Below are 105,093 nucleotides of genomic sequence, written 5' to 3' on the forward strand. Positions count from 1 at the left end.
GAGCGGGCGCCGGAGCCGGCGCCGGTACGGCCGGGGCCGCGGGAGCCGTGGCGGCGGCCGGAGCCGCCGGGGCGGTCGTGGTGGTCTCTGCGGCCCCCGCGGCCGCAGCACCCGCCGGAGCCGTCGAGGCGGCGGGCGCCCCGGGCTTGTAGTCGGCGAAGAAGTCCCACCAGGCACGGTCTACCGAATTCGGGTCCTGGAGGTACTGCTGATAGATCTCGTCGACGAGCCACTCATTGGGGCCGAACGCTGCCGCAGGGTTACCTGCGGGTTCGTCGGTCGAGATGCTCGATGAGTTACTGGGGGACTGTGCAGACACGGCGGCAACCGCCCTCTTCCGCTTCACAAGGTTATGGACAGCGGGAATTAAGGCTACGCCCCCGTGGCCGAAAGGTCAGTCCGGGTTCGTTCATCGTCGTGTAAGTCACATCGGGAATCGTGTTTCGGGGGGTGAAATGGCGGGAAACAAGCGAGGTTCCGGTCCGAAAGCGACGCGTGAGGGAAGCCCAAATTGTCGGCCAGGCGCACCAAATGGGCGGGCCTGTGAGCAATCACACGTGTCCACGCGCGTCCGTCAGCGAGGATGCCAGGTGGATCTTGCGGCTCCGCTTCGAACTTTACGTCAACTTGGTCCGGACGGCTCTCCCGGAAGGGTGACCAAAATCCGGCAACCTCGCTCGGATTCGGCCACACAGATCCGGCCGCCGTGCAGATCGACCGCCCAGCGGGCGATCGCCAGGCCGAGGCCCGTACCGCCGTCGCTGCCCGGCCCGTGCGGCGCGCTGACGCCGCCGCGGTTGAACCGCTCGAAGACCCGGTGCCACTCCGAGCGCGGGATACCGGGGCCCTCGTCCAGGATCTCCAGCTCCAGCGACTCGGTCAGCGTCCCGCGCCGCGCCCTCACCGTGACCCGGCCGTGCGCGGGGCTGTGCTTGACCGCGTTGTCGATCAGGTTGGCGACGACCTGGTGGAGACGCTCCGGGTCGGCGTGCGCGATCAGCTCGGGCGGGTTGACGTCGAGGTGCAGATGGACGTCGTTGCGGGTGTGACCGCCGGAGCCGGACGCGATGCCCGCGCGCGTGGAGGCGAGCATGTTCGCCTCCTTGAGCACCCCGGAGAGGTACGGCCAGACCTCGAACCGGCGCTTGCGCAGCGGTACGACCCCGTTGTCGAGCCGGGAGAGGTCCAGCAGGGTCTCCACCAGCCGCCCGAGGCGCTCGGTCTGCTTGAGCGCCGTACGCATGGTCTCCGGATCGGCGGCCGAGACCCCGTCCACGACGTTCTCCAGCACGGCGCGCAGGCCCGCGATCGGGGTGCGCAGCTCGTGCGAGACGTTCGCCACCAGCTCCTTGCGCTGACGGTCCTGGGCCTCCAGCTCGTCGGCCATGACGTTGATCGTCTGGGCCAGGTCGCCCAGCTCGTCCCAGCGGTTCTCGCGCACCCGGCGCGTGTAGTCGCCGTGCGAGATGGAGCGGGCCACCGCGTTCATGTCGTCCAGCGGCGCGGTGAGCGAATGGGCGACGAACTGCGTAATCAGCAGTGTGGCGATCATCGAGAAGACCGTGATGAAGCGGATCTCCGTCTTCGTGGTCACCGCGATCATGGACAGACCGGTGGTGATCAGTACCGAGACGACGACCAGAGCACCCAGCTTGGTCTTGATCGAGAACGGGCGTACGCCGCCCCAGGACTCCCCGGGGCTCCTCCGTGCGGCCGGCCGCCCGCGGTTCATGGCGTCGGAGTCTCCAGTGCGTAGCCGACCCCGTGCACCGTACGGATCCGCTCGGCGCCGATCTTCCGGCGCAGCGCCTTGATGTGGCTGTCGACGGTCCGGGTGCCGGAGGCGTCCGCCCAGTCCCACACCTCGGCGAGCAGCTGCTCACGGGAGAGGACGGCGCGGGGAGTGTTGGCGAGACAGACGAGCAGGTCGAACTCGGTGGGCGTGAGATGCACGTCCTCGGAGCGCACCCGCACCCGCCGCTGCGCGTGGTCGATCTCCAGCTCGCCGAGCCGCAGGATGCCGGAGCGCGGCGTCGACGCGGCGATGGCGGCCCGCTCGACCCGGCGCAGCAGCACATGCACCCGCGCGGCCAGCTCACGCATGGAGAAGGGCTTCGTCATGTAGTCGTCGGCACCCACGCCGAGTCCGACCAGCATGTCGGTCTCGTCGTCACGCGCGGTGAGCATCAGGACGGGCACGGCCCGCTGGGCCTGCACTCGCCTGCATACCTCCAGCCCGTCGAAGCCGGGCAGCATGATGTCGAGGATCAGCAGATCGGGCTGCCAGGCCTCGGCGGTGTCGACGGCGGCCGGCCCGTCACCGGCGGTCTGCACGAGAAATCCCTCGGCACGCAGACGGGCCGCGATGGCGTCGACGATCGTCGGATCGTCCTCGACCACGAGTACCCGGCGCTGGGCGCCAGGAGTCGCCGTCGCGCCGTTCTGGGAGGTGTGTGTCTGCTCCATCGCCCGTCCCTGAAGTGTGCTTTCCGGAACCAGTGGGGTGGTTCCTTGGTTGCGCTTGTCCGCGCATGACTGCGATTGACGCACGACTGATCGGATCAGTGATCGGCGTCAGGGAAGCAGAGTACGGGCAGTCACCGTGGGGGGTCTATCCAGGTCGGACGGCGAGGTGGACGACGTCGGGGACTCCCCGGGCAACGGGGATCTCTTCGGTGCGTACTGATCGGAATCCGGCATTCCGTAGAGTTCCCTCAAATTCCCCGGAGGGCTGCGCGGACCACACCGCGAGCACCCCGTCCGGCCTCAACACCCTTGCGCAGCTTGCCAGTCCGGCCTGCGAATACAGGCTCTGGTTGTCCTCCGTGACGGTCCAGCCGGGCCCGTTGTCGATGTCGAGACACAGGGCGTCAAATGTGGCGGAGGTCTCATTGACGTATCTCACGAGATCGGCTGCGACGATCTCGGTGCGGGGGTCGGCGAGGGCGTCCGAGGAGAGCGGGGCGAGCGGTCCGTCCCGGTGCCATCCGATGATCGCCGGTTCACGTTCGACGACGGTGATGCGGCCCCAGCGGGGATCGGCCGCGGCATGCACGAGGGAGAACCCGACGCCGAGGCCGCCGATGAGGACGTGCGGGGCCGAGGCCCGGGCGCGGGGGGTGAGGGCGTCGAGTGCGGCGTCGACGAGCAGACGCTCGGACCGGCCGTCCGAAGTATCCATCAGGAAGCATCCGTTGGCGATGATCTGCAGTGACTCCCCGTGCCGCCGCAGGGCGACCTCGCCGTACGGGCCCTCGCGGCGGTCCAGTACTTCGGGGGTGTCGTAGGAGGTGGTCGGACGGTTCATGAGGACATCTTGGCGCAGCGCGCTCGGGTGAGCTCGGCCTTTACGGGGCCTGTCGGCTTGCTGTGAATCGGCCAATGCGTGGCGCGGGTCACAGACAACCGCGTGGACGGAGGCGAAGGGTGGGGGCGGAACGGAAGGAGCGCCTCGCCGTGGAACGGGCCGATGTGTCGGGTGACGTGACGTCGGGTTCACCGGCGCCCCCGGGCGGGCCCGTCACGGAGGGTGCACGACTGCTGGACGGGATGCCGGGACAGCGGGGCCCGGCGGAAGCCGTGTCCGTGCGGCCCACGGCGCCCGAGGAGGCTGCCCCAAGGAGGGGATTCCCCCATCCCTTGCACCTCCTCCCCACTCCCACCGGAACGCCGTTCACCTTCACGTTCGCGGCCGTCCTCCTGGTCACGGCCTTCGTCGCCGGGCAGGCGGACCCCGCCCTCGTGCACACCCTCCACCAGGGCTCCAGCACCGATGTCGCCCATCTCCTGCGGACACCCGTGTTCGTGCTGGTCACCAGCGCGCTGTGGGTCGTGGGTGGCGTGACATCGCCGTACGCCCTTGTCTTTCTCCTTGTCCTTACCGCGCTGGAGCGCCGGATCGGCGGGCCGCGCACCGCCGGGGTGTTCGCGCTCGGGCATGTGCTGGCCACCCTCGCGACCGAGGTGCCGGTGGGGCTCGCGGTGCTGGTGGGGTGGCTGCCCGGGAGTTCGCTGCACCGGCTCGACTACGGGATCAGTTTCGGCGTCGCGGCGAGTGTGGGCGCGCTGGCGGGGCTGCTGCGGCCCTGGCTGGGGTGGCCGTTGCTGCTGGTGTTCGGCGGGGCGCTGGTGCGGGACCTGATCGCCTCCACCGATCCGATGACCAACTGGGGGCATGTGATGGCGCTGGCCATCGGGGTCGCCACCTGGCCGTGGGCGCGGCGGCACCGCAGACCCGCCTAACCGGCCCAGGACCCTTCGACGGCCGTCCCCACGAACTTCGCGCTCGTCAGAGGTGCCTCGACCCGCCGGCCCAACGCCTCGTACAGCGCCCTTCCGTCCGGAGTTCCCGCCAGTACGCCTCTCTCCGCGCCCTGTGCGACGGCCTCCCGCGTCAGCGTGCGCATCACGAAGGAGCCGAGACCCCGGCGCCGGTGCGCGGGCGAGGTCTCCACCTGGTCGACGACCGCTGTTCGGCCCGTCGGCGCGACCTGGCCACGAGTCGCCCAGGAACCGTCGGGCGCCGCGAGCAGGACGCGGGTCACGCCGCCGCGCGTCCATGCGCGCACCCGGTAACCGTCGGGGACGGCCGGCGGCTCCGTGGCGGTCAGCGGGACCGGCATCAGGTGGCCCGGCTCGGGGTTGATCCACCAGCCCTCGCCGAGCCGGCCGCCGACCGTGGCCGGGTCGTCGAACACCTTGAGCCACACGCCCGCCCCGCTCACCGGGCCGGTCACCTTCCGGACGGTCCGTTCCTCGACACCGTCGTTCACCGCGTCGAGGACGTGCCGGGTGACGTGCCCGGCCGTGCCCACGTCGATCGTGCAGCCCAGGGCTCGGCCAGCGGCGGCGACGCCCCGCGCGAGACCGCCCAGCCGTCGACCCAGGCCCGCACGGTCCGTCCACACCCGTCCTTACGTAATGTCTGAAGAGCAGTAATGAGTATTACGAGGTCGACTGAATGTGCGGGTCCGGGCGTGGCGGCAGGGGTGATCGCTCACGGCGAACACGGCGAGGGGAACAATCGATCGTCGCCGAGCATTGAGTCGGCATAGCTCAACTTGAGTGCCGAAGGGGAGATCATGCCTGCTGAGTCCATTGCGTTCACGCCGCTCACTCTGCCCGTGCTGCCGCTTGACGACGAGGTCGTGCTGCCCGGCATGGTTGTTCCGCTGGATCTGAACGACGCCGATGTGCGGGCCGCGGTGGAGGCCGCCGAGGTCGCCGCGCGTACCGAGCCCGGCAAGCCCAGGGTTCTGCTCGTGCCGCGTATCGACGGGACGTACACGAGCACCGGTGTCCTCGGCACCGTCGAGCAGGTCGGCCGGCTGGCCGACGGGGATCCCGGGGCCCTGATCCGAGCCCGGGGGCGCGTGCGGATCGGCGCCGGGACCACCGGGCCGGGGGCCGCGCTGTGGGTCGAGGGGACGCGGATCGACGAGACCGTGCCGGACCCCGTGCCCGGTCACGTCACCGAACTCGCGAAGGAATACAAGGCTCTTGCCACCGCCTGGCTGCGCAAGCGCGGCGCCTGGCAGGTCGTCGACCGCGTACAGGCCATCGACGATGTCTCCGCCCTTGCCGACAACTCCGGTTACTCACCCTTCCTCAGCACCGACCAGAAGATCGAGCTGCTGGAGACCACCGACCCGGTGGCCCGCCTGAAGCTCGCCACCCAGCAGCTGCGCGACCACCTCGCCGAGCAGGACGTCGCCGAGACCATCGCGAAGGACGTCCAGGAGGGCGTCGACAAGCAGCAGCGGGAGTTCCTGCTGCGCAAGCAGCTGGAAGCCGTACGCAAGGAACTGCGTGACCTCAACGGGGAGAAGGACGGCGAGGAGTCCGACGACTACCGGGCCCGCGTCGAGGCCGCAGACCTGCCGGAGAAGGTGCGCGAGGCCGCTCTCAAGGAGGTCGACAAGCTGGAGCGGTCCTCCGAGCAGTCGCCCGAGGGCGGCTGGATCCGGACCTGGCTCGACACCGTTCTCGAACTGCCCTGGAACGAGCGGACCGAGGACTCGTACGACATCCAGGGCGCCCAGGCCGTGCTCGACGCCGAGCACGCCGGCCTGGAGGACGTGAAGGAGCGCATCACCGAGTACCTCGCCGTGCGCAAGCGGCGGGCCGAGCGCGGGCTCGGGGTCGTGGGCGGGCGTCGTGGTGGCGCCGTGCTCGCGCTCGTCGGGCCGCCCGGCGTCGGGAAGACCAGCCTCGGCGAGTCCGTCGCGCACGCCATGGGCCGGAAGTTCGTCCGCGTGGCACTGGGCGGGGTCAGGGACGAGGCCGAGATCCGTGGGCACCGGCGTACGTATGTCGGTGCCCTGCCAGGGCGCATCGTGCGGGCCATCAAGGAAGCCGGGTCGATGAACCCCGTCGTTCTCCTCGACGAGATCGACAAGGTCGGCTCCGACTTCCGGGGCGACCCCGCCGCAGCCCTGCTCGAAGTCCTCGACCCGGCGCAGAACCACACCTTCCGCGACCACTACCTCGAAGTCGAACTCGACCTCAGCGACGTGGTGTTCCTCGCGACCGCCAACGTCCTCGAAGCCATTCCCGAGGCCCTGCTCGACCGGATGGAACTGGTCCGGCTGGACGGGTACACGGAGGACGAGAAGGTCGTCATCGCCCGGGACCACCTGCTGCCCCGGCAGTTGGAGCGGGCCGGCCTCGAAGGCGCCGAAGTCGCCCTCGACGAGAGCGCGTTGCGCAAGCTCGCCGGGGAGTACACCCGGGAGGCCGGGGTCCGGAACCTGGAGCGGTCCATCGCGCGGCTGCTGCGCAAGGTCGCCGCACAGCACGAACTCGGGGAGCGGAAGCTGCCGTTCACCGTCACGGAGGACGATCTGCGCGGACTCATCGGGCGGCCCCACCATGTGCCCGAGTCCGCCACGGATCCGGCCGAGCGGCGTACGGCGGTACCGGGGGTGGCGACCGGGCTCGCGGTCACCGGCGCCGGGGGCGACGTCCTCTACGTCGAGGCCTCGCTCGCGGACCCCGAGACCGGCGCCGCCGGACTGACCCTCACCGGGCAGCTCGGTGACGTCATGAAGGAGTCCGCGCAGATCGCGCTCTCCTTCCTGCGCTCGCACGGCGCCGAACTGGAACTGCCCGTCGGTGACCTGAAGGACCGGGGCGTGCACATCCACTTCCCGGCGGGTGCCGTGCCCAAGGACGGTCCGAGCGCGGGCGTCACCATGACGACCGCCCTCGCCTCGCTGCTCAGCGGACGCCTCGTCCGGACGGACGTCGCCATGACCGGCGAGGTCTCACTGACCGGGCGGGTGCTGCCCATCGGCGGTGTGAAGCAGAAGCTGCTCGCCGCGCACCGGGCCGGCGTCACCACCGTGATCATCCCGAAGCGCAACGAGGCCGACCTGGACGACGTCCCGGCCGAGGTCCTGGAGAAGCTCGACGTCCACGCCGTCACGGACGTCCGCCAGGTCCTCGAACTGGCGCTCACCCCGGCTCAGAACCCGGCGGAGGTGAGGGTTCCGGCAGCGGCGTGACGGACGCTGCCGGTCGGTGAGGGCCCGTCGTCTGGATCACGCCGGTTTCGGGTTGCGGTGCTGTTGTCTGCCGGTGGGCGGGGTGTGGTGCGTGCGGCTGCGAGGCGGAGGAGGGCGTCGACGCGTTGGGGGTCCCCCGGTCGAGCGGAGTCGGGAGTGGGGGAGTCGCAACCGACGACAACGTGGCTGGGGTCCCCTCTGGGGGAGTGCGTGCCACACCCCGCGGCCCAGGCGTGATCCGAACGGCAGGCCCCAGGGGCCCGGGTCCCCGTAAGGGGGTCCGGGCCTTCCCGTACGCCGATCCGGAGCCTGCGGGGGACCTGGATGACGCCGTCTCCACGGGCCTGCGAAATACTGTCCGAGCTGCGGCGATGGCCGTGTCCGACGAAACTTTCAGAGCGGCGAAACCGGATCAGGGGTGCTGACGTGCACGAGGACGGGAACGGCGAGGGGAACCCCGGCGAGCGGCGTGTCGGGTCCACGACGCCCGGGCGCGGGGTCGAGCGCGAATTCCTCGCCCTGGAGCGCGAGTTGACGGTGTTCCTGCGCCGGGCCCGGGCCAACTCCGGGGAGATGGCCCGCGAGGTCCATCCCGATCTGGAGTCGTCGGCGTACGGACTGCTGGTGCGGCTCGACGAGTGCGGGCGCCAGCGTGCCACCGAGCTCGCGGGCTACATCGGCGTCGGCAAGGCCACCATGTCCCGCCAGCTGCGCGCCCTGGAGGAGCTGGGCCTCATCGCCCGCGAGCCGGACCCGGCCGACGGGCGCGCCTGGCTCGTCCACCTCACGGACGAGGGCCGGGTCCGCTTCCGTACCGTCCGGGAGGCGCGCCGGGAGCGGTACGTGCGCAAGCTGGCCGCCTGGGACCGCATGGAGGTGGCCGAACTGGCCCGGCTGCTGCACCGGCTCAACGTCGGCATGGAGAAGTAGGCACCCGGAAAGACCCTAGAGCTCCACGTACACCACCGTCGCGTCGTCGTGCGTCTTGCCGCGGCCCAGGCGCGGCCGGCCCTCGTCCGCGTCGGCCCGCTCCAGCTCCCGTACGCGGTTCACCAGCGCCCCCGCACCCTCCTTGCGTACGGCGGTGAAGCAGGCCGTCCAGTCCCCCTCGGTGAACCGCTCCACCCAGCGGGTCGCTCCGTCCGTCAGGGCGGCCAGCGCGCGGACCTCGGCGCGGGGGAGCGAGCCCGTCACCGCGCGGGACGCCACCGACGGATCGGCCGCCGCCGTGAAGAAACCGCCCTCCCTGTTGCGTACCGTCGCGTCGGCGATCGCGTCCGAGGCCAGGGAGGCGCGGGGGACACGGGACAGCCGGTCGTCCAGGTGTGCGGTGACCGTTCCGTCCGGGGACTCGGTCAGCAGGGCCGAGTCGGACAGGACCAGGTGCTCCACGGCGGCCGGTGACCAGCGGGCGAGAACCACGGTCGCCTGGGGGGTGCGCGGGTGAGAAAGGTCACAGGTCCGCGCGTGGGCCCCGGCGGTGCGGGAGATCGCAGCCGCCAGTACCTCGGTCAGAGGCATATCCCGTTGTGAAACCGACAGTTCGGTCAGCGCGCCGCCGAGGCGGGCCGTGTACCAGGGGACGGAATGCAGACAACCCGTGCCGGATGCGGGGGGAGTCACCCCGTCCAGGAGGACGAGCGAACCGCCCTGCCCGGAGGCGGGAAGTCCGATCGCTGCGAAGTCCTCATTGGGGCGGGCCGGATCGCCGGGCTCCGTGACGAGATCAGTACGCATCCGGCCAGTCTGCACGAGCCCTTCACAAGCTTCTCAAAAGGCTGGCAACGATTGCCGAAACAGTGAGTAGTCGCTGGTCAGGCGCCTGGTTTGGGAGAGAATGATCCACTCCGTGAAGACGTGGTGGCGGATAATGTCAAAGCCCGCCGCCCACGTCCAACCGGCCTCCCCGGCACGGCGGACGCACAGGCCAGGGGAACTTGCCGCCAACTGCCCGCCGATGTTGACTCCTTGATGTTCACTCCTTTGAGTGGCGGGTCAGGTGACGCGCGCTCCCTGCCCATCGGCATGGGAGGGTCGGGAGCCGGACCGTGCCGGAGGACCGGAACCCTGCCGGGTGAGCGGCAGGTCAGAACCATCCGGGCGGCCATGCAGTTGACGGATCGTCATCGGGTCCCGACGGATCGTCAGCCGGGCCCATGGGCACACGAGTCAGGAATGCGAGCACCGGTGCAGAAGACGCGGCCTCGGCGCACAGGCAGGCAGACAGCTCCCGCAGGGGGCGCTACCGGTGACGCCCCGACCGATCCCGCGGGCCGGGGTCGCCCCGCCCACGTCCGCAACCGGCTCATCGTGGCCGTCGCCGTCGTGGCCGCCGCGATCGCCGGGGCCGGCGCCCCGTCCGTCGTCGCCGCCTCCTCGCAGCTCCACGACTCCCAGGATCTGGTGACGCTCGCGACCCGGACCCAGGACGCCCTGACCCTCGCCCACTCGCTCGCCGACGAACGCGACGAGGTGACCGTCTACATCGCCGCAGGCCGCCCCAAGGCCAAGGCGCCCTCCGAGCAGCGCGCCGCCCGCGTCGACCGGGAGGTCGGCGACCTGCGCGCGAACCCCGACACCCCGGCCGCGCTCCGCGGTGACCTCGACGACATCGCGGCGCTGCGCACGGCGACGCTCACCGGGAAGAGCACCGCTCTCCAGGCGCACGAGGCGTACTCCGCCGCCATCGCCGGGCTGCACCGCCTCGCCGAACAGCTGGCCGAGAAACAGCCACCCCGTGCGGGCGCGGGCGCCTACGCCCTGGCCGAGCTCGACTCCGCCGTCCAGCAGGCCGCCGCCGCCCGGGGTCTCCTCCTCGCCGCGCTCAGCGTGCCCACGTCCAGCGAGTCCGTGTACGACCCGGTCACCGGGCTGTCGTCCGAGCAGACCGTCACCACACCGGCCGACGCCAGGACGCGGGCCGAGCTCAGCGCCGCCGCCCAGCAGGCCCGGCTGCGCTCGGACGCGGCGATCACCGACTTCCGCGAGACGGCCCCCGAGGCCGCCGTCGACAGCTACGACTCCACGGTCACCGGACCCGAGGCCGACAGCGCCGACAAGTACCTCGCCTCGCTCACCGACCAGCCCACGCTGTCCACGAGCGAACTCGCCACCAGCCTCAGCGGTGTCGACGCGGCCGTCTCCGCCCGCCTCGAACTGATGCGCGGCGTCGAGTCCTCCCTCTACGACCGCCGCACCAAGGCCCTCACCAAACTCCGCGACGACGACGTCACCGAGCTGGAGATCCGGATCGCCGTCCTCGGCGGTCTCCTCCTGGTCGCCGTGGGTATCGCCACCGCCATGGCCCGCTCCCTGACCCGCCCGCTCTCCGTGCTGCGCCGCGGCACCGCCCGGCTGGCCGAGGCCGCCGACCCGCTCGCCGAGGAACCGGTCAGGTTCACCGGCCGCAACGACGAGTTCGCCCAGGTCGTCCGCTCGGTCAACGCCCTGCATACCCGCGCCTTCGCCGTCCACGAACGCATCGCCACCCTGGAGTCCGACCGCAAGCACCTGGTCGGCCAGCGCCAGATGATGGCCGACGCCCGCGAGGAACTGCGTACCGAACTAGCCGAGGCCGCCGCCCAGTTGGCGCGCACCCGGCACAGCATCCACGGCACCTTCGTGAACCTCGCGCTGCGCACCCTCGGCCTCGTCGAGCGTCAACTCGCCGTCATCGAGGGCCTGGAGGAGCGCGAGCAGGACCCGGACCGGCTCGCCACCCTCTTCAAGCTCGACCACTTCGCCACCGTCATGCGCCGCCACAGCGAGAACCTCCTCGTCCTCGCCGGCGCCGAACACGGCCACCAGCACGCGGGTCCGGTCCCGCTCGTCGACGTGGTCCGTGCCGCCGTGAGCGAGATCGAGCGGTACGAGCGGGTACGCATCGCCGCGCTGCCGCCGCACGCGCATCTCGCCGGGTTCGCCGCCGACGACGTCAGCCATCTGCTGGCCGAACTCCTGGAGAACGCCACCTCGTTCACCCCGCCCGACCTCCCGGTGGAGATCTCCGGCTGGCTCCTGGAGAGCGGCGAGGTCATGATCTCCGTCCAGGACGAGGGCATCGGTATGACCGCCGAGCGCCTGGTCCGCCTCAACTCCCGCCTCGCCGACTTCGATCCGGACGTTCCGCACGACACGTACGAGACGGGCGCCGGAGCCGGGAAGGAGGACGGCGACGGGCTCGGGCTCGGGCTGTACGTCGTCGCGCGGCTCGCCCATCGGCACGGGGTGCGGGTGCAGTTGCGGGAGCAGAAGCAGGGCGGTGTCGCGGCGGTCACCGTTCTGCCGAAGGCGCTGCTGGCCCCGGACCCGGCCGCCGTACCGCCGTCGGCCACCTCGACGCTGTCCTTCCCGGGAGCCGACGCCGAGGTCAACTCCAATGTCCTGCAAGGGCGTTCGGAGGCCGAGGAACCGGACCGGGAGCTCGACGGTGAACAGGGTGAGCTGCCGGCCGACGCACCCGACCCGATGATCGCCCTGGCGGAGCGGGCCGTACGGCACGCGGAGGCCGACGCCGAGGCGGAGACGAACGCGCCCGACCACCTCCCCGCGTCCGAGATCACCATGGAACTGCTCGTGCCGGAACCCCCGGCCGAGGACACCGCCGAGTCGGCCGTCCCCACGGCTCCCGACAGCGACAGGGACGCCGAAACCGACAGCGACGCCGTGTCCGCGAGCGACACCACCGCCACCGCCCCGGACCCCTACGCCATCGGCCCCGACACCCACGAGCGTGTCGAGGAGGAACCGATCACCGACAAGGGGCTGCCCAAGCGGACCCCGAGGATCACCACGCCCGCCGCGCCGCCCGGACCACGGATGGGTTCCGTCGACGCCGAGGCACTGCGCCGCAAGCTCGGCGGGTTCCACCGGGGCGCGCGCGACGGACACCGTGACGTGGAGGCGGAGATCGCGGAGCGGACGGCGGGTACGGCGCGTACGGCAGAGCCGGCACGTGCCGAAGAAACCACGGGGGGAACAGTCGAGGAGGCAAGCAGTTGACCGCGCCCAGTACCTTCGGCCTGAGTAGTGAAGCCCGCAACCTGCACTGGCTGCTGAGCAATCTCGTCGAGGAGGTGCCGGGACTGACGTCGGTCGCGGTGGTCTCGTCGGACGGTCTGCTCCTGCTCTCGTCCGACCCAGACAGGAACGCGGAACGTCGGCCCGACCGGCCGACCGGCCCCAGAGGTTCCGCCGCCGACCTCGCCACGATCGTCTCCGGCATCGGCAGCCTCACCATCGGCGCCGCCAAGCTGATGGACTACGGCGGCGTCAAGCAGACCATGGTCGCGATGGAGGACGGCACCCTCTTCGTGATGTCGATCAGCGACGGCTCGCTGCTCGGTGTGCATGGTTCCCCGGACTGCGACATGAGCGTGGTGGCGTACCACATGGCGCTCTTCGTGGGCCGCGCCGGACATGTCCTGACCCCCGAACTCCGCAGTGAGCTGCGGGAGTCGATCGAACGCGGGGCGCCGGACAACTCGCCGGCGGCGGTCGGTCCGATGGCCGTCCGGTCCGTGAAGGACCGTTCGGCGGAGGTCGCCAAGTGAGCGCCACCCCGGACATGCCCAGGCTCCCCGTCCGTGGCGGCGACCGCAAACCGGCCCGGGTGCGCCCGTACTCGCTGACCGGCGGCCGGACCCGCTTCGGCCATGTCCTCCTCGTCGAGACGTTCGTCGCCGCGATCGAAGCGGCCGAGGAGCGCAAGGAGTTGGAGAACGGTTCCCTCGGCACCCGGGTCATGCCGGAGCTGCGGGCCATCGTCGAACTGTGCCGCCGGATGCGTACGGTGGCCGAGATCGCCGCGCTGCTGAGGATGCCGCTGGGCGTGGTCCGTGTGCTCCTCAGCGACCTCGCGGACCAGGGAAGGATCCGTGTGTACGGAACCGGTCACGGGCCGGGGCAGCCGGACCGCGCGCTGCTGGAAAGGGTGCTGAGTGGACTCCGTCGTCTCTGACGTCGCCCGTGGTGTGTCCCCGCTTCTCCATCTCTCTCCGGAAGGCCAAGTGCCTCTGGAGAAAGAGGAGTTGCGGCCGTGGCAGGAGGACCGCACCCGGGCGCCGGTCGCCACGAAGATCGTGATCGCGGGCGGTTTCGGTGTCGGCAAGACCACGATGGTCGGCACCATCTCGGAGATCGAGCCCCTCCAGACGGAGGCGCTGATGACCGAGGCCAGCGAGGGCACCGACGACCTCACCGCGACCCCGGACAAGCAGACGACCACCGTGGCCATGGACTACGGCCGCGTCACGCTCGACGACGACCTGGTGCTCTACCTCTTCGGTACACCCGGCCAGCAGCGGTTCTGGTTCATGTGGGACGACCTGGTGCGCGGTGCGATCGGCGCGGTCGTGCTGGCCGACACCCGGCGGCTGAAGGAGTGCTTCCCGGCGCTCGACTACTTCGAGAGCTGCGGGCTGCCGTACGTCGTGGCCGTCAACCACTTCGACGGGAGCGCCGAGTTCGAGGCGGAGGACGTGCGGGAGGCGCTCACCGTGCCCGCGCACATACCTGTCATGATCATGGATGCGCGGCGCCGCCTCCCGGTGATCGAGACCCTGCTCGCCCTGGTGGGCCACGCGCTGGACGTCAGTCCCGAGTAGGTCGACGTAACTGCGACGCAACTGCGACTAGGGGAGAGACCAGACCGTATGCGGAAGATACTCGTCGTCGGAGCCGGTCAGGCCGGACTCCAGATAGCCCTCGGACTCCAGTCGCACGGGTACGAGGTCACCCTGATGTCCAACCGGACCTCGGACGAGATCCGGTCCGGCCGGGTCATGTCCACGCAGTGCATGTTCCACACCGCGCTCCAGCACGAGCGCGATCTCCAGCTGAACTTCTGGGAGTCCCAGGCCCCGAAGATCGAAGGACTCGGCGTCTCGGTCGCCGCCCCCGGCTCGCACGACCCGGGCCCGACCCAGCGCGCGATCGACTGGGTCGGCAAGCTCGACGGCCATGCCCAGTCGGTCGACCAGCGGGTGAAGATGGCCGGCTGGATGGAGACGTTCGCCCAGCGCGGCGGCCAACTGGTCATCCACGGCGCGGCAGTTGGCGACCTCGACTACTTCTCCCGTACGTACGACCTCGTCCTGGTCGCCGCGGGCAAGGGCGAACTGGTGTCGATGTTCGCCCGCGACCCCGAGCGCTCCCCGTACCACGAGCCGCAGCGCGCGCTGGCCGTCGCCTACGCCCACGGCCTGGGCCCGCGCCCCGAGCACCCGGACATGGAAGCCGTCCGCTGCAACCTGGTGCCGGGCGTCGGCGAGCTGTTCGTCATGCCGACGTTCACCACCTCGGGCCGTGCCGACATCCTGTTCTGGGAGGGCATACCCGGCGGCCCCCTCGACGTCTTCAACGGCGTCCGTGACCCGGCCGAACACCTCTCCCTGACCCTGGAACTCATGGAGCGGTTCACGCCGTGGGAGTACGCGCGGGCCACCAAGGCCGAACTCACCGACGCGGGCGGCACCTTGACCGGCCGCTACGCCCCGACCGTCCGTAACCCGGTCGGCCGCCTGCCCGGCGGCGGCCTGGTCCTCGGCGTGGCCGACGTGGTCGTGGCGAACGACCCGATCACCGGCCAGGGCTCCAACTCCGCCTCGAAATGCGCGGCTTCGTATCTCGCCTCGATCCTCGAACAGGGCGAGAAGGAGTTCGACGAGGCCTGGATGCGGGCCACCTTCGACCGCTACTGGGACACCGCCCGGCACGTCACCAAGTGGACCAACGCGATGCTCGGCCCGCCGCCGGAGCACATCGTCAACCTCCTCGGCGCGGCAGGCCAGCTGCCCCCGGCCGCCGACCGCTTCGCCAACGCCTTCGACGACCCGTCGGACTTCGAGAACTTCTTCTACGAGCCCGAGAAGACGGCCGCCTACCTGGGTTCGCTCGCGGGGGCGTAGCCCCCGGGCGCTGCCGATTCGGTGGACTTGGTGGGCTCGGTGGGCTCGGTCGCGAGGGAGTACCCCCCGTCCGGGCCCGCCGTTGCGTCGGCGGGGAGCTTTGGCGGGGTGTACCGCCGCAGGGGCTCCCCGTCCGGGTCCGGCCGTACGGCGCCCAGTACCGGGTTGGCCGCGATCGGTGACACCTTCACCTTCGCGCCCGGCCGGGGTGCCTGTACGACCATCCCGTCCCCGAGATAGAGGGCCACGTGCGTCGCCTCGGGGAAGTAGACCACCAGGTCACCGGGGCGCAGCTCGGCCAGCGGGATGTGCGGCAGCCGCGCCCACTGCTCCTGGCTGGTCCGGGGGATGGGCCGCCCCGCCTCCTCCCAGGCCTGCGAGGTCAGCCCCGAGCAGTCGAACGACGCGGGCCCCTCGGCACCCCACTCGTACGGCTTCCCGAGCTGCGCCACGGCCTGCCGCAGTGCCCGCTCGCCCTCCCCGGACGGCTTCCGGTCGGCGCTGAGGGCACCGGAGGTGATGAACTCCCTTTGCTTCCCGGCTACTTCACCGCGCTCCAACTCGGCCAGTTCGGCGAGCTGTTCGGTGCTCAGGGTGGCGAGCAGTTCCTCGACCTCCCTGAGCCGCTCTCGTACGGCGTCCCGGTCCCGCTTCTGCTGTTCGGCGAGGGTGAGTTGCTCGTCCAGGGCGGCACGGGCCGCGCGCGCCAGACCGCCGGCGCGCCGCTCGCCGCCGACCAGCCGGCCCACCGTCTCGGCTCGCTCCAGCGCCAACTGCCGGATCACATGGCCCTGTTCGAGCGCGTGCTGCGGATCGCGGGCCAGCAACAGCTGTACGTACGGGGAGATGCCGCTACTGCTCTGGTACTGCTGCCGGGCGAGCCGGCCGAGGGCGCCGCGCCGCTCGTGCAGGGAGAGGCGGGCGCGCACGAGCTGTCCGTCCAGCCGCCGCACCTCGGCACGCTGCCGCTTCAGCCGCCCGGCGGTGGCGTCGTAGGTCTCGGTGGCCCGCTCGGCCTCGCGGTACAGCCGCTGAAGGTCTGTCAGGAGGGCGGCGACGGAGGGTTCTTCCACCGTGGAAGGTTCTTCTGCCGCGGAGGGCTCGCTGGGGGACCGGGTCGCCGAGGGGACCGGTTCCGGTACGGCCAGTGCGGGGACGGGCGCGAGGAGTGCGCCGGCCGCCATCGCCGCCGTACAGACCAGACGCAGAAGCCTTCCTGACACGACATCACCTCCGGTGCGGGGCAGGCCTTCCGCTCCGCACCGCGAGCTTGTGACGCGTGCACGAGGTCCGCGCGCCGAGCGTGCGCGGTTCGGCCCAACCCCGTCACCCGTCCGTGTCGTCCGGCTTGCCCTGCGGCGTGGCGGCTGGTCCCGCCGCCGGTTTCGACCACGGCCAGCGCAGCTTGCCGTCGCCGGGCCTGTCGCCCTCGGGATCGTACGTGTACTTCCAGCCCGGGTGCAGGCCCAGCTTTCCCGGTCGGCCCCTGGGGACGCGCCGGTAGACCAGTACGGTCGCGGGGCCGCCGGCCGCGTCCGGTACCGGGACCTTGTACGTCTTCGGCGGGTGGCCGGTCGGCCCGAGCAGGATGGGCAGCACGCGGCCGTCCAGGGGGCCGCCCTCGAAGGCGGTGTCTTGGCTCTTCACGGGATCAGTTTCCGGTATCCGCGCCCAGCGCGTCGCGTACGACCGCCGCGGTCTGGGGGTCGCGTCCGGCGGTCACCGTGAGTGCCGCCGTGAACTGTTCCACCAGCCAGTCCCGCAGCTCGTCGACCGGCGGCTGCTTGTTCTCGTCCAGCCAGATCAGCGAGGCCGCCTCGACCGAGGTGATCCACATCCGTACGGTCATCCGCAGCCGGGGGCCGGGGTCCGCGACCCCGAGATGGCTGAGGATGTGCTCGGCGGCGGTACGGCGGACCCGGTCCACTATGGCCGTCGTACGGGACGTCTCGACGACGCTGCCGCCCTGGAGGAGGGCGCTGAAGCCCGCGTCGTGCTCGTCGACGAAGGTGAGGTAGCGGTCCAGGGCGCGGGAGAGCCGCTGGGGGAGCGGGCCCTCGGGGGGTTCGTCGAAGCAGAGTTCCAGTTCTTCGGCGGCGGAGCGGAGCGCGCCCTCGTACAGCTGCTGCTTGCCGCCGGGGAAGTAGCGGTACACGAGGGGGCGGGAGACGCCGGCCGCCTCCGCCACGTCGTCGAGCGAGACCTCCTCCGGGGGGCGGTGCGCGAAGAGGGAGAGGGCGGCTTCCAGTAGTTGGTGTCTCCGTTCCTCGACGCCGAGTCGTCGGTATGCGGGAGTGGGGGTCATGGGGGCAGCGTAATCGGGTGCCGCAGGTGAGGTGGGGCGCCCTGTGCTGGTGCGGGCCTTGCTGGGGGCTGCCGCCCCCAGGCCCCCCGCCACGGCCCTGAACGGGCCTCGTCCTCGATCGCCGGACGGGCTGAGAATGCGTGCCCGGCGCTGAAGCGTCGCCGCCGGAGGGCTACGCCAGCAAACCGGACGCCCTCCACAGCCGCCGCCCCACCCCCCGCAACACCCCGATGTCGTCCAGGAAGTCGGTGAGCCGCCGTGCCCCCGTCTGCATCACTTCCCGTCGGTGCCCGCTCGCCCGGACCTGTGCCACCGCCTCCGCCCTGTCCAGGCCGACGTTCGCGTAGACGTCCGGGTTGACGAACGCGACCGAGAAGATCCGGGCGAACTCGCCGGACGAGACGCGGGTGTACTCCTGGGACCACCGGGGGGCCGTCACCATCTGACGGCGGAGTTCCTCGCGGGCGTAGCGGACATGGCGGGCCTCCTCCACCACATGGATCCGTGTCACGCCCCTGATCAGCGGCTGGACGCGCTCGTCCGGGAACGTCAGGCGCTGCATCCAGTCGAGGACCTCCTCGCCGAGCAGGGTCGCCGTGAAGGAACCGGGAGTGGTGGACACCGTCTTGAAGAAGCGGCCCAGGTTCTGGTGCGTCCGGCTGACCGGGTAGTACGGGGTGCCGCCGCGGCTGATCAGACGGGCGAACATCTTCGAGTGCCGGCACTCGTCCTCGATCTCCGTCAGGGCGTAACGCACGTGCGCGCTCGTCGCCGCCTTGTCGTAGATGTGCCGTACGAGAAGCTGCATCAGGATGATCTCGAACCAGATGCCGAGCGAGGCGAGCGCCGCCGCCTCGTGCCGGGAGAGCAGGATGCGCTGCTCCTCGCTCATCCGTTTCCACAGCGGAGTGCCGTAGAGGGAGACCAGCTCGGGCGGCCAGAACCACTTGCCGTCCTCGAAGGGGGCGTCCCAGTCCAGTTCCTTGTCGGGGTCGAAGGAGTGCTTGGCGGACGCTTCGAGCAGCCGTTCGGCGACCTGCTCCCGGTCCTTGAGCACGCCGAGCGCGTCGCGGAGTATCTCGGCTTCCGTCACTGTCGTCACGTTCTTATGAGACCGCTTGTCAGCAAGTCGGTCAATCCCCTGGGAGCTACTTACGCGTTGAGCAACGCGCAGCCCTGTGCGCGGCTCACCCGCTCACCCGGGTGCAGTAGCGTGCTGGCGTGTCCACGACTCCGCCGCCCCAGCCGCCCGACAACCCCTACGGCCCGCCCCCGACCTCGGGGCCCTACGGTCAGCAGCCGCCTCCGCCGCCCCACCAGGCCCCGCAGCAGCCGGGACCGTACGGCGGGCAGGCACCGCCCCCGTTCCCCTACGGGCAGCAGCCCTACGGCGCGCCCGGCCCCGCCCCCTGGGGTGCCCCGATGGCGCCGCCGCCGAAGAAGAGCCGGCTCGGGCTGATCCTCGGCATCGTCGGCGGTGTCGTCGCGCTGGTCGTGGTGGGTGTGGGTGTGCTCGTGTGGATCGGGACCAAGTCCGACGCCGGCTTTCCCGAGGCCGAGTACAAGCTGACGCTGCCGCAGAAGGTCCTCGACGAGAAGTACGAGCTCGCCGGCGACCTCTCCCGCTCCGAGGGCAAGGCCATCGAGGAGGAGGCCGACGGTGCCTGGGACGCCAGGGACACCAAGGCCGTTGTCGGTCAGTACAGCCTCGGCGGCGACCAGGCGAAGGGCACGCTGGTGGTCTCCGGCATGTACGGACGGTTCAAGAACACCGAGCTCGCCCGCGACAACATGATGGAGGGCGCGGCCGGCGGCGAAGGTGCCAAGGTCGCCGTCAAGCCCAAGGACTTCAAGCCGGCCGGCGCCGACGTCACCGTCACCTGCGAGGTGCTCGTCCAGACCCAGCTCGGTACGGAACTCACCATCCCCGTCTGCGGCTGGGTCGACGGCAACACCGGTGCCTCCATCGCCGAGATCACCGCCGACACGGTCACGAAGAAGCCCGCTCAGGTGGACCTGGCGGCGGCTGCCGAGACCGCCGTCAGGATCCGCGACGAGATCAGGAAGCCGATCGGCTGAGCGACTCCGGTGCAGGGTCCGGCGCGACGCCCGGTGCCGGGGCCGTCAGCGGGCTCGCCGGGCCCGGCGGGAACGACGTCCGCAGGGTGAACGCGTACTCCGTCGGTCCGTGCGCACGCAGATGGAGGAGGCGGGCCTCCGCCTCCTCCACCGTCGGCCGGTGTCCCGCCGGCACCCACCACAGAGCAGTGACGGCCTCCTCCAGCCGCTCGAAGAACTCCCGGCGACGCGCCAGCAACTCCCGGTGCCGCCCCTGGTACATGAACGCCGTGAGGGCGTCGGTGTCCCGCCACACCGACATGTTGACCAGGGTCCACTCGTCGAAGACGCGGAAGTCGGTGGCGTCGCCCGTGTCGTCCTGCAGCCTCCAGACGAATCCGTCCGAGGCGTCGGCGACGGCGTTCACCGGGGCGAGGCCGTCGGCGAACGGCTTCAACTGCTCTGAGTCCAAAGGGGCTTTGAGGCGGCCGATGTTGACCTGGGCGAGTTCGTACGCGGCTTCGGAAGGCGATGACGTCATGGGCCGCACGGTAGGTCGGGGGTGCGGCCCCCGCACCCCCTTTTCTCACCCGCCGAGCACCGCCTCCATCACCGCCCGCGCGATCGGCGCCGCCGTCCCGCCCCCGCTGATGTCCGTACGGTCGGCGGAGGCGTCCTCGACCACCACCGCGACGGCCACCGTCGGCTCGACGTCCCGTTCGCCCTGCGCCCAGGAGATGAACCAGGCGTACGGCGTACCGGAGTTGCCGACGCCGTGCTGGGCGGTGCCGGTCTTGCCGCCGACGGTGGCGCCGGGGATCGCCGCGTTCGTGCCGGTGCCCCGCTCCACCACGTCCCGCATCAGCTCACGCATCCGTACGGCGGTCGACGGACTCATCGCCCGCAGTCGGCTCCGTACCCCCGAGGTCGCAACCGTCGTGCCGTGCGCGGTGGTTGTCCGCTCCACCAGATAGGGGGCGGGCACCTGGCCGCCGCCCGCGACCGCCGCCGCGACCATCGCCATCTGCAACGGTGTGGCCCGCGTGTTGTACTGGCCGATCGCGGACAGCGCCAGCTGCGCCTTGTCGACGTGGCGGTCGAAGGTGCTCCGCGCGACCGAGAAGGGGATGCGCAGCCCCGCGTCGTTGAAGCCGAACCCGTCCGCCGTCGTCGCCAGGTCGGTGACGCCCACCTCCACGCCCAGCTTGGCGAAGACCGTGTTGCAGGACCAGGTGAACGCGGCCCGCAACGAGACGTCCGCGCAGCCGTCGCCCTCGTTCGTCAGCGCCGTGGACGTACCGGGGAGGCGGTACGGGTCGGGGGAGCGGGTCGGCTCGTCCAGATCGGTCACCACCCCCGCGTCGAGGGCCGCCGCCGCCGTGACCACCTTGAACGTCGAACCCGGCGGATAGGTCTGCCGCACCGCCCGGTTGAGCATCGGCTTGTCCGGATCGCGGTTCAGCCGACGCCAACTCCGTTCCACGGAACGCCCGTTGCCGGACAGGGCCGCCGGGTCGTACGACGGTGCGGAGACCAGGGCGAGGATGCGCCCGGTCGACGGCTCCACGGCCGCCACCGCGCCCTTGCGCCCGCCGAGACCCTCGTAGGCGGCCTGCTGGGCGGCCGGGTCGATGGTGGTCACCACGTCGCCGCCGGCGTTCTGCGCGCGCGTCACGTCGTTCCACAGCGGGAACGGGGAGAGCAGCGGGTCGGTGCCCGACAGGATGCCGTCCTCCGCGTGCTCCAGGAACGTCGTGCCGTACACCTGCGAGGCGAAGCCGGTGACCGGGGCGTACAGCGGGCCGTTCTTGTACGTCCGTTCGTAGCGGAGCTGCTCGCCGGTGTCGGCGGACCCGGTGACCGGCCGGTCACCGACCAGGATGGCGCCGCGCGGCTGGCCGTAACGGGCGATGACCTGACGGCGGTTGGCCGTGTTGTCGTCGTAGCGCTGCGCCTGGACGACCTGGACGCGGGTGATGTTGACGAGGAGGGCGAGGAGCAGCAGGGCGCAGAAGAGGGCGGCGTGCTTGATGCAGCGGGTCATCTGCCGTGGTTTTCTTGCCCGTTCGGGTTGTCTCGTCATGGTGTGGGCTGCCCGTCGTCGTCCTTGTGCTGCCGTCGGGCCGAGTCGCTGATCCGGATCAGCAGCGCCACGATGATCCAGTTGGTGACGACGGACGAGCCCCCCTGCGCCAGGAACGGCATCGCCATACCGGTGAGCGGGATGAGGCCCGACACCCCGCCCGCGATCACGAACACCTGCAGGGCCACGATCGAGGCGAGACCGACCGCGAGGAGCCGGCCGAAGGGGTCGCGCAGCGAGAGGCCGGCCCGGTAGCCGCGCTCCACCAGAAGGGCGTACAGGATGACGATCGCGGAGAGGCCGGCCAGCCCGAGTTCCTCGCCCGCCGTCGCCAGGATGAAGTCCGACTTGGCCGCGAAGCCGATCAGGATCGAATGGCCGAGGCCCAGGCCGGTGCCGAGGATGCCGCCCGCCGCGAACGCGAACAGCGACTGGGAGAGCTGGTTGGGTCCCTGACCGGCCTCGATCGTCGCGAACGGGTGCAGCCAGTCCTCGACGCGGCTGTGGACGTGCGGTTCGAGGGTGCCGACGGCGAAGGCGCCCAGCGCGGCCAGCAGCAGGCCGACCGCGATCCACCCGGTACGGCCCGTGGCGACGTACAGGAGGGCGACGAAGAGGCCGAAGAAGAGGAGCGAGGTGCCGAGGTCGCGTTCGAGGATCAGTACGCCGACGCTGATCAGCCAGATCGCGACGATCGGACCGAGGACGCGCCCGGTGGGCAGCTGGAGCCAACGCAGCCGCCAGATCTGGCGGCCCGTGTACGCGAGCGCGCCCCGGTTGGCGGCGAGGTACGCCGCGAAGAACACCGCCAGCAGCACCTTCGCGAACTCGCCCGGCTGGAAGGAGAATCCGGCGATCCGGATCCAGATGCGGGCCCCGTTCACCGCCGGGAAGAAGATCGGCAGGATGAGCAGGACGAGGGCGGCGGCCACACAGACGTACGCGTACCGCTGGAGGACACGGTGGTCGCGCAGCAGGACGACGACCACGATGAACAGCGCCACGCCGACCGTGGACCAGACGAGTTGGGCGGGGGCGGCCCGGTGCCCCGGCGTCTCCAGGTCGAGCCGGTAGATGAGGACCAGGCCGAGGCCGTTGAGCAACACGGCGATGGGCAGCAGGAGCGGGTCGGCGCAGGGGGCGCGCCGGCGCACCGCGAGGTGGGCGAGGAGCGCGAGCACACCGAGCCCGGCGCCGTAACCGGCGGCGCCGGGTGGGACGGTGCCGTTCCTCGCGAGGCCCACGTCGCAGTAGCCGTACACGGAGAGGAGGACGGCGACGACGAGGAGGGCCAGCTCGATGCCCCGGCGCCGGGGGACGCGCGGGGCGGGAGCGGAGGGATCGGCGGGCTCCGAGAGCCAGGGCTTCGGGGATTCCTCGTACTCCGCCGCCACGGTGGTTCCGGGCTTCGTCATGTCCGGAATCTACCCAAAACCCATGGAATGTTGCGTGACGCTGTGCCGGGTCAGGGCCAGGGTCAGCAGAAGCGCGGTGCGGCGCCGATGTTGTCGATGTACCGGGCGGCGCCCCAGGCCCAGGTACCGTCCGTCAGGAGGTACCAGAGCGAGTTGCCGTCGACGTTCTCGCCGCCGACCTTGCAGAAGATGGTGACGATGGCGCCCTTCGGGACGACCCGGATGATCGCGCTGCCGCGGTTCGGCGCGCTGCGCAGCCGCAGCCCGCCGTTGGCGGTGACGATCCCCTTGTAGAGGACGGCGTCGCTGCTGCTGGAGGAGTTGTTGTGCTGGCCCCAGTCGCTGTTGCTGTTGCCGTTCTGCTGGTTGCTCTGGTTGCTCTGGTTGCTCTGGTTGTTCTGACTGCTCTGGCTGTTCTGTTGCTGCTGCTGGTTCCAGCTGTTGCCCCAGTCGTCGTCGGCGGGGCTCGCCAGTGCCGGGGTGACGGCGCCGACGGAGAGAGCGGTGCCGGCGGCGGCTATGCCGAGGCGGGTCAGGGTGGTCCGCGGTGACATGTGGGCTCCTTTGGCAGGACAGAGCTGACTGATCACCACGCTAGGAGTGGTTCGTGTAAGGCGCCCGTCACGCTGGGCCGTTGGTGGCGAGCCCCCGTGATTCGGCCAGCGCGAGCGTCGCCAGCGCGCCACCGCCCTCACTCTCCGGCACGTTGGCGAAAGCCAGACGGGCACCGAGTACCTCCGCCTGGCCCAACGCGATCGTCAGCCCGAGCCCGTGACCGGTCGCGCCGCCCTCCGTACGGAACCGCTGGGGCCCGTGCTCCACCAGGTACTCCGGAAAACCCTCACCGTGGTCCCGCACGGTCACCACGGGCCCGTCGACGGTCAGCGTCACGGGGGTACGGCCGTGACGGTGGGCGTTGGCGACCAGATTCCCGAGTACCCGTTCGAGACGGCGCCGGTCGGTGTCGACGAGGGCGTCACGGACGACGACGATCTCCGTGTCGGCTCCGGCGGTTCCCGAGGCCCGTACCGCCCGCACGACCCGCTCGGCGAGGGCGCCGAGCGCCTCGGTGTCGACCTCCAGCCGCTCCTTGCCCGTGTCCAGCCGGGAGATCTCGAGCAGGTCCTCGGTGAGCGTACGCAGCGCGGCGACCCGGTCCCTGACCAGCTCGGTCGGCCGCCCGGCCGGCAGCAGTTCGGCCGCCGCGTGGAGCCCGGTGAGCGGGGTGCGCAGCTCGTGGGCCACATCGGCGGTGAAGCGCTGCTCGCTGAGCAGTTTCCGTTGCAGCGAGGCCGCCATGGTGTCGAGGGCGGCGGCGACGGCGGCGACCTCGTCCGGCGAGCGGTTCGGGTCCTGCGTACGGGCGTCGCCGACGCGGGCGTCCAGATCGCCGGCGCTGATCCGGCGGGCCACCTGGGCGGTCGCGTGCAGCCTGCGGGTCACCCGGGTCACCGCGAACGCGCCGACCAGCAGCGTCGCGCCGATGGCGAGGCCCGACGACCACAGGATGGCGCGGTCGAGGCCGTCGATCGTACGGGCGCTCTGCGAGTAGTCGAGGGCCACGGCGAGCGCGTGCCCGCCGTCCGCGGGACCGGCCGCCCACATCGTCGGCACCCCGTCGTGGTCGGTGACCATCGTGCCGCGCTCCCCGGCCGCAGCGAGCGTCCGCAGCGCCTTCGGCAGCCCCTCGGGATCGATCCCGGTGTGGGGCCGCAGAGCGTCCCCGGCCTCGTACGCGGCCGTGGCCTCCACCAGGCGGGACAGGGCGCGGTCGCGGGCCTGGTCGACGGTCTGGTGGGTCACCGAGACATGCACGAGGACGCCGAGCAGGGCGGCGAGGGCGCAGCACATCCCGGTGATGAACAGCGCGGCCTTGGCGGCGAGGGTGCCCGCCCATCCGGGCAGCGCGACCCTCACCGGGCGCTCGCGGAGGAGGCGGGCAGGGGCGGGGTGAGGCGCTGGGGTTCGCCGGTACGCAGGAACTCGTCCCGCGTGAGCAGCATCGCCTTCTGGTCGGCGTCCCAGGTCCACTGGGTGCGGTACTCGTACCCAGGGATCTGCGACGGCGAGCGGATGATCACGGCCCGGCCGGCCAGCTGCACGGCGGTCACGGCGTCGTCGTTCGCCATGATCTGCACCAGCCTGTGCCGCTGGAAGGTGTACACGCGTACGGCTGTTCCGTTGCCCGGCAGCAGCCGGAAACCGAGGGCCATGTCGTCGCGGCCGTCGCCGGTGAGGTCGCGGTAGTAGGCCTTGAGGACGGGACAGGCGCCGGTACCGCCCCCGCTGCCGCCTTTACGGCCGCAGGCGGCCATCCGGGTGGCCGTCCCGGTGTACGGGGAGCCGTCGGCGGTGTAGGTGTCGGCGTGCCTGGCGATCTCCGCCCGTACGACGGCCACGGGGTCGACCTTGTGGATGTCGTCGCCGGGGGCGGTGACGCCCTTCACGGTCTCGGTCTCGGCCTCGCCGTAGTCCCAGGCGGGGCTGGAGGCGGCGGGCAGCTCGGGCCAGAGCCGGGCGGGGCTGACGGCGGTGGCGGTCGGGCCGGCACCGCGCAGCCCACCGGCGTCACCGCAGGCGGAGGTGACCGTGGCGAGGGCGAGGGCGAGGACGGCGAGGGTGGCGCGGGAGATGCGGGAGATGCGGGAGATGCGGGAGACGCGGGAGACGCGCAGGGCGAGGGCGGGGCGGGCGGCGCGGGAGGTGCGGCTGGCGTCCACTGCGCTCCTGCGTCGGGGTCGGGAAGGGGAGGGCGGGCGGGTCGTCCCGTAGACGACACACGAACACACGACACCTTATTCGCAGGGAAGTCGCATTTTGCGGGGCGGGCTACTCCGTCAGCTCCTCCAGCAACCGGGCCGTGGACAGCCCGGTCCGCAGATACTCGACGAACCGCTCGTTGTGCAGGGCCCACGGGGAGCGGCGGGACCGGATGAGACGAATCGCCTCGTCGGTGTCGTGCCCGTCGAGGACGAGGGCGTGCGCGACGACGAGCCCCGACCGGTTGTAGCCGCTGTAGCAGCGCACGAGCACCTTGCGCCCGTCCTCCAGCGCCGTGCACACCGCCTCGGCGAGCCGGATCACACCGGCGAGCTGGGTCCCGTCGAGCGGCCCGTCCGGGATGGACCACACGAGATGCTCGATACCGGGATCGGGCCCGTACCCGGGCAGCTTGAGCAGGGTCATGACCAGGTCGAACTCATCGTGCACGACAGCGAACCCAAGCTCTCCCGGGCGCCGGGTGAACTCGTGTCCACCCATCCACAGCCCGGGCACGATCTCGCTCCACGGTTCGCCCGGAGCCGGCACGTCGGGCTCCTTCCTGCGGGTCCGCAACTACGCCGCCTCCCCCACTCGGGCACCCGACTCCGCCCCAACTCCCTTCAAAGGTAACCGGGTCCTTGCCCCGGCAGCACCCCGCCTGTTCCCATGGCCATGCGGGGATTGGGGTGATGGTGGATGAGCGGACTGCGTGTCGTACCGGCCTGGCGCCAAGGTCACGAACGGCTGTACGTGTGCCTGACGGACGGGCGGAACATCGCCTGGTACGACCGTGAGTCGTCCCGGGTCAACCTGCTGAGCGACGACCTCAGAGCGGACGTACTGAAAGCCCTGGCCCCGTTTCTGACGGGCCCGGTGACAGTGGGCCCGCCCCCGGTCCCGACCCCGGCGGAACTCGCCCGCCTCTCCCTCCACCCCGATGACGACCTGGCCCCGAACCGTCCCGGCGAGGCCCTCCAGATCGCCCTGGACCGCGACCCGGGCCCGCCTCACCGCCTCCGCCCGGACCCCCGACGACGTGCCCTGACGGCGGAACAGGCGGTGGGCGAGGCGCTGGAGGCGCTGGAGGGCGCGGGCTGGCACACCCTGCACTCGCTCCCGCTGCCCGGCGGCGACCGGATCCACCACCTGGTGATCGGCCCCGGAGGGCTGTTCGCGGTGCACACGCTGTACGCCCGTAAACAGCGGGTACTGGTCGCCGACCCGATGGTCTCGCTCGGCCGCCGGGACCCGCACCCGTTACTGCGCCGGGTGCGCTCGGACGCCGACCGCGCCTCGTACGCGCTGACAGCCGAGGTCCACCCCCTCCTGGCCCTGGCGGGCCCGGCCGACCTGAGGATCACCGTTCCGCTGCGGGAGGTCAGGGTGCTCCAGGACACGGATCTGTCGGAACTGATGCGGCTGGGGGGCGTACTGAAACCGGCGGACGTGGAGGCGCTGCATGCGGTGGCTCGGGATCGGGGGAGTTGGGGGCGGGTGTGACGGCAGCCGGGCGAGAGTTCCCGGACGGCTCGACCACAGCCAACTCATCGCGAGCGCTCCACTTTTGATATGCGCGTGAAGTTGCGGGACGGGCTGCGTAGGGTCACGAACGTGGACCCAGCGACTTCCGCACCGGCATCGTCGCGGAGCTCTCCGGGCCGCTGATATTCCTTCTCCCAGGAACCCGAGCCCTATTCACCCAGTAGGGGCGCCAGCAGGTCTCCGTACGCCTGGAGTCGGGGGCCGATGGCCGGTGCCCCGAACGTGAGTTGGGCCGGATCAGTGCACCCCGCCACCTCCTCCCACGTCACCGGTGTCGAGACGGTCGGCTCTGCCCGCGCCCTGAGGGTGTACGGCGTTGCCGTGGTCTTCCGCGCCGCGTTCTGGCTGTAGTCGACGAAGACCTTGCCCGGGCGCAGGCTGCGCTTCATGCGGTGGACGACCAGGTGGGGGAGGGCGCGTTCCGCCTCGACCGCCAGGTCCTTCGCGTACGCCGTGATCTTGCCGGACGGGGTTCGGGCCGCCGGTGCTGCCAGGAGGTGCATGCCCTTCGAGCCGGACGTCTTCGCGTACGTCTGCCATCCGTCCGCCGTCAGTCGCTCCCGCAGCCAGAGCGCGACCTCGCAGCACTCGACGATCGTCGCCGGATGGCCGGGGTCCAGGTCCATGACCAGGCGGTCGGCCTCGCCGGGGGCGTCGATCAGCCACTGGGGGGTGTGGAACTCCGTGACCAGATTCGCCGCCCACATGAGGCTCGGCAGATCCTGGATCAGGACCATGCGCGCCGGGCCCTCCGAGCGCGGGACCTCTGCCGTCGTGACCCAGTCGGGCGTACCGGGCGGCACGTTCTTGGTGAAGAAGACCTGGCCGTCGGGACCGTCCGGGTAGCGGAGGAAGGAGACCGGGCGGTCGTGGAGGTGGGGGAGAAGGACGTCCGCCGTGGTGGCGTAGTAGTGGAGCAGCTCGCCCTTGGTGAAGCCTGTCGCCGGGTGGATCACCTTCTCCAGGTTGGAGAGCGCCACCCTTCGCCCCTCCACCTCCGTGATCGGCGTCATACGATGAGAATCCCACGAAAACAGGGCAAAGCCACCCTTTACCCTCCGAGGAAGGTTTCCCCTCGTGCGATCCATATGGAACGGCGCCATCTCCTTCGGGCTGGTCAGCATCCCGATCAAGCTCGTCAACGCCACCGAGAGCCACTCGATCTCCTTCCGGCAGATCCACGTCGAGGACGGCGGGCGCATCCGGTATCGCAAGGTGTGCGAGATGGAGGACCGCGAGGTCCGGGCGGACGAGATCGGCAAGGCGTACGAGGGTGCCGACGGGGCGATGATCCCGATCACCGACGACGATCTGGCGTCGCTGCCTCTGCCCACCGCCAAGACCATCGAGATCGTCGCGTTCGTGCCCGCCGATCGTATTGATCCGCTGCAGATGGACACGGCCTACTACCTTTCCGCGAACGGGGTTCCGGCCGCCAAGCCCTACACCCTGCTGCGCGAGGCGCTGAAGCGCAGCCAGAAGGTCGCCATCGCGAAGTTCGCGCTCCGGGGGCGGGAGCGGCTCGGCATGCTGCGGGTCGTGGACGACGTCATCGCCATGCACGGGCTGCTCTGGCCCGACGAGATCCGGGCCACGGACGGTGTCGCGCCGGACACCGGTGTCACCGTGCGGGACCAGGAACTCGATCTCGCCGATGCCCTCATGAACACCCTGGGTGAGGTCGACCTCGCCGACCTCCACGACGACTACCGCGAAGCCGTCGAGGAACTCATCGCCGCGAAGGCCGCCGGCGAGGAGGCTCCGCACGCCCCGGCGCCGAGCGGTGGTGGCAAGGTGCTCGATCTGATGGCCGCGCTGGAGAAGAGCGTCCGGGAGGCGAAGGAGTCGCGGGGCGAGCACGTCGGCAACGGCGACACCGCCGGCGAGCCTGCGGAAGGCGCGGCGGAGGGGGAGGTCAAGCCTCTGCGTGCCGCGCGTCGTACGGCGTCCAAGGCTGCGCCTTCCAAGGCGGCCACCCCCAAGGCCGCCCCCAAGGCCGACGCAGGGAAGAAGTCGACCTCCACGGCGAAGACGGCCGCCGCCAGGAAGACCACCACCGGCAACAAGTCGACCGGCGCCGTCAAGAAGACCACGGCGAAGAAGGCCGTCGCCAAGAAGGCCGTTGCCAAGAAGACGGCCACTCGCAAACGCTCGGCGTGATCTCCTCGTTCCTCGTACCTTGCTCCGACCCGCAGCGGAAGGACCGCCTATCCAGCGAAGCGTTCACGCCGCAACGCCAGCACCGCGTTGTGGCCGCCGAACCCGAACGAGTTGCTGAGGGCCAGGTCGCCGTGGTCCGGCAACGGGCGCGGGGCGCCCCTCACCACGTCCAGGCCGATCGCCTCGTCCTGGTCCCCCTCCGCGCAGCCGATCGTCGGCGGGATCGTGCCGTGGTGCAGGGTCAGGGCCGTCGCCACCGCCTCCACCCCGCCCGCGGCGCCCTGGAGGTGGCCGAGGTGGCCCTTCAGGGCCGTGACGGGGACGCGAGGTGTGCCCACCGCGCCCAGTACCGCCCGCAGCGCGTTCGCCTCCGCGAGGTCGCCGTCGATCGTGGACGTGGCGTGGGCGTTGACGTGGACCACGTCGGCCGGGCGGCCCCCGGCGTCCCGCAGGGCGCGGTGCAGGGCCAGCGCGACTCCGGTGCCGGACGGATCGGGCGCCGCCATGTGGTGGGCGTCGGCCGACAGGCCCCAGCCGGCCGCCTCGCAGTAGACGCGGGCACCCCTCGCCCGGGCGTGCTCCTCGGACTCCAGGAGCAGGAAACCCGCGCCCTCGCCGTTCACGAATCCGTCCCGGTCCCTGGCGAAGGGGCGGGACGGCAGGTCCCCGGCGGGGCGCGTCGACAGGGCGCGCATCGCGGCGAACGACGCCATGATCGCCGGGGTGACGACAGCCTCGGCGCCTCCCGCGAGGGCGACGTCGACATGGCCGTACCGGATGCGGTCGATGGCCTGGCCGATCGCCTCCGTGCCCGACGCGCAGGCGCTGGTCACCGTGCGGGCCTCGCCCGTGATCCGCAGGGCCAGCGAGATCTGGGACGCCGTCTGCGACGGTACCGTCATGGGGGTGGTGAGCGGCGAGACCGCTCGCGGGCCTTTGTCGCGGAGTCTGCGGTCGCCGCCGACGAGGACCGACGCGTCGCCCAGGATCGCCCCCACCGACACCCCCACGCGCTCGGGGGACAGGCCGCTCGCCTCCGTGCCCGAACCGTCGAAGCCCGCGTCCCGCCAGGCCTCGCGCGCCGCCAGTACGCCGAACTGGGCGGCCCGGTTCATCCGGCGGGCCTGGGGCCGGGGGAGCAGTCCTGCCGGGTCCACGGGGACCGTGCCCGCCGCGCGGACCGGCAGGCCGGTGAACTCCTCGCCGGTCAACTCCCTTATCGCGCACCGGCCTTCGAGGAGTCCCCGCCAGAGGTCGGGGACTCCGACACCGAACGGCGTGACGGCACCCAGGCCGGTGACGACGACCCGGCGGGCGGCAGTGGGGCGTTGGTGAACATCCGGCTCGGGGTGCATGACGAGGCTGCCTCCCCGGGTGTGGCGCGGGACGGTCGGCGCACCTCAACTCTGCCCATGCCAGAGGCAATTCATGCCGGAGGTGGTTCACGCTTCAAGTGCGAAACGTGTGTGCACTGTCCGGACCCGTCTCAAGCGTCCGGACCCGCCTCAGGCATCTGGCGCCGGACGGTGAGAAGGCGCTGCGCCTGGTCGGCGGGTGTCGAGGGCCGCCGCCCTCTCGGAGGACCTCATCGCTGGAGCCGCGCGTCACCGATGAGCGTCGACCCGCCGCCGCTCATCGGTGACCGGGGTGGTGCCGGACGCCCTCGCTCCCGAGGTGTCGGAGGCCCAGGCACAGGCGCAGGTCTGACGGCGCCCCAGCCCCGCAACGAGCCGATCCTCCCGGGTTTCCGCCGGGGAGGTCGCCTCGGTTCTGTTGTGTCCTGCCTCTTGTTCACGGAGGGGGTGTGGAATTAGATGGTCTGTCAGTGTCGCCCGGCAGGGGTCTATGGCCGTGCCGAAGGGGCCTCTCAGGTGTGCCCGGATTCGGCCGCCGGGATGCTGACATGAAGAATTTACAAGGTTTCCTTCGCCCGCCCACCGTGTTTCCGAGGCGTGAGGCGGAAGTGAATTCAACCGGATTTCTGGCAGCTCGCTGTCGGGCGGGGCGTGCCACCGGGTCTGCGGTGACGTCGAAACTGATTGGAATTGGGCGGTTTTTCGGGACTTGGGGTGGCCGGGCGCTGGTGGCCGAATGGAATCGGCCGCATACGGAATGTTCCACGCCATGTTGACTCGCGAGTAATGTCGGCGCTAGCTTCCCGATGGTTTCCCCCCTGAGGTGAAGTGCGTCCGCGTCACACAAAACCCCCACCGTGCAGTTTCACCGAATATTTCGGAGAATCATGACGTCTGCCGTGCGCGCCGTTGACATGATCATTGGAGTCACCCCGTTCGGCGAGCCCGATGCCAGGCTCGCCGCCGCCGTCAGCCGCGCAGGCGGTATGGGGGTACTCGACCTGGGCCTCGGCGACCGGAGAGCCAGAGACGCGCTGGCGCGAATACGCCGCGTCGCCGCGTCCTCCGCGCCCGGCTTCCGCTACGGCGTACGGATCGGCTCCCACTGCCGGCTCACCCCCGCCGACCTGGTCGGTGACGGCGGCCCCGACACCGTGATCCTCGCCCCCGATGCCGCCGACGCGTTCCGGCCGATCGCCGAGGTCGCCGCCCGCCACCGGGTCCTCGTCGAGGTCACCGACCTGGTGGAGGCCCTCGCGGCCGTCCGTGCCGGTGCGCACGGGCTGATCGCCCGGGGCAGCGACGGCGGCGGCCGGATCGGCGACCTCAGCACCTTTGTCCTGCTGCAACGGCTGCTCGCCGAACCCGCCATCGACCTTCCTGTCTGGGCCCGCGGTGGCATCGGCCCCCGTACGGCCGCCGCCGCCGTCGCCGGGGGAGCGGCGGGCGTCGTGCTCGACAGTCAACTCGCCCTGCTCGCCGAGTCCTCGCTGCCGGAGGCGACGGCCGCCGCGCTGCGCTCGATGGACGGCTCGGAGACCGTCGTCGTGGCCGGTCACCGCGTACTGCACCGGCGTGGCCCCGACGCCCCGTCCGTCCCGGCCGGTGATCCGGCGGCGGTCGCGGAGATGCTCGGCGCCCAGGACCCGCGCACCCAACTCCTCCCGGTCGGCCAGGACGGCTTCCTCGCCGCCCGCTTCGCCGCCCGCTGGGGCGACACCGCCCGCACGGTCCGCGCCCTCACCGACGCGGTGCGCGATGTCGTGCGAGACGTTGTCCAGGAGGGCGTACGCGGTGACGTACGGGACGCCTCACGCGGTGACGGGCCCGTACGGGCGTTGCGTGCCGGGTCCCCCATGAGCCGGGCCCTCGGCACTCAACTCCCCCTGGCCCAGGGGCCGATGACCCGGGTCAGCGACCAGGCGGGGTTCGCCGCGGCCGTCGCCGGGGGCGGCGCGCTGCCCTTCGTCGCGCTGGCCCTCGCCAGTGGCGAGCAGACCCGGACCCTGCTGGCCGAGACCCGGGAAGCCGTCGGAGACGACCGGCCCTGGGGTGTCGGCGTGCTCGGATTCGCGCCCGAGGAGCTGCGAAACGCCCAGCTCGAAGCCGTACGGGAGCTTCGGCCCACGCACGCCGTCATCGCGGGCGGCCGGCCCGCCCAGGCCGAGGCACTGGAGCGGGCCGGGATCAGCACCTTCCTGCACGTGCCCTCGCCGGGGCTGCTGAAGCAGTTCCTGGAAGCAGGGGCCCGCCGGTTCGTGTTCGAGGGGTCGGAGTGCGGCGGGCATGTCGGACCACGTGGCAGCTTTCCGCTCTGGGAGGCCCAACTCGCGGTCATCGACGACTACTTGGCTGGGGCCACGGACAGTGATGCCGAGCGGATCGAGGTGTTCTTCGCGGGCGGCGTCCACGACGAGCGGTCGGCCGCGATGGTCGCCGCCCTCGCCGCTCCGCTGACCGCGCGCGGTGCGTCCGTCGGGGTACTGATGGGTACCGCCTATCTGTTCACCGAGGAGGCCGTGGACTGCGGCGCGGTCCAGCCGCTCTTCCAGCGACAGGTCGTCGACGCGACCAGTACCGCACTGCTGGAGACGGCGCCCGGTCATGCCACCCGGTGCGTACCCAGCCCGTTCAGCGACAACTACCGTGACTTCGAATCGGAGTTGCGGGCGAGCGGGGTGCCCGAGCGGCAGATCTGGGAGCGGCTGGAGCGGCTCAACGTCGGGCGGCTGCGGATCGCCAGCAAGGGCATCGAACGGGACGCCGAAGGCGAGTTGGCGACCGTGAACGAGCAACGGCAGCTCACCGAGGGCATGTTCATGGCCGGGGAAGTCGTCGTGCTGCGCTCGGCGACCACGACCATCGACGCGCTGCACCACTCCGTGGCGGACGGCGCCGCCGACTTCCTCACCGACCGGGCGGCCCAGCTGCGGGAGCGGCTCGGTGTGCATCCGCCCGAAGAGGCGGCGGCGCCCGCGCCCCTCGACGTCGCCGTCGTGGGCATGGCCTGCATGTTCCCGGACGCGCCCGACCTCGCCTCCTTCTGGGCGAACGTCCTCGGCGGTCACGACGCGGTGGGGGAGGTGCCGGCCGACCGCTGGGACCCCGCCGTGCACTACTCGCAGGAGGCCGGGGACGGCGGCGTCACACCGTCCAAGTGGGGCGGCTTCCTGCCCCGGATCCCCTTCGACCCGCTGTCCTACGGCATTCCACCCACCTCGCTCGGCAGCATCGAGCCCGTCCAGCTGCTGGCGCTCGAAGCCGCCCGGCGGGCCCTGACGCACGCCGGATACGGGGACCGGGGGCGGGAGTTCGACCGCTCGCGCACCTCTGTCGTCTTCGGCGCGGAGGCCGGCAGCGACCTGTCCAACGCGGGCACGCTGCGGGCCGTACTGCCCTCGTACTACGGCAAGGTCCCGGACGGGCTCGCGGACCAGCTGCCCAGGCTCACCGAGGACTCCTTCCCCGGCATGCTCGCCAACGTCATCTCCGGCCGGATCGCCAACCGGCTCGACCTCGGCGGCGCCAACTACACGGTCGACGCCGCGTGTGCCTCCTCCCTGGCCGCCGTCGACGTCGCCTGCAAGGAACTGGTGGGCGGGACCAGCGACGTCGTGCTGTGCGGCGGAGCCGATCTGCACAACGGCATCAACGACTACGTGCTCTTCTCCTCCGTGCACGCTCTGTCCCCGACCGGACGTTCGCGCGCCTTCGACAGCTCGGCGGACGGGATCGCCCTGGGGGAAGGCGTCGCGTGTGTCGTCCTGAAGCGGCTGGCTGACGCCGAGCGTGACGGCGACCGGATCTACGGGGTCATCAAGGGTGTCGGCAGCTCCAGCGACGGGCGTTCGCTCGGGCTGACGGCTCCCCGGCCCGAGGGGCAACGGGCCGCGCTGCAACGGGCGTACCGCAACGCCGGGGTGTCGCCCGCCGAGGTCGGGCTCGTCGAGGCGCACGGCACCGGGACCGTGGTCGGTGACCGCACCGAACTCGCCATCCTGAGCGAGGTGTTCAGCGAGGCGGGTGCCAAGTCGGGTGCCGTCACCCTCGGTTCGGTCAAGTCGCAGATCGGGCACACCAAGTGCGCCGCCGGACTCGCCGGGCTCATCAAGACCGTGCTCGCCCTGCACACCGGCGTCAAACCGCCCACCCTGCACGTCAGCAAGCCCAACTCCGCCTGGGAGGCGGGCAGCAGCCCGTTCGTGTTCCACGGACAGGCGCGGCCCTGGGCGGCCCCGGCACGCGAACGGTTCGCGGGGCTCAGCGCGTTCGGCTTCGGCGGCACCAACTTCCATGTGGTGCTGGAGGCCCACGCCGACTCCGCCCCGCCCGCGCACGGGCTCGACGCCTGGCCCGCCGAACTGTTCACGTTCCGGGCGGCCGACCCGGCGGGGGCCCGGCGGGCCATCGAGGACGTGCTGAAGGCGGCGCGGGACGAGCAGCCCTGGCGGCTGCGCGATCTCGCGCTCGCCGCCGCGCGCCGCTCCGACGCCCGCCACGAACCCGTGCAGGTGGCGGTCGTGGCGACGGACACGGCAGGGCTCGTCGGGCAGTTGCGTCGGGCACTGGCGGGGGAGCACGATCCGCGCGCCGGCGTCCACCTCGCACAGAACCAGCAGGAGACCTCGGGCCAGGTCGCTTTCCTCTTCCCCGGGCAGGGCAGCCAGCGGACCGGGATGCTCGCCGACGTGTTCGTCGCCCTTCCCGAACTCCAGTACTACCTGGAACTCGGCGGCGACCACGCCGACCTCCTCTACCCGCCCACCGCCTTCGACGACACCACCCGTGAGCGCCAGCACACCGCGCTCACCGACACCCGCGTCGCCCAGCCGGCCCTGGGCATCGCCGGCCTCGCCGCGCACGCCCTCCTCACCACGGCAGGCGTACGCCCCGACATGGCCGCCGGACACAGCTACGGCGAACTCGTCGCCCTCAGCGCGGCCGGCGCCCTCGACCCGGAGACCCTCCTCACGCTGAGTGCCGAACGCGCCGCCGCGATCCTCTCGGCCGCGGGCAAGGCGGGCGGCGACGACCCGGGCACCATGGCGGCGGTCTCGGCGGGCGCAGAGGACGTCACGGCCGCCCTGCGTGCCGCGGGCGCACCCGCCTCCGTCGTCGTCGCCAACCACAACTCGCCCAAGCAGACGGTGATTTCGGGCCCCACCGAAGCCGTCGACGAGGCAGTACGGCTGCTGCGTGGCGCCGGGCTCGGCGCGAAGCGCATCCCCGTCGCCTGCGCCTTCCACAGCCCGCTGGTCGCCGGGGCCGGGGAACGATTCGCGACTGCGCTGGCCCAACAACCCATCCACACACCCGAGTTCACGGTGTGGTCCAACCGGACGGCCACCCCGTACGGTGCCGACGCCGACGCGGTGCGTGCCGAACTCGCCGCCCAGATCGGCGCCCCGGTCGGCTTCGTCGCCCAGATCGAGGCCATGTACGAGGCGGGCGCCCGCATCTTCGTCGAGGCCGGGCCCGGTTCCGTACTGACCCGGCTGGTCGGCCAGATCCTCGGCGACCGCCCGCATCGCACGGTCGCCTGTGAACCGCGGCCCGACAGCGGACTGCGCGGCTGGCTCGACGCGCTGGCCCAACTGGCCGTCGCGGGGCTGCCGGTGCGCACCGGATGGCTGTTCCACGGGCGCGACGCCGTCGACGCGACCCGGACCAAGGCACCGAAGCGGCCCGGCTGGACGGTCGACGGCCATCTGGTCCGCACCGCCGCCGGCGACCTCCTCCCCGGTGCTCTCGCACCGGCCCGACGCGTAGTGGAGACAACGACAGTGACCGCGAATCACCAGGACGGCACCCCGGCCGGTGGCAGGGACGCGCTGATCTCCGAGTTCCTGCGCGCCAGCCGCGAGATGGTCGCCGCCCAACGGGACGTACTCCTTACGTACTTCGGCGCGGCACCGGGGCAGTGGACGCCCGTGCCGGCGGCCCCGGAGCCGCTGCGGGTGGCTCAGGCCCAGGTTCAGCAGGCGGTGCCCGCGCCCACGTATCCGCCCGCGCTCTATGCCGTGCCCGCGCCCGCTCCCGTTCCCGTCGCTGTGGGGTTCACGGAGGCGGATGTGTTGGGGGTGGTGTTGGGGATCATCAGTGAGCGGACCGGGTATCCGGTGGACATGATCGAGCCGGATCTTGATCTGGAAGCTGACTTGAGCATTGACTCGATCAAGCGGGCTGAGATCGCTGGTGAGTTGGCACAGCGGTTGGGTGTCGGGGGTGGTGGTGACCTCGTGGTGCTCGGTGATGCCGAGTTGGAGGATCTCGCCAAGGCCCGCACTGCGGCTTCCGTGACGGCGTGGCTGGCGGCGCGGCTCACGACGGCCGTGTCCCAGCCCGCGCCTGCTCCCGTTCCCGTCGCTGTGGGGTTCACGGAGGCGGATGTGTTGGGGGTGGTGTTGGAGATCATCAGTGAGCGGACCGGGTATCCGGTGGACATGATCGAGCCGGATCTTGATCTGGAGGCCGATCTGAGCATCGATTCGATCAAGCGGGCTGAGATCGCTGGTGAGTTGGCGCAGCGGTTGGGTGTCGGGGGTGGTGGTGACCTCGTGGTGCTCGGTGATGCCGAGTTGGAGGATCTCGCCAAGGCCCGCACTGCGGCTTCCGTGACGGCGTGGCTGGCGGCGCGGCTCACCGGCCCGGGCGAAGTCGAGGAGCAGGGGGCGCCACCGCAGCCTCTCCGGCCGGAGGCGGCCGAGGCGTCCCCGGAGATCACCGGGGAGGCGCCGAAGCGCTTCCAGCTGCGGCCCGTGCTGCTGGAGCAGCAGGACCGGAACGGGACCCCGAACGGGACCGGGCCCGCGAGCGTCGACCCCGCCGCCGTACTGGCCGGAAAGCGGTTCGCGCTCCTCGGTGACGACGACGGCGGCGCGGTGGCCCGGGAGGTCGTCGCGCGGCTCGCCGGGCACGGCGCCGAAGCAGTCGTCCTGGGCCCCGAGCATTTGCTGACCGGGGCGGACGGGCCGGTGGACGGGGTGCTGTTCCTCGACCCGCTGGCCTCGTCCCGGCCGCCGGTGCTGCCCGACGCGTTCCCCGTGCTCAAAGCGGCCCTGGGGCTCGGCCCACGCTGGCTGTTCGCCGTACGGGCGGCCACGGAAGGCGGCCCGGACGGCGCCGAGTTGAGGTCGGCCGGCCTGCACGGGCTCTTCCGCACGGTCGCCCGGGAGTACCCGGAGATGGACGCGCGGATCATCGACCTCGCCGACGACGACACGGGGGCCGCCGCTGTCGCCGACGCACTGCTCGGGGAGTTGCTCGCCTCCGACCGCACCCCGGTCGTCCTGCGAACGGCCGCCGGACGCCACGGACTTGAGCTGGTCGAGACCCCGCTGGGCGCACTCGGTACCACCGGAGCCGGGCCGGCCGGGGACGGAGCCGCAGAGGCCGCCGCCCTCGGACTGGACCGGGACAGCGTGGTGCTGCTGGTCGGCGGGGCGCGGGGCATCACCGCGAAGTTCGCCGCCGCGCTGGCGTCCGCCTCCCGCTGCCGGATCGAACTGCTCGGCCGGACACCCGCACCGGAGGGCCCGGAGGACGCGGCCACGACAGCCGCCCGTACCCGGACCGAACTGCGTGCCGCCCTCGCCGCCCGGGGCGGACTGACCCCCGCCGAGATCAGCCGGGAGACCGAACTCCTGCTCGCCCAACGGGAGATCACCGCCACCCTCGACGAACTGAAGGCCCTCGGCAGCCCGGCCCGCTACCACTCCGTCGACTTCAGGGAACAGGACGCGGCACTCCAGGCCGTGAAGGAGATCCACGCCGAACACGGCCGCCTCGACGGTGTCGTCTACGCGGCCGGGGTGATCGAGGACCGGCTCATCGCGGAGAAGACCCCCGAGTCCTTCCAGCGCGTCTACGGGACGAAGACGGCCGGTGCCGAAACGCTGCTCGCGGCGCTGGAGCAGCTCCCCAACAGCCCCGCCTTCGCCATCCTGTTCGGCAGTATCTCGGCCGTCCTCGGCAACCGGGGCCAGGTCGACTACGCCGCCGCCAACGACGCCCTCCAGAGCCTCGGCGCCGCCTGGGCGTCCCGTACCGGGCAGCGGGCCCTGACCGTGCACTGGGGACCGTGGGCACCGACCGGCGGTCACACCGGCATGGTGACCCCCGAACTCGGGCGCGAGTACGCCCGGCGCGGAGTCAGGCTCATCGATCCCGAGGAGGGCACGGCCGCACTGCTCCGCGAACTGGCCTGGGGCGAGGAGTCGGCGGGCGCCGTGGTCTACACCTCGTCGGGCTGGTAACGGACATGACGGATCGTCACACACGGTCAGCGGACGGCACGTCGACGCCTGTGGCCATCGTGGGCATGTCGGTGCTGCTGCCCGGCGCCGCCGACCTCGACTCCTACTGGCGGAACCTGCTGGCCGGCACGGACGCCATCACCGAGGTACCGGACGGGCGTTGGGACGCGGACGCCTACTACCGGCCGGACTCCGCCGGTGGCCGCGCTGTCGCCGACCAGGTGTACTGCCGGCGCGGTGGGTTCGTGGACGGGCTGGCGGAGGTGGAGGTGACCCGGTTCGGGATCATGCCGAACTCCGTGTCCGGCACCGAGCCCGACCAGCTCATCGCCCTCAACGTGGCCGCCGCCGCCCTCGCCGACGCGGGCGGCGACGACCACCTCCCCGACCGGCACCGCATCGGCGTGGTCCTCGGCCGGGGCGGCTACCTCACCCCCGGACTGGTCCGGCTCGACCAGCGGGTCCGCACGGCAAGTCAACTCGTCCGCACGCTGGGCGAGTTGCTGCCAGACCTGGACTCCGCCCAACTCGCCCGTGTCCGTGAGGCGTTCACGGACCGGCTCGGCCCCGACAGCCCCGAGTCGGCGATCGGACTCGTGCCCAACCTCGCCGCCTCCCGGGTCGCCAACCGCCTCGACCTGCGCGGACCCGCGTACACAGTGGACGCGGCGTGCGCCTCCTCGCTGGTGGCCGTGGACCAGGCGGTGAACGAACTGGCGTCCGGGCGCTGTGACGTGATGCTGGCCGGGGGAGTCCACCACTGTCACGACATCACCCTGTGGAGCGTCTTCTCGCAACTCCGCGCCCTCTCGCCCAGCCAGCGCATCCGCCCCTTCCACCGGGGCGCCGACGGCATTCTGATCGGTGAGGGCACCGGCGTGGTCGTCCTCAAGCGCCTCGCGGACGCCGAGCGCGACGGCGACAGGATCTACGCCGTCATCCGGGGCACCGGCGTCGCCAGCGACGGCCGGGCCGCCGGGCTCGTCAACCCCGACCCCGGCGGCCAGACCCACGCCGTACGCCAGGCCTGGCGGGCCGCCGGACTCGACCCCGCCCAGCCCGGTTCGGTCGGCCTCCTGGAGGCCCACGGCACGGCGACCCCCGCCGGTGACGCAGCCGAACTGGCCACACTGGCCGAGGTGTTCGGGCCCCCGGAGAGCGAAGGCGCGGGCGGCGGTGGGCCGGCGGTGATCGGCTCCGTGAAGTCGATGATCGGGCACACCATGCCCGCCGCCGGGGTCGCGGGCCTGGTCAAGGCCGCCCTCGCCGTCCACCACGGCATGCTCCTGCCCACCCTCCACTGTGACGACCCGAACCCGGCCCTCCTGGCCACGCGTTTCCGCCCACTGGACAGGGCGGCGCCCTGGGAGACGACAGCCGAACAGCCGGTACGCCGGGCGGCGGTCAACGCCTTCGGGTTCGGCGGGATCAACGCCCATGTGGTGCTGGAGGAGGCGCCCGGCGCGCGTAAGCGAAAGACGGCTTCCCCCGGACCGACGGTCACCGTCATCGAGTCCGAACGCGTCCTCCTGCTCGCCGCCGACACCCCCGACGGCCTCGCCGCCCTCCTCGACGCGGACGACACGGCAGTACTCGCCACCGGTCTCGACGCCACCCGCACACATCCGCAGGCCGGGCCCACCCGCCTCGGCATCGTCGACCCGACCGCGAAGCGGCTCAAGCTGGCCCGCCGTGCGGTCGCCAAGGGGCTGACGTGGCAGGGCCGTAGCGACGTATGGTTCCGGCCGGATCCGCTACGGGCGGACACGGAAGGCGAGTTGGGTGGTCTGGCCTTCGTCTTCCCGGGCCTCGAAGGTGACTTCGAGCCCCGCGTCGACGACATCGCCGCCCACTTCGGTCTGGACGGTGTGCTCCCGACCGGCGAACGGGCCGAGGTCGGGGACGTGGGCCGGCACGGGTTCGGAGTCGTCGGGGTCGGGCTGCTGCTCGACCGGGCGCTGCGCCGCATGGGCGTCGTGCCCGACGCGGTGGCCGGGCACAGCGTCGGCGAGTGGACGGCGATGACGGCCGCAGGGCTGTACGACGGCGACGAGGTCGGCGCCTTCATGGCGACCTTCGACCCCGACACGGTGACTGTGCCGGGGCTGGCGTTCGGGGCGCTCGGCGCGCCCGCCGAACGGGTCCTCGCGGCGCTCTCCGAGGAGGGCTGGACGGACGCCGGAATCGTGCTCTCGCACGACAACGCGCCGAGCCAGTCGATGGTGTGCGGCCCGGACGCGGCGGTCGAGGAGTTCGTCCGGGCGTTCCGTGCCCGGGGTGTGCTCAGCCAGGTGCTGCCCTTCCAATCCGGTTTCCACACACCGATGCTGGCGCCCTATCTGGCCCCGATCAAGCAGGCCGCGAGCCGCTTCCGGCTCCAGTCGCCGACGGTTCCGGTCTGGTCGGGGACCACGGCGGCACCCTTCCCGGCGGCCGAATCGGCGGTGCGTGAGCTGTTCGTACGGCATCTGCTGGAACCGGTTCGCTTCCGGCAGATGGTCGAGGCGATGTACGCGGCCGGACACCGGACCTTCGTCCAGGTCGGCACCGGCCAGCTCGGCTCCCTCATCGGCGACACGTTGTCCGGGCGCGATCATCTGGTCGTCGCCGCCAACTCCCCGCACCGCGACGGGCTTGCACAACTCCGGCGGGTGGCAACGGCGTTGTGGGTATCGGGGAGGGCAACGGTCCCGGCGCTCACGGTCCCCACCACCACTGACGCCACCGCCAACTCCGCGACCCACACTGCCGGCTTCTCCGACCGCTCCATGGAACCGGCCCGCGCCGGGAGCCTCGTGTCGATGCCGGCACACTCCGCCACCAGCGACGCCACCGGGAACTCCGTTCCTCAGGCTGCGGCTTCCGGCGAGTGGTCCGCGGCTTCGGCCCGCGCGGGGGGTCTGGTGTCCGCGCTGCCGGGTGCCGCCGCCGGGGGCGCCACTGGGAACTCCGTTCCTCAGGCTGCGGCTTCCGGCGAGTGGTCCGCGGCTTCGGCCCGCGCGGGGGGTCTGGTGTCCGCGCTGCCGGGTGCCGCCGCCGGGGGCGTCACCGGGAACTCCGTTCCTCAGGCTGCCGCCTCCGCCGAGTGGTCTGCGACATCGGCCCGCGCCGGGGGGCCCGTGCCCGCGCTGCCGGGCGCCGCCGCCGGTAGCGCCGCCGGGAACTCCGATCCCCACGCTGCCGGTCCCTCCGACCGCTCCACGGAACCGGCCCGCGCCGGGAATTCCGTGCGGGGGGATCGGCCGTCCAAGCGACTCCCCGTGCGCCTCGACCTGGGCGGCGCCCTCGTCTCCCTCGACGAACCGACGCTCACGCGACTGCGCGCGGAACTGAGTTCGGGGCTGAATCTCGCAGGGCCTGCGGTCACCGGGGCCCCGGTCGCCGCCGCGCCGCCGGGCGTCGGTCCGTCGCCGGATGCGGCCTGGGCTCCGGCCCAGGCCCCGTCAACGGCCCAACGGCGGCGCGCCGCAGGAGTGTTGGGGGTCACGGAGGTGCCCGGTGCCGCCGGACTCCCGGCCGCCGCCGCGCTGACGTCGTCCCTGGACGCACTCGCGGGCCGCTTCCCGGCCGCCGCCGAACTCGGTGCCCTGCTGCGGGAGACGGCGGACACCGCCGCCGAGCTGATCGGCGCGGGCCACCGCCCTCCGGGTTCCGCCGCGGCCTACGCCGGGGGCGACGCGCAGGATCCGGCCGGGGGCGTCGGTCTGGCCGGCCAGGGAGGTAGCGCGCCAACCCGGGCTGCTCGGCAGGCACCCGCGACACCAGGCGGGGCTTCGCAGCAGGCTTCCGCGACGCCCGCCGATGCTTCCCGGCAGGCCACAGTGCCGCCCGTCGGCGCTTCCTGGCAGGCCCCTTCCATGCCCGCCGGGACTTCCCCCCAGGCCTACCGCACGCCCTCCGGCCTGTCCGCACCGCCCACAGCCACCCCGGCCGGCGCGCCTTACCCCGCACCGGGTACCACGCCCCCCACCGCCCCGGGCTCGGCGCCTTACCCCGCACCGGGCGCCGTGCCCCTCTCCGCCGCTCACCCCGCCCCCGCGCCTGGGTCCTCGCTGCCGCGCCCCCGATCAAGCGCCCCCGGCGCCCGACCGCTCCCCCCAACACCGCCGTCCCAGGATCCCTCACCCTCCTGGCGCACCACGGTCCACGTCTCCCCGGACACCATGCCGTACCTCCTCGACCACTGCTTCTTCCCGCAGCGCCCCGGCTGGCCGGACGTGGCCGACCGGTGGCCGGTGGTCCCGGCGACGACGATCGTGCAGCACATGATGGACGAGGCCCAGCGGGCGGCGGAGCAGACCCGACCGGGTACCCGCGCCGTGGCGGTGGCCGTCCACGGCGCCCGTTTCGACCAGTGGCTCACCGCCACCCCACCCCTCGACGTGGACGTGACAGTCACCCCCGTCACCGCGAACCCCGCCCACCGTGCCGTCTCCTTCGGCCCCCGAGCCCGAGCCACCGTCGAACTCGCCACCGGGTACCCGGAGTTGAGCGCCTGCCCCACCCCCTGGCCCACCGACCCCACCACCGAACGCACCCCCGACCACACCGCCGCCCAGCTCTACGGCGAGCGCTGGATGTTCCACGGCCCGGCGTTCCAGGGGGTCACCGAGCTCACCGCCATGGGGGAGGCGCACGTACGGGGAGTCATCACGACCCCGCCCGCGCCCGGCTCGCTCCTCGACAACGTCGGGCAGATTCTCGGGTACTGGATCATGGCGACGCGCACCTCGCGGACGGTCGTGTTCCCGGTCGGGATGCGGGAGATGAGGTTCTACGGACCGCACCCCGAACCCGGCACCGACGTCGACTGCTTCGTCCGGATCACCTCGCTCACCGACACCGTCCTCGAAGCCGACGTCCAGCTGACCGTCGACGGCCAGGTCTGGGCCGTGATCGGCGGCTGGTACGACCGGCGCTTCGACAACGACCCGCAGACCAGGCCCGTCGAACGCTTCCCCGAGCGCAACACCCTCTCCCAGGGCCGGCCGGGCGGCTGGGTACTGCTCCACGAACGCTGGCCCGACCTCGCCTCGCGCGACCTCATTATGCGCAACTCCCTTGGCGGGGAGGAGCGTTCGCAGTACGAGCGGCACGCGCCGCGCGGGCGCCGACAGTGGCTGCTCGGCCGGATCGCGGCCAAGGACGCCGTACGGCGGTGGCTCTGGGAACGCGAGGGCGAGGGGGACGTGTTCCCGGCCGAGATCCAGGTGCACAACGACCCGACCGGGCGGCCGTACGTCACCGGGCTGCACGGCCGGAACCTGCCGCCGCTGGCCGTCTCGCTCGCCCACCGCGCCGAGGCGGGCGTGGCGATCGTACGGCCGCACCGACCCGCTTCCGCCCCCGGCGGAGGTCCGGGTACAGGGCCCGGTATCGACATCGAGGAGGTCGTCGAGCGGGACGCCTCGACGCTGGCCACCGCCCTCGGCCCGGCCGAACTCGCCCTGCTCCGGGCCAGGTCGGCCGCCGACGGCGAGTCCGAGGCGCTCTGGTTCACCCGCTTCTGGGCCGCCAAGGAAGCCGTCGCGAAGGCGGAGGGCACCGGATTCGGCGGCCGGCCACGGGACTTCGCGGTGCGGGAGGCCACGGGTACGGGCGACCGGCTCACGGTCTCCGGACGGCTCGCCCCCGCCTACACCGTGAACTGCGAGCAGACGGGCAATCCCCCCGGGCTGCCGGAAAGGAAGTACGTCGTGGCCTGGACGACCGGATCAGCCACACAGGAAAGGGAGTTGGAGCAATGAGCCTCAACGGGCAACGGATCGGAACCGTCGACGAGGAGGCGGTGCTCGCCGACATCAGGAGCATGCTCGCGACCCTCCTCGACGAGTACGGCATCGACGACGTCGAGATCCGCATGGACACCACCTTCAACCGCGACCTCGAACTGGAGAGCATCGACCTGGTGACCCTGGCCGGGCTGCTGGAGGAGAAGTACGGCAGCAGGGTCAACTTCGCCGAGTTCCTGGCCGGGATGGACTTCGAAGAGATCATCGAACTCACCGTCGGGCGGCTCGTCGAGCACGTCGTCGCCAGTCTCAAAGCGGCGGAGGCGGGCTGACCATGACGATCGTCGACATCGGCGGCGGCCTCAGGCTGCACGCCCAGCGCATCGGCCCGCGCGGCGGACGGCCGGTCACCGCCACCGCCGTCCTCGTCCACGGCCTGCTCACCGACAGTCTGGCCAGCTACTACTTCACCGTGGCACCGGCGTTCGCCGCCTCCGGCATCGACGTCGTCATGTACGACCTGCGCGGCCACGGCCGCTCCACCCGCCCCGCCACCGGCTACACCCTCGACGACAGCATCGACGACCTGGAGGCCCTCCTCGACCGCCTTGAGGTGACCGGCCCGGTCCACCTCGTCGGCAACTCCTACGGCGGGACAGTCGCGTTCGGATACGCGGCCCGCCACCCCGAGCGTGCCGCCGGCGTGTCCCTCATCGAGTCGGAACCGGCCACCGCCGCCTGGGCGGGCAAGCTCGACGGCATCCTCGGCCGGGTCATGCACGAACTCGCCCACAACGAGGCCGACGCCATCGCCTGGATCACCGCCAACCGCGGCCAGAACACCGCCCGCCTCGCCAAGGGCGCCGCCCGGCTGGCCCGCGAGACCACCCTCGCCGAGGACATCCCGGCCAGCCGCGTACTGAGCGAGGACGAGATAAGTTCCGTACGCTGCCCAGTGCTTGGCGTGTACGGGGGTGACTCGGACCTCGCCGAACTGGCGCCCTGGATGGAGTCCGTGCTGCCCGACTGCCGGACCGTTGTCGTGCCGGGGCACGAACACTCCGTGCTCGTCGAGGCGTCGGGGACGGTCGGCGGGCACATCCTGTCGCTGATCCTCGGTGCGACCGTTCCGGTTCAGCTGGCGGGGGCGGAAGCCCGGTGAGCCGGTTCCTGTTCGTCGTGCCGCCGCTCGTCGGACACATCAATCCGGCCGTCGGAGTCGCCGCCGAACTGGCCGCGCGGGGACACGAGTCGGCGTGGGCCTGCGCGGATCCAGGGCTTGTGCGGAGGCTCGCAGGGGAGGACGCCGCCGTCTTCCCGTGCGCCGGGCCAGTGCCCGGCTCCGGTGACGGCGTACGGCCGCCGGACCTGCGGGGACCCGAGGCGCTGAAGTTTCTCTGGGAACGGTTCCTCGCCCCGCTCGCCGAGGAGATGGCCCCCGGAGTCGCCGCCGCCGTAAGGGAGTTCGGGCCGGACGTCGTCGTGGCCGACCAACAGGCCCTCGCCGGTGGCCTCGTCGCCGAACGGCTCGGCCTGCCGTGGGCCACCTCGGCCACCACCTCCGCCGAGTTCACCGACGTACTGTCCGGCATGCCCAAGGTCGCCGAGTGGCTGGACGAACTGCTCGCGGACCTCAGGAATCGCGTCGGTGACAGCACGGGAACCGCCGACCCGCGCTTCTCCCCGCACCTCGTACTCGCCTTCAGCACACCGGAGTTCATCGGCCCGGATGCCCGGACGGGCGACCAGATCCGGTATGTCGGCCCGTCCGTCGCCGCCCGGCCGGCCCCGCCCGGTTTCCCCTGGGAGTGGCTGGACCCGGCTCGCGCCACGGTCCTCGTCACCCTCGGCACCGCCAACACCGATGTCGGCGCACGCTTTCTGACCGAGTGTCGGACAGCGGTACGTGAACGGGCGGACCGGATGCAGACGGTGATCGTCGACCCGGCGGGCGTACTCGGCGGCACCCTGGGCGGGGAGGACGACAAAGGTGTACTGATCGTCCCCTCCGTGCCCCAACTCCCGCTCCTCGAACGGGTCGACGCCGTTGTCTGCCATGCCGGGCACAACACCGTGTGCGAGGCGCTCTGGCACGGGGTGCCGCTCGTCGTCGCGCCCATCCGGGACGACCAGCCCGTGGTCGCCGGGCAGGTCGTGGCGGCCGGGGCGGGCATCCGGGTGCGGTTCGGGCGGGTCACCGCGCCGAAACTGGGCGCCGCGATCGACGCCGTACTGCACGAGCCCGGTTACCGCTTCGCGGCGGGCCGGATCCGTACCGCGTTCCGGACCGCCGAAGGTGCCTCCGCGGCGGCCACCCATCTTGAGCAACTCGCCATCGGCGCGCCCGCCAAGGAGACGGTATGAGCGACGCAAGGCAAGAGCACGGGCACGGTCACGGGCACGCGCCCAACGCGCCGGAAGCACAAGCAACTCCGACCCGTACCGAGCAGGTCGCGGCCGTCCGGCCCACGTACCAGGCCGACCTGGCCTTCGGCCTCGACCGGTTCTTCGAAGCGCCGCGCACCCGTTGCCCCTGGTGCGGATCGGCCCGGCTCACGACGCGGCTGCGGACCACCGACCTGCTCCAGCACAAGCCCGGACGGTTCCTGCTCGACCGCTGCCAGGACTGCCGGCACACCTTCCAGAACCCCCGACTCAGCGCCGCCGGGCTGGAGTTCTACTACCGCGACTTCTACGACGGACTCGGTGAGAAGCAGCTCGGCAACACCTTCGCGAGCCGCACGAAAATGTACGAACAGCGGGCCCGCGCCCTCCTCCCCTTCGACGACGCGCCCAAGAACTGGCTCGACGTCGGCACCGGCCACGGCCACTTCTGCGAGGCGGCCCGGGGTGTCCACACCGGCACGGCCTTCGACGGGCTCGACTTCACCGACGGCGCCGAACTCGCCGAGCGGGCGGGGCGCGTCGAGCGCGGCTACCGGGGGAGTTTCACCGAGCTGGCCCCCGAACTGGCCGCCCACTACGACGTCGTGAGCATGTTCCACTACCTGGAGCACAGCACCGAGCCCCCGCTCGAACTGGAGGCCGCGCGGCAGGCCATCCGCCCCGGCGGACACCTGGTGATCGAGGTGCCCGACCCCGACAGCCGCTACGCCCGGTTGCTCGGCCGGTGGTGGCTGCCCTGGCTCCAGCCCCAGCACCTGCACTTCGTCCCCGTCGACAACCTCCGGCAACGGCTCACCGACCTGGGCTTCACCGTCGTCCTGGAGCAGCACGCCGAGCCGCACGACCCCGTCGACCTGCTCGCCGCCGTCTGGCTTGCCCTCGACAACGCCGCCCCGCGCGACAACCTCCCGTGGCTCCCGCACCCCCCGAACGCCCTGCGGCGCACCTTGCGCGCAGCCGTGCTGCTGGCCGGCGTTCCGGCACTGATCCTGGGCACCCTGCTGGACCGCTTCGCCGTCCGGCCGATCTCCCACCGTCTGGGAGTCTCCAACGCGTACCGGCTGGTGGCCCGCAGGGACTGACCAGGACCGGTGTTACAACACCTTGGCGCGCACCAGCAGCGACAGCACGAGGGCGCCCGGCAGCAGCGGCAGCCAGACCGTCAGGACACGGAAGCCGACGACGGTCGCGGCGGCCAGCGACAGCGGGGCGCCCATCGCGGCCAGCGTGAACACCAGGGCCGCGTCGACGGGACCGATCCCGGCCGGCGCGGGTACGGCGCCGACAGCGGCGCTCGCGGCGAGATAGGCGAAGAGCACGTCCGGCCAGGCGATCGGCAGCCCGAGCGAGGCCCCGACGCAGGCCAGCACCGCCGCCTGGCACAACGAGAAGCCCGCGGCACCGCCCCACAGCGCGGCGACGCGGACCGGCCGGGTGTGCAGCCGCCGCGCGTCGGTCAGGGCGGTGCGCAGACCGTTCAGCAGGGGGCGCCGCAGCGGACGTACGAGGGCCAGAACCAGCGTCACGACGACCACCGCGGCGACCACGCCCACGGCGATGGGCAGCAGTGTCCCCTGGTCGGGGAGGAGGTCGGCGGTGGCCAGGGAGGTCGGGAAGGTCGCCAGGAGGACGAGGATCACCAGGAGCTTCGCCACCGGTTTGACCAGCGAGTACAGGGCGAGGGACGCGGTGGCCCGGGCCAGCGGGATGCCACGGCCGGTCAGGAACCGCAGGGTGACGGCGTGCGCGCCGAGACCGGCCGGCAGGACGTTGTTCGCGGCGCCGGCGGCGAACTGCGAGGCCAGCAGCAGCCCGGGCGGCAGCCGCTCCGGGATGGCGCCCTGCCGCGCGAAGGCGGCGGACACCCAGCACAGGAGCGTGAACGCGCCCCCGATCGCCAGCCACCCGGGGTCGGCGGTGGTGAGCTGCAGGGCCCCGTCGTGCAGGACCTGCCAGTTGTCCGCCGCCCAGATCCCGATGAGCAGGAGCGGCAGCAGACAGAGCACCCGGCGGGTATACCGGGCACCGGGGATCCGGCGAAAGCGGGACGCCGGCGAGGGACGGTCCGGGGTGCCCTGGGGATGGGGCTGGACCGTCGGAGCGGGCGGGGCTATGGGAACCATCGGCAGTGAGGACACAGCGCGCGTCGTCCTTCCACGTGGCGCCCACGCGCTGCGGGGGCGGACGGGGGGAATTGAAGAGCGAGGCAAGGGGGACGGAAGGAGCGTTCCCAGTCCGCGTGACGGGGTGGTGTCCGGGAAAAGAAGGGGTGAGGGCGGACGGGCGACACAGGTGATGCCTGAAGCTTTCTGCCAGAGTCTCCCCTCATCGCCTACTGTCAATACGTCCTTTTCACTACGCGTGTTCAACGCCTTCGTGCAGCCGCCGGTTCCCGCCGCCCGCCGCCCCGCCGAACTCGCGCGACGCACCCTCGACGACCGCCTCCAACCGCGCGTGGTGCGCGCCCCGCCAGTACAGACGCTCGCAGGCCACGCACTGCGCGAACACGTCGTACGTACGCCGGGTCCCGTCCTCCAGCCGGTCGCCCACCGTCTGCTTGTCCGCCTGCTCCAGCCGTCCGTTGCAGGCGGTGCACCTGGTCCACGGGGCGAGCGCGGGCGCGAACCGGTCCAGTACGTCCCGGAGCTGGGCGTCCGGACGATCGCTGTAGACATACGCGCCCGCCCACAGCTCCCGGCGCCGCAGCAGTCCCCGGTCCCGCGAGAGGAGCACGCGTCGCTCGGCCGCCGACAACGCGGCCAGCGCCGGGTCGCCGATGTCCTCGCTCTCGTACGCCGCGTCGACGCCCAGGAGCCGCAGCCTACGGGCGAGCGTGCCCAGATGGACGTCGAGCAGGAACCGCAGCGGCGCCCCCGGCACCGGCTGCGGTCTGACGACGGCTGCCACCTCCACCGTCTCGCCCGCGTCCGGCACATGGGACACCGGCACCTCCCGGCCGTCGACCAGCAGCCGCCCGGCCTCGGTGAGCGGTACACCCAGCGACTCCACCACGTGCCCGAGCGAGGACGACCCGTCGGTGACCACGGTCGTCGGCCCGGCACGTCGCTCGGACGGCACGAAGAGCCGCAGCTCAGGGGCGAAACTGAGAGTGATCTCCGGTCTGCTCACCCGACCAGCATGTCATCGCCCCGGCCGGGCACGCCCGGCGGTTTCCCGTGCACTACTCTCAGCGCTCTCAACCCTCCGGCCCGGTTCCCCGACCGGGGCGGTCGGCCTCGCTGGTGGGGGAGTACGGCAGCATGCAGTTCGAACGTACGGGCGTGCCCGGTTACGAGGTCGTCGAGGTCCTCGGGCAGGGCGGTTTCGCCACCGTGTACCGGGCCCGCCAACTGGCCGTCGGCCGCGAGGTCGCCCTCAAGATGGACAGCCGCGTGCTGGCCACCGACCGCGACCGGCAGCGGTTCCTGCGCGAGGTCACCGCGGCCGGCCAACTGTCGGGCCACCCGCACGTGGTGGCGGTGTACGACGCGGGGGTGCTCGACAACGGCCGCCCGTACATGGTCCTGGAGCTGTGCTCCGGCGGTTCGCTCGGCGACCGCCTCCACCGGCAGGGCCCGCTCCCGGCCGCCGAGGCGCGGGACATCGGCGTACGCATCGCCGACGCGCTGGCCGCGGCCCACGCCGGCGGCGTGCTGCACCGCGACATCAAACCGGGCAACATCATGATCGACCGGTACGGAAACGTCGGCCTCGCCGACTTCGGGCTGGCGGCGATGCCCCGACCCGGCCAGGAACTGTCGGTCACCCGGGAGGCGTTGACGCCCGCGTACGCCCCACCGGAGGCGTTCCGGCTGGCCGAGCCGACCCCCGCCGGTGACGTGTACTCCCTCGCCGCCACGATCTACGCCCTCGTACAGGGCAGGCCCCCGCACTTCCCGGCGGAGGGCAGCCTCGGCATCGCGGAGGTCATCGTCCGGCACACCTGGCCCCTGCCGGACCTCCCCGGAGTGAACCCCGGCTTCACCGAGGTCCTCCGCCACGCCATGGCCCCGGACCCCGCCAACCGGCTGCCGAGCGCGGCGGCGCTCAGGGACGCGCTGGCCGCCGTGGACCTGGCGGACGGTGGAGGCGCCACCTACCTCCCCGCCTCCACCATCGCTCCGCCTGCCGCCCTGCACACCACGGTCCCGCCGGCCGCCGCCTCCCCGCGCCGCCGGACGAAGGTGAGCGTGCGGCTGTCCGCCGCGGCCGTGGCGGTGGTCGTCGTCGGTACGGGCGGGACGATGGCGTACCGGTACCTGCCGCCGTCGACGACCGAGGCACCCACCACCGGAGCCTCCGCCTCCGCTCCCGGTGCGGGCGGGGTGACCCGGGTCACGAACGCCGGTTTCGGCGTACCGACGACGACCGAGAACTGCCCGGCGGCCAGCGTCGCAGGCCTGGACGGCCGCTGCACGACGACCGCCGAATGCTGGGGCGGCATGGTCGTCACCGTCGGCATTGTCAGCATCAACCGCTCCGACTGCCTGGTGTCACACCCGTGGGAGACCTTCGCGATAGCCCCGCTCCCGTCCGACGGGATGACGAACAACCAGAAGGAACTGGCGAACCATCCCGACGTCCGCAGACTCTGCTCCCGCGAGGTCCTGGCCAGGTCCAGACAGGGCGACGCCCTCAAGATCGACCCCGCCCGCTGGACCACCGACGTGCTCCCGCCCACCCAGACCCAGTACGCCGACGGTCTGCGCGTCCTGCGCTGCGTGGCCACGATCACCGGGGAAGAGTCGACGGGAGCGCACTTCCGGCCCCGGGCGTGAGTTCCGCACCGAGTCGTCGACAGAGAGCCGACACCCGCATCGCCGTCCACGGCCCTGCACCGCCATGCTCCGACTGTCCGGCATCCGGGCGGTGGTTGACGTACGGCGAGACGTATTGCTCAAAGGCGATCAGGGCGCGGAGGCCGGTACGTCGGGCCAACGCGCCCTGAAACACGCTCACTTGCGGTCGGCGGGTGACGCGGCCCCGCGCCCGCTGCCCTCCATGACGGCCTCCTTGGCGGCGGCTTTTCCGGCGGCCTTGGTGATGTTGCGGGCCATGCCGCCGAAGACGACCGCGTGGAAGGGCGATACGGACCACCAGTAGACGTGGCCCAGCAGACCGCGTGGGTGGAACAGGGCACGCTGACGGTAACGGGTGCGTCCCTCGGCCTCTGTCTCCACGTACATCTCCAGCCAGGCGAGGCCGGGCAGCCGCATCTCGGCCCGCAACCGCAGCAGCCGTCCGGGCTCGATCTCCTCGACCCGCCAGAAGTCCAGGGAGTCGCCGACCCGCAGGCGCTCGGCGTCACGTCGCCCACGGCGCAGGCCGACACCGCCGACGAACCGGTCCAACCAGCCCCGGACCGCCCAGGCCAGCGGGAAGGAGTACCAGCCGTTGTCGCCCCCGATGCCCTCGATCACCTTCCACAGCGCCTGTCGGGACGCGTCGACCGACAGGCGCCGCTCGTCCTGGTAGAGGCTGCCGCCCGCCCAGTCCGGGTCGGTGGGCAGGGGATCACTGGGCGCCCCCGGCAGGGCGGCGGACGACCAGCGGGTGGCGACCTGCGCCTCCCGCACCCTCCGCAGCGCCAGGGCCAGCGCCTCGTCGAAAGGCAGCGGCCGGCCCGGAAGGTCGGGAACGTACCGGGCGATGTCGTGCTCGTGGCAGACGACCTCGTGGCGCAGCGACTCCGTGAGCGGCCGGGCCAGGGAGGCGGGTACGGGGGTGACGAGACCGACCCAGTGGCTGGACAGCCTCGGCGTCAGGACCGGAACCGGCACGACGAGCCGCCGACGCAGGCCCGCGACCACGGCGTAGCGGCGCATCATCTCCCGGTAGGTCAGGACGTCCGGCCCGCCGATGTCGAACGCCCGGTCGACGTCGGCCGGCATGGTGGCCGAGCCGACGAGGTAGCGCAGCACGTCCCGTACCCCGATGGGCTGGGTGCGGGTGTGCACCCAGCTCGGGGTGACCATCACCGGCAGCCTCTCGGTGAGGTACCGCAGCATCTCGAAGGAGGCCGACCCCGAGCCGATGACGACCGCCGCCCGCAGCACGGTGGCGGGTACCGGCGCGTCGAGGAAGATCCGCCCCACCTCGGCCCGGGACCGCAGATGCGGGGACAGCGAGTCCTCGACCACACCCCGAGGGGTGAGTCCGCCGAGATAGACGATCCGCCGTACGCCCGCCGCCTCCGCCTGCTCGGCGAAGACGCGTGCGGCGCGGCGGTCGGTGTCCTCGAACCCGGAACCGGAGCCGAGTGCGTGCACCAGGTAGTACGCGACGTCGATACCGCGCATGGCGGCAGCGACCGACTCGGGGTCCGTGACGTCCCCGCGCACCGGCTCGACCTCGCCCGCCCAGGGATGGTCACGGAGTTTGTCCGGGGAACGGGCCAGACACCGCACCCGGTGCCCCGCCTCCAGCAGCTCCGGCACCAGACGTCCGCCGATGTAGCCGGAGGCTCCGGTGACCAGACAGCGCAGCCCCTCGGCCCCACGTCCGGCGTGTCCCTCCCCCTCGTCCGGCGCGTACCGCTCTCCATCCGTGCTCACGACACTGCCTCCACGCGCTTGCTCCGACGCTGTTGCCTCGTCGTCCGATCATTGCCGCTACGAGCCGACCGCGCCCGTCACCGCGACGCGGCCCGGGAAGCCCGGGTGCCCGGTCGCGCTGCCGCCACGCGTCACGCCGAGGGCATCGGCCCGGTCCCGTGTCAGCAGGTGTCCCGGGCCAGGGAACTCGGCCACCACGCCCGCGGACCGATGTCGATCACCAGGGCGGGCACCAGCAGAGAACGGACGACGAGACCGTCGAGCAGGACACCGAAGGCACGATGAACGCGATACGCCGGGACGTCCCAGCCGGCCGCCCGGTTCAGAAGGCGTGCGCCATCAGCTCCGCGAACAGCGCGTGCTCGTCGACATCGAGGCCCCGCGAGCGGAACCAGCCGCAGATGTTGGCGCAGTCGCGCTGGAGGAAGCTCATCCCGTTGAGGTTGCCGACCAGGTCGACGATCTGTGGCAGGTCGATGATGACCAGCCGCTCACCCGCCGCCAGAATGTTGTACGCCGAGAGGTCGCCGTGCACGAAGCCGTTCTGCACCATCTTCGCGAGGGCGTCGGTGAGCTGCTCGAAGTACGCCGCCAGCAACTCGGGTGAGGGCCGTACCTGGGCGAGCCGGGGCGCGGTCTGGACGGTGTCGTCCTCGTCTACGACGGTGATCCACTCCATCAGGATCTCGGTGCCGTCGATCTGGACCGGGTAGGGAACCGGCAGCCCGAGGTTCCAGAGCCGCACCAGCGCACCCCATTCGGACACCGCCCACTCGCCGGCCGCGACCTGGCGGCCGAAGGTGCTCTTCCGCTTGATGGCCCGCTCGTCACGTGAGCGCTTCATCGAGCGGCCCTCGGTGTAGGACGCGGCGCGGTGGAAGGTCCGGTGCTCGGCAGAGCGGTACCTCTTGGCCGCCATGACCACACCGGCCGCGGGGTCGAGCGGGTCGGCGCGCTCGACGAGGTGAACGTCGGCCTCCTTGCCGGTCTTGAGGACGCCGAGTTCGGTGTCGATCGCGCCCTGCGAGGTCACCACCCAGTCCGGGAGCGGCTCGGGGCCTCGGCAGAGGGGTTCGACGCCGAGCCAGGTCGACCACCGCTGGCCGTCCTCGAGGTCGTCGTAGGGACGGAAGTCGAAGACGAACCGGTCGTCGACGTCACTCAGGATGTCCGGCGACGGGAACGGGACGGAGCGGTGGGCGTCGGCGCTGAAGCCGTCAGGAAATGCCGGGTGCTGAGGGTGCTTGGGGTGCTGGGGGTGCTGCGAGAGATTGTCGTGAGACATCGCTGGAGGTGCTCCATGAGGCGAGAGGGACGCGGTCTGCGGGCAGGCCGAGGACAGTCGTGGTCACGGTCGTGCCTCCTCTCGTGGAGCACCGGGCAGCTCCCGGTGTCTGGCTCATGGTGAGGGGTGAACACGGGGAGCGGCAACCGAATAAGCCGGCCCGCTTCGGGTGGCCCCAGCAGTGCCGTAGGTCTCCGGCGCGATCCTCCGTACCGGCCCCGGGCCCGGCCACGGCCCCGGCCTCGTCGGACGGGCGGGACAGAACACCGCCTTCTCGCGTCACGTGGAACCTCGGCACCGCGATGCACTGCAAACTGGCGACTACTCCTGGGCCCGTACGGCCTTACCCCAGCGCGGCTGGGATCAGCTGGTACGCCTTTGCGCTGGAGTACATGGAGATGAGCTGCCCGCTGATCGAGGCGAAGACCCGGGACGAGATCAACGACGCGCTGTGCGCGATCACCCGGGCGATGCCACAGGACGTGCGGGGCAGCCCCGAGCGATGAACTTGCCGCGACGGGCGACGCGGGGCTCGGCGTTCGTCGTCCCACGCCCGGAGTTGCGTCAGATGCCGGTCTGACGTCCGGCTGGCCCTGCGCTGGGTGACGGGGCCTCACGCCCGTTGCAACAGGATCACTGGCATTCAGCGTTGCCGCTCCAGGGCGAGGACGGCTTTGGCGATTGACGTCATGTGGTTCGGGCTGCGTCGGGATCTGCGAAAGATCTGCCAGGTCTTCAGGCGGGCGACGCCGCGCTCGACCGGTGCGCGTGCCGCGGCCAGCGCCCGGTTGAGGGTCTTCTCGGTGGGGGTGAGTTCCCGCAGGGGCCTGCGTCTGATGCCGGTGCTCACCCAGGGGCCGCCGCCCTGGTAGGCGAGGTCGGCCAGGATGGGCACGCCCTGGCGCTCGCAGATGCGGATGATCCGGTGGGTGCGGGCCGCGGTCAGGTCGTGAGCCCGGCCCGGCAACGCGGGACTGGCGCCGGTGTCGCGCGACTCCGGCCGGCGGACCGGCAACCACCACCGGCCCAAGCGCTACCACCGCCGCCTGCGACACGTCTTCTACATGGCCGCCCAAACCGCCATGATGCGCCCAGGCCCCTCGCGGGACTACTACCCCAAGAAACGCGCCGAAGGACTGATCCACACACAGGCCCTGCTCGCCCTCGCACGCCGCCGAGTCGACGTCCTATGGGCCATGCTCCGTGACAAGAGGCACTTCACGCCCACCCCACCAGCCACCCAATCGGCTTGACACCATCATTGAGACTCACTCCACGAGCGCATGGGGCAGGTCGAGTGCGGCAGGATAGATGACCAACGAGGCTCCCGAGCAGCGTGGTTGAGACGTCAGACATCTCGATCAACGGCTCAGGGGCCTCGCTCGTTGTGCTTCGTGGACCGTCACCTGATCGGTGGCCAACTCGAGAAGCTCATTGCGAGCACTTTCCGTACGCCGACGGCAGGATCCGGGCCGCGGGGAAGAGGGAACTCTGGTGGATGACCTCTATTGTCCGCCCTTGCGGAACGCTGACTGACGGTCAGTCTGGGGAGGCGGCGATTGCGCGGAACGCTGCGGGCGTCTGGACGGAGTCGGACACAAGTGATCCACCTCGTGCTTTCATGCACGCATGCATTCCCTGACCGTGCAGGTGGACGGAGATCACCTGGCCCGCCTTGTCCGTAGTCCGCGAGCCGGCCTGACGGAGCTCATCTGGAACGCCCTCGACGCGGACGCCGACGTCGTCGCACGCACGCACGGCCCTTGAACCTCCGATCAGACGGGCCCTGACCGAAGCGCGTAGCACGCAACGGCAGAAGCAGCTGCCACGGTGAGAGAGGTAATCCCGGCAGACAGGGCCGACATGTCGACGGCGACGTATCGGATGGCCTTCCTCCAGGTCAGGGGCAGGGTGGAAAGCCGGGCCAGTGCGTCGGCGACGGTGCGGCCCTCGACCTGCCCGAGCAGTCCGCCGGATCTGAGGGCGGCGGCGAACCCGGTGTGTGGACGGTCCCTGGTCATCTTCCACTTCCCGGGGTCCTGGTCCTGCTCCCAGCGAGGTTTGCCGCGTCGGGTCTCATCTATGCCCAGTTCCTCGACCGGTTGGCCATCTGTACGTCATTCGGACATTCGGACGCTGCGACTTGGTTACGGATCTCCCGGGTTCTGGTGGCTCTGCGGTGAGCTGGTCATGATGGGCGCATGACGTTGGCCGCGAGTGCGTTCACACAACTGGCGACTTGGCCCGATCTCGCCGAGGTGGATCCGAGCTGCGGCATTGGTCGTGCACTCGCCTCAGCCCATGGCGAGATCGCGCACTTCCATTCCGACATGGACGTTGACCTGTACCTCACGGCGAGGGCCATCCGGCGGTTCGAAGAGCACCTCACGGGCGCCTCCGCCGTCCGGATCGTGCCTGGCTCACATTGGGTGGCGCTCCACCTGGATGTCTCCGGGGACATCGACCTGCTCATGACCCTGGTCAGCCTTGCCCTGCAGGCTCAACAGGCGTGGCCGGTTCCAGGCGACGGCCCACGCGCACGGTGCAATGATCAACACAGCGGGACACTTCCGCATAAGCATCTCAGCGGAAGCTGAGCAGCGCCCTTCCAGACAGGTGGCACCCGTGGCGGACAAGGCGCGCGAAGAAGACGCCATTCGCGCAATCGTGGAGCGCCTGAACAACGCCTTCACGGCGACCCATAGCCGGGCCGAGGTCGAAGCAGCCGTAGCCAAAGCTCACGCCTCGTTCACCGACCGGCCTGTACGCGAGTTCGTCCCCGTGCTGGTCGAGCGCCAGGCACGGAGCATCCTCAACAATCATCCGGCTGACGACGCATAGCCAGAAACCTGTAGAGGACCTCCAGACTTCGTCGCCCCTCGCGCCCACGCTGGCCATCGACCGGTGAACACGAGGGCCAACCACGAGCGAACGCCGGCCACCCACCTGCCGTTCTTCGGCCTTGCCTGGCCGCGCTCGACTGGCAGTGAGGACGTGAGTGGTGGTTCCGCTGGTGCGTTTGACTCGCCGACTGCCAGTGTGCCCCGAGAGGGCTGAGTGTCTGTTTTCCGGCCGCCGCCCCGGCGCGGCGGCCCGCCCGGCGCGCAATATCGGCGAGCGCGCCCCAATCCCCGGCAGCGTCCGCACCGTCCGTCCCGTTCCCGTCTCCCTCCCCCTCGACTCCAGCCAGGACATGGGCGAAAGCGGCCACAACGGGTATGTCAGCGACCCGACCACGCCCATACAGAGCGGTTGACCTGCACGGATACGGCGAGGTCGGCGTACCTTGCGCAAGTGAAGACGCAGGAGATGGAGCTGGAGAAAGCGCAAGGGGTGGTGCTGGAGCGAGGGGGCGCAAATCACCCGATGGGTGCCTCCGGTCGGGGGTACCCCATCGAGGGTGAGCAACTTGGTGAGGGATTCCTGTACGTCTGGCCGGCTGCGGCTCAGATGCCCGCCGCCGCGAACGAAATCATGACGCCGCCGGTGGGGTGACGCCGACGCGTGCCCGTGCGCTTGCGCCCTTGTGTCTCAGCGTCTCTGTGGCTCCGTGCCTTCGCGTGAGTGGTGGGGTGCGTGAAGGCGGGCCGTGGCCGGGCGCCGGGCCGCCCCTGCGGGAAACCCGGCGCCGCTGGTACGGGGCTCAGCCCACCACGTTGACGAAGGCGGCCGGGGAGACCGCGGCCGCGCTGGTGGCTGTGCCGACGTAGGACCAGCGGTAGTAGCCGTCGGTGTACGCGCGGACGGTGGCGGAGAGGGTGCCGTCCGCGGCGGTCCGCACGGTCTTGAGGGTGCAGTAGGTGCTGCTGCCCCTCGGGCGGAACTCCAGGGTCGCGGGCAGGCCGGCCTCCGCGCCGACGGACGTGCCGGTCGCCCAGTCCGCGTTGGTGACACCGCCAGTGACGGTGAGGGTGCGGCCCCACTTCACCGGCTTGGGGGTGGTGTCGACGCTCACCTGGGTGGTGCGCAGCATGGTGAACGAGGCCGCGTTGTCCCGGAACACGGCGTCGCTGTCGGCCGCGATCGCGTAGGCGCTGACGCTCCAGCCGCCGGCCAGCGAGGCGGCGGCCGGGACTGTGCCCGGGGTGAGGGTGAAGGTCAGGGTGCAGGTGGTCGTCGTGGCGGCCGTCGGACCGCAGGCCGCCGCCGGGGCCGCGCTGCTGTCCGGAGCGCTGAAGGAGCCGTGGTAGAGCCGGGCGCTGATCTGTTCGAAACCCGCCGGGTCGACCGCGGTGACCTCGACGGTGACGGTTCTCGCACCGGTGCCGACCACGACGGGGGCGCCGTCGTTGACGGCCACGCCGGTGATCTCGGTGTCACCGAACTGCTCGTCCGCGTGCGCGGCCGGCACGGCGAGGGCGGTCAGGGCCACGACGCCACAGGCTGCGGCGACAGCTGAGTTCATACGCATGCGAATTCCCCAATGTGAATGCCACGGCCTGTCAATTTCCCACCGGCAGGCCCGAATTGACGTGTGCAGCGTACTCGTTGATTGGAGATTTCGGAACGTTCCGTATGTGGTTCAAACGGGCCCGTAATTCCCTTGGGAAGGGAATGCGGACGAATATCTGGTGGGTCGGTTGCGTGGAAAGCCGAAGGGAAAATTCGATTCAAATTTCAGCGGACCTGGCGACCACCTACGCGTGCCGTGCCTCGTCAGGGCGGGGCGATTCGCCCTATGGTGATCCGGTGGTCCGGCATGTGAACGAGGGGCAACTTCCGGGTGAAACATCCCCCATGAGTGGATCACGTTCCTCTCTAGTCTCAGTAACCTGCGGATGCCGCATGACCGACGAACCAGCGTCGACTCATGCGGCTTCCTGATATGGGGAAACAGGAGTGGGGATGGATGGCGACAAGAATGGGGGGCGCTGCCGCACCGGGCACGCGCTGCCACATAGACATAGGTGCAGATGGCACTTACTCGTGGCGGCTGACCGCCACGAACGGGCGGGTGATCGCCGTGGCCGCAAGGGCGTACCGGGACTACGAGGAGTGCCGTGCCGCCTTCGAGCGAATGTGTACCGACATCGGGGGGTTACCGGGCGCGGTGCACCACACGGCGGGGGGCAGTGGATGGGTCTGGCGGCTGCGTGATCGCACGGGGGGTGCGGTGGCCGTGTCCGCGCGCTCTTATGAGCGTCACTCGACCTGTCAGGCCGCTTATGAGCGGTTCCGGATGCTGTTGGCCGCACTCGGGTCGGGTGGGGTGATTTCGTGGGACGATGCCGACTGAGAGGGCCGAGCTGACGGCTCGGACGGTTTGTGTCAATTCGTAGCAAGTGGATATTTCGCACCAAGGGGTCGAGGCCCGCCATGCCGGCGAGCGTCGGCCCTTATTCGTTTCTTGTCGCCGCGTTCACGTCAATATTGGAAGTTGCCTGGCGGGAGCACCTCGTTCACATTCGCGTGAGCGGGCGTCCATGACGCCTCAGGAGTGTCGTCCTGTGTGACGACCCGAATCTTTGAGCGACCTATGGCTCCGGCGGATGACCCGCCGAGACGCCTGCACCCCGACAGGGGTGTGCCCGACCGCGTGTTCAGGGGCATCCTGCGCGGCGGTGGCGGCCTGGTCCTCGCGATCATGCTGCTGGTCGGTGGCTTCCTGACGTACCGGGCCTGGCAAGCGCTGTCGCTCGCGAAGTGGGACTTCGTCACCACCGAGGTGTGGGAGCCCGAAGGGGGCAACTTCGGGATCGCGGCGGTGCTCGTCGGGACGCTGCTGATCGCCATGGTCGCCATCCTGTTCGCCGTACCGCTGGCGCTCGGCACCGCGCTCTACATCTCCGAGTACGCGCCGCCGAGGATCCGCCAGACCCTGGTCAGTGTCGTCGACCTGATGGCCGCCGTGCCGTCGGTCGTCTACGGACTGTGGGGCCTGTTCTACTTCCAGGGGCATGTGCTCACCCTGTCGCGCTGGATCTCGACCTACTTCGGGTGGATCCCGCTCTTCAAGGTCGACGGCACCGACCCGGCCGACCCGCTCTCCACGGCCACGGTCTACACCTCCTCCACCTTCATCGCGGGCATGGTCGTGTCCCTGATGGTCGCGCCGATCATCTGCTCGGTGGTGCGCGAGGTGTTCTCGCAGGCCCCGGTCGGAGAGCGGGAGGGGGCGTACGCCCTCGGCGCCAACCGCTGGGGCATGATCCGCAGCGTCGTCCTGCCCTTCGGCAAGGGCGGCATGATCGGCGGCACCATGCTGGGCCTGGGCCGGGCGCTCGGCGAGACCATCGCCGTGGTCCTGATCATCTCGCCGGTGTTCGTGATCCAGCCGCACATCCTGCAGAACGGCACCAGCTCGGTCTCGTCCCTGATCGCCCTGCGCTACGGCGAGGCGTCCCCTCTGGGCATGTCGGCGCTGATGGCCGCAGGCCTCGCGCTCTTTCTGATGACCCTCGTCGTCAACTTCGCCGCTTCGTCGATCGTCGCCCGCAGCCGTTCCGGCGCGACGAGCGACTCCTGAGGAGACCGCGCCCGATGACCGTCACCGCACCGCAGAGCCCCGTGGGCCCGCCGAAAGAACCGGCCCCGGCCCCAACCACGGAACTTCCCGGACACCGGTCCGGCGGCAGGTCGACGCGCGGAGAATCGCGCCGGAACCTCTCCACGCTGCGCGCCACCGACGTGTACGCCATGGCCGGTGCCGCCGCAGCCTCCCTCGCCATCACCTGGGTGATGTTCGACCGGCTGCTGCCCTTCAACGGCGTCCTGGGCTTCCTCGTCATCGCGTACGTGCTCTTCATGGGCCTGTACGCGCTGCTGGTCTCCTTCGACGAGGACGGTCCCGCGGTCCGCGACCGGGTGGCCGCCGCTGTCGTCCAGAGTCTCGGCCTGGTGATGCTGGCCGTACTGGGGTTCGTGGTCGTCTACACCCTCTACGAGGGGCGTGAGGCGCTGCCGCATCTGAACTTCTACACCGAGTCGATGGCCGACGCGGGGCCGGTCGAGCCGCTCAGCGCCGGCGGCATCCTGCACGCGATCGTCGGCACGCTGTGGCAGATCTCCATCGCCCTGCTGGTCTGCATACCGACCGGGCTGGTCTGCGCGGTCTTCCTCAACGAGGTCCCGGGCGCCTTCAGCCGGTTCGTCCGCACGATCGTCGAGGCGATGACCGCGTTGCCGTCCATCGTGGCGGGCCTGTTCATCTACGCGACCTTCATCCTGACCCTGGGCTTCGACCAGTCGGGGCTCGCCGCCGCGCTCGCCATCTCCGTGATGATGCTGCCGATCATCATCCGCGCGTCGGACGTGGTGATCCGGCTGGTCCCCGGCACGCTGCGCGAGGCGTCGTACGCGCTCGGTACGTCACGGTGGCGCACGGTCTGGCACGTGGTGCTGCCCACCTCCCGGTCCGGACTGACCACGGCGGTCATCCTGGGCACCGCGCGCGGCGTGGGCGAGACCTCGCCGGTCCTGCTGACCGCCGGTTTCACCCAGGAGTTCAACTCCGACCCGTTCCACGATCCGATGGTGTCGTTGCCTCTCGCGGCCTTCAAGCTCGTCGAGAATCCCGAGCCCACCTACGTCGCCCGTGGCTTCGGCACCGCCGCGGTGCTTCTGGTGCTGGTGCTCGTGCTGTTCGTCGCCGCCCGCGTCGTCGGCGGCCGCGGACCGGGCAAGCTGACCCGCCGTCAGGAACACCGCCGGGTCAGGACCTCCCGCCGCGACGCGCAGCGCTTCGCGGCGAAAGCAGCCTCCGGTCGGCCGACGACCGGCCCCGCCTCGACCAGTCCCGCATCGACGAGGAGCACCACGTGATATCCGCACCCGTCCGTCGTCCACGCGGCATGCGCGTGTACCAGGCGCAGGCGCTGGTCGTCGCGCTGGTCTGTGCGCTGCTGGCCATCAACCCGCCAGGCGCCGACGCCGCCACCTACACCAAGATCAGCGGCTCCGGCTCGACGTGGAGCGCCAACGCGATCGAGCAGTGGCGCCGCAACGTCCGCCAGCAGGGCATGACCGTGAACTACGCGTCGGTGGGCTCGTCGGTCGGCCGTACCCAGTTCGCGAACGGCACCTCGGACTTCGGCGTCTCGGAGATCCCGTACGGCCTCACCGAGTTCGGCCAGCTGGACCCGCCACCCGCACGCAAGTTCGCCTACATGCCGATCGTCGCCGGCGGTACGTCGTTCATGTACAACCTGAACATCGGGGGCAAGCGGGTCACCAACCTCCGGCTGTCCGGGGACGTCCTGAGCAAGATCTTCACCGGCAGACTCAAGCAGTGGAACGCCCCGGAGATCAAGGCGGACAACCCCAAGCTGGCGCTCCCGGCCCGCCGGATCGTCCCGGTCGTCCGCTCCGACGGCTCCGGTACGACCGCGCAGTTCACCCTGTGGATGTCCAAGCAGCACAGCGCCCTGTGGAACGACTACTGCAGGCGGGCGGGCAAGCCCACGCCCTGCGGTCTGACGTCGTACTTCCCGAACATCCCGGGCTCCGGCTTCGTCGCCCAGTCCGGCTCGCTCGGCGTCGCGGGCTACACCAAGCAGTCGCAGGCCGACGGCGCCATCACGTACGTCGAGTACTCGTACGCCCGGAACGCGGGCTTTCCGGTCGCCAAGGTCCTCAACAAGTCCGGCTACTACGTCGAGCCGACCGCGTCCGGTGTGGCCGTCGCCCTGACCAAGGCGCAGATCAACAACGACCCGCGCTCCGCGAACTACCTGACCCAGAACCTGGACGGGGTGTACACGTACGGCGACAGGCGGACCTACCCGCTGTCCAGCTACAGCTACATGATCGTCCCGACCAAGGAGGAAGCGAACTTCAACAAGGACAAGGGCAAGACGCTCAGCGCGTTCAACAACTACTTCCTCTGTGAGGGCCAGCAGCAGGCCGACCGGCTCGGCTACTCGCCGCTTCCGAAGAACCTGGTCGAAGCCGCCATGGCCCAGACGAAAAGGATCCCCGGTGCCGAAACGGCGGGCATCGACATCAACAAGTGCAACAACCCGACGTTCTCCGGCGGCCGGAACCTTCTGATCGAGAACGCCCCCTACCCGGCGGCGTGCGACAGGAAGGGCTCGAACCAGTGCTCCACGGGCACCGGCGGAGCCAAGACGCCCACCGACCCGAGCGGACCCGGGGCCGGCACCACCGGCGGCACAGGTACGACGGGCGGTTCCGGGTCGACGGGCGGCACAGGTACGACAGGCGGTTCCGGGTCGACGGGCGGGACGGGCGGCACGGGTACGACGGGCGGCACGACCGGCACCACCGGCGCCGGCACGGCGGGCACGACCGGCGCCGGCACGGCGGGTACCACGACGGGCGGAGCCGTCGTCGACCCCGACACCGGTGAGGTGGTCAGCACTGGCCAGGGCGCCGGCGACGCCTCGGTCGTCGCCAGCCCCGTCGCCCTCGGCTCCGGCGACGCCCTCGGCCTGCGCACGGCGCTGATGGCGCTGTCGGCCCTGCTCCTCCTCGGCGTCGTCGTCGGACCACCCCTGGTCGGACGCCTGCTGGCCAACCGCACGCGCCGCAAGGGCGGTGTGGCATGACCGCCGCAACCCGGCCCCGGCCCCGCGTCGTCGCAGCCGTGAGCGCCCTGCTGGCCGGACTCGTGCTGGCCCTGCTCCCCGTGGCACCCGCCACCACGCCCGCCTCGGCGGCGGACGGGACGGAGGGCTCAGCGCTGACACTGACGGGACGAAAGGGCGCCTACGACGACTTCTCCAACCTGAAGGTGACCGTCCACCAGACCAGGAACCTGCGCTCCCAGGGCGTACGGGTCAGCTGGGAGGGCGGGGCGCCGACGCTTCCGGACACGGGCTTCAACGCCAACTACCTGCAGATCATGCAGTGCTGGGGGGACGATCCGACCGGCCCCACCCGCGACCAGTGCGAGTACGGGACCGGGCTCGTCCCGGGCACCTTCACCGGTACGCGGAGAGTTGACAACGGGGCGGCCTTCGATCCCGGGGAGAAGCAGTACACGGGAGCGGGCGCCTTCGTCCCGTTCCGCCCCGCCACCGGGAAACCGGCCACCACCCGCTCGGACGACTACACCTACTTCAGCCCGCTCGACAGCAACGAGCAGGCCGCCACCCGTACCTTCGCCAACGGAACGGGCGAAGTGGAGTTCGAGCTGCAGGACGGGGTCCAGTCGGACTACCTCGGCTGTGGAGTGAACACGGCGCCCGCGGGCAGCACCCCGACTCCGCGGTCCTGCTGGCTGGTGGTCGTGCCACGCGGCACACATGAGGCGAACGGCCAGGAACTCCTCAACCCCAGTGGCAGCAGCACGCTCAACACCTCGCCGCTGTCCGCGACGAACTGGGCCCAGAGAATTGTCTTCCGCCTGGACTTCCTGCCGGTCGACCAGTTCTGCCCGGACGGCCAGCCCGAGCGGCCCACGGTCGGCTCCGAGCTGGTGACGGACGCCGTCACCTCGTGGCAGCCGAAGCTGTGCACGTCCACGGCGAGCACCTTCGGCTTCAACTCGGCCGGTGAGGAGGACGCCAGAGGCCAGGTGGCGAACACGACGAGCGAGACACCTCTGCTGGGCTTCACCGTCGACCCGGTGGCCGAGCCGGAAGGCGGACCGTCCGTCGTGCACGCGCCGGTGGCCGTGTCAGCTCTGGCGGTCGCCTTCTTCATAGAAGGCCCGTCCGGCGTGGTTCAGGAAATGAAGCTGAACCCGCGGCTCGTGGCCAAGATGCTCACCCACTCCTACGTGGGGGACGTACCGCTGGCCGTGCCTGTTCCGGCACATCTGAAAGGGAACCCGCAGTACTACACCAAGGATCCAGAATTCCGGAAACTGAACCCGGAATTCCCGGAACAGTTGCCAGGTGAACCCATGAGCCTCGTGGTCCCCCTCGGGAACTCCGACACCGCACGGCTGGTCTGGAACTGGCTCCAGTCGGACACGGAAGCTCGTGAATTTCTCGCCGGGAAGAAAGACCCCTGGGGAATGCGGCTGAACTCCTATTTCACGGGTCTGGACAAGAACACGGCCCTGAACAGTTATCCCAAGAGTGACGAGACGCGGGCCGCGGCGCTGGCCGCTGGCGGGACCAGTCCTCTCGACTACGGAATCCTTGACCTTGCTCCGTACTCGGCGGACCTCCACGACGGCGCCGTGCGTGCCCGCCGGGGATCCAACGGCCGCACCATCATGCAGAACGAATTGCAGTCTCCCAACCCGAAACTCGTCGAGGAACAGATCTATCCGGGCCGGCACGCCGTCATGGCCATCGTCGAAGCGGCGTCGGCGAAGCGCTACGGACTGAACGTGGCCGCCCTGCCCAACGCGGACGGCCGTTTCGTGAAGCCCTCGACCGACACACTGCTGGCCGGCGTCAACACCATGCAGCCGTCGTCCGAGAACGCCTCGGTACTCGAGCCCGCCCCGGCGCGGGCCAAGGGCCAGGCTTATCCGCTCACGGTGGTGACCTACGCGGCGGCCTCCGTGAACCAGGACACCGAATCACGCAAGGCCTACGCGCAGTTCATCAGGTTCGCGGCGGGATCGGGCCAGACGCCCGGTCTGTCCGCAGGTCAACTGCCCCCCGGCTACGCACCGTTGCCGGCGAAACTGCGACAGCAGGCCAAGACCGCCGCCGACGACCTGGAACGCGGAGCGGTCTCGGAGGATCCGCCGGACGGCGATCCGGGCTCCGACGGCCCCGGGGGCCTCACGGGCGGGGCGGACACCGGAGGAGACACCTACGGTGGGGCGGCCGTCGGCGGAACGACCGGAGGCGTGACGGGCGGCGGCGCGACGGGCGGTGGTGGTGACGCCAGTCCGTCGGCGTCGCCGTCCACCGCCGCGGGCGGCTCCCCGCCACCTTCCACGGGGCCGCAGCAGAACGTCGCGGAATCCCAGGACGGGGTCACCCCGGGAGGGGTTCTCGGAATTATCCGCTGGGTTCTTCTCGTCGTCCTGTTCGTGGGCGGAGCGGCGGGTCTTTCAGGTCCAATAATGCTGTATTTCGCTCAGCGCCGGACTCCCTAGGAGATATCTAGGAAGCCTTCCCGTAACCTTTCCCTCTTCGGGAATTGGTGGTCACCGTGCGGAACGCCTGGAAATGTGTGCGGTGACCGGTCGACGGGTCGGTCGCAAAAAATCCGGATTCAAGTTGAGCGTCCAGTCTTCGAAATCCGAAAACGAGGAGTTCAGAAGTGAACGTCAAGTCTCGCGCCAAGGTCGGCGCCGCGGTTCTCGGTGCTGCCGCTCTGGGTGTCGGTGTTCTGTCCACCCCTGCCTCTGCGGACTACTCGACTCCCTCGTGGCGCACCCTCGCGGGTGTCGGCTCGGACACCACGCAGTACGTGGTGAACGGCCTTGGTGGCGTCGCCGTCGACGCAGGCGGCGCCCTGTTCATCGGTTCGTGGGACGCCGTCCCGTCCACCGGTGCCACCACCACGATCACCCCCAAGGACCCCGCGACGCACCCGCACTGTGCGAACATCGTCCGCCCGAACGGTTCCTCGGCCGGCATCGACAAGCTGAACGCCGAGGTCGCCGACACGACCACGGCGGACTGCGTCGACTTCGCCCGTTCCTCGCGCGGCCCGTCCACCGCGGGTACGAACCTCACCTTCATCCCGTTCGGCAAGGACGCGGTCACCTACGCGACCGACCTGGGCAGCACGCTGCCGACGAACCTGACGAAGGCGCAGCTCGCCTCCATCTACCAGACGTGCACCTTCGTGAACGCCTCGGGCGCCACCCAAACGGTCTCCAAGGCCCTGCTGCCGCAGAGCGGTTCGGGCACCCGGACGTACTGGCTGAGCTCCATCGGCGTGACCGAGGCGCAGATCGCCACGGCCAAGGCCGCCGGCTGTGTCGACGACACGGTGCAGGAGCACGACGGTGCGGCGATCACCAGCGGCACCCAGATCATGCCGATGTCGGTGGCGCAGTGGCTCGCCCAGGGCAAGTCCCTCCCGAACGTCCCGAACCGTCGTGGTGAGTCGCGTCTGCGCAGCATCGAGGGCACGGCCCCGACCACCGGCACGGGCACGGCCATCGAGCTCAACCCGAACTTCTTCTTCTCCCGCGACGTGTACAACGTCGTCCCGACCACCAAGCTCACCGACGCGACCATCGCTCGCGCCTTCGTCGGTGCCACCTCCCAGGTCTGCGCGAACCTCGCCACCATCAAGACCTACGGCTTCGGTGACCTCAGTGCCGACTCCGGGGCGTCCAGCTGCGGTGACGTCAACCTCACGGGCAACCGGTAGTCGTTGACCGCCACCTGACCTCCGCGTGACGGCCGGGCACCCCTCCAGGTGCCCGGCTCCACGCGCTGTCCCGTACTCCGTCCGCCAACCGTCCCCCGGGGGCAACCGCAATGACAGTGCTACGTCCGTTTCGAAGAGTCGCCGCGATCGTGGCCGCCTGCGCCCTGCTCGCCGTGGGCATGGTGACCCTGGTCGCCTTCCAGAGCCAGCCCGCCCGGGCGGCGTCCGCCGGGGAGTTCGCCCTGGAGCCCACCAGCGGCAAGCTGAGTGATCCGCAGCCCTTCGCCGGTTCCCTCGTGATCCCCGGCGCGTGTCCTGACATCACCATCGAAGACCTCAACTGGAACAGCTTCCTCAACCTGTACCTGGTCAAGGCCGACGACACCCAGGTGACGGCGCTGATGGGGATCAGCGCGGGGGCACCCTTCACCGAAGCGACGTCGACGGTCTCACTGAAGCCGGCGGACAACCCGGGGATGGCCGTGTCCAGCCTGGCGGGGGCCATCACGGGCGACGGCACGTACGAGTTGCGCGTACGGTGCGTGGACCCGTGGGACCTGAGCCCTGCTCCCGACTCCGTCGTGCCCGGTGACCCGTACTGGAGCCAGAAGATCACCGTCACCGGCGACAACTGGGTGGTCGGTGAGGGTGCCGAGGCCACGACCAGCGAGCTGACGTACAGCCCCTCCACCCCCGAGCCCGGCCAGGAGGTGACGCTCAGCGCGACCGTCACCCCGGCGGGGGCGGCGGGCACCGTGGCGTTCCTGGACGGCGAGACGTCGCTGGGACAGGCCACGGTCGCCAGTGGGAAGGCCGAGCTCAGGACGTCGGCGCTGACCGAAGGGCTGCACAGGATCGTCGCCCGTTTCACGCCCACGGACACCACCAAGTGGGCGGTCTCCGAGTCCGCGTCCAAAGACGTGACCGTGCAGGCACCGCGGGTCGAGATGCAGAACGCCTCGGGGGAGCGGCTGCCCGTCAACCCCGAGTTGCAGCGCGGCCAGGAGGTGAAACTCATCCTCCGTGGCTGCCCGGCGGCCACGTCGTACGCCGTCGCCCTCAACGGGAACGACACCGAATTCCCGGGGGCCACGGCCGACGCGAGCGGAACGGTGACCTGGGCGTCCCTGAAGGTTCCGGACGACGCCGTCGGCGGAAACAACGCGTGGAGGCTGACCCCGGCGTGCAACAGCGTCGACACGGTGTCCTTCACCGTCCCGGAGCCGTCCGGGTCCCCGTCGCCGACCGCCACCGACGACCCGACCGGTGACCCGACGGACGATCCCACGGACGATCCGACCGGCGATCCCACCGACGACCCGACCGACGGCGGTTCGGGCGACACCTCCGGTACGACGTCCGGCACCACCTCCGGAACGACCGGCGGTTCGGGCACGACCGGTGGCGCCGGCGCCACCGGCGGCACATCGCCCCAGGGCGGCCTCGCCTCCACCGGCAGCCAGATCGCGCTGTTCTCCGGCGTCGGAGCCGTCGCCCTCCTCGCGGCCGGCATCTTCGCCGTCAGGTTCGGCCGCCGCAACGGGCTGCTGGCCTTCGGGGAGCCCCGCCCGTAACAGCGGACGGAGCACGGGCGGCGGGCCACCACCTCCCCGCCGCCCGCGCCTGTCGTTTCGCCACCCCATACCTCTCCACAGGAGCGCACCCCGTGACCGTGTTGTCCCCGCCCCCGCCGTCCGCCGCGCCGCCGGTGCCGGCGCCCGCACCCGAGCCCCGGCCCGCCTCGGGGCCGCCCCGGGCCGAGCGCCCCGGCTTCGCGTTCGCCGGGGCGGCGATGTGCCTGCTCGCGGCGCTGCTGCTCGGCTTCGCGGCCAACCTCACCCTCGTGGGCCACCTCCAGCACAGCCGCGACCAGCAGACCGCCTACGACGAACTCCGGCGGCAACTCGCCCTGGGCACAGCACCGGTGGGCCAGCAGACGTACGACGGCAAGATGCTGCAGCCGGGCGCGCCCGTCGCGCTGCTGCGCATCCCCGTGCTGGGCCTGAAGGAGGTCGTCGGGGAGGGCACCACCTCCGGGGTGCTGATGTCCGGCCCCGGCCACCGCCGGGACACCCCGCTGCCGGGACAGGCAGGCACCAGCCTGATCATGGGCCGCCAGTGGGGGTACGGCAGCCCGTTCAACGAGCTGCGCAAGCTGCCCGTCGGGACCGAGATCCGGGTGACGACCGGTCAGGGCACGGCCGTCTACGAGGTCTCGGGCATCCGCCGCGAGGGCGACCCGCTGCCGGCCACCCTCAAGGAGGGCGAGGGCCGGCTCACGCTCATCACGGCCGACGGATCGCCCTACACGCCCTCGGGCACCCTCCGCGTCGACGCCACCCTGACGAGCGACGCCCAGCCCAGTCCGCCCCGCCCGCTGACGCTCGCCTGGATAGGCGAGGCCGAGCAGGCCATGGGCACCGAGAACGGGGCCTGGCTCCCGGTCTTCCTCTGGTCGCAGGCGCTGCTCGCTGCGGCGCTGCTCACCATGGCCGCGTACCGCGTGTGGGGCCGCTGGCAGACCTGGGTCGTCGGCGTGCCCGTACTGGCCGCCCTCGGCCTCGCAGTCTCCGGCGCCGCCACCCGTCTGCTGCCCAACCTGCTTTGACCGACGAGGAGTTCAACCATCATGTCCGACACCAACAACACGCTCGTCGACGCGGTCCATGCCCCGACGGTGAAGCTGGAGACCGTGCGGACGAGCAGGCCCGCCGACACCCCGGCGAGCAACCCGGCCACCCTGGAGGCCGACTCCGTCTCGGCCTGGTTCGGTGACCACAAGGTCCTGGAGCAGGTGTCGCTCTCCATGCCCGCCCGCAAGGTCACCGCGCTCATCGGCCCGTCCGGCTGCGGCAAGTCCACCTTCCTGCGGATCCTCAACCGTATGCACGAACTGATCGGCTCCGCCTCCCTCTCGGGCCGGGTGCTGCTCGACGGCGAGGACATCTACGACCGGGGCCGTCGTATCACCCACGCCCGCCGCCAGATCGGCATGGTCTTCCAGAAGCCCAACCCCTTTCCGGCGATGTCGATCTACGACAACGTCACGGCGGGCCTGAAGCTGGGCGGCATCAGGGCCGGCCGCGACGACAAGGACGTACTCGTCGAGGAGTGCCTGACGAAGGCGGGCCTGTGGAAAGAGGTCCGCGACCGGCTCCGGCAGCCCGGCGGCGCGCTCTCCGGCGGCCAGCAGCAGCGCCTGTGCATCGCGCGGTCGCTGGCGGTACGCCCGAGGGTCCTCCTCATGGACGAGCCGTGCTCGGCCCTGGACCCCACCTCCACCCGCCGCATCGAGGAGACGATCCACGAGCTGTCCGAAGAGGTCACCATCGTGATCGTCACCCACAACATGCAGCAGGCGGCCCGCGTCTCCGACCAGTGCGCGTTCTTCCTCGCCGAACAGGGCACTCCCGGCCTCATCGTCGAGCACGGCACCACACGCGCGATGTTCGACAACCCGCAGGATCCGCGCACGACGGACTACGTCAACGGACGCTTCGGATAAGCGGATGAGGGCGTTCGAGCCGTGGCCCAGCAGGTGAGGAGTTCACCCATGAACGTCAGGTCCCGCTCCGCAACGGCCGCCGCGCTTCCCGGTGCGGCGGCTCTCCGCCTCGGCTTCCTGCCCACCCCCGCCTCCGCGGCCCCCCGAGGAGCTACGGCTTCGGCGACCTCGGCGAGGACGGCGCACCGTCCGACCGCGGTGACATCTCGCTCACGGGCAGGCGGCAGCCGGTGATCGTCGGCCGGTCCGACCAACCGCCCGGGGGCGCCACCTCCCGAGGCGCCCCGCCCCGCGGCCGGGCAACTGCTCCGGCCTTCCTGGGACTTGTCGCGGCCGTCGCCCTTGCGGGCTGTGCCGTCCCAGGCGGGTCCGACGAGCCCTCGGGGGCCCCGCCGTCGTCCGCCCCGTCCGTGCTTTCCTCCGCTCTCCCGTCCGCCGAGCGGGAGGCGGAGGGCTCGGCCGGGCGCTCCGCTCCCGCGCAGCCGCCCCCAGAGGCGGTGCCGACCGACCCCGCTCCCACAGCCGCCCCCACCGACCCCCCGCTTCACCCCACCCCGTCCCGGAGCGCGTCCACCGCGTCGCTGGAGGCGACACTCCCGGACCCGTCACCCACGGCGTCCCCGTCCGCTCCGTCACGCCCCCGCGCCACGCCGACCGAGGCACCCCGCGCCGAGACGTCCGACGGGCGCAGCCGTGACGGTTCGACCACCCTCCGGATAGGTTCCTGGTCGGCCCGTGTCGTCCGGGGCGGGCAGGAGGAGGTGGACAGGTGCCAGGAAGCCGTGCAGTGGACGGGGCCCGACCTCGGGACGACGGAGGACGGCTTCGCGCTGCGGACCGCCGTCGTCGTGGGCCACGACTACTGCGGGTTCGACCGGTTCGCCGAACTGCCCGTGGGCACGGTCGTCACGGCCACGACACCGCGCGGCACGTTCGAGTACCGCGTGTACGCCCGTCATGTCTCACCCGGCCGCGGTACCCCCTCCCACGGCCTCTACTGGGGCGACCTCACCCTTCAGTCCTGCGTCGGCCCGGACACGGGTTTCAGCTATCTCATGCGGGTGTGAACGCGATCGTCACCTGATGGAGAAGCCGGCACTGGGGGCGTCGTTTGGATCGGCCCGGCTGCGAGGTGGTGCCTTTTTCCGAACTCAGGGCCCCTGATCGCGGAATGTGGAGGCAGCGTTCGTGGGCATGCGTCGTCGATGACGTCCGAGCAGTGTCAGTGGGCAACGGCTGAACAGGCACCCCGGTGTGCGGGCCTCGGTGTGGGCGGTCGGCGGTTCTCGAGGACTTGGGCAGGCCGTCCACGGAGTACGGCGGCCTGCCAGGTCCTGCCTGCCGAATCCGGCCGAAGCCGACAGCGATTGCGGTCAGAGGCCGATGTCAGTCAGCCACTGTTCGGTGGTGCGGGGGGTGATGCCGAGCAGCTTCTGGGCGGAGTCCTCCGGTGCGATCGAGCGGTCGGGCAGCGTGCTCATGGCCTGGTAGAGGCCGGCGACGTCGGCGGCGGGGCCCTCACCGATCACGGGCGCGACGGAGGCGCGCATCTGCTCGGCGGTGATCGGCTCGAAGACCACGTTCTTGCCGAAGTGAGCGCCGAACGCTTGGGCGAGGTCCGGTCCGGTGATCGCCGGGTACTGGCCGACGGAGACCACACCGGTCACGTCGTGGCGGTCGAACAGGGCGACGACGACATCGGCGATGTCCAGGTGGGACGCCCAGGAGACGGGGAAGTCGGCGCGGATCGGGTAAGGCAGCACGCCCCGCTCGCGGACCGTGTCGAGGACGTACGGCATGAGCAGGTTCTCCAGGTACAGCGTGGGCGCGATCACCGCATTCGACACCCCGCTGTCCGCCAGGCCGCTGAGCAGGATCGCGGCCGCGCCGCCGGTGTCGGGGTCGGTCGGGGAGCCGCTGGTGGAGAAAACCACGCGGGCCGGGCGGGCCGCGCGGACGGCGGCGACGACGTTGCGCGCGTAGGTCTGGCGGTCCTCTTCCGAGGTGATCGGCAGGTGGATGAACACGCCGTGGGCGCCGCGGTATGCCTCGGCCAGTGCCTCCGTGGAGGAGTATCCGGCGGCTACGACGCTTGCGCCGTCCACGACGGTGTCCGGGTTGCGGGTCAGAGCGGTCACGGGCTTGCCCGCGGCGGCGAGAGCGGCGACGACGGGGGCACCCTGGGCGCCGGTGGCGCCGTGAATCACGTAGGTCATGAACCCATTAGTGCATGTGATGCATCAGTTACATCAACTGCACTAATGGAGTTACCGTTGAAAACATGACTGATCTCTGTCTGCCCGAGTGCGGTGTCGCCCGGTTCCTCACTCTGCTCAACGGCCCGTGGGCAACACTGATCGTGCGCGAACTGCTGCACGGCCCGCATCGCTTCACCGAGCTGCGCGAGGCCCTGCCGGGTATCAGCCCGCACACCCTGACCAGTCGGCTGCGCCAGTTCGAGCGGCACGGCATCGTGACGCGCACCACGTACGCGGAGATCCCGCCGCGCGTCGTGTACGAGCTGACCCCTCTCGGTGAGGGGCTGAGCGACGTTCTGGAGGCCATGGGGACCTGGGCCATGACGGTGCCGGATCCGGGGGCCGACGTCACCGTCTGACGTACGCCACCGCCCGGTGGTGGCGTACGCGGTCACGCCGAGGACACGAGCCTCTGCCGCAGGGCGTCGTCGTCGTTGTCGTTGTGGTGGACGACCTCCTCGAAGCGCAGTTGCGAGCCGTGCAGCTGGTGGCGGGGTTCCGGCCGATCAGGTAGGCGCCCTCGGCGGGCGCGCTCAGCCAATAGCTCTCCGGCTGCCCGCCGCGGCCCTCGAGCCAGCCGGGAACCCACCTGACCGTGTGCGCTTCCGTGTGGCATCGCTTCGGCGAGCAGGTCGACGTGCGGCCCATCGAGGAGTTCGGGGCGGGGGAGCGGCTTACCTCCGCGGCTGTCGCGGGCTACATCGCGAAGTACGCCACCAAGGGTGCCGAGTCCGCCGGCGCTGTCGACGGCCGGATTCACCAGGCGCGGGAGTTGGTCATGCTGCCGGTCCGGGCGCATGTCCTCCGCATGATCAGTACGTGCTGGTGGCTCGGTGGTCTGCCCGCGTTCGAACCGCTCGGATTGCGGCGCTGGGCGCACATGCTCGGCTACGGCGGCCACTTCTCCACCAAGTCGCGGTGCTACTCCACAACTCTGACCAGGTCGCTCTGTCGTTCCTGGAGTTGGCGCTCAAGTACATCGATGCCCGGTGGGCGGAGGCGTCGGCGAAGCAGCGGGACAGCATGACCGACTCGTTGGCGACGGTCGTCCCCGTGCTGGTCAAACCGGGGCGCGGGCGCCCGACGCCCGAGATCCTGCGGCGGGCGCTGCGCTCGTACGTACTGCCTCCGTCTCGGCGGGAGCGGGAGCGGGAGCGGCCCGAGGAGATCGCTTCGGCTGCGCGGTGGCTTGAGAAGTCGTCGCTGCCGGTGGCGGAGTTGCAGGAGATCGCTCGGGTTCACGAACTGATCGATGCGCTCGGACGGAAGCTGGACGGCAAGCCTGCGGCGACGCAGACGTACCGGCGGCGGAGGGCGGTCGCCTTCAACTCCCTTGAGTTCGCTGTTGAGTTGGAGGCATTTCTTTCCAACCCCCTCGGGCGGGTGCGGCGCAAGCGGGGGAAGCGACCCGTCCAAGAGGTTGACCGCCGAGTTGTGGTCAACCCTCGGCAGGCGCGGGAGCTGCTGGCGGCCGTGACGTACGTCGGTGGCTATGAGCGGGCGAGCGGTCGACGGCTGCGGGCCTTCTTCGGATGCCTGTACTACGCGGCCATGCGCCCCGGTGAGGCGCTGGGCCTACGCCGTTCGGACTGCACGCTTCCCGCGAAAGGCTGGGGTCGTATCGAGCTGACCGAGACGCGTCCGACCGCGGGCAAGGCGTGGACCGACTCGGGCGAGGCGCACGACCGGCGGGGTCTCAAGCAGCGCGCGCAAGGTGAGGTGCGCATCGTGCCGATTCCGCCTCCGCTGGTGGCGCTGCTCCGTGAGCACTAAAAGGGCGTGGGGCTGGTCGTCCGCACCCAGGGTCTCGTGCTGCGGAACCTCACATGTGGCCAGCGTGAGGGCTGAAGACGGGCTGCGTGGTCACGTGCCCGGGATCTTCACTTGAACGCGGTCAGAAGGAGAGACTTGGCTGCCTGCGCAGGGGCGGGACAAGGAGGCGGCAAACGGTCGTTGGCCTGTAGGAAAGCCCGTCAAGATCATTACGTCGCCATTACGTGATCACTGCCAAACGCCTGCTTTCAGCGGCATCCGCTTGCACACACGCGAAGACCCCGTCTTCAGCTAATGCGCTGATGGCGGGGTCTTTAGGCACCTCATTCAAGGTGCCCCCGGCAGGATTCGAACCTGCGCACACGGCTCCGGAGGCCGTTGCTCTATCCCCTGAGCTACGGGGGCGTGTCTGGCGCGTTGCGCGGCGACGAGTAGAACCCTACCAGCTCGTTCGGGGTGATCAGGAACGGGTTTTGGAGGTCGTGGCGGACCTGGCCGGCGGCTGATCGGGTTCGTGGAAGTGGCGAAAAGCCGGACGCGGTGGCCGGTCTCGACCTACCCTCGACTTGTGCCGGGTGTGTCCGGCCGGGTGCTTGTTGTGGACGACAACAAGGTCATCCGGCAGCTGATCAGGGTCAACCTCGAACTGGAGGGTTTCGAGGTCGTGACCGCGGCTGATGGTGCCGAGTGTCTGGATGTCGTTCATCAGGTGCGCCCCGATGTCGTCACCCTCGACGTGGCGATGCCCCGCCTCGACGGTCTGCGTACCGCCGCCCGACTGCGCGCCGATCCCCGTACGCGCGACCTGCCCCTCGCCATCATCAGTGCCTGTACGCAGTACGAGGTCGAGGCCGGGCTTGAGGTCGGCGTCGACGCGTTTCTGGCCAAGCCCTTCGATCCCTCCGAACTCATCAGCCTCGTACGGCAGTTGGCCGAGCGTGGGCGGGACGACGCCTCGTTCGAGAGCGCACTCGGACCGCATCTGGGACCCATTGGTTCCCTCGGCGCCCCCACCGAGGCCGAGCGCGCCGGCCGAGGCGCCGTCGGCTGACCGGGCACCACTCCACCCCCGTTCGGGCACCACTCCGTCGGAACATTGGCGCTGCTCCACGACTCCGCCACCTGGAACCCGGCATCATTTCCCCGGGTCCCACCCCATCCCCGCGCGCTCTCCCTGGCCGCGTCCGTCCGCTTCCGTATACGTCCGGCCGACGTCCACCCCTCCGTCCTCCGTCCACATGCCGGACCCGCCCCAAACGCATTCGCCTACCCACCCCCCTCCTCCCATACGCTTGTCCCGTGACCCCCGTCGAGCTCTCCCGTACCGTGCTGTGCGCGGTGCGTCGTGCTGTCGACGCGGGCGAGCTGAGTGTCGCCGTCCCCGCACGGGCCGTCGTCGCCGCGCCCGGACCAGGTGGTTCCGGGGACTACGCCACGAACATCGCGCTGCAGTTGGCCAGGCCCGCCGGGCGCACCCCCCGCTACGTCGCCGAAGTCCTGCGCGAGCGGATCAGTGCCGCGCCCGGCGTCCGGGGCGTCGAGATCACCGGGCCCGGATTCCTCAACATCAGCCTGGACAGCGCCGCCCCCGCAGCCCTCGTACAGGAGATCCGCGCCCGGGGCCCTCGCTACGGACACAGCGGCGCCCTCGCCGGTCAGGTGCTGTCGGTACGGCTTCCGGTCGCGTACGAACCCCGGGCCGAAGTCGTCGCCGACGCGCTCGTACGGATCGTCGCCACCCAAGGCGCCCGCGTCCATCTCCAGCGTGGCGCCGACGCCTATGACGGCGACCATGACGGCGACCACGACCATGGCCGTGACGTCGGAAGTCTTGACCTCCGCACCCTTCCCCCGGCCCCCCGCGACCCCACCCCCCTCGGCCCCGACGCCGCCCGCTGGGCTCTTCTCCACCCCGCGCCGCACGACCGGCCCCGTATCGGCGCCGAGCATCTGGTCCAGCGGGAGAGCAACCCTCTCTTCCGGGTGCGCTACGCCTACGCCCGGACCCGCGCCCTCGGCCGTAACGCCGCCGACCTCGGCTTCACCGCGCACGCCGGTGATCTCACCGACGCACCGGTACCGACCCCTCTTCTCCTCGCCCTCGCCGACCACCCCCGCCTCCTCCTCGGCGCCGCCACCCACCGCGCCCCGGACCGGCTCGCCCGGCATCTCGTCACCCTTGCCGATGCCACGCTCGCCTTCCTCCCCACCGTGCTGCCGCTCGGCGACGAGAAACCCTCGGCCGCCCACCGGGCCCGGCTCGCGCTCGCCGAAGCCGCCGGGACGGTGCTGGCCGGCGGCCTGTCCCTGCTCGGCATCGACGCACCCGAACACCTTTGACATCGAACACCTCTGACATCACCGAGGAAGCCGCACCGCCATGAGCCGTTCCGCACACCCCGCCGGGCCCCGTCACGCCGATGTGCTGCCCGAGGGTCACCCCTCCGCGCCGCCCGCCGACCTCAATCACCTGGACCGGAAGGTCTGGGCATCGACTGTCACCCGTACGCCCGACGGCGTCGTCAGCGTTGGCGGGATTGAGGTCACCCGGCTCGCCGAGGAGTTCGGCACCCCCGCCTACCTCATCGACGAAGTCGACTTCCGTGAGCGCGCCCGTGCGTGGCGTACCGCCTTCGGGGAAGACGCCGACGTCTTCTACGCCGGCAAGGCGTTTCTCTCGCGTGCCGTGGTCCGGTGGCTGCACGAAGAAGGACTCAACCTCGATGTCTGCTCCGGTGGGGAGCTCACCACCGCTCTCTCCGCCGGTATGCCCGCCGACCGCATCGCCTTCCACGGCAACAACAAGTCCGTCGACGAGATCGAGACCGCCATTCGCGCCGGGGTCGGGCGGATCGTGCTCGACTCCTTCCAGGAGATCGTGCGCGTCGCCCACATCGCACAGTCCCTCGGCAAGCGGCAGCGCGTGCAGATTCGTATCACCGTGGGTGTGGAAGCACATACGCACGAGTTCATCGCCACCGCCCATGAAGACCAGAAGTTCGGGGTTCCGCTCGCCGGCGGGCAGGCCGCCGAGGCCGTGCGGCGGGCGTTGCAGCTGGATGGGCTTGAGCTCATTGGCATTCACTCGCACATCGGCTCGCAGATCTTCGACATGTCGGGCTTCGAGGTTGCCGCCCATCGCGTCGTCGGGTTGCTCAAGGACATCCGTGACGAGCACGGTGTCGAGCTGCCCGAGATCGACCTCGGGGGTGGGCTCGGTATCGCCTACACCAGCGCCGACGACCCCCGTGAGCCGCACGAGATCGCCAAGGCGCTCCACGAGATCGTCAGCCGGGAGTGCGAGGCCGCCAAGCTCCGCACCCCCCGTATCTCGGTCGAGCCGGGGCGCGCCATCGTCGGGCCCACCGCGTTCACCCTCTACGAGGTCGGCACCATCAAGCCCCTGGAAAACCTCCGCACCTACGTCTCCGTCGACGGCGGGATGTCCGACAACATCCGTACCGCGCTGTACGACGCCGAATACAGCGTCGCCCTCGTCTCCCGGACCTCCGAGGCCGCGCCCATGCTCGTCCGGGTCGTCGGCAAGCACTGCGAGAGCGGGGACATCGTCGTCAAGGACGCCTTCCTGCCCGCCGACCTGGCGCCGGGTGACCTCATCGCGGTGCCGGCGACCGGTGCGTACTGCCGGTCCATGGCCAGCAACTACAACCACGCCCTGCGCCCGCCCGTCGTCGCCGTGCGCGAGGGGGAGGCCCGGGTGATCGTTCGACGGGAGACCGAGGAGGATCTGCTCCGGCTCGACGTGGGATGACGGCAGAATCGCAGGCGGCGGCGGAAGATCTCCTGTCTTCCGCCGCCCGGAACACGAAATAGCCATCTCACGATCCGGACGTTGGATAGAAACTCCAGTCCGGTGAGTGAGACTTATGAACCGTAGACGGTATGAGGAAACGAGGTCGGATGATGCGTACGCGTCCGCTGAAGGTGGCGCTGCTGGGCTGTGGGGTTGTCGGCTCAGAGGTGGCGCGCATCATGACGACGCACGCCGACGATCTCGCCGCGCGCATCGGTGCTCCCGTCGAGCTTGCCGGGGTAGCCGTGCGGCGGCCCTCCAAGGTGCGTGAAGGCATCGACCCCGCCCTCGTGACCACGGACGCCACCGCCCTCGTCAAACGCGGCGACATCGACGTCGTCGTCGAGGTCATCGGCGGTATCGAGCCCGCGCGCTCCCTCATCACGGCCGCCTTCGAGCACGGTGCGTCGGTCGTCTCGGCCAACAAGGCCCTCCTCGCCCAGGACGGCGCCGCCCTGCACGCCGCCGCCGAGGAGCACGACGCCGACCTGTACTACGAGGCCGCCGTCGCCGGTGCCATTCCGCTCATCCGGCCGCTTCGCGAGTCCCTCGCCGGCGACAAGGTGAACCGGGTGCTCGGGATCGTCAACGGCACCACCAACTTCATCCTCGACAAGATGGACTCCACCGGGGCCGGGTACCAGGAGGCCCTCGACGAGGCCACCGCCCTCGGGTACGCGGAAGCCGACCCCACCGCCGACGTCGAGGGGTTCGACGCCGCCGCCAAGGCCGCCATCCTCGCCGGAATCGCCTTCCACACGCGCGTGCGCCTCGACGACGTCTACCGCGAGGGCATGACCGAGGTCACCGCCTCCGACTTCGCCTCCGCCAGGAACATGGGCTGCACCATCAAGCTGCTCGCCATCTGTGAGCGGGCCGGGGACGGCCGGTCCGTCACCGCGCGTGTGCATCCGGCCATGATTCCGCTGACGCACCCGCTCGCCTCCGTGCGCGGCGCCTACAACGCCGTGTTCGTCGAGTCCGACGCCTCCGGTCAGCTGATGTTCTACGGGCCCGGAGCGGGCGGTGCGCCGACGGCCTCCGCCGTGCTCGGTGACCTCGTCGCCGTGTGCCGAAACCGGCTCAGCGGGACCACCGGCCCCGGCGAGTCGGCGTATGCCGCGCTGCCTGTTTCGGGCATGGGCGATGTGGTCACTCGCTATCACATCAGCCTTGACGTCGCCGACAAACCGGGTGTTCTCGCCCAGGTGGCCACCGTGTTCGCCGAGCACGGTGTTTCCATCGATACGGTTCGGCAGACGGGCAAGGACGGCGAGGCCTCCCTTGTCGTCGTCACCCATCGTGCGTCCGACGCCGCCCTGGGCGGAACCGTCGAGGCGTTGCGCAAGCTCGACACCGTGCGGGGTGTCGCAAGCATCATGCGGGTTGAAGGAGAGTAACCAGCAATGACCCACCAGTGGCGCGGAATCATCGAGGAGTACCGGGACCGGCTGCCCGTCTCCGCTAGCACGCCGGTCGTGACGCTCCGTGAGGGCGGCACGCCCCTCGTCCCCGCGCAGGTGCTCTCCGAGCGCACGGGCTGCGAGGTCCACCTCAAGGTGGAGGGCGCCAACCCGACCGGGTCCTTCAAGGACCGCGGGATGACCATGGCCATCACCCGGGCGAAGGAGGAGGGCGCGAAGGCCGTCATCTGTGCCTCCACGGGCAACACGTCCGCCTCCGCCGCCGCGTACGCCGTGCGCGCGGGGATGGTCTCGGCCGTTCTCGTGCCGCAGGGCAAGATCGCCCTAGGCAAGATGGGGCAGGCGCTGATCCACGGCGCCAAGATCCTCCAGGTCGAAGGCAACTTCGACGACTGCCTCACCCTCGCCCGCTCCCTGAGCGACAACTACCCCGTGGCGCTGGTGAATTCGGTGAACCCGGTGCGTATCGAGGGGCAGAAGACAGCCGCCTTCGAGATCGTCGACATGCTCGGCGACGCGCCCGACATCCACGTCCTGCCGGTCGGCAACGCGGGCAACATCACCGCGTACTGGAAGGGCTACACCGAGTACGCCGCCGACGGCATCGCCCGGCGTACCCCGCGCATGTGGGGGTTCCAGGCGGCCGGCAGTGCCCCGATCGTGCGCGGCGAGGTCGTCAAGGACCCCTCGACGCTCGCCACCGCGATCCGCATCGGCAACCCGGCCTCCTGGAAGCAGGCGCTGGCCGCGCGCGACGAGTCGGGCGGTTTCATCGACGAGGTGACGGACCGTGAGATCCTGCGCGCCTACCGGCTGTTGGCCGCGCAGGAGGGCGTTTTCGTCGAGCCCGCGTCCGCCGCGTCCGTGGCCGGTCTGCTGAAGGCGGCCGAGCAGGGCAAGGTCGACCCGGGCCAGACCATCGTCTGCACGGTCACCGGCAACGGCCTGAAGGACCCGGGCTGGGCCACCGAGGGCGCCCCGCAGCCGGTCGTCGTCCCGGTGGACGCCGCGACCGCCGCCGAGCGACTCGGACTCGCGTAGACCGCGTACTGATCGCCCGAACCGGGGTACTCCCTACGACGGGTGCACAGGGGGCTTACGACACGCATCGTGCGCCTCCTGTGCGCCCTATGTCGCCACAGAACCTTCCTTCGATAAGCTGGAGTGAACCCGCCCGCCGCATATGCCCCCGCGTATGGCGCGGCGCCGCGTTGCCCCAGCGGCCCGAGGGTCTCCGCGTAGGTCCTCAGCCGTTTCCCCGTAGCCGTTCTCCAGTGTCGTATCGAAAGTTTTCGACGAAATCGCAGCTCAAGGAGAGTCATCGAGCGATGGCCGGTCCAGCGTTCCGCGCCGCCGCCGTCCGGGTGCGCGTCCCCGCCACCAGCGCCAATCTCGGTCCGGGCTTCGACGCCCTGGGCCTGTCGCTGGGGTTGTACGACGACGTGGTCGTCCGGGTGGCCGACTCCGGGCTGCACATCGACATCGCGGGTGAGGGCAGCGAGACCCTCCCACGCGACGAGAACCACCTCCTCGTACGGTCCCTGCGCACCGCCTTCGACCTGCTCGGCGGACAGCCGCGCGGTCTTGAGATCGTGTGCGCCAACCGCATTCCGCACGGGCGGGGACTCGGGTCCTCCTCGGCAGCCATCTGCGCCGGCATCGTCGCCGCGCGGGCCGTCACCATAGGTGGCGACAGCCGTCTCGACGACGAGGCGCTGCTCGAACTCGCCACCGAGATCGAGGGGCACCCCGACAACGTCGCCGCCTGTCTCCTCGGCGGGTTCACGCTCTCCTGGATGGAGGCCGGAGCCGCCCGGGCCATCCGGATGGAACCCGCCGCCTCCGTCGTTCCGGTGGTGTTCGTCCCCGGGAAGCCGGTCCTCACGGAGACCGCGCGAGGCCTCCTGCCACGCACCGTCCCGCACGTCGACGCCGCGACCAACGCGGGGCGCGCCGCTCTGCTCGTCGAGGCTCTGACCAGGCGTCCCGAGCTGCTGCTGCCCGCCACCGAGGACCGGCTGCACCAGGACTACCGCGCCCCCGCCATGCCGGAGAGCACGGCGCTGGTGGAGCGGCTGCGGGCCGACGGCATCCCCGCGGTGATCTCCGGCGCCGGACCCACGGTCCTGGCTCTGGCCGACGAGGCCACCGCCGACAAGGTCTCCCGGCTGGCGGGCGAGGGCTGGGCCGCCAACCGGCTCGGACTCGACGCCCGGGGGGCGAGCGTGCTGCCGCTCGTGGCCCCCGGAGAGAGCTAGGCGACGACATCGACGGGACGCGCACCAGCGAACTTGCGACATCCGGCGTTGCCGGGTCCGGCGCCGCGACATTCGGCGCTGCGACATTCAACTACATACGGTTGCCGGATTTGGAGAGGGGGAATGTTTGTTGGATCCGGTAGTGTTAACCTCAAGTCTGCACCCGACCCCACCATGGCGAGGTGCTTTGTGTCCCCGTCCGGGACAGACATTCTTCCGGGAGCCCCCCAAGCCACTCTGCGTTTCATGCGGCGTTCGTTTCGTCGTGTGCAGGCACTGAGCGGCATTCAGGGCACGCTCCGGAACCGGTGTGACCAAGCCACCTGACACAGAGCTTCAGTGTCACGGCTCTGGGAAACGCCATCACCAGAAACCTCTTCCGCCGCTTCGGCGGACCACCGCCCCGGCACGGTCCACTCATGAAGGACCGAAGCCGGACAGCAAAACCGGTCGCCGTGCCAGACAGGCCGACGTCCGCTCCAGGGAAGGACCCTTCGTGAGCGACACCACCGATCTGATGGGCGCACGTGTCGAGGAGACCGCTGCGGCGCCCTCCACGGACGCCTCCGCGCCTGCCACGGGTGCCGGCTCCCGGCGGCGCCGCGGTACCGGCCTCGACGGCATGGTGCTGGCCGAACTGCAGCAGGTCGCGTCCGGCCTCGGTATCAAGGGCACCGCGCGGATGCGCAAGAGCCAGTTGATCGAGGTCATCAAGGAGGCGCAGGCCGGGGGCGGAACCCCCAAGGCCGCAGCTGCCCCCGCCGGGGACGCCGCCGAGACCAAGCCCAGGCGCCGCGCCACCTCCAAGACCCGCACGGGTGAGGACACCGCGCCCGCCGCTGCCGAGAAGAAGGCGGCCGTGCAGGTCGCCGAGGCGCCCGCCGAGAAGGCCGTGGCCCAGCAGCAGATCGAGATTCCCGGCCAGCCCGCTGGGGGCCCCTCCCGCGCGAGCGAAGCCGAGCGTGGGGGAGAAGCCGAGCGTGGGGGAGACGATGCCCCGGCCGAGCGCCGCAGGCGTCGCGCCACCGCCGAGGCCGGCAGCCCCGAGACGATCGTCGCCGAGGCGAAGAGCGAGCCGAAGGCCGAGACGCAGGCCGGCGACGTCGACGGTGACGGCCGCCAGGGCCGCCGCGAACGCCGGGACCGCGGTGACCGTGGCCGGGACCGCGACCGCCGGGGCAACAAGAGCGACGAGCAGCAGGGCGGCACCCAGCAGCGCGGGACCCAGCAGGGCCAGCAGCAGGCGGGCGGCCGTCAGGACCGCCAGGACCGTCCCGAGCGCCAGGACAGGCAGGACCGCCAGGACCGCCAGCAGCGGGACACCGGGCCGCGCGACACCGGCCCGCGCGACAACGGGCCGCAGGACGACGACGACTTCGACGGCGGACGCCGTGGCCGTCGCGGACGCTACCGCGACCGCCGGGGCCGTCGTGGGCGCGAGGAGTTCGGCCCCAACGAGCCGCAGGTCGCCGACGACGACGTCCTGATCCCCGTCGCGGGCATCCTGGACATCCTCGACAACTACGCCTTCATCCGTACGTCGGGTTATCTGCCGGGCCCCAACGACGTGTACGTCTCCCTCGCCCAGGTCCGTAAGAACGGCCTTCGCAAGGGCGATCACGTCACCGGTGCGGTCCGTCAGCCGAAGGACGGGGAGCGCCGGGAGAAGTTCAACGCGCTGGTCCGCCTCGACTCCGCGAACGGCATGGCCGCCGAATCAGGCCGTGGCCGCCCGGAGTTCAACAAGCTGACGCCGCTGTACCCGCAGGACCGCCTCCGCCTGGAGACGGACCCGGGCATCCTCACCACCCGCATCATCGATCTCGTCGCGCCGATCGGTAAGGGCCAGCGTGGTCTGATCGTGGCCCCGCCGAAGACCGGCAAGACCATGATCCTCCAGGCGATCGCCAACGCGATCACCATCAACAACCCCGAGTGCCACCTGATGGTCGTCCTGGTCGACGAGCGTCCGGAAGAGGTCACCGACATGCAGCGGTCGGTGAAGGGCGAGGTCATTTCCTCGACCTTCGACCGCCCGGCCGAGGACCACACCACGGTCGCCGAGCTGGCCATCGAGCGCGCCAAGCGCCTGGTGGAACTGGGCCACGACGTCGTCGTACTGCTCGACTCGATCACGCGTCTGGGCCGTGCGTACAACCTCGCCGCCCCGGCCTCCGGCCGCATCCTGTCCGGTGGTGTCGACTCGACCGCCCTGTACCCGCCGAAGCGCTTCTTCGGTGCGGCCCGCAACATCGAGGACGGCGGCTCGCTGACCATCCTCGCCACCGCGCTGGTGGACACCGGGTCCCGCATGGACGAGGTCATCTTCGAGGAGTTCAAGGGCACCGGCAACGCCGAGCTCAAGCTCGACCGGAAGCTTGCCGACAAGCGCATCTTCCCGGCGGTGGACGTCGACGCGTCCGGTACCCGTAAGGAAGAGATCCTGCTCGGCAGCGACGAGCTCGCCGTCACCTGGAAGCTGCGCCGGGTGCTGCACGCGCTCGACCAGCAGCAGGCGATCGAGCTGCTTCTCGACAAAATGAAGCAGACGAAGTCGAACGCCGAGTTCCTGCTCCAGATCCAGAAGACGACGCCGGGCAACAACAACAACGACTGACGGTCGGCCGGTAAACGGTCAGCAAGCAGTCCGCAAAGGGCCACCTCTGTTACGGGGGTGGCCCTTTGTGTTGTATGGGACACGTGTACGATCGCGCTCTTCGGGCCGTTTCTCGTGGTGTGCCCGAACTGACAATCCCTAGGGGGGACTTGAGTGGGTATATCCCTGTCCGGTGAAGGCCGCCACAGACGTCGTGTGCGGATCGCCGTTCCCATGATCGCCGCCGGCCTCGCCGCCGCGGTCACCGGCGCGCTGATGATGTCGTCCGCGAGCGCCGCCACCGCCCTGCCGAAGCCCACCGCCGACCTCAGCCGCAGTGCGCCCAGCACCGCGGAGCTGGAGAAGCGCGTCGCGGGCGCGGCCACCGGCGACGGCACCCTGGCTTCCAAGAAGACGGCGTTCACCGCCGGTTCCGTCGGCGGCACCAAGGATGCGAAGATCATCGGTGGTTCGACGACCACCATCTCGGCGGCCCCGTACATGGCTCAGCTCTGGTACTACGACGACAAGGGCACCCCGGACGCGACCGGCGACGACGTGGACTTCTTCTGTGGCGGCGCCGTCATCGCGCCCACGAAGATCCTCACCGCCGCACACTGCGTCAAGGGTTACAACTGGAACGCCAACGGTGCCGTCGTCACCGGTACCGCGACGCTTCCGGACGCCGACGGGAACACGAACGGAACCGTCTCGCCCGTCTGGCGCCAGTGGAACAACCCGTCGTACAGCTCGGTGACGTTCGACAACGACATCGCCGTCCTGACGCTCGCGTATCCCGTGAAGGCCGCGCCGATCCGGATGACGACGGCCGGTGACACCGTCTCCTACAAGGCGCTCACCAACGCCAAGGTCTTCGGCTGGGGGCGCACGACCTCCACCACCCAGGCCGTCTCCCAGACACTGAAGACGGCCACGCTGCCCATCCAGTCCGACGCCACCTGCACGGGCGCGTACGGCAGCGACTTCGTCAAGGGCCACATGGTCTGCGCGGGCAAGCCCGCCACCGGCAGCGACACCGGTACCACCACCACCTGCAACGGCGACTCCGGCGGCCCGCTGGTGGTCGCGGGCAAGGTCGTGGGCGTCGTCTCGTGGGGTGTGACGGACTGCGTCGCGAAGGGCGCCTACAGCGTCTTCTCGAAGGTCACCTCGTACGTCGGTGCCGTGTACCCGCGGGTCGAGGACGCGAACCTCAGCGGTGACCACAGGGCCGACCTGTGGCTGCGCCGCGCCTCCACCAAGGTGGGCTACAGCAAGGACTCCAACGGCACCAGCTTCGGCGCCAGCGAGCCCTGGGGCAACTGGGACGGCGTCAACGTCGTCCTGCAGACCGACCTGAACCGGGACGACTACCAGGACCTGGTGCTCCGCGACAGCGCCTCGGGCGCCGTCTACTGGATGCACTACGTGCCCCAGCCCGACGGCAGCGCCGGAAGCTGGGCCACGAAGACGATCTTCGCCAACTGGAAGACCCGCACCCGGATCATCACCCCGGGCGACGTCACCGGCGACTACAAGCCCGACGTCCTCTCGGTCGACTCCGCGGGCGCCCTGTGGATCTACCCGGGCAACGGCAACGGCACCTTCGGGACGCCGTCGAAGGTCTCCACCGGCTGGAACCAGTACAACTCGATCGTCGGCCACGGCGACTTCAACGGTGACGGCAAGGCCGACCTGCTGGCCCGCACCAAGACCGGCTCGGTCGGCTACCTCCTCAAGGGCAACGGCAAGACCGGCTCCCAGGCCTTCGCGGCCCGGGTCAAGGTGCGCACCTGGGGCGGCTTCAACACCCTGGTCACCCCCGGCGACGTGACCGGCGACGGAAAGGCCGACTTCCTGGCTCGTACGCCCGCCGGGACGATGTACCTCTACCCGGGCACCGGCAAGGGTACGAGCGAGATCTTCGGCACACCGAAGTCCGTCGGCACCGACTACAAGCAGTGGGACATCATCAGCTGAATCCGCAGGTGAACAGGGTCTTCTGAGCGATTCGCGAGGAACGTCCCATCCGTTCGGTCACACACTGTGCCCTTCGCGCCACGCGAAGGGCGCAGCGCGTTGTGCAACCCTTTTTCCGTAATGACCGTCTGACTGACCGGTTACGACGGAAACAGGACTGTCCCTGAAAGCAGGGGGTAACCGACCGGACGAGACCGAAGGAAGCACATGTCCGCCGAGAGCAATCCGCTTGATCCAGCGAAGCCGGCGAAGTGGCGCAGCCGCCGCACGCCCGGCGGCAAGCACCCCAGGGCGCTGCTCGTCACCGCCTGGATCGCCGCCGCCATCGTCGTGCTGGGCGGCACCGGCCTCGGATACGTGTACTTCAAGCTCAACGGCAACATCAAGAGCGTCGACATCAACCAGGTCCTCGGCACCGAACGCCCGACCAACGTCGACAACGGCTCCGAGGACATCCTGGTCCTGGGCTCCGACACCCGGTCCGGCGCCAACAAGAAGCTCGGCGGCGGCGCGGACGACGGCAGCGCCCGCTCGGACACCGCGATGATCGTCCACGTGTACGAGGGTCACAAGAAGGCCAGTGTGGTCTCCATACCCCGTGACACCCTCGTCGACCGCCCCCGGTGCACCGACGCCAAGGGCGTCGCGCACGACGCGGCCTCCGGGGTGATGTTCAACTCCGCGTACTCCACGGGGGGCGCCGCCTGCGCGGTGAAGACCGTCGAGTCGCTCACCGGGATCCGTATGGACCACTACATCGAGGTCGACTTCGCCGGGTTCCGGAAGCTCGTCGACGAGTTGGGCGGCGTCCGGGTGACCACGACGAAGGACATCAAGGACTCCGACAGCCACCTGAACCTGAAGGCCGGCACCCACCGCCTCAACGGCAAGCAGGCGCTTGGCCTTGTCCGCACCCGGCATGGTGTCGGTGACGGCTCCGACCTGGGCCGCATCCAGCTCCAGCAGGCGTTCATCAAGGCCCTCGTCGACCAGATCAAGGACGTGGGCGTCCTGACGAACCCCAAGAAGCTCTTCGACCTTGCGGACACCGCCACCAAGGCCGTCACGACCGACTCGGACCTCGGCTCGGTCCGCTCCCTGACCTCCTTCGCGTCAGGCCTGAAGAGCATCGGCTCCGCCCACATGACCATGATCACCATGCCGGTGGAGTACGACCCGGCCAACCCCAACAGGGTCATCGTCGACAGGGCCAAGGCCCGCTTGGTCTGGACGGCGCTGAAGAACGACCAGCCGATCCCGGCAGCCGCGACCAAGGGCACGGCAAAGGGCGACGCAGCGGGTGTTGTGAGCTAGGCACAGGGGGCGCAGCCCCCGTTTCCAGGGGCGCGGGGCTGTGACATTTGCGGCTCCGCCGCGGGGCACGACCAGCCACAGCGGACCCGCACCCGAAGCCGCAGGGAATACTCAAGGGCAACCCCCGGTTTTGGGGGATGCGGCCAGTCCTGGCAGACTGGTACGTCGGCCCCGGTTCACGCATCCGCATCCCGCGGCAGCGACCCGGAGCCCTCCCGAACCTAGGAGAACCCCTTGAAGCGCGAAGTCCACCCCGAGTACGTCGAGACGCAGGTCAGCTGCACCTGTGGCGCGTCGTTCACCACCCGCAGCACGATCACGAGCGGCAACATCCGCGCCGAGGTCTGCTCCGAGTGCCACCCGTTCTACACGGGCAAGCAGAAGATCCTCGACACCGGTGGCCGCGTGGCCCGCTTCGAGGCCCGCTTCGGCAAGGCCGCTGCCGGCGCCACGAAGTAGCGAGGCACCAGCGCCGGTCCACGGTCGCCCCCCGGGGCGTACCTGGACCGGCGTTTTTGGTCGCCCGCCGTCCCCCACGCACCACACGTTTTCAGGAGCCCCCATGTTCGAGGCCGTCGAGGATCTGCTCACCGAGCACGCCGACCTGGAGAAGAAGGTCGCCGACCCTTCGGTCCACGCCGACCAGGCCAACGCGCGCAAGCTCAACAAGCGCTACGCCGAGCTGACCCCGATCGTCACGACCTACCGCTCCTGGAAGCAGACCGGGGACGACATCGGCACGGCGAAGGAGTTCGCCGTCGACGACCCCGACTTCGCCGCCGAGGTCAAGGAACTGGAGAAGCAGCGCGAGGAGCTCACCGAGAAGCTGCGCCTGCTGCTCGTTCCGCGTGACCCCAACGACGACAAGGACGTCATCCTGGAGGTCAAGGCCGGCGCGGGCGGCGACGAGTCCGCCCTCTTCGCCGGTGACCTCCTGCGGATGTATCTCCGCTACGCCGAGCGCGTCGGCTGGAAGACCGAGATCATCGACGCCACCGAGTCCGAACTGGGCGGCTACAAGGACGTCCAGGTCGCCGTGAAGACCAAGGGCGGCCAGGGTGCCACCGAGCCCGGCCAGGGCGTCTGGGCCCGCCTGAAGTACGAGGGCGGCGTGCACCGCGTACAGCGCGTGCCCGCGACCGAGTCCCAGGGCCGTATCCACACCTCCGCGGCCGGTGTCCTGGTCACCCCCGAGGCCGAGGAGGTCGACGTGGAGATCAACCCGAACGACCTCCGCATCGACGTGTACCGCTCCTCCGGTCCCGGCGGCCAGTCCGTCAACACGACCGACTCCGCGGTGCGCATCACGCACGTTCCCACCGGAGTCGTCGCCTCCTGCCAGAACGAGAAGAGCCAGCTGCAGAACAAGGAGCAGGCGATGCGTATCCTGCGCTCCAGGCTCCTCGCGGCAGCCGTGGAGGAAGCGGAGAAGGAGGCCGCGGACGCCCGCCGCAGCCAGGTCCGCACCGTCGACCGCTCCGAGAAGATCCGTACGTACAACTTCCCGGAGAATCGCCTCTCGGACCACCGCGTCGGCTTCAAGTCGTACAACCTCGACCAGGTGCTGGACGGCGACCTCGGCGCCGTCATCCAGGCCTGTGTCGACGCGGACTCCGCAGCGAAGCTCGCGGCAGCGTAAGCCCCGTACGAGCCCCGTACGAGTGACGAGTACCGGAGGACCAGCGTGCAGCAGAACATTGGGGGACGGCCCCCGAGCCCCCGCAGCTTGCTGCTCGCGGAGGTGGCCCAGGCCACCCAGCGGCTGGCCGACGCGGGCGTGCCCTCGCCGCGCAACGACGCGGAGGAGCTCGCCGCGTTCGTGCACGGCGTGAAGCGCGGCACGCTGCACACCGTCAAGGACGTGGACTTCGACGCCCGCTACTGGGAGGTCATCGCCCGCCGTGAGGCCCGCGAGCCGCTCCAGCACATCACCGGACGCGCCTTCTTCCGCTACCTGGAACTCCAGGTCGGACCGGGCGTCTTCGTGCCGCGCCCCGAGACCGAGTCGGTCGTCGGCTGGGCCATAGACGCCGTCCGCGCGATGGACGTCGTCGAGCCGCTGATCGTCGACCTGTGTACCGGCTCAGGCGCCATCGCGCTCGCCCTCGCCCAGGAGGTCCCGCGCTCCCGGGTGCACGCCGTGGAGCTGTCCGAGGACGCCCTGGCGTGGACCCGCAAGAACATGGAGGGGTCCAGGGTCGACCTGCGGCAGGGCAACGCCCTGGACGCCTTCCAGGACCTCGACGGCCAGGTCGACCTGGTCATCTCCAACCCGCCGTACATCCCGCTCACGGAGTGGGAGTACGTCGCTCCGGAGGCCCGGGACCACGATCCCGAACTCGCCCTGTTCTCCGGCGAGGACGGCCTCGACCTCATCCGGGGCCTGGAACGCACCGCCCACCGTCTGCTGCGCCCCGGCGGCGTCGTCGTCGTGGAGCACGCGGACACCCAGGGCGGCCAGGTGCCGTGGATCTTCACCGAGGAACGGGGCTGGGCCGACGCGGCCGACCACCCGGACCTCAACAACCGCCCGCGCTTCGCGACCGCCCGCAGGGCCACGCCGTGAACGTCGACCCCACTTTCTACCCCCAGCAGTACGTGTACGAGGAGGCCCGCTAAATGGCTCGGCGATACGACACCAACGACGCGACCGACCGCACGACCGGTCTGCGCGAGGCCGCGTCCGCCGTCCGCCGCGGCGAGCTGGTGGTCCTCCCGACCGACACGGTGTACGGCATCGGTGCCGACGCGTTCTCCTCCGAGGCCGTCACCGACCTGCTGGAGGCCAAGGGCCGTGGCCGTGGCATGCCCACGCCCGTTCTGATCGGCTCCCCGAACACCCTGCACGGCCTCGTCACGGACTTCTCCGAGATGGCCTGGGAACTCGTCGACGCCTTCTGGCCGGGCGCCCTCACGCTCGTCGCCAAGCACCAGCCGTCCCTCCAGTGGGACCTCGGGGACACCCGTGGCACGGTCGCCGTACGCATGCCGCTGCACCCGGTCGCCATCGAGCTGCTGACCGAGGTCGGCCCCATGGCCGTCTCCTCCGCCAACCTGACGGGCCACCCGGCCCCCGAGGACTGTGACGCCGCCCAGGAGATGCTCGGCGACTCCGTCTCCGTCTACCTGGACGGCGGCCCCACCCCCGGAATCGTCCCGTCGTCGATCGTCGACGTCACGGGCAAGGTGCCGGTCCTGCTGCGCGCGGGCGCGCTGTCGGCCGAAGAGCTGCGCAAGGTGGTCCCCGACCTCGAGGTGGCGAATTGACAGCCCCTGACGCGGGGCGTGGCATAGGCATGCGTACGGGGGGCGCGGGGGCTCAGCACTGGAACGGGGCCTCGCGGGACGCCTTCCGCATCCTCTATGTCAGCACCGGCAACGTCTGCCGCTCACCGATCACCGAGCGGCTGACCCGGCATGCCCTCGCGGACCGGCTCGGCGACCCGCTGTGGGGCGGTCTGATCGTGGAGAGCGCCGGCACGTGGGGCCACGAGGGCGCGCCCATGGAGGCCAACGCGGAGGCGGTCCTCGCGGAGTTCGGCGCGGACCCCTCCGGTTTCACGGGACGCGAGCTGCTCGACGAGCACGTGATCCGGGCCGACCTGGTGCTGACGGCCACGCGGGACCACCGCGCGCAGGTCATCTCCATGGGCCACTCGGCGGGCCTGCGCACCTTCACGCTGAAGGAGTTCACCCGCCTGGTGAAGGCGATAGACCCGGCGACCCTGCCCCCGCTGGACGACGGGATGATCGAACGTGCGCGCGCCCTGGTGCGCGCGGCAGCCGCTCTGCGCGGGTGGCTCCTGGCGCCCACCGCGGAGGCGGACGAGGTGTACGACCCGTACGGGGCGCCCCTGACGTTCTTCCGGTCGATCGGGGACGAGATACAGCAGGCGCTGGACCCGGTGGTGACGGCACTGACCGGGGTGCCCGCGAAGGCTTGAGTGCCCACTGACCTGCCTCTGGGTGTCGTCTTGCGGCTGCGGGCCCGTTGTGGCTTGTCGCGCCCACGCGACGGAGCCGCAGATCGATACAGCCCCGCGCCGATCAGGGCGCTCGGGCCTACCCTGGACTACACGTCACCGTCGACGTCCGGAGCCCGTCATGTCGGTCGTACATGCCCTTGAGGGCGATCTCGCTGTTGATGTGCTGCGCCGGCAGGATCCCGAGCTGGCCGGGGTGCTGCTCGGGGAGGCCGAACGGCAGTCGACGACGCTCCAGCTGATCGCCGCCGAGAACTTCACCTCGCCCGCCGTGCTGGCCGCGCTCGGCTCGCCGCTCGCCAACAAGTACGCCGAGGGGTATCCCGGCGCCCGGCACCACGGCGGCTGCGAGATCGTCGACGTCGCCGAGCGTCTCGCGGTCGAGCGGGCCAAGGCCCTGTTCGGCGCCGAACACGCCAACATCCAGTCCCACTCCGGGTCTTCGGCCGTACTGGCCGCCTACGCCGCCCTCCTGCGCCCCGGCGACACCGTCCTCGCCCTCGGGCTGCCCCACGGCGGCCATCTCACGCACGGGTCGCCCGCCAACTTCTCCGGGCGCTGGTTCGACTTCGTCCCCTACGGGGTGGACGCGGAGAGCGGCCTCATCGACTACGAGCAGGTGCGCGCCCTGGCCCGTACACATCGCCCCAAGGCCATCGTCTGCGGGTCCATCGCCTACCCCCGGCACATCGACTACGCCGCCTTCCGCGAGATCGCCGACGACACGGGCGCCTACCTCATCGCCGACGCCGCCCACCCCATCGGGCTCGTCGCCGGGGGAGCGGCGCCCAGTCCGGTGCCGTACGCCGACGTCGTCTGCGCGACCACCCACAAAGTGCTGCGCGGACCCCGCGGCGGGATGCTGCTGTGCGGCGCCGACCTCGCGGAACGGGTCGACCGGGCGGTTTTCCCGTTCACGCAGGGGGGCGCTCAGATGCACACCATCGCCGCCAAGGCCGTCGCCTTCGGCGAGGCGGCCACCCCGGCCTTCACGGCGTACGCGCATCAGGTGGTCGCCAACGCGCGGGTGCTGGCGGCGGGCCTGGCCGCCGAGGGGTTCGTCGTCACCACGGGCGGCACCGACACGCACCTCATTACGGTGGATCCGGCACCTCTGGGAGTGGACGGGCGTACCGCGCGAGGGCTGCTTTCCGCCGCAGGAGTGGTCCTGGACTGCTGTCCGCTGCCTCACGGGGAGGCGCGCGGTCTGCGGCTCGGGACGGCCGCGCTGACCACACAGGGGATGGGGGAGGCCGAGATGACGCGGATCGCGGTGCTGGTCGCGGGTGTGCTGCGCGGGGCTGTCGAGAGCGGTGGGGTGCGTGAAGAAGTGCGGGAGCTGGCCGGTAGATTTCCGCCGTATCCCGGGCGATGAGGGGTAGTCGTCAACTCGTGCACAGGCGCGCGTGCAACCATCATCGCTACCCGGAAGTCCCTATCCCTATGCGTCCCTCGCTAGGGTGTGGGGCCTGGATGGCCAGCGAGACCTGTGGGGAAGCCTGTGCGTGAATACCTGCTGACGCTCTGCATCACGGCCGCGGTGACGTATCTGCTGACCGGGCCGGTACGGAAGTTCGCGATCGTGGCCGGAGCGATGCCGGAGATCAGGGCCCGTGACGTGCACCGGGAACCCACTCCGCGGCTCGGCGGGATCGCGATGTTCTTCGGGCTGTGCGCCGGACTGCTGGTCGCCGACCACCTGACCAACCTCCACGAGGTCTTCAAGAACTCGAACGAGCCGAGGGCGCTGCTCTCCGGCGCCGCGCTCATCTGGCTGATCGGCGTCCTGGACGACAAGTTCGAGATCGACGCCCTGATCAAGCTGGGCGGCCAGATGATCGCCGCCGGCGTCATGGTCATGCAGGGTCTGACGATCCTGTGGCTGCCGATCCCGTCCGTGGGCAACGTCGCGCTGACCCAGTGGCAGGGCACCCTGCTGACGGTGGCGCTGGTCGTCATCACGATCAACGCGGTCAACTTCGTCGACGGCCTGGACGGCCTCGCGGCCGGCATGGTGTGCATCGCGTCGGCGGCGTTCTTCCTCTACGCCTACCGGGTCTGGGTCTCCTACGGCATCGAGGCCGCCGCCCCGGCCACCCTGTTCTCGGTGATCCTGATGGGCATGTGCCTCGGTTTCCTGCCGCACAACATGCACCCCGCCCGGATCTTCATGGGCGACTCCGGGTCGATGCTCATCGGCCTGGTGCTGGCCGCCGGCGCGATCTCCATCACCGGGCAGATCGACCCCGACGCGATGAACCTGTTCTCCGGGTCCGAGCGCAACACCGTGCACCAGATGGTGCCGGTCTACATCCCGCTGCTGATGCCGCTCACCATCATCGCGATCCCGGCCGCCGACCTGGTGCTGGCCATCGTGCGACGCACCTGGCGCGGACAGTCGCCGTTCGCGGCCGACCGGGGGCATCTGCACCACCGGCTGCTGGAGGTCGGGCACTCGCACAGCAGGGCCGTCCTGATCATGTACTTCTGGTCGGCGCTCATCGGCTTCGGTGCCCTGTCCTACTCGGTCAACAACGCGTCCATGTGGATCGTCCTGAGTGTGGTGGCACTGAGCGCGATCGGACTCGTCCTCCTGCTGCTGCCGCGCTTCACGCCGCGCACCCCGCGCTGGGCCGAGCGGTTCGTGCCGCCGCGCTACCGGCGCGGCCGTACGACGGAAGAGGCCGGGGCGACGGCGCCCGCCGCCTCGGTGCCGGCCCTGGCCGGCGAGGAGGCCACCCCGGAACACCGTGCTCCGGTGCGGGCCGGCGTCTCGGGAGTCAATGGGGCGACGGCGATCGGTCCCCGTTCGCGGCTTCTGGACCGGCGTAAGGCAGGGTCGTCGCGCTGACGCAAGGTAAGAATCTGACTAACACTTTGCCTGAGGCCGCGAGATCAAAGTGCCCCAATACCAGACAAGTCGGCGCGGATTCTGCACAGGTGGGCAGGTTCACTCTCATGTGTGACACCTAGCACACCATCCAGGTAAAGACCTCATCAAATAGTTTGTGATACGGTTCACGAGAACCCCGAACAGAGTCGAAGGACCGCAGTGCGACGGTCCATTGGCCCGAGTTTCTCTGCTCGAATCGGGGACTACGCTCGTCCATGACGACACCTGCCCCCCTGTGAAAGCGGAGTTGCCGCCATGCCGTCCAATGACGTCCGGATCCTGCTTCAAGCCGCTGTGCCCACAGCTGCCGTCGGTGCTCTTGCCGCCGTTGTCAGTGCCGTGGTCGCGGGTGTCGAAGGAGCTGTCGGGGCGATCGTCGCGACGCTGGTCGTCATTCTCTTCATGGGCATCGGGCTTTACGTTCTGCAGCGCACTGCCAAAACGCTTCCGCATCTGTTCCAGGCAATGGGTCTGATGCTGTATGCGGCCCAAATTCTTCTGCTGTTCATCTTTGTCGCGGCGTTCAAGAACACGACGCTGTTCAACCCCCGGGCTTTCGCGCTCACTCTGGTCGCAGGCACGCTCGCCTGGATCGCGGCGCAGGCGCGTGCCCACATGAAGTCGAAGATCCTCTACGTTGAACCCGACTCCACGATGGGGGACAGGCCCGAAAAGACGGGGCACTCGTCGTGAGAGGTAGGGCCGGGATAAGCGGGTGTGAGAGATCCTGCTATCGTCCGGTGCCAACTGCGGCATCGCGGGCGCGGGCATCTGAGCTGACGCCTGCTCAATCGCGAGGCTTGATGCCCCACAGCCGCCCCCACATCCGTAACACCAGTCCAGTGCCGAACCGCGGCTGCGCGCCGTGCCGACACAACGAGGTTGCCGTACCCATGCGTCACGCCGAAGGAGCCCGTGGTGAGTGCTGACCAGACCCAGCTCGCCTTTGACTGGAGCTGTCGGATCATGTCCGACAACGGCTGTGGCTTCCCGGCTCCGGGCCTGCACTCGTTCCTCTTCAAGCCGATCGCCACGGTCGGCGGGTTCGAGTTCAACAAGGTGATGTTGCTCGCGATCGTCACCAGTCTCCTGGTCGTCACCTTCTTCACGCTTGCCTTTGGCAAGGCGAAGGTGGTCCCGGGCAAGCTGCAGATGATCGGCGAGGCCGGCTACGACTTCGTACGCCGTGGCATCGTCTACGAGACCATCGGCAAGAAGGAGGGCGAGAAGTACGTCCCTCTCATGGTCTCGTTGTTCTTCTTCATCTGGATCATGAACATCTGGTCCGTGATCCCGCTGGCCCAGTTCCCGGTGTCGTCGGTCATCGCCTACCCGATGGTGCTCGCGGCGATCGTCTACCTGGTGTGGATGTCGGTCACCTTCAAGCGGCACGGCTTCGTCGGCGGTTTCAAGAACCTCACCGGCTACGACAAGTCGCTCGGCCCGGTGCTGCCGCTCGTCATGGTCATCGAGTTCTTCTCGAACACCCTCGTGCGGCCGTTCACACACGCTGTGCGACTCTTCGCCAACATGTTCGCCGGCCACCTGATGCTGGTCATGTTCACCGTCGCCTCCTGGTATCTGCTGAACAGCTGGATGGTCCCGGCCGCCGGCGTGTCCTTCGTGATGGCCGTGGTCATGATCGGCTTCGAGCTCTTCGTCCAGGCCGTCCAGGCGTACGTGTTCGTGCTGCTGGCCTGCTCCTACCTTCAGGGCGCTCTCGCCGAGCACCACTGAGCCACAACCACTCCCAGCCCCCGAGAACGTCCGGTGGCCAACCTCCACCGGTCCTGAAAGAGAAGGAAGAATCGCATGGCTGCCCTTGAGACCCTCGCCGCTGTCGAAGGCAACCTCGGCTCCATCGGCTACGGCCTTGCCGCCATCGGCCCCGGTGTCGGCGTCGGCATCATCTTCGGTAACGGCACCCAGGCGCTGGCCCGCCAGCCCGAAGCGGCCGGTCTGATCCGTGCCAACCAGATCCTCGGTTTCGCGTTCTGTGAGGCGCTCGCCCTCATCGGCATCGTCATGCCGTTCGTCTACTAGACCGACGTATCGACGATCGAAACCTTTCAAGGAAAGGCACTGATGTGATCGCCAACCTGGTACAGCTGGCGGCCGAGGAGGAGCAGAACCCGCTCATCCCGCCCGGCCCCGAGCTGCTTGTCGGCGCCATCGCCTTCGCCATCGTGTTCTTCTTCTTCTGGAAGAAGCTGCTTCCGAACATCAACAAGGTTCTGGAGGAGCGCCGCGCGGCGATCGAAGGCGGTATCGAAGAGGCCGACGCCATGAAGGTCGAGGCCCAGAGCGTTCTTGAGCAGTACAAGGCTCAGCTCGCCGAGGCTCGGCACGAGGCCGCGCGACTGCGCCAGGAGGCGCAGGAGCAGGGTGCCACGCTCATCGCCGAGATGCGCGCGGAAGGCCAGCGGCAGCGTGAGGAGATCGTCGCCGCCGGTCACTCCCAGCTCGACGCCGACCGCAAGGCCGCCTCGTCCGCGCTCCGCCAGGACGTCGGCAAGCTCGCCACAGAGCTGGCCGGCAAGCTCGTCGGTGAGTCCCTGGAGGACCACGCCCGGCAGAGCCGCGTGATCGACCGCTTCCTCGACGACCTCGAGGAGAAGGCCGAGGCGACTCGATGACCGTGCACGGAGCCAGTCGCGAGGCTGCCGCCGCCGCACGGGAGCGTCTCGACGCGCTGACGGACTCGACGTCCGCCGACGCGAAGAAGCTGTCCGACGAGCTGGCTTCGGTCACCGCGCTGCTGCACCGCGAGGTGTCGCTGCGTCGGGTCCTCACCGACCCGGCGCAGTCCGGAGAGGCCAAGGCCGAGCTGGCCCAGCGCCTCTTCGGCAGCCAGGTCGGCGGGCCCACCACCGACCTGGTGGCCGGCATGGTGCGCTCCCGCTGGTCGCGTTCACGCGACCTGGTGGACGCGCTGGAGGAGCTGGCGGACATCGCCGACCTCACCTCCGCCCAGCAGGCGGGCGGGCTCGACAACGTCGAGGACGAGCTGTTCCGGTTCGGCCGGATCGTCTCTTCGAACACCGAGCTGCGCGCCGCGCTGACCGACCGTGCCGCGAGCACCGGCGCCAAGGGCGAGCTGCTGCGCAGCCTGCTCGGGGGCCGGGCCGCGGCCACGACCGAGCGTCTGGTGACGCGCCTTGTGACCGCGCCGCGGGGACGTAGCCTGGAGGCGGGACTCGAGTCCCTGTCCAAGCTCGCCGCCGAGCGCCGGGACCGCATGGTCGCCGTCGTCACCTCCGCGGTTCCGCTGAGCGACCCGCAGAAGCAGCGCCTCGGCGCCGCCCTCGCGAAGCTCTACGGCCGTCAGATGCACCTGAACCTGGACGTGGACCCCGAGGTCCTCGGCGGGATCCGGGTGCTGGTCGGCGACGAGGTCATCAACGGCAGCATCGCGGACCGCATCGAGGACGCCGGCCGCCGCATGGCGGGCTAGCCCGCCCGGCAGCCACACAGCACGCAGCAACTCAATACTCGTAGTACGTACTTGAATGCGGCCCTGGTTGGGCCGTGCAGAGGATTCACCTCTTTTTTGGGGGGAGTCCCCATCCCCCCAAGTGAAACTTCGGGCCCAACAAGGAGAGCAGGGAACCCAGATGGCGGAGCTCACGATCCGGCCGGAGGAGATCCGGGATGCGCTGGAGAACTTCGTCCAGTCGTACAAGCCGGACGCGGCCTCGCGCGAGGAGGTCGGTACGGTCACCCTTGCCGGCGACGGCATCGCGAAGGTTGAGGGCCTCCCCTCGGCCATGGCCAACGAACTGCTGAAGTTCGAGGACGGCACCCTCGGTCTCGCGCTCAACCTCGAAGAGCGCGAGATCGGTACCGTCATCCTCGGCGAGTTCAGCGGCGTCGAAGAGGGCCAGCCGGTCACCCGTACCGGTGAGGTACTGTCCGTCGCCGTCGGCGAGGGCTACCTCGGCCGCGTCGTCGACCCGCTCGGCAACCCGATCGACGGCCTCGGCGAGATCGAGACCAGCGGTCGTCGCGCCCTGGAGCTGCAGGCTCCGGGCGTCATGGTGCGCAAGTCGGTGCACGAGCCGATGGAGACGGGCTACAAGGCCGTCGACGCGATGACCCCGATCGGCCGCGGCCAGCGTCAGCTGATCATCGGCGACCGTCAGACCGGCAAGACCGCTCTGGCCGTCGACACGATCATCAACCAGCGCGACAACTGGCGCTCCGGTGACGTCAACAAGCAGGTCCGCTGCGTATACGTCGCCATCGGCCAGAAGGGTTCGACCATCGCCTCCGTGCGTGGCGCCCTCGAAGAGGCCGGCGCGCTGGAGTACACGACCATCGTCGCCGCCCCGGCGTCCGACCCGGCCGGCTTCAAGTACCTTGCGCCGTACACCGGTTCGGCCATCGGTCAGCAGTGGATGTACGAGGGCAAGCACGTCCTCATCATCTTCGACGACCTCTCGAAGCAGGCCGACGCCTACCGCGCCGTGTCCCTGCTGCTGCGTCGCCCGCCGGGCCGCGAGGCCTACCCCGGTGACGTCTTCTACCTGCACTCCCGTCTGCTGGAGCGTTGCGCGAAGCTCTCCGACGACATGGGCGCGGGCTCGATGACCGGTCTGCCGATCGTCGAGACGAAGGCCAACGACGTCTCGGCGTTCATCCCGACCAACGTCATCTCCATCACCGACGGCCAGTGCTTCCTGGAGTCGGACCTGTTCAACGCCGGTCAGCGCCCCGCGCTGAACGTCGGTATCTCCGTCTCCCGAGTCGGTGGTTCCGCGCAGCACAAGGCGATGCGTCAGGTGTCCGGCCGACTGCGCCTCGACCTCGCCCAGTACCGCGAGCTGGAGGCGTTCGCCGCCTTCGGTTCCGACCTGGACGCCGCGTCGAAGTCGCAGCTGGAGCGTGGTATGCGACTGGTCGAGCTGCTCAAGCAGGCTCAGTACCAGCCGATGGCCACCGAGGACCAGGTCGTCTCCATCTGGGCCGGTACCACCGGCAGGATGGACGAGGTGCCGGTCAACGACATCCGCCGCTTCGAGAAGGAGCTCCTGGAGTACCTGCACCGCAAGGAGCAGGGCCTCATGACCTCCATCAAGGAGGGCGCGAAGATGTCGGACGACACCATCACCGCCATCGCCGACGCCGTCGCGGACTTCAAGAAGCAGTTCGAGACCTCGGACGGCAAGCTTCTCGGCGAAGACGCTCCGGCCGCCGCAGCCAAGTGACGACGGAAGGGACCTGACTCATGGGAGCCCAGCTCCGGGTCTACAAGCGTCGCATCCGATCTGTCACCGCGACCAAGAAGATCACCAAGGCGATGGAGATGATCGCCGCCTCGCGCGTCGTCAAGGCGCAGCGCAAGGTGGCGGCCTCCGCACCGTACGCGACCGAGCTCACCCGCGCGGTCACGGCGGTCGGCACGGGTTCGAACACCAAGCACCCGCTGACCACCGAGGCCGAGACGCCGACCCGTTCCGCGGTCCTGCTCCTCACGAGCGACCGCGGTCTGGCCGGCGCCTTCAACTCCAACGCCATCAAGGCGGCGGAGCTGCTGACCGCGCGTCTTGAGGCCGAGGGCAAGGAGGTCGACACGTTCATCGTCGGCCGCCGGGGTCTGGCCCACTACAACTTCCGCGAGCGCAAGGTCGTGGAGTCGTGGTCGGGCTTCACCGACCAGCCCACGTACGCGGACGCCAAGAAGGTCGCGGCTCCGCTCATCGAGGCCATCGAGAAGGAGACGGGGGACGGCGGCGTGGACGAACTCCACATCGTCTACACCGAGTTCGTCTCGATGATGACGCAGACGGCGGTCGACAGCCGCCTGCTGCCGCTCCGCCTCGACGAGGTCGCGGAGGAGTCGTCCGCCAAGGGCGAGATCCTTCCGCTGTACGACTTCGAGCCGTCGGCGGAGGACGTCCTCGACGCCCTTCTGCCCCGGTACGTCGAGAGCCGTATCTACAACGCGCTGCTCCAGTCGGCTGCCTCCAAGCACGCCGCCACCCGCCGCGCGATGAAGTCGGCGACCGACAACGCGGGAGACCTGATCACCACGCTCTCCCGTCTTGCCAACGCGGCCCGACAGGCCGAAATCACCCAGGAAATCAGCGAGATCGTCGGTGGGTCCGCAGCCCTGGCCGACGCGACCGCGGGGAGTGACAGGTAATGACGACGACAGTTGAGACGGCCGCTGCCACGGGCCGCGTCGCCCGGGTCATCGGCCCGGTCGTCGACGTGGAATTCCCCGTCGACGCCATGCCGGAGATCTACAACGCCCTTCACGTCGAGGTGGCCGACCCGGCCCTCGAAGGCGCGAAGAAGACGCTGACCCTGGAGGTCGCCCAGCACCTGGGTGACGGCCTGGTCCGCACCATCTCCATGCAGCCCACCGACGGTCTGGTCCGCCAGGCCGTGGTCACCGACACCGGATCGGGCATCACCGTCCCGGTCGGCGACTTCACCAAGGGCAAGGTGTTCAACACCCTCGGTGAGGTGCTGAACTCCGACGAGACGTACACGGGCGAGCGCTGGACCATCCACCGCAAGGCCCCGCGCTTCGACGAGCTCGAGTCGAAGACCGAGATGTTCGAGACCGGCGTCAAGGTCATCGACCTTCTCACCCCGTACGTCAAGGGTGGAAAGATCGGTCTGTTCGGCGGTGCCGGTGTCGGCAAGACGGTGCTCATCCAGGAGATGATCTACCGCGTCGCCAACAACCACGACGGTGTCTCCGTGTTCGCCGGTGTCGGCGAGCGCACCCGTGAGGGCAACGACCTCATCGAGGAGATGTCGGAGTCCGGCGTCATCGACAAGACCGCGCTGGTCTTCGGCCAGATGGACGAGCCCCCGGGCACCCGTCTGCGCGTGGCCCTGGCCGGTCTGACCATGGCGGAGTACTTCCGCGATGTGCAGAAGCAGGACGTGCTGTTCTTCATCGACAACATCTTCCGCTTCACGCAGGCCGGCTCCGAGGTCTCGACCCTGCTCGGCCGGATGCCCTCCGCGGTGGGTTACCAGCCGAACCTGGCCGACGAGATGGGTCTCCTCCAGGAGCGCATCACCTCGACCCGTGGTCACTCGATCACCTCGATGCAGGCGATCTACGTCCCCGCGGACGACCTGACCGACCCGGCCCCGGCCACCACCTTCGCCCACCTCGACGCGACGACGGTTCTCTCCCGTCCGATCTCCGAGAAGGGCATCTACCCGGCCGTGGACCCGCTGGACTCCACGTCCCGCATCCTGGACCCCCGCTACATCGCGGCGGACCACTACAGCACGGCCATGCGTGTCAAGGGTGTCCTCCAGAAGTACAAGGACCTCCAGGACATCATCGCGATCCTCGGTATCGACGAGCTGGGCGAGGAGGACAAGCTCACCGTCCACCGTGCCCGTCGTGTGGAGCGCTTCCTGTCCCAGAACACCCACGTCGCCAAGCAGTTCACCGGCGTCGACGGGTCGGACGTACCGCTGGACGAGTCGATCACCGCGTTCAACGCGATCATCGACGGCGACTACGACCACTTCCCGGAGCAGGCGTTCTTCCTCTGCGGTGGCATTGAGGACCTCAAGGCCAACGCCAAGGAGCTGGGCGTCTCCTGACCCCCGCGCTCTTGGGAGAGGGGCAGGGGAGCACCCTTCGCGGGGTGCGTCCTGCCCCTCTCCGCACACCCACTGCTGCATCATCTGGGGGCCGTGTCACTTTTGCGGCTACCGCCGCGCGGCCCCCAGACCCCCAGCCGAAAGCCTGGGGGAGGCCCCGACGCTTTGGTGTTCGGAGCCCTACTAGACTTATACGCAACACCCGGCATAACGGCCGGGTGGTGACCCGAGGAGCCAACCTTGGCTGCTGAGCTGCACGTCGAGCTGGTCGCTGCCGACCGCCAGGTCTGGTCCGGCGAGGCCACCCTGGTCGTCGCGCGCACCACGTCCGGCGACATCGGCGTCATGCCCGGTCACCAGCCGCTGCTCGGTGTGCTGGAGTCGGGCCCGGTGACCATCCGTACGAGTGATGGTGGAACGGTCGTCGCCGCGGCGCACGGCGGTTTCATCTCGTTCGCGGACAACAAGCTGTCGCTGCTGGCGGAGATCGCCGAGCTGGCGGACGAGATCGACGTCCAGCGCGTGGAGCGGGAGCTCGAGCGCGCGAAGGCGGAGGGCGACGCCTCCGCCGAGCGGCGTGCGGACGTCCGACTGCGGGCCGTGGCGGCGCGCTGAACAACGGCGCACCAGTGTGATGCTTTGCCTCAGCCGCGGCTGGGACCGGTTAGCGCCGGTCCCAGCCGCGGCTGAGGCAAATCCGGATGTTTTTTCTTTTCCGTTACCTAGGAGACGAGGAGGTCGGTGTCGATGATCCTCGCTCTGACTGTGTGCGGCTTGGTAGTGGCGGTCGTCGTGGTCGGCCTGTTCGTCTTCGGCCTGCGCCGCCGACTCATCCAACGCTCCGGCGGTACGTTCGACTGCAGCCTGCGCTGGGACGTACCGGAGAAACCCGACCCCAGCGGCAAGGGCTGGGGCTACGGTGTCGCCCGCTACAACGGCGACCGCATCGAGTGGTACCGCGTCTTCTCGTACTCCCCCCGGCCGCGCCGTGTCCTGGAACGCTCGGCGATCGAGGTGGCCGGCCGCCGTGCCCCCGACGGCGAGGAGGAGCTGGCCCTCCTCTCGGACGCGGTGGTGCTGGCCTGTCTCCATCGCGGGACGAGGCTGGAGCTCGCGATGAGCGACGACGCGCTGACCGGGTTTCTCGCCTGGCTGGAGGCGGCGCCTCCCGGGCAACAGGTGAACGTGGCCT

Annotated in this window: 84 protein-coding genes, 1 tRNA gene and 5 pseudogenes; 61 read left to right on the forward strand and 29 right to left on the reverse strand. The window is 70.5% G+C overall.

Annotated features, from left to right (window positions below; genetic code table 11):
• From IEY89_RS23855 to IEY89_RS23870, 4 genes are all read right to left on the reverse strand, one after another.
• Positions 1 to 319 (reverse strand): 2-oxoglutarate dehydrogenase E1 subunit family protein (locus IEY89_RS23855; RefSeq protein WP_189149528.1); only part of this gene is annotated, 319 nt, incomplete at its 3' end.
• A 303-nt stretch (positions 320 to 622) separates the two neighbouring features.
• Entirely contained in the window at positions 623 to 1,732 is a 1,110-nt protein-coding gene (locus IEY89_RS23860) for a HAMP domain-containing sensor histidine kinase (protein ID WP_189149529.1), read from the reverse strand.
• Positions 1,729 to 2,466 (reverse strand): response regulator transcription factor, encoded by a 738-nt coding sequence (locus IEY89_RS23865; RefSeq protein ID WP_006383578.1) that lies wholly within the window; start codon positions 2,464 to 2,466, stop codon positions 1,729 to 1,731. The genes IEY89_RS23860 and IEY89_RS23865 overlap by 4 nt, the downstream gene beginning before the upstream one ends.
• Positions 2,467 to 2,611: 145 nt before the next feature.
• Positions 2,612 to 3,307, reverse strand: a complete 696-nt coding sequence (locus IEY89_RS23870; RefSeq protein ID WP_189149530.1) for a spermine/spermidine synthase domain-containing protein — start codon at positions 3,305 to 3,307, stop codon at positions 2,612 to 2,614.
• Between the two features lie 149 nt (positions 3,308 to 3,456).
• Here IEY89_RS23870 and IEY89_RS23875 point away from each other — a divergent pair, with 149 nt between their 5' ends.
• Positions 3,457 to 4,242 carry a rhomboid-like protein gene (locus tag IEY89_RS23875; protein WP_189149531.1) on the forward strand — a complete coding sequence of 262 codons (786 nt, stop codon included), beginning with the start codon at positions 3,457 to 3,459 and terminating at the stop codon, positions 4,240 to 4,242.
• Here the strand turns inward: IEY89_RS23875 and IEY89_RS23880 are convergent.
• Positions 4,239 to 4,894 (reverse strand): annotated as a pseudogene (locus IEY89_RS23880) (GNAT family N-acetyltransferase). The gene IEY89_RS23875 and the pseudogene IEY89_RS23880 sit on opposite strands and share 4 nt — an antisense overlap.
• A 187-nt stretch (positions 4,895 to 5,081) precedes the next feature.
• Here IEY89_RS23880 and lon point away from each other — a divergent pair.
• Positions 5,082 to 7,505 carry an endopeptidase La gene (lon, locus tag IEY89_RS23885; RefSeq protein ID WP_189149532.1) on the forward strand — a complete coding sequence of 808 codons (2,424 nt, stop codon included), beginning with the start codon at positions 5,082 to 5,084 and terminating at the stop codon, positions 7,503 to 7,505.
• 426 nt (positions 7,506 to 7,931) lie between these two features.
• Positions 7,932 to 8,435, forward strand: a complete 504-nt coding sequence (locus tag IEY89_RS23890; protein ID WP_189149533.1) for a MarR family winged helix-turn-helix transcriptional regulator — start codon at positions 7,932 to 7,934, stop codon at positions 8,433 to 8,435.
• Between the two features lie 15 nt (positions 8,436 to 8,450).
• Here the strand turns inward: IEY89_RS23890 and IEY89_RS23895 are convergent, their stop codons facing one another.
• The gene (locus IEY89_RS23895) at positions 8,451 to 9,242 is read right to left on the reverse strand and encodes a protein phosphatase 2C domain-containing protein (RefSeq protein ID WP_189149534.1); all 792 of its coding nucleotides are present in this window, start codon (positions 9,240 to 9,242) and stop codon (positions 8,451 to 8,453) included.
• A gap of 438 nt (positions 9,243 to 9,680) precedes the next feature.
• Here IEY89_RS23895 and IEY89_RS23900 point away from each other — a divergent pair, with 438 nt between their 5' ends.
• The 5 genes from IEY89_RS23900 to IEY89_RS23920 are packed head-to-tail and all read left to right on the forward strand — an operon-like array spanning position 9,681 to position 15,412.
• A complete protein-coding gene (locus IEY89_RS23900) occupies positions 9,681 to 12,506 on the forward strand; it encodes a sensor histidine kinase (RefSeq protein WP_229695393.1) in 2,826 nt (941 codons plus the stop codon).
• Positions 12,503 to 13,057 carry a roadblock/LC7 domain-containing protein gene (locus tag IEY89_RS23905; RefSeq protein ID WP_189149536.1) on the forward strand — a complete coding sequence of 185 codons (555 nt, stop codon included), beginning with the start codon at positions 12,503 to 12,505 and terminating at the stop codon, positions 13,055 to 13,057. The genes IEY89_RS23900 and IEY89_RS23905 overlap by 4 nt, the downstream gene beginning before the upstream one ends.
• Before the next feature lie 14 nt (positions 13,058 to 13,071).
• Positions 13,072 to 13,464, forward strand: a complete 393-nt coding sequence (locus tag IEY89_RS23910) for a DUF742 domain-containing protein (RefSeq protein ID WP_189149657.1) — start codon at positions 13,072 to 13,074, stop codon at positions 13,462 to 13,464.
• The gene (locus IEY89_RS23915) at positions 13,445 to 14,110 is read left to right on the forward strand and encodes a GTP-binding protein (protein ID WP_189149537.1); all 666 of its coding nucleotides are present in this window, start codon (positions 13,445 to 13,447) and stop codon (positions 14,108 to 14,110) included. The genes IEY89_RS23910 and IEY89_RS23915 overlap by 20 nt, the downstream gene beginning before the upstream one ends.
• 48 nt (positions 14,111 to 14,158) lie before the next feature.
• The gene (locus IEY89_RS23920) at positions 14,159 to 15,412 is read left to right on the forward strand and encodes a styrene monooxygenase/indole monooxygenase family protein (protein WP_189149538.1); all 1,254 of its coding nucleotides are present in this window, start codon (positions 14,159 to 14,161) and stop codon (positions 15,410 to 15,412) included.
• Here the strand turns inward: IEY89_RS23920 and IEY89_RS23925 are convergent.
• The 4 genes from IEY89_RS23925 to IEY89_RS23940 all read right to left on the reverse strand — a co-directional run bounded on the left by IEY89_RS23925 (position 15,385) and on the right by IEY89_RS23940 (position 18,819).
• Positions 15,385 to 16,635 carry a C40 family peptidase gene (locus tag IEY89_RS23925; RefSeq protein ID WP_189149539.1) on the reverse strand — a complete coding sequence of 417 codons (1,251 nt, stop codon included), beginning with the start codon at positions 16,633 to 16,635 and terminating at the stop codon, positions 15,385 to 15,387. The two genes, IEY89_RS23920 and IEY89_RS23925, sit on opposite strands and share 28 nt — an antisense overlap.
• A gap of 103 nt (positions 16,636 to 16,738) precedes the next feature.
• Positions 16,739 to 17,059 (reverse strand): DUF8847 domain-containing protein, encoded by a 321-nt coding sequence (locus IEY89_RS23930; RefSeq protein WP_189149540.1) that lies wholly within the window; start codon positions 17,057 to 17,059, stop codon positions 16,739 to 16,741.
• A gap of 4 nt (positions 17,060 to 17,063) precedes the next feature.
• Positions 17,064 to 17,717, reverse strand: coding sequence for a TetR/AcrR family transcriptional regulator (locus IEY89_RS23935; protein WP_189149541.1), 654 nt, complete (start codon positions 17,715 to 17,717; stop codon positions 17,064 to 17,066).
• A 172-nt stretch (positions 17,718 to 17,889) separates the two neighbouring features.
• Positions 17,890 to 18,819, reverse strand: a complete 930-nt coding sequence (locus tag IEY89_RS23940; protein ID WP_189149542.1) for an AurF N-oxygenase family protein — start codon at positions 18,817 to 18,819, stop codon at positions 17,890 to 17,892.
• Positions 18,820 to 18,938: 119 nt separating this feature from the next.
• On the opposite strand from IEY89_RS23940, the gene IEY89_RS23945 reads away from it, so the two are divergent.
• Complete coding sequence (locus IEY89_RS23945; RefSeq protein WP_189149543.1) at positions 18,939 to 19,796, forward strand: sulfur globule family protein; 858 nt, start codon at positions 18,939 to 18,941, stop codon at positions 19,794 to 19,796.
• Here IEY89_RS23945 and IEY89_RS23950 read toward each other — a convergent pair.
• The 7 genes from IEY89_RS23950 to IEY89_RS23980 all read right to left on the reverse strand — a co-directional run bounded on the left by IEY89_RS23950 (position 19,777) and on the right by IEY89_RS23980 (position 26,609).
• Positions 19,777 to 20,316 carry a DUF3291 domain-containing protein gene (locus IEY89_RS23950; protein ID WP_189149544.1) on the reverse strand — a complete coding sequence of 180 codons (540 nt, stop codon included), beginning with the start codon at positions 20,314 to 20,316 and terminating at the stop codon, positions 19,777 to 19,779. The two genes, IEY89_RS23945 and IEY89_RS23950, sit on opposite strands and share 20 nt — an antisense overlap.
• Before the next feature lie 45 nt (positions 20,317 to 20,361).
• On the reverse strand, positions 20,362 to 21,819 hold the full coding sequence (locus tag IEY89_RS23955) for a penicillin-binding transpeptidase domain-containing protein (protein WP_189149545.1): 1,458 nt from the start codon (positions 21,817 to 21,819) through the stop codon (positions 20,362 to 20,364).
• Positions 21,820 to 21,854: 35 nt separating this feature from the next.
• Complete coding sequence (locus IEY89_RS23960; RefSeq protein WP_229695394.1) at positions 21,855 to 23,273, reverse strand: FtsW/RodA/SpoVE family cell cycle protein; 1,419 nt, start codon at positions 23,271 to 23,273, stop codon at positions 21,855 to 21,857.
• 62 nt (positions 23,274 to 23,335) lie between these two features.
• Positions 23,336 to 23,827 (reverse strand): SH3 domain-containing protein, encoded by a 492-nt coding sequence (locus tag IEY89_RS23965; protein ID WP_189149546.1) that lies wholly within the window; start codon positions 23,825 to 23,827, stop codon positions 23,336 to 23,338.
• 67 nt (positions 23,828 to 23,894) lie between these two features.
• Positions 23,895 to 25,190 carry an ATP-binding protein gene (locus tag IEY89_RS23970; protein WP_189149547.1) on the reverse strand — a complete coding sequence of 432 codons (1,296 nt, stop codon included), beginning with the start codon at positions 25,188 to 25,190 and terminating at the stop codon, positions 23,895 to 23,897.
• Positions 25,187 to 25,924 carry a hypothetical protein gene (locus IEY89_RS23975; RefSeq protein ID WP_189149659.1) on the reverse strand — a complete coding sequence of 246 codons (738 nt, stop codon included), beginning with the start codon at positions 25,922 to 25,924 and terminating at the stop codon, positions 25,187 to 25,189. The genes IEY89_RS23970 and IEY89_RS23975 overlap by 4 nt, the downstream gene beginning before the upstream one ends.
• A 178-nt stretch (positions 25,925 to 26,102) precedes the next feature.
• Positions 26,103 to 26,609 carry a protein-tyrosine phosphatase family protein gene (locus IEY89_RS23980; protein WP_229695395.1) on the reverse strand — a complete coding sequence of 169 codons (507 nt, stop codon included), beginning with the start codon at positions 26,607 to 26,609 and terminating at the stop codon, positions 26,103 to 26,105.
• 123 nt (positions 26,610 to 26,732) lie between these two features.
• On the opposite strand from IEY89_RS23980, the gene IEY89_RS23985 reads away from it, so the two are divergent.
• Positions 26,733 to 27,536, forward strand: a complete 804-nt coding sequence (locus tag IEY89_RS23985; RefSeq protein ID WP_189149549.1) for a nuclease-related domain-containing protein — start codon at positions 26,733 to 26,735, stop codon at positions 27,534 to 27,536.
• A gap of 191 nt (positions 27,537 to 27,727) precedes the next feature.
• On the opposite strand, the gene ligD is transcribed toward IEY89_RS23985, so the two are convergent.
• Positions 27,728 to 28,591, reverse strand: coding sequence for a non-homologous end-joining DNA ligase (gene ligD, locus IEY89_RS23990; RefSeq protein ID WP_189149550.1), 864 nt, complete (start codon positions 28,589 to 28,591; stop codon positions 27,728 to 27,730).
• Between the two features lie 64 nt (positions 28,592 to 28,655).
• Between ligD and ku the strand changes: the two genes are divergently transcribed.
• A complete protein-coding gene (gene ku / locus IEY89_RS23995) occupies positions 28,656 to 29,738 on the forward strand; it encodes a non-homologous end joining protein Ku (RefSeq protein ID WP_189149551.1) in 1,083 nt (360 codons plus the stop codon).
• A gap of 47 nt (positions 29,739 to 29,785) precedes the next feature.
• Here ku and IEY89_RS24000 read toward each other — a convergent pair whose 3' ends face one another.
• Positions 29,786 to 31,093, reverse strand: coding sequence for a beta-ketoacyl-[acyl-carrier-protein] synthase family protein (locus IEY89_RS24000; protein WP_189149552.1), 1,308 nt, complete (start codon positions 31,091 to 31,093; stop codon positions 29,786 to 29,788).
• A gap of 914 nt (positions 31,094 to 32,007) precedes the next feature.
• On the opposite strand from IEY89_RS24000, the gene IEY89_RS24005 reads away from it, so the two are divergent.
• From IEY89_RS24005 to IEY89_RS24035, 6 genes are read left to right on the forward strand one after another with little or no spacing between them, the layout of a single operon-like run.
• The gene (locus IEY89_RS24005) at positions 32,008 to 39,348 is read left to right on the forward strand and encodes a type I polyketide synthase (protein WP_229695396.1); all 7,341 of its coding nucleotides are present in this window, start codon (positions 32,008 to 32,010) and stop codon (positions 39,346 to 39,348) included.
• A 5-nt stretch (positions 39,349 to 39,353) separates the two neighbouring features.
• Positions 39,354 to 45,095: a type I polyketide synthase gene (locus IEY89_RS40885; RefSeq protein ID WP_229695397.1), complete on the forward strand. Its 5,742-nt coding sequence runs from the start codon at positions 39,354 to 39,356 to the stop codon at positions 45,093 to 45,095.
• Positions 45,092 to 45,412 (forward strand): acyl carrier protein, encoded by a 321-nt coding sequence (locus tag IEY89_RS24020; RefSeq protein ID WP_189149554.1) that lies wholly within the window; start codon positions 45,092 to 45,094, stop codon positions 45,410 to 45,412. The genes IEY89_RS40885 and IEY89_RS24020 overlap by 4 nt, the downstream gene beginning before the upstream one ends.
• A 2-nt stretch (positions 45,413 to 45,414) precedes the next feature.
• A complete protein-coding gene (locus IEY89_RS24025) occupies positions 45,415 to 46,242 on the forward strand; it encodes an alpha/beta fold hydrolase (RefSeq protein WP_189149555.1) in 828 nt (275 codons plus the stop codon).
• Positions 46,239 to 47,444: a glycosyltransferase gene (locus tag IEY89_RS24030; protein WP_189149556.1), complete on the forward strand. Its 1,206-nt coding sequence runs from the start codon at positions 46,239 to 46,241 to the stop codon at positions 47,442 to 47,444. Before IEY89_RS24025 ends, IEY89_RS24030 begins: the two co-directional genes overlap by 4 nt.
• The gene (locus IEY89_RS24035) at positions 47,441 to 48,568 is read left to right on the forward strand and encodes a class I SAM-dependent methyltransferase (protein ID WP_189149557.1); all 1,128 of its coding nucleotides are present in this window, start codon (positions 47,441 to 47,443) and stop codon (positions 48,566 to 48,568) included. The genes IEY89_RS24030 and IEY89_RS24035 overlap by 4 nt, the downstream gene beginning before the upstream one ends.
• Before the next feature lie 12 nt (positions 48,569 to 48,580).
• Here IEY89_RS24035 and IEY89_RS24040 read toward each other — a convergent pair whose 3' ends face one another.
• Entirely contained in the window at positions 48,581 to 49,624 is a 1,044-nt protein-coding gene (locus IEY89_RS24040) for a lysylphosphatidylglycerol synthase transmembrane domain-containing protein (protein ID WP_189149558.1), read from the reverse strand.
• A gap of 217 nt (positions 49,625 to 49,841) precedes the next feature.
• Positions 49,842 to 50,615 (reverse strand): Mut7-C RNAse domain-containing protein, encoded by a 774-nt coding sequence (locus IEY89_RS24045; protein WP_189149559.1) that lies wholly within the window; start codon positions 50,613 to 50,615, stop codon positions 49,842 to 49,844.
• A gap of 131 nt (positions 50,616 to 50,746) precedes the next feature.
• Here IEY89_RS24045 and IEY89_RS24050 point away from each other — a divergent pair, with 131 nt between their 5' ends.
• Positions 50,747 to 52,264 carry a serine/threonine-protein kinase gene (locus IEY89_RS24050; protein WP_189149560.1) on the forward strand — a complete coding sequence of 506 codons (1,518 nt, stop codon included), beginning with the start codon at positions 50,747 to 50,749 and terminating at the stop codon, positions 52,262 to 52,264.
• A gap of 177 nt (positions 52,265 to 52,441) precedes the next feature.
• Here IEY89_RS24050 and IEY89_RS24055 read toward each other — a convergent pair whose 3' ends face one another.
• The 4 genes and pseudogenes from IEY89_RS24055 to IEY89_RS24065 form a co-directional block, all read right to left on the reverse strand.
• Positions 52,442 to 54,040: an SDR family oxidoreductase gene (locus tag IEY89_RS24055; RefSeq protein ID WP_373287285.1), complete on the reverse strand. Its 1,599-nt coding sequence runs from the start codon at positions 54,038 to 54,040 to the stop codon at positions 52,442 to 52,444.
• A gap of 161 nt (positions 54,041 to 54,201) precedes the next feature.
• A pseudogene (locus IEY89_RS40890) lies at positions 54,202 to 54,318 on the reverse strand (MMPL family transporter); the annotation flags it as partial.
• Between the two features lie 44 nt (positions 54,319 to 54,362).
• Complete coding sequence (locus IEY89_RS24060; RefSeq protein WP_189149561.1) at positions 54,363 to 55,325, reverse strand: serine protein kinase RIO; 963 nt, start codon at positions 55,323 to 55,325, stop codon at positions 54,363 to 54,365.
• Between the two features lie 643 nt (positions 55,326 to 55,968).
• A pseudogene (locus IEY89_RS24065) lies at positions 55,969 to 56,307 on the reverse strand (transposase family protein); the annotation flags it as partial.
• On the opposite strand from IEY89_RS24065, the pseudogene IEY89_RS24070 reads away from it, so the two are divergent.
• The 5 genes and pseudogenes from IEY89_RS24070 to IEY89_RS24090 form a co-directional block, all read left to right on the forward strand.
• A pseudogene (locus tag IEY89_RS24070) lies at positions 56,294 to 56,578 on the forward strand (transposase); the annotation flags it as partial. The pseudogenes IEY89_RS24065 and IEY89_RS24070 sit on opposite strands and share 14 nt — an antisense overlap.
• A gap of 376 nt (positions 56,579 to 56,954) precedes the next feature.
• Positions 56,955 to 57,092 (forward strand): hypothetical protein, encoded by a 138-nt coding sequence (locus tag IEY89_RS24075; RefSeq protein ID WP_189149562.1) that lies wholly within the window; start codon positions 56,955 to 56,957, stop codon positions 57,090 to 57,092.
• Between the two features lie 434 nt (positions 57,093 to 57,526).
• Positions 57,527 to 57,922: a luciferase domain-containing protein gene (locus IEY89_RS24080; protein WP_189149563.1), complete on the forward strand. Its 396-nt coding sequence runs from the start codon at positions 57,527 to 57,529 to the stop codon at positions 57,920 to 57,922.
• 28 nt (positions 57,923 to 57,950) lie between these two features.
• Entirely contained in the window at positions 57,951 to 58,166 is a 216-nt protein-coding gene (locus tag IEY89_RS24085) for a three-helix bundle dimerization domain-containing protein (RefSeq protein ID WP_189149564.1), read from the forward strand.
• A 453-nt stretch (positions 58,167 to 58,619) separates the two neighbouring features.
• Complete coding sequence (locus tag IEY89_RS24090; RefSeq protein WP_189149565.1) at positions 58,620 to 58,820, forward strand: hypothetical protein; 201 nt, start codon at positions 58,620 to 58,622, stop codon at positions 58,818 to 58,820.
• A gap of 148 nt (positions 58,821 to 58,968) precedes the next feature.
• Here the strand turns inward: IEY89_RS24090 and IEY89_RS24095 are convergent, their stop codons facing one another.
• On the reverse strand, positions 58,969 to 59,736 hold the full coding sequence (locus IEY89_RS24095) for a calcium-binding protein (RefSeq protein ID WP_189149566.1): 768 nt from the start codon (positions 59,734 to 59,736) through the stop codon (positions 58,969 to 58,971).
• 1,125 nt (positions 59,737 to 60,861) lie between these two features.
• On the opposite strand from IEY89_RS24095, the gene pstC reads away from it, so the two are divergent.
• The 9 genes from pstC to IEY89_RS24140 all read left to right on the forward strand — a co-directional run bounded on the left by pstC (position 60,862) and on the right by IEY89_RS24140 (position 73,094).
• Entirely contained in the window at positions 60,862 to 61,791 is a 930-nt protein-coding gene (gene pstC, locus IEY89_RS24100; protein WP_229695398.1) for a phosphate ABC transporter permease subunit PstC, read from the forward strand.
• A 14-nt stretch (positions 61,792 to 61,805) separates the two neighbouring features.
• Positions 61,806 to 63,086 carry a phosphate ABC transporter permease PstA gene (gene pstA, locus IEY89_RS24105; RefSeq protein ID WP_189149568.1) on the forward strand — a complete coding sequence of 427 codons (1,281 nt, stop codon included), beginning with the start codon at positions 61,806 to 61,808 and terminating at the stop codon, positions 63,084 to 63,086.
• Positions 63,083 to 64,831: a phosphate ABC transporter substrate-binding protein PstS gene (gene pstS / locus IEY89_RS24110; protein WP_229695399.1), complete on the forward strand. Its 1,749-nt coding sequence runs from the start codon at positions 63,083 to 63,085 to the stop codon at positions 64,829 to 64,831. The genes pstA and pstS overlap by 4 nt, the downstream gene beginning before the upstream one ends.
• On the forward strand, positions 64,828 to 67,290 hold the full coding sequence (locus IEY89_RS24115; RefSeq protein WP_189149569.1) for a hypothetical protein: 2,463 nt from the start codon (positions 64,828 to 64,830) through the stop codon (positions 67,288 to 67,290). The genes pstS and IEY89_RS24115 overlap by 4 nt, the downstream gene beginning before the upstream one ends.
• A gap of 167 nt (positions 67,291 to 67,457) precedes the next feature.
• On the forward strand, positions 67,458 to 68,522 hold the full coding sequence (locus tag IEY89_RS24120) for a hypothetical protein (protein ID WP_189149570.1): 1,065 nt from the start codon (positions 67,458 to 67,460) through the stop codon (positions 68,520 to 68,522).
• A 110-nt stretch (positions 68,523 to 68,632) separates the two neighbouring features.
• Positions 68,633 to 70,096, forward strand: a complete 1,464-nt coding sequence (locus IEY89_RS24125; RefSeq protein ID WP_229695400.1) for an Ig-like domain-containing protein — start codon at positions 68,633 to 68,635, stop codon at positions 70,094 to 70,096.
• Positions 70,097 to 70,188: 92 nt separating this feature from the next.
• Complete coding sequence (locus tag IEY89_RS24130; RefSeq protein WP_229695401.1) at positions 70,189 to 71,130, forward strand: sortase; 942 nt, start codon at positions 70,189 to 70,191, stop codon at positions 71,128 to 71,130.
• A gap of 21 nt (positions 71,131 to 71,151) precedes the next feature.
• On the forward strand, positions 71,152 to 72,027 hold the full coding sequence (locus tag IEY89_RS24135; RefSeq protein WP_189149572.1) for a phosphate ABC transporter ATP-binding protein: 876 nt from the start codon (positions 71,152 to 71,154) through the stop codon (positions 72,025 to 72,027).
• Positions 72,028 to 72,437: 410 nt separating this feature from the next.
• Positions 72,438 to 73,094: a sortase family protein gene (locus IEY89_RS24140; protein WP_189149573.1), complete on the forward strand. Its 657-nt coding sequence runs from the start codon at positions 72,438 to 72,440 to the stop codon at positions 73,092 to 73,094.
• Between the two features lie 306 nt (positions 73,095 to 73,400).
• On the opposite strand, the gene IEY89_RS24145 is transcribed toward IEY89_RS24140, so the two are convergent.
• Positions 73,401 to 74,243 (reverse strand): NmrA family NAD(P)-binding protein, encoded by an 843-nt coding sequence (locus tag IEY89_RS24145; RefSeq protein WP_189149574.1) that lies wholly within the window; start codon positions 74,241 to 74,243, stop codon positions 73,401 to 73,403.
• Between the two features lie 65 nt (positions 74,244 to 74,308).
• Between IEY89_RS24145 and IEY89_RS24150 the strand changes: the two genes are divergently transcribed.
• The gene (locus IEY89_RS24150) at positions 74,309 to 74,644 is read left to right on the forward strand and encodes a winged helix-turn-helix transcriptional regulator (protein WP_189149575.1); all 336 of its coding nucleotides are present in this window, start codon (positions 74,309 to 74,311) and stop codon (positions 74,642 to 74,644) included.
• Between the two features lie 32 nt (positions 74,645 to 74,676).
• Here IEY89_RS24150 and IEY89_RS24155 read toward each other — a convergent pair whose 3' ends face one another.
• Positions 74,677 to 74,826: a hypothetical protein gene (locus tag IEY89_RS24155; RefSeq protein WP_189149677.1), complete on the reverse strand. Its 150-nt coding sequence runs from the start codon at positions 74,824 to 74,826 to the stop codon at positions 74,677 to 74,679.
• Positions 74,827 to 74,901: 75 nt separating this feature from the next.
• On the opposite strand from IEY89_RS24155, the pseudogene IEY89_RS24160 reads away from it, so the two are divergent.
• Positions 74,902 to 75,225, forward strand: a pseudogene (locus IEY89_RS24160) (replication initiator); the annotation flags it as partial.
• Between the two features lie 83 nt (positions 75,226 to 75,308).
• Complete coding sequence (locus IEY89_RS24165; protein ID WP_229695402.1) at positions 75,309 to 76,058, forward strand: site-specific integrase; 750 nt, start codon at positions 75,309 to 75,311, stop codon at positions 76,056 to 76,058.
• A 333-nt stretch (positions 76,059 to 76,391) separates the two neighbouring features.
• Here IEY89_RS24165 and IEY89_RS24170 read toward each other — a convergent pair.
• A tRNA-Arg gene (locus IEY89_RS24170) sits at positions 76,392 to 76,463 on the reverse strand.
• 163 nt (positions 76,464 to 76,626) lie between these two features.
• Here IEY89_RS24170 and IEY89_RS24175 point away from each other — a divergent pair.
• The 26 genes from IEY89_RS24175 to IEY89_RS24300 form a co-directional block, all read left to right on the forward strand.
• Entirely contained in the window at positions 76,627 to 77,109 is a 483-nt protein-coding gene (locus IEY89_RS24175) for a response regulator (protein WP_229695403.1), read from the forward strand.
• A gap of 248 nt (positions 77,110 to 77,357) precedes the next feature.
• Entirely contained in the window at positions 77,358 to 78,398 is a 1,041-nt protein-coding gene (gene nrtL / locus IEY89_RS24180; RefSeq protein WP_189149576.1) for an ArgS-related anticodon-binding protein NrtL, read from the forward strand.
• A 40-nt stretch (positions 78,399 to 78,438) separates the two neighbouring features.
• The gene (lysA, locus tag IEY89_RS24185) at positions 78,439 to 79,830 is read left to right on the forward strand and encodes a diaminopimelate decarboxylase (protein WP_189149577.1); all 1,392 of its coding nucleotides are present in this window, start codon (positions 78,439 to 78,441) and stop codon (positions 79,828 to 79,830) included.
• 149 nt (positions 79,831 to 79,979) lie between these two features.
• Entirely contained in the window at positions 79,980 to 81,272 is a 1,293-nt protein-coding gene (locus tag IEY89_RS24190; RefSeq protein WP_189149578.1) for a homoserine dehydrogenase, read from the forward strand.
• A 6-nt stretch (positions 81,273 to 81,278) separates the two neighbouring features.
• Positions 81,279 to 82,337, forward strand: coding sequence for a threonine synthase (gene thrC / locus IEY89_RS24195; RefSeq protein WP_189149579.1), 1,059 nt, complete (start codon positions 81,279 to 81,281; stop codon positions 82,335 to 82,337).
• A 287-nt stretch (positions 82,338 to 82,624) separates the two neighbouring features.
• Entirely contained in the window at positions 82,625 to 83,554 is a 930-nt protein-coding gene (gene thrB, locus IEY89_RS24200; protein ID WP_189149580.1) for a homoserine kinase, read from the forward strand.
• Positions 83,555 to 84,050: 496 nt separating this feature from the next.
• Positions 84,051 to 86,171 carry a transcription termination factor Rho gene (rho, locus tag IEY89_RS24205; protein ID WP_189149581.1) on the forward strand — a complete coding sequence of 707 codons (2,121 nt, stop codon included), beginning with the start codon at positions 84,051 to 84,053 and terminating at the stop codon, positions 86,169 to 86,171.
• A gap of 213 nt (positions 86,172 to 86,384) precedes the next feature.
• Positions 86,385 to 88,130: a trypsin-like serine protease gene (locus IEY89_RS24210; protein ID WP_189149665.1), complete on the forward strand. Its 1,746-nt coding sequence runs from the start codon at positions 86,385 to 86,387 to the stop codon at positions 88,128 to 88,130.
• 207 nt (positions 88,131 to 88,337) lie between these two features.
• Entirely contained in the window at positions 88,338 to 89,444 is a 1,107-nt protein-coding gene (locus IEY89_RS24215) for an LCP family protein (RefSeq protein ID WP_189149582.1), read from the forward strand.
• Between the two features lie 234 nt (positions 89,445 to 89,678).
• Positions 89,679 to 89,903 (forward strand): 50S ribosomal protein L31, encoded by a 225-nt coding sequence (gene rpmE / locus IEY89_RS24220; RefSeq protein WP_189149583.1) that lies wholly within the window; start codon positions 89,679 to 89,681, stop codon positions 89,901 to 89,903.
• A 103-nt stretch (positions 89,904 to 90,006) separates the two neighbouring features.
• Positions 90,007 to 91,083 (forward strand): peptide chain release factor 1, encoded by a 1,077-nt coding sequence (prfA, locus tag IEY89_RS24225; RefSeq protein ID WP_189149584.1) that lies wholly within the window; start codon positions 90,007 to 90,009, stop codon positions 91,081 to 91,083.
• An 87-nt stretch (positions 91,084 to 91,170) separates the two neighbouring features.
• Complete coding sequence (gene prmC, locus IEY89_RS24230) at positions 91,171 to 92,010, forward strand: peptide chain release factor N(5)-glutamine methyltransferase (protein WP_189149666.1); 840 nt, start codon at positions 91,171 to 91,173, stop codon at positions 92,008 to 92,010.
• Positions 92,011 to 92,063: 53 nt separating this feature from the next.
• Complete coding sequence (locus IEY89_RS24235) at positions 92,064 to 92,711, forward strand: L-threonylcarbamoyladenylate synthase (RefSeq protein WP_189149585.1); 648 nt, start codon at positions 92,064 to 92,066, stop codon at positions 92,709 to 92,711.
• Entirely contained in the window at positions 92,708 to 93,388 is a 681-nt protein-coding gene (locus IEY89_RS24240) for an arsenate reductase/protein-tyrosine-phosphatase family protein (RefSeq protein ID WP_189149586.1), read from the forward strand. Before IEY89_RS24235 ends, IEY89_RS24240 begins: the two co-directional genes overlap by 4 nt.
• Before the next feature lie 160 nt (positions 93,389 to 93,548).
• A complete protein-coding gene (gene glyA / locus IEY89_RS24245; protein WP_189149587.1) occupies positions 93,549 to 94,802 on the forward strand; it encodes a serine hydroxymethyltransferase in 1,254 nt (417 codons plus the stop codon).
• Positions 94,803 to 94,928: 126 nt separating this feature from the next.
• Complete coding sequence (locus IEY89_RS24250) at positions 94,929 to 96,278, forward strand: MraY family glycosyltransferase (RefSeq protein ID WP_189149588.1); 1,350 nt, start codon at positions 94,929 to 94,931, stop codon at positions 96,276 to 96,278.
• 297 nt (positions 96,279 to 96,575) lie between these two features.
• Complete coding sequence (locus tag IEY89_RS24255) at positions 96,576 to 97,013, forward strand: Cg1360 family ATP-synthase-associated protein (RefSeq protein ID WP_189149589.1); 438 nt, start codon at positions 96,576 to 96,578, stop codon at positions 97,011 to 97,013.
• A gap of 225 nt (positions 97,014 to 97,238) precedes the next feature.
• Entirely contained in the window at positions 97,239 to 98,057 is an 819-nt protein-coding gene (gene atpB, locus IEY89_RS24260) for a F0F1 ATP synthase subunit A (RefSeq protein WP_486389055.1), read from the forward strand.
• Between the two features lie 75 nt (positions 98,058 to 98,132).
• On the forward strand, positions 98,133 to 98,363 hold the full coding sequence (gene atpE / locus IEY89_RS24265) for an ATP synthase F0 subunit C (protein ID WP_030049631.1): 231 nt from the start codon (positions 98,133 to 98,135) through the stop codon (positions 98,361 to 98,363).
• 44 nt (positions 98,364 to 98,407) lie between these two features.
• Positions 98,408 to 98,956, forward strand: a complete 549-nt coding sequence (locus IEY89_RS24270) for a F0F1 ATP synthase subunit B (protein WP_105970731.1) — start codon at positions 98,408 to 98,410, stop codon at positions 98,954 to 98,956.
• 2 nt (positions 98,957 to 98,958) lie between these two features.
• The gene (locus IEY89_RS24275) at positions 98,959 to 99,774 is read left to right on the forward strand and encodes a F0F1 ATP synthase subunit delta (RefSeq protein WP_189149668.1); all 816 of its coding nucleotides are present in this window, start codon (positions 98,959 to 98,961) and stop codon (positions 99,772 to 99,774) included.
• Positions 99,775 to 99,934: 160 nt separating this feature from the next.
• On the forward strand, positions 99,935 to 101,527 hold the full coding sequence (gene atpA / locus IEY89_RS24280; RefSeq protein ID WP_189149590.1) for a F0F1 ATP synthase subunit alpha: 1,593 nt from the start codon (positions 99,935 to 99,937) through the stop codon (positions 101,525 to 101,527).
• Positions 101,528 to 101,547: 20 nt separating this feature from the next.
• Positions 101,548 to 102,465 carry a F0F1 ATP synthase subunit gamma gene (locus tag IEY89_RS24285; RefSeq protein ID WP_189149591.1) on the forward strand — a complete coding sequence of 306 codons (918 nt, stop codon included), beginning with the start codon at positions 101,548 to 101,550 and terminating at the stop codon, positions 102,463 to 102,465.
• On the forward strand, positions 102,465 to 103,901 hold the full coding sequence (gene atpD / locus IEY89_RS24290) for a F0F1 ATP synthase subunit beta (RefSeq protein ID WP_189149592.1): 1,437 nt from the start codon (positions 102,465 to 102,467) through the stop codon (positions 103,899 to 103,901). Before IEY89_RS24285 ends, atpD begins: the two co-directional genes overlap by 1 nt.
• A 240-nt stretch (positions 103,902 to 104,141) precedes the next feature.
• Positions 104,142 to 104,516 carry a F0F1 ATP synthase subunit epsilon gene (locus IEY89_RS24295; RefSeq protein ID WP_189149593.1) on the forward strand — a complete coding sequence of 125 codons (375 nt, stop codon included), beginning with the start codon at positions 104,142 to 104,144 and terminating at the stop codon, positions 104,514 to 104,516.
• 132 nt (positions 104,517 to 104,648) lie between these two features.
• The coding region (locus IEY89_RS24300; protein ID WP_189149594.1) for a DUF2550 domain-containing protein at positions 104,649 to 105,093 on the forward strand (445 nt) is incomplete at its 3' end.

Source organism: Streptomyces lacrimifluminis (assembly GCF_014646095.1).
GTDB lineage: Bacteria > Actinomycetota > Actinomycetes > Streptomycetales > Streptomycetaceae > Streptomyces > Streptomyces lacrimifluminis.

What these genes read in the sequence shown, in the direction of transcription:
- IEY89_RS23895 (WP_189149534.1), bottom strand. Translation starts at nt 9,242, where the DNA reads ATGCGTACTGATCTCGTCACGGAGCCCGGCGATCCGGCCCGCCCCAAT.
- IEY89_RS23960 (WP_229695394.1), bottom strand. Translation starts at nt 23,273, where the DNA reads ATGACGAAGCCCGGAACCACCGTGGCGGCGGAGTACGAGGAATCCCCG.
- atpA (WP_189149590.1), top strand. Translation starts at nt 99,935, where the DNA reads ATGGCGGAGCTCACGATCCGGCCGGAGGAGATCCGGGATGCGCTGGAG.
- IEY89_RS23985 (WP_189149549.1), top strand. Translation starts at nt 26,733, where the DNA reads ATGAGCGGACTGCGTGTCGTACCGGCCTGGCGCCAAGGTCACGAACGG.
- thrC (WP_189149579.1), top strand. Translation starts at nt 81,279, where the DNA reads ATGACCCACCAGTGGCGCGGAATCATCGAGGAGTACCGGGACCGGCTG.
- IEY89_RS24210 (WP_189149665.1), top strand. Translation starts at nt 86,385, where the DNA reads ATGATCGCCGCCGGCCTCGCCGCCGCGGTCACCGGCGCGCTGATGATG.
- IEY89_RS24165 (WP_229695402.1), top strand. Translation starts at nt 75,309, where the DNA reads ATGACCGACTCGTTGGCGACGGTCGTCCCCGTGCTGGTCAAACCGGGG.
- IEY89_RS40885 (WP_229695397.1), top strand. Translation starts at nt 39,354, where the DNA reads ATGACGGATCGTCACACACGGTCAGCGGACGGCACGTCGACGCCTGTG.
- IEY89_RS24235 (WP_189149585.1), top strand. Translation starts at nt 92,064, where the DNA reads ATGGCTCGGCGATACGACACCAACGACGCGACCGACCGCACGACCGGT.
- IEY89_RS24075 (WP_189149562.1), top strand. Translation starts at nt 56,955, where the DNA reads ATGCATTCCCTGACCGTGCAGGTGGACGGAGATCACCTGGCCCGCCTT.
- IEY89_RS23900 (WP_229695393.1), top strand. Translation starts at nt 9,681, where the DNA reads ATGCGAGCACCGGTGCAGAAGACGCGGCCTCGGCGCACAGGCAGGCAG.
- IEY89_RS24080 (WP_189149563.1), top strand. Translation starts at nt 57,527, where the DNA reads ATGACGTTGGCCGCGAGTGCGTTCACACAACTGGCGACTTGGCCCGAT.
- IEY89_RS24135 (WP_189149572.1), top strand. Translation starts at nt 71,152, where the DNA reads ATGTCCGACACCAACAACACGCTCGTCGACGCGGTCCATGCCCCGACG.
- IEY89_RS24145 (WP_189149574.1), bottom strand. Translation starts at nt 74,243, where the DNA reads ATGACCTACGTGATTCACGGCGCCACCGGCGCCCAGGGTGCCCCCGTC.
- IEY89_RS24095 (WP_189149566.1), bottom strand. Translation starts at nt 59,736, where the DNA reads ATGCGTATGAACTCAGCTGTCGCCGCAGCCTGTGGCGTCGTGGCCCTG.
- IEY89_RS24150 (WP_189149575.1), top strand. Translation starts at nt 74,309, where the DNA reads ATGACTGATCTCTGTCTGCCCGAGTGCGGTGTCGCCCGGTTCCTCACT.
- IEY89_RS24115 (WP_189149569.1), top strand. Translation starts at nt 64,828, where the DNA reads ATGACCGCCGCAACCCGGCCCCGGCCCCGCGTCGTCGCAGCCGTGAGC.
- IEY89_RS24020 (WP_189149554.1), top strand. Translation starts at nt 45,092, where the DNA reads ATGAGCCTCAACGGGCAACGGATCGGAACCGTCGACGAGGAGGCGGTG.
- lysA (WP_189149577.1), top strand. Translation starts at nt 78,439, where the DNA reads ATGAGCCGTTCCGCACACCCCGCCGGGCCCCGTCACGCCGATGTGCTG.
- IEY89_RS24125 (WP_229695400.1), top strand. Translation starts at nt 68,633, where the DNA reads ATGACAGTGCTACGTCCGTTTCGAAGAGTCGCCGCGATCGTGGCCGCC.
- IEY89_RS24285 (WP_189149591.1), top strand. Translation starts at nt 101,548, where the DNA reads ATGGGAGCCCAGCTCCGGGTCTACAAGCGTCGCATCCGATCTGTCACC.
- atpD (WP_189149592.1), top strand. Translation starts at nt 102,465, where the DNA reads ATGACGACGACAGTTGAGACGGCCGCTGCCACGGGCCGCGTCGCCCGG.
- prfA (WP_189149584.1), top strand. Translation starts at nt 90,007, where the DNA reads ATGTTCGAGGCCGTCGAGGATCTGCTCACCGAGCACGCCGACCTGGAG.
- glyA (WP_189149587.1), top strand. Translation starts at nt 93,549, where the DNA reads ATGTCGGTCGTACATGCCCTTGAGGGCGATCTCGCTGTTGATGTGCTG.
- IEY89_RS23865 (WP_006383578.1), bottom strand. Translation starts at nt 2,466, where the DNA reads ATGGAGCAGACACACACCTCCCAGAACGGCGCGACGGCGACTCCTGGC.
- IEY89_RS24190 (WP_189149578.1), top strand. Translation starts at nt 79,980, where the DNA reads ATGATGCGTACGCGTCCGCTGAAGGTGGCGCTGCTGGGCTGTGGGGTT.
- IEY89_RS23950 (WP_189149544.1), bottom strand. Translation starts at nt 20,316, where the DNA reads ATGACGTCATCGCCTTCCGAAGCCGCGTACGAACTCGCCCAGGTCAAC.
- IEY89_RS24255 (WP_189149589.1), top strand. Translation starts at nt 96,576, where the DNA reads ATGCCGTCCAATGACGTCCGGATCCTGCTTCAAGCCGCTGTGCCCACA.
- IEY89_RS23910 (WP_189149657.1), top strand. Translation starts at nt 13,072, where the DNA reads ATGCCCAGGCTCCCCGTCCGTGGCGGCGACCGCAAACCGGCCCGGGTG.
- IEY89_RS24060 (WP_189149561.1), bottom strand. Translation starts at nt 55,325, where the DNA reads ATGTCTCACGACAATCTCTCGCAGCACCCCCAGCACCCCAAGCACCCT.
- IEY89_RS24025 (WP_189149555.1), top strand. Translation starts at nt 45,415, where the DNA reads ATGACGATCGTCGACATCGGCGGCGGCCTCAGGCTGCACGCCCAGCGC.
- IEY89_RS24000 (WP_189149552.1), bottom strand. Translation starts at nt 31,093, where the DNA reads ATGCACCCCGAGCCGGATGTTCACCAACGCCCCACTGCCGCCCGCCGG.
- IEY89_RS24005 (WP_229695396.1), top strand. Translation starts at nt 32,008, where the DNA reads ATGATCATTGGAGTCACCCCGTTCGGCGAGCCCGATGCCAGGCTCGCC.
- pstA (WP_189149568.1), top strand. Translation starts at nt 61,806, where the DNA reads ATGACCGTCACCGCACCGCAGAGCCCCGTGGGCCCGCCGAAAGAACCG.
- IEY89_RS23920 (WP_189149538.1), top strand. Translation starts at nt 14,159, where the DNA reads ATGCGGAAGATACTCGTCGTCGGAGCCGGTCAGGCCGGACTCCAGATA.
- IEY89_RS23935 (WP_189149541.1), bottom strand. Translation starts at nt 17,717, where the DNA reads ATGACCCCCACTCCCGCATACCGACGACTCGGCGTCGAGGAACGGAGA.
- ligD (WP_189149550.1), bottom strand. Translation starts at nt 28,591, where the DNA reads ATGACGCCGATCACGGAGGTGGAGGGGCGAAGGGTGGCGCTCTCCAAC.
- IEY89_RS23870 (WP_189149530.1), bottom strand. Translation starts at nt 3,307, where the DNA reads ATGAACCGTCCGACCACCTCCTACGACACCCCCGAAGTACTGGACCGC.
- IEY89_RS24035 (WP_189149557.1), top strand. Translation starts at nt 47,441, where the DNA reads ATGAGCGACGCAAGGCAAGAGCACGGGCACGGTCACGGGCACGCGCCC.
- IEY89_RS23860 (WP_189149529.1), bottom strand. Translation starts at nt 1,732, where the DNA reads ATGAACCGCGGGCGGCCGGCCGCACGGAGGAGCCCCGGGGAGTCCTGG.
- thrB (WP_189149580.1), top strand. Translation starts at nt 82,625, where the DNA reads ATGGCCGGTCCAGCGTTCCGCGCCGCCGCCGTCCGGGTGCGCGTCCCC.
- IEY89_RS24050 (WP_189149560.1), top strand. Translation starts at nt 50,747, where the DNA reads ATGCAGTTCGAACGTACGGGCGTGCCCGGTTACGAGGTCGTCGAGGTC.
- IEY89_RS23955 (WP_189149545.1), bottom strand. Translation starts at nt 21,819, where the DNA reads ATGACCCGCTGCATCAAGCACGCCGCCCTCTTCTGCGCCCTGCTGCTC.
- lon (WP_189149532.1), top strand. Translation starts at nt 5,082, where the DNA reads ATGCCTGCTGAGTCCATTGCGTTCACGCCGCTCACTCTGCCCGTGCTG.
- IEY89_RS23965 (WP_189149546.1), bottom strand. Translation starts at nt 23,827, where the DNA reads ATGTCACCGCGGACCACCCTGACCCGCCTCGGCATAGCCGCCGCCGGC.
- IEY89_RS24215 (WP_189149582.1), top strand. Translation starts at nt 88,338, where the DNA reads ATGTCCGCCGAGAGCAATCCGCTTGATCCAGCGAAGCCGGCGAAGTGG.
- atpE (WP_030049631.1), top strand. Translation starts at nt 98,133, where the DNA reads ATGGCTGCCCTTGAGACCCTCGCCGCTGTCGAAGGCAACCTCGGCTCC.